Origin of the sequence: Aeromonas sp. R7-5 (genome assembly GCF_040908015.1) — a bacterium.
GTDB lineage: Bacteria > Pseudomonadota > Gammaproteobacteria > Enterobacterales > Aeromonadaceae > Aeromonas > Aeromonas caviae.
On record NZ_JBFOCZ010000015.1, the window covers coordinates 1 to 110,508 of the forward strand.

The 110,508-nt window shown below is 61.4% G+C and carries 121 protein-coding genes, 1 other RNA gene and 1 riboswitch (1 of these 123 only partly in view); of the genes, 39 read left to right on the forward strand and 83 right to left on the reverse strand.

What is annotated here, in order from left to right:
• A partial coding sequence (locus tag AB5Y53_RS05375) for a methyl-accepting chemotaxis protein (protein ID WP_368172504.1) occupies window positions 1–660 on the forward strand: 660 nt, incomplete at its 5' end.
• A gap of 143 nt (window positions 661–803) precedes the next feature.
• Window positions 804–986, forward strand: a complete 183-nt coding sequence (locus AB5Y53_RS05380; protein WP_017779057.1) for a hypothetical protein — start codon at window positions 804–806, stop codon at window positions 984–986.
• A 73-nt stretch (window positions 987–1,059) separates the two neighbouring features.
• On the opposite strand, the gene lpdA is transcribed toward AB5Y53_RS05380, so the two are convergent.
• The 5 genes from lpdA to ampD form a co-directional block, all read right to left on the reverse strand.
• Entirely contained in the window at window positions 1,060–2,487 is a 1,428-nt protein-coding gene (gene lpdA, locus AB5Y53_RS05385; RefSeq protein WP_368181295.1) for a dihydrolipoyl dehydrogenase, read from the reverse strand.
• Window positions 2,488–2,635: 148 nt separating this feature from the next.
• Window positions 2,636–4,531: a pyruvate dehydrogenase complex dihydrolipoyllysine-residue acetyltransferase gene (aceF, locus tag AB5Y53_RS05390; RefSeq protein WP_323919651.1), complete on the reverse strand. Its 1,896-nt coding sequence runs from the start codon at window positions 4,529–4,531 to the stop codon at window positions 2,636–2,638.
• A gap of 120 nt (window positions 4,532–4,651) precedes the next feature.
• Window positions 4,652–7,312, reverse strand: coding sequence for a pyruvate dehydrogenase (acetyl-transferring), homodimeric type (gene aceE, locus AB5Y53_RS05395; RefSeq protein WP_039040509.1), 2,661 nt, complete (start codon window positions 7,310–7,312; stop codon window positions 4,652–4,654).
• Window positions 7,313–7,395: 83 nt separating this feature from the next.
• Window positions 7,396–8,160, reverse strand: a complete 765-nt coding sequence (pdhR, locus tag AB5Y53_RS05400; RefSeq protein WP_010675815.1) for a pyruvate dehydrogenase complex transcriptional repressor PdhR — start codon at window positions 8,158–8,160, stop codon at window positions 7,396–7,398.
• A 276-nt stretch (window positions 8,161–8,436) separates the two neighbouring features.
• Complete coding sequence (ampD, locus tag AB5Y53_RS05405) at window positions 8,437–9,009, reverse strand: 1,6-anhydro-N-acetylmuramyl-L-alanine amidase AmpD (RefSeq protein WP_151027295.1); 573 nt, start codon at window positions 9,007–9,009, stop codon at window positions 8,437–8,439.
• A gap of 128 nt (window positions 9,010–9,137) precedes the next feature.
• Here ampD and AB5Y53_RS05410 point away from each other — a divergent pair, with 128 nt between their 5' ends.
• The 9 genes from AB5Y53_RS05410 (at window position 9,138) to yacG (ending at window position 16,850) form a co-directional block, all read left to right on the forward strand.
• Window positions 9,138–9,608 carry a retropepsin-like aspartic protease gene (locus AB5Y53_RS05410; protein WP_319862204.1) on the forward strand — a complete coding sequence of 157 codons (471 nt, stop codon included), beginning with the start codon at window positions 9,138–9,140 and terminating at the stop codon, window positions 9,606–9,608.
• Between the two features lie 3 nt (window positions 9,609–9,611).
• Window positions 9,612–10,475 (forward strand): carboxylating nicotinate-nucleotide diphosphorylase, encoded by an 864-nt coding sequence (gene nadC, locus AB5Y53_RS05415; protein WP_041213995.1) that lies wholly within the window; start codon window positions 9,612–9,614, stop codon window positions 10,473–10,475.
• A 310-nt stretch (window positions 10,476–10,785) separates the two neighbouring features.
• Window positions 10,786–11,220: a prepilin-type N-terminal cleavage/methylation domain-containing protein gene (locus AB5Y53_RS05420; protein WP_257707072.1), complete on the forward strand. Its 435-nt coding sequence runs from the start codon at window positions 10,786–10,788 to the stop codon at window positions 11,218–11,220.
• A 3-nt stretch (window positions 11,221–11,223) separates the two neighbouring features.
• On the forward strand, window positions 11,224–12,930 hold the full coding sequence (gene tapB / locus AB5Y53_RS05425; RefSeq protein ID WP_041213997.1) for a PilB family type IVa pilus assembly ATPase TapB: 1,707 nt from the start codon (window positions 11,224–11,226) through the stop codon (window positions 12,928–12,930).
• A gap of 127 nt (window positions 12,931–13,057) precedes the next feature.
• Window positions 13,058–14,299 (forward strand): type II secretion system F family protein, encoded by a 1,242-nt coding sequence (locus AB5Y53_RS05430; RefSeq protein ID WP_010675822.1) that lies wholly within the window; start codon window positions 13,058–13,060, stop codon window positions 14,297–14,299.
• 77 nt (window positions 14,300–14,376) lie between these two features.
• Window positions 14,377–15,252 (forward strand): A24 family peptidase, encoded by an 876-nt coding sequence (locus AB5Y53_RS05435; RefSeq protein ID WP_368181296.1) that lies wholly within the window; start codon window positions 14,377–14,379, stop codon window positions 15,250–15,252.
• 18 nt (window positions 15,253–15,270) lie between these two features.
• Window positions 15,271–15,885 (forward strand): dephospho-CoA kinase, encoded by a 615-nt coding sequence (gene coaE, locus AB5Y53_RS05440; RefSeq protein WP_368181297.1) that lies wholly within the window; start codon window positions 15,271–15,273, stop codon window positions 15,883–15,885.
• A 37-nt stretch (window positions 15,886–15,922) separates the two neighbouring features.
• Window positions 15,923–16,645, forward strand: coding sequence for a cell division protein ZapD (zapD, locus tag AB5Y53_RS05445; protein ID WP_010675825.1), 723 nt, complete (start codon window positions 15,923–15,925; stop codon window positions 16,643–16,645).
• Between the two features lie 10 nt (window positions 16,646–16,655).
• Window positions 16,656–16,850 (forward strand): DNA gyrase inhibitor YacG, encoded by a 195-nt coding sequence (yacG, locus tag AB5Y53_RS05450; protein ID WP_039040499.1) that lies wholly within the window; start codon window positions 16,656–16,658, stop codon window positions 16,848–16,850.
• 55 nt (window positions 16,851–16,905) lie between these two features.
• On the opposite strand, the gene mutT is transcribed toward yacG, so the two are convergent.
• The 20 genes from mutT to AB5Y53_RS05550 form a co-directional block, all read right to left on the reverse strand.
• Window positions 16,906–17,310, reverse strand: a complete 405-nt coding sequence (mutT, locus tag AB5Y53_RS05455; protein WP_368181299.1) for an 8-oxo-dGTP diphosphatase MutT — start codon at window positions 17,308–17,310, stop codon at window positions 16,906–16,908.
• A gap of 8 nt (window positions 17,311–17,318) precedes the next feature.
• Complete coding sequence (locus tag AB5Y53_RS05460) at window positions 17,319–18,503, reverse strand: tetratricopeptide repeat protein (RefSeq protein WP_368181300.1); 1,185 nt, start codon at window positions 18,501–18,503, stop codon at window positions 17,319–17,321.
• 65 nt (window positions 18,504–18,568) lie between these two features.
• Window positions 18,569–21,289 (reverse strand): preprotein translocase subunit SecA, encoded by a 2,721-nt coding sequence (secA, locus tag AB5Y53_RS05465; RefSeq protein WP_039040496.1) that lies wholly within the window; start codon window positions 21,287–21,289, stop codon window positions 18,569–18,571.
• A 57-nt stretch (window positions 21,290–21,346) separates the two neighbouring features.
• The gene (locus AB5Y53_RS05470) at window positions 21,347–22,252 is read right to left on the reverse strand and encodes a M23 family metallopeptidase (RefSeq protein ID WP_039040495.1); all 906 of its coding nucleotides are present in this window, start codon (window positions 22,250–22,252) and stop codon (window positions 21,347–21,349) included.
• A 140-nt stretch (window positions 22,253–22,392) separates the two neighbouring features.
• The gene (lpxC, locus tag AB5Y53_RS05475; protein WP_010675831.1) at window positions 22,393–23,316 is read right to left on the reverse strand and encodes a UDP-3-O-acyl-N-acetylglucosamine deacetylase; all 924 of its coding nucleotides are present in this window, start codon (window positions 23,314–23,316) and stop codon (window positions 22,393–22,395) included.
• A gap of 102 nt (window positions 23,317–23,418) precedes the next feature.
• A complete protein-coding gene (ftsZ, locus tag AB5Y53_RS05480; RefSeq protein ID WP_005305686.1) occupies window positions 23,419–24,570 on the reverse strand; it encodes a cell division protein FtsZ in 1,152 nt (383 codons plus the stop codon).
• Window positions 24,571–24,609: 39 nt separating this feature from the next.
• A complete protein-coding gene (ftsA, locus tag AB5Y53_RS05485; protein WP_010675832.1) occupies window positions 24,610–25,869 on the reverse strand; it encodes a cell division protein FtsA in 1,260 nt (419 codons plus the stop codon).
• Complete coding sequence (locus AB5Y53_RS05490) at window positions 25,850–26,602, reverse strand: cell division protein FtsQ/DivIB (protein ID WP_029314839.1); 753 nt, start codon at window positions 26,600–26,602, stop codon at window positions 25,850–25,852. The genes ftsA and AB5Y53_RS05490 overlap by 20 nt, the downstream gene beginning before the upstream one ends.
• A gap of 97 nt (window positions 26,603–26,699) precedes the next feature.
• A complete protein-coding gene (gene murC, locus AB5Y53_RS05495; protein ID WP_041211792.1) occupies window positions 26,700–28,154 on the reverse strand; it encodes a UDP-N-acetylmuramate--L-alanine ligase in 1,455 nt (484 codons plus the stop codon).
• Window positions 28,155–28,264: 110 nt separating this feature from the next.
• Window positions 28,265–29,332 (reverse strand): undecaprenyldiphospho-muramoylpentapeptide beta-N-acetylglucosaminyltransferase, encoded by a 1,068-nt coding sequence (gene murG, locus AB5Y53_RS05500; RefSeq protein ID WP_010675835.1) that lies wholly within the window; start codon window positions 29,330–29,332, stop codon window positions 28,265–28,267.
• The gene (gene ftsW, locus AB5Y53_RS05505) at window positions 29,329–30,513 is read right to left on the reverse strand and encodes a cell division protein FtsW (RefSeq protein ID WP_042015093.1); all 1,185 of its coding nucleotides are present in this window, start codon (window positions 30,511–30,513) and stop codon (window positions 29,329–29,331) included. Before ftsW ends, murG begins: the two co-directional genes overlap by 4 nt.
• Window positions 30,510–31,793: a UDP-N-acetylmuramoyl-L-alanine--D-glutamate ligase gene (gene murD / locus AB5Y53_RS05510; protein WP_368181301.1), complete on the reverse strand. Its 1,284-nt coding sequence runs from the start codon at window positions 31,791–31,793 to the stop codon at window positions 30,510–30,512. The genes ftsW and murD overlap by 4 nt, the downstream gene beginning before the upstream one ends.
• 3 nt (window positions 31,794–31,796) lie before the next feature.
• The gene (mraY, locus tag AB5Y53_RS05515) at window positions 31,797–32,879 is read right to left on the reverse strand and encodes a phospho-N-acetylmuramoyl-pentapeptide-transferase (RefSeq protein ID WP_010675838.1); all 1,083 of its coding nucleotides are present in this window, start codon (window positions 32,877–32,879) and stop codon (window positions 31,797–31,799) included.
• Window positions 32,873–34,228 carry a UDP-N-acetylmuramoyl-tripeptide--D-alanyl-D-alanine ligase gene (gene murF, locus AB5Y53_RS05520; RefSeq protein ID WP_368181302.1) on the reverse strand — a complete coding sequence of 452 codons (1,356 nt, stop codon included), beginning with the start codon at window positions 34,226–34,228 and terminating at the stop codon, window positions 32,873–32,875. Before murF ends, mraY begins: the two co-directional genes overlap by 7 nt.
• Window positions 34,225–35,709, reverse strand: coding sequence for a UDP-N-acetylmuramoyl-L-alanyl-D-glutamate--2,6-diaminopimelate ligase (gene murE / locus AB5Y53_RS05525; protein ID WP_368181303.1), 1,485 nt, complete (start codon window positions 35,707–35,709; stop codon window positions 34,225–34,227). Before murE ends, murF begins: the two co-directional genes overlap by 4 nt.
• A gap of 95 nt (window positions 35,710–35,804) precedes the next feature.
• The gene (locus tag AB5Y53_RS05530; protein WP_010675841.1) at window positions 35,805–37,571 is read right to left on the reverse strand and encodes a peptidoglycan glycosyltransferase FtsI; all 1,767 of its coding nucleotides are present in this window, start codon (window positions 37,569–37,571) and stop codon (window positions 35,805–35,807) included.
• On the reverse strand, window positions 37,568–37,882 hold the full coding sequence (gene ftsL / locus AB5Y53_RS05535; RefSeq protein ID WP_010675842.1) for a cell division protein FtsL: 315 nt from the start codon (window positions 37,880–37,882) through the stop codon (window positions 37,568–37,570). Before ftsL ends, AB5Y53_RS05530 begins: the two co-directional genes overlap by 4 nt.
• A 3-nt stretch (window positions 37,883–37,885) precedes the next feature.
• Window positions 37,886–38,824 (reverse strand): 16S rRNA (cytosine(1402)-N(4))-methyltransferase RsmH, encoded by a 939-nt coding sequence (gene rsmH / locus AB5Y53_RS05540; protein ID WP_042015088.1) that lies wholly within the window; start codon window positions 38,822–38,824, stop codon window positions 37,886–37,888.
• Window positions 38,825–39,283 carry a division/cell wall cluster transcriptional repressor MraZ gene (gene mraZ, locus AB5Y53_RS05545; protein WP_039040489.1) on the reverse strand — a complete coding sequence of 153 codons (459 nt, stop codon included), beginning with the start codon at window positions 39,281–39,283 and terminating at the stop codon, window positions 38,825–38,827. It abuts the gene before it with no gap.
• 238 nt (window positions 39,284–39,521) lie between these two features.
• A complete protein-coding gene (locus AB5Y53_RS05550; protein WP_041211797.1) occupies window positions 39,522–39,818 on the reverse strand; it encodes a hypothetical protein in 297 nt (98 codons plus the stop codon).
• A gap of 255 nt (window positions 39,819–40,073) precedes the next feature.
• On the opposite strand from AB5Y53_RS05550, the gene AB5Y53_RS05555 reads away from it, so the two are divergent.
• Window positions 40,074–40,931, forward strand: a complete 858-nt coding sequence (locus AB5Y53_RS05555) for a lytic transglycosylase domain-containing protein (RefSeq protein ID WP_213320157.1) — start codon at window positions 40,074–40,076, stop codon at window positions 40,929–40,931.
• Here the strand turns inward: AB5Y53_RS05555 and AB5Y53_RS05560 are convergent.
• From AB5Y53_RS05560 to lafA (AB5Y53_RS05610), 11 genes are all read right to left on the reverse strand, one after another.
• Window positions 40,867–41,325: a hypothetical protein gene (locus tag AB5Y53_RS05560; RefSeq protein ID WP_324041152.1), complete on the reverse strand. Its 459-nt coding sequence runs from the start codon at window positions 41,323–41,325 to the stop codon at window positions 40,867–40,869. The two genes, AB5Y53_RS05555 and AB5Y53_RS05560, sit on opposite strands and share 65 nt — an antisense overlap.
• A complete protein-coding gene (gene lafU / locus AB5Y53_RS05565; RefSeq protein WP_368181304.1) occupies window positions 41,312–42,259 on the reverse strand; it encodes a lateral flagellar motor protein LafU in 948 nt (315 codons plus the stop codon). The genes AB5Y53_RS05560 and lafU overlap by 14 nt, the downstream gene beginning before the upstream one ends.
• Window positions 42,259–43,116 (reverse strand): lateral flagellar motor stator protein LafT, encoded by an 858-nt coding sequence (lafT, locus tag AB5Y53_RS05570; RefSeq protein ID WP_041211799.1) that lies wholly within the window; start codon window positions 43,114–43,116, stop codon window positions 42,259–42,261. Before lafT ends, lafU begins: the two co-directional genes overlap by 1 nt.
• A gap of 50 nt (window positions 43,117–43,166) precedes the next feature.
• Window positions 43,167–43,877: a lateral flagellar system RNA polymerase sigma factor LafS gene (gene lafS / locus AB5Y53_RS05575; protein ID WP_045522170.1), complete on the reverse strand. Its 711-nt coding sequence runs from the start codon at window positions 43,875–43,877 to the stop codon at window positions 43,167–43,169.
• Between the two features lie 5 nt (window positions 43,878–43,882).
• A complete protein-coding gene (lafF, locus tag AB5Y53_RS05580; protein ID WP_041211801.1) occupies window positions 43,883–44,341 on the reverse strand; it encodes a lateral flagellar basal body-associated protein LafF in 459 nt (152 codons plus the stop codon).
• Between the two features lie 39 nt (window positions 44,342–44,380).
• Window positions 44,381–45,430 carry a flagellar hook-length control protein FliK gene (locus AB5Y53_RS05585; RefSeq protein WP_368181306.1) on the reverse strand — a complete coding sequence of 350 codons (1,050 nt, stop codon included), beginning with the start codon at window positions 45,428–45,430 and terminating at the stop codon, window positions 44,381–44,383.
• The gene (locus tag AB5Y53_RS05590; RefSeq protein ID WP_041214009.1) at window positions 45,421–45,759 is read right to left on the reverse strand and encodes a hypothetical protein; all 339 of its coding nucleotides are present in this window, start codon (window positions 45,757–45,759) and stop codon (window positions 45,421–45,423) included. The genes AB5Y53_RS05585 and AB5Y53_RS05590 overlap by 10 nt, the downstream gene beginning before the upstream one ends.
• A 120-nt stretch (window positions 45,760–45,879) precedes the next feature.
• Window positions 45,880–46,272 (reverse strand): lateral flagellar export chaperone LafC, encoded by a 393-nt coding sequence (lafC, locus tag AB5Y53_RS05595; protein ID WP_041211804.1) that lies wholly within the window; start codon window positions 46,270–46,272, stop codon window positions 45,880–45,882.
• A 39-nt stretch (window positions 46,273–46,311) separates the two neighbouring features.
• The gene (gene lafB / locus AB5Y53_RS05600) at window positions 46,312–47,595 is read right to left on the reverse strand and encodes a lateral flagellar capping protein LafB (RefSeq protein WP_201926345.1); all 1,284 of its coding nucleotides are present in this window, start codon (window positions 47,593–47,595) and stop codon (window positions 46,312–46,314) included.
• Window positions 47,596–47,708: 113 nt separating this feature from the next.
• Window positions 47,709–48,575, reverse strand: a complete 867-nt coding sequence (lafA, locus tag AB5Y53_RS05605; RefSeq protein ID WP_266139732.1) for a lateral flagellin LafA — start codon at window positions 48,573–48,575, stop codon at window positions 47,709–47,711.
• Between the two features lie 179 nt (window positions 48,576–48,754).
• Complete coding sequence (gene lafA, locus AB5Y53_RS05610; RefSeq protein ID WP_223924321.1) at window positions 48,755–49,615, reverse strand: lateral flagellin LafA; 861 nt, start codon at window positions 49,613–49,615, stop codon at window positions 48,755–48,757.
• Between the two features lie 210 nt (window positions 49,616–49,825).
• Here lafA (AB5Y53_RS05610) and fliB point away from each other — a divergent pair, with 210 nt between their 5' ends.
• Entirely contained in the window at window positions 49,826–50,989 is a 1,164-nt protein-coding gene (gene fliB / locus AB5Y53_RS05615) for a flagellin lysine-N-methylase (RefSeq protein ID WP_368181307.1), read from the forward strand.
• Between the two features lie 60 nt (window positions 50,990–51,049).
• On the opposite strand, the gene AB5Y53_RS05620 is transcribed toward fliB, so the two are convergent.
• The 12 genes from AB5Y53_RS05620 to lfgB all read right to left on the reverse strand — a co-directional run bounded on the left by AB5Y53_RS05620 (window position 51,050) and on the right by lfgB (window position 60,811).
• The gene (locus tag AB5Y53_RS05620) at window positions 51,050–52,051 is read right to left on the reverse strand and encodes a hypothetical protein (RefSeq protein ID WP_201969882.1); all 1,002 of its coding nucleotides are present in this window, start codon (window positions 52,049–52,051) and stop codon (window positions 51,050–51,052) included.
• 19 nt (window positions 52,052–52,070) lie between these two features.
• Window positions 52,071–52,970, reverse strand: a complete 900-nt coding sequence (lfgL, locus tag AB5Y53_RS05625) for a lateral flagellar hook-associated protein LfgL (RefSeq protein WP_368181308.1) — start codon at window positions 52,968–52,970, stop codon at window positions 52,071–52,073.
• Between the two features lie 10 nt (window positions 52,971–52,980).
• Window positions 52,981–54,300, reverse strand: a complete 1,320-nt coding sequence (gene lfgK / locus AB5Y53_RS05630; RefSeq protein WP_041211811.1) for a lateral flagellar hook-associated protein LfgK — start codon at window positions 54,298–54,300, stop codon at window positions 52,981–52,983.
• A complete protein-coding gene (locus AB5Y53_RS05635; protein ID WP_041211812.1) occupies window positions 54,300–54,698 on the reverse strand; it encodes a rod-binding protein in 399 nt (132 codons plus the stop codon). The genes lfgK and AB5Y53_RS05635 overlap by 1 nt, the downstream gene beginning before the upstream one ends.
• 8 nt (window positions 54,699–54,706) lie before the next feature.
• Window positions 54,707–55,813 (reverse strand): lateral flagellar basal body P-ring FlgIL, encoded by a 1,107-nt coding sequence (gene fgIL / locus AB5Y53_RS05640; protein ID WP_041214014.1) that lies wholly within the window; start codon window positions 55,811–55,813, stop codon window positions 54,707–54,709.
• Between the two features lie 8 nt (window positions 55,814–55,821).
• Complete coding sequence (gene flgH / locus AB5Y53_RS05645; RefSeq protein WP_368181310.1) at window positions 55,822–56,493, reverse strand: flagellar basal body L-ring protein FlgH; 672 nt, start codon at window positions 56,491–56,493, stop codon at window positions 55,822–55,824.
• Window positions 56,493–57,278 carry a lateral flagellar basal-body rod protein LfgG gene (gene lfgG, locus AB5Y53_RS05650; protein WP_041211815.1) on the reverse strand — a complete coding sequence of 262 codons (786 nt, stop codon included), beginning with the start codon at window positions 57,276–57,278 and terminating at the stop codon, window positions 56,493–56,495. Before lfgG ends, flgH begins: the two co-directional genes overlap by 1 nt.
• A gap of 75 nt (window positions 57,279–57,353) precedes the next feature.
• Window positions 57,354–58,088 (reverse strand): lateral flagellar basal-body rod protein LfgF, encoded by a 735-nt coding sequence (gene lfgF / locus AB5Y53_RS05655; RefSeq protein WP_041214015.1) that lies wholly within the window; start codon window positions 58,086–58,088, stop codon window positions 57,354–57,356.
• A 10-nt stretch (window positions 58,089–58,098) separates the two neighbouring features.
• Window positions 58,099–59,292, reverse strand: coding sequence for a lateral flagellar hook protein FlgEL (gene flgEL, locus AB5Y53_RS05660; RefSeq protein WP_041211817.1), 1,194 nt, complete (start codon window positions 59,290–59,292; stop codon window positions 58,099–58,101).
• A gap of 17 nt (window positions 59,293–59,309) precedes the next feature.
• Window positions 59,310–59,993 (reverse strand): flagellar hook capping FlgD N-terminal domain-containing protein, encoded by a 684-nt coding sequence (locus AB5Y53_RS05665; protein ID WP_319894525.1) that lies wholly within the window; start codon window positions 59,991–59,993, stop codon window positions 59,310–59,312.
• Window positions 59,994–60,419, reverse strand: a complete 426-nt coding sequence (flgCL, locus tag AB5Y53_RS05670) for a lateral flagellar basal body rod protein FlgCL (protein WP_041211819.1) — start codon at window positions 60,417–60,419, stop codon at window positions 59,994–59,996. It abuts the gene before it with no gap.
• Window positions 60,420–60,421: 2 nt separating this feature from the next.
• On the reverse strand, window positions 60,422–60,811 hold the full coding sequence (gene lfgB, locus AB5Y53_RS05675) for a lateral flagellar basal body rod protein LfgB (RefSeq protein WP_041211820.1): 390 nt from the start codon (window positions 60,809–60,811) through the stop codon (window positions 60,422–60,424).
• Between the two features lie 61 nt (window positions 60,812–60,872).
• Here lfgB and lfgA point away from each other — a divergent pair, with 61 nt between their 5' ends.
• From lfgA to flgN, 3 genes are all read left to right on the forward strand, one after another.
• Complete coding sequence (gene lfgA / locus AB5Y53_RS05680) at window positions 60,873–61,664, forward strand: lateral flagellar basal body P-ring formation protein LfgA (protein ID WP_368181311.1); 792 nt, start codon at window positions 60,873–60,875, stop codon at window positions 61,662–61,664.
• A 79-nt stretch (window positions 61,665–61,743) separates the two neighbouring features.
• Window positions 61,744–62,016 carry a flagellar biosynthesis anti-sigma factor FlgM gene (gene flgM / locus AB5Y53_RS05685; protein ID WP_041211822.1) on the forward strand — a complete coding sequence of 91 codons (273 nt, stop codon included), beginning with the start codon at window positions 61,744–61,746 and terminating at the stop codon, window positions 62,014–62,016.
• Window positions 62,013–62,456 (forward strand): flagellar protein FlgN, encoded by a 444-nt coding sequence (gene flgN, locus AB5Y53_RS05690; protein WP_042015073.1) that lies wholly within the window; start codon window positions 62,013–62,015, stop codon window positions 62,454–62,456. The genes flgM and flgN overlap by 4 nt, the downstream gene beginning before the upstream one ends.
• Window positions 62,457–62,460: 4 nt before the next feature.
• Here flgN and lfiJ read toward each other — a convergent pair whose 3' ends face one another.
• The 16 genes from lfiJ to rsmI all read right to left on the reverse strand — a co-directional run bounded on the left by lfiJ (window position 62,461) and on the right by rsmI (window position 77,585).
• Window positions 62,461–62,877 carry a lateral flagellar protein LfiJ gene (gene lfiJ / locus AB5Y53_RS05695; RefSeq protein ID WP_041211824.1) on the reverse strand — a complete coding sequence of 139 codons (417 nt, stop codon included), beginning with the start codon at window positions 62,875–62,877 and terminating at the stop codon, window positions 62,461–62,463.
• Between the two features lie 9 nt (window positions 62,878–62,886).
• Complete coding sequence (lfiI, locus tag AB5Y53_RS05700; protein ID WP_323881933.1) at window positions 62,887–64,218, reverse strand: lateral flagellar FliI-like assembly ATPase LfiI; 1,332 nt, start codon at window positions 64,216–64,218, stop codon at window positions 62,887–62,889.
• On the reverse strand, window positions 64,211–64,903 hold the full coding sequence (lfiH, locus tag AB5Y53_RS05705; RefSeq protein WP_041211826.1) for a lateral flagellar assembly protein FliH: 693 nt from the start codon (window positions 64,901–64,903) through the stop codon (window positions 64,211–64,213). Before lfiH ends, lfiI begins: the two co-directional genes overlap by 8 nt.
• 12 nt (window positions 64,904–64,915) lie before the next feature.
• Entirely contained in the window at window positions 64,916–65,944 is a 1,029-nt protein-coding gene (gene fliGL, locus AB5Y53_RS05710) for a lateral flagellar motor switch protein FliGL (RefSeq protein WP_041211827.1), read from the reverse strand.
• Window positions 65,931–67,685, reverse strand: coding sequence for a lateral flagellar M-ring protein FliFL (gene fliFL / locus AB5Y53_RS05715; RefSeq protein WP_368181312.1), 1,755 nt, complete (start codon window positions 67,683–67,685; stop codon window positions 65,931–65,933). The genes fliGL and fliFL overlap by 14 nt, the downstream gene beginning before the upstream one ends.
• 8 nt (window positions 67,686–67,693) lie before the next feature.
• A complete protein-coding gene (gene lfiE, locus AB5Y53_RS05720; protein WP_080767903.1) occupies window positions 67,694–68,020 on the reverse strand; it encodes a lateral flagellar hook-basal body complex protein LfiE in 327 nt (108 codons plus the stop codon).
• Between the two features lie 11 nt (window positions 68,021–68,031).
• Window positions 68,032–69,294, reverse strand: a complete 1,263-nt coding sequence (gene lafK / locus AB5Y53_RS05725) for a lateral flagellar response regulator transcription factor LafK (protein ID WP_269475233.1) — start codon at window positions 69,292–69,294, stop codon at window positions 68,032–68,034.
• A 251-nt stretch (window positions 69,295–69,545) separates the two neighbouring features.
• A riboswitch (cyclic di-GMP riboswitch) is annotated at window positions 69,546–69,633 on the reverse strand.
• 193 nt (window positions 69,634–69,826) lie between these two features.
• Complete coding sequence (gene lfhA, locus AB5Y53_RS05730) at window positions 69,827–71,902, reverse strand: lateral flagellar biosynthesis protein LfhA (RefSeq protein ID WP_041214021.1); 2,076 nt, start codon at window positions 71,900–71,902, stop codon at window positions 69,827–69,829.
• 3 nt (window positions 71,903–71,905) lie between these two features.
• Window positions 71,906–73,042: a flagellar biosynthesis protein FlhB gene (gene flhB, locus AB5Y53_RS05735; protein ID WP_041214022.1), complete on the reverse strand. Its 1,137-nt coding sequence runs from the start codon at window positions 73,040–73,042 to the stop codon at window positions 71,906–71,908.
• The gene (lfiR, locus tag AB5Y53_RS05740) at window positions 73,039–73,821 is read right to left on the reverse strand and encodes a lateral flagellar biosynthetic protein LfiR (RefSeq protein ID WP_104452187.1); all 783 of its coding nucleotides are present in this window, start codon (window positions 73,819–73,821) and stop codon (window positions 73,039–73,041) included. The genes flhB and lfiR overlap by 4 nt, the downstream gene beginning before the upstream one ends.
• Window positions 73,818–74,087, reverse strand: coding sequence for a flagellar biosynthesis protein FliQ (fliQ, locus tag AB5Y53_RS05745; RefSeq protein ID WP_041211832.1), 270 nt, complete (start codon window positions 74,085–74,087; stop codon window positions 73,818–73,820). Before fliQ ends, lfiR begins: the two co-directional genes overlap by 4 nt.
• Window position 74,088: 1 nt before the next feature.
• Window positions 74,089–74,823 (reverse strand): flagellar type III secretion system pore protein FliP, encoded by a 735-nt coding sequence (fliP, locus tag AB5Y53_RS05750; RefSeq protein ID WP_041211833.1) that lies wholly within the window; start codon window positions 74,821–74,823, stop codon window positions 74,089–74,091.
• Window positions 74,823–75,200: a lateral flagellar motor switch protein LfiN gene (gene lfiN / locus AB5Y53_RS05755; protein ID WP_041211834.1), complete on the reverse strand. Its 378-nt coding sequence runs from the start codon at window positions 75,198–75,200 to the stop codon at window positions 74,823–74,825. Before lfiN ends, fliP begins: the two co-directional genes overlap by 1 nt.
• 7 nt (window positions 75,201–75,207) lie before the next feature.
• The gene (gene lfiM / locus AB5Y53_RS05760) at window positions 75,208–76,083 is read right to left on the reverse strand and encodes a lateral flagellar motor switch protein LfiM (RefSeq protein WP_183148999.1); all 876 of its coding nucleotides are present in this window, start codon (window positions 76,081–76,083) and stop codon (window positions 75,208–75,210) included.
• A 219-nt stretch (window positions 76,084–76,302) separates the two neighbouring features.
• Window positions 76,303–76,689: RNase P RNA component class A (gene rnpB, locus AB5Y53_RS05765), an RNA gene on the reverse strand.
• A gap of 62 nt (window positions 76,690–76,751) precedes the next feature.
• On the reverse strand, window positions 76,752–77,585 hold the full coding sequence (rsmI, locus tag AB5Y53_RS05770) for a 16S rRNA (cytidine(1402)-2'-O)-methyltransferase (protein WP_052814457.1): 834 nt from the start codon (window positions 77,583–77,585) through the stop codon (window positions 76,752–76,754).
• Between the two features lie 199 nt (window positions 77,586–77,784).
• On the opposite strand from rsmI, the gene AB5Y53_RS05775 reads away from it, so the two are divergent.
• Genes AB5Y53_RS05775 through dolP form a run of 4 tightly spaced genes read left to right on the forward strand, consistent with a single transcriptional unit; the run spans window position 77,785 to window position 81,071 of the window.
• Complete coding sequence (locus tag AB5Y53_RS05775; RefSeq protein WP_368181313.1) at window positions 77,785–79,575, forward strand: penicillin-binding protein activator; 1,791 nt, start codon at window positions 77,785–77,787, stop codon at window positions 79,573–79,575.
• Window positions 79,493–79,888: a YraN family protein gene (locus AB5Y53_RS05780; RefSeq protein WP_080770042.1), complete on the forward strand. Its 396-nt coding sequence runs from the start codon at window positions 79,493–79,495 to the stop codon at window positions 79,886–79,888. The genes AB5Y53_RS05775 and AB5Y53_RS05780 overlap by 83 nt, the downstream gene beginning before the upstream one ends.
• A gap of 9 nt (window positions 79,889–79,897) precedes the next feature.
• Window positions 79,898–80,488, forward strand: coding sequence for an SIS domain-containing protein (locus tag AB5Y53_RS05785; protein ID WP_010675848.1), 591 nt, complete (start codon window positions 79,898–79,900; stop codon window positions 80,486–80,488).
• Window positions 80,489–80,492: 4 nt separating this feature from the next.
• Window positions 80,493–81,071, forward strand: a complete 579-nt coding sequence (gene dolP, locus AB5Y53_RS05790) for a division/outer membrane stress-associated lipid-binding lipoprotein (RefSeq protein WP_010675849.1) — start codon at window positions 80,493–80,495, stop codon at window positions 81,069–81,071.
• A gap of 43 nt (window positions 81,072–81,114) precedes the next feature.
• Here dolP and AB5Y53_RS05795 read toward each other — a convergent pair whose 3' ends face one another.
• The 8 genes from AB5Y53_RS05795 to zapE form a co-directional block, all read right to left on the reverse strand.
• Entirely contained in the window at window positions 81,115–81,546 is a 432-nt protein-coding gene (locus tag AB5Y53_RS05795; protein WP_029314842.1) for a ClpXP protease specificity-enhancing factor, read from the reverse strand.
• The gene (sspA, locus tag AB5Y53_RS05800) at window positions 81,543–82,172 is read right to left on the reverse strand and encodes a stringent starvation protein SspA (protein ID WP_039040485.1); all 630 of its coding nucleotides are present in this window, start codon (window positions 82,170–82,172) and stop codon (window positions 81,543–81,545) included. Before sspA ends, AB5Y53_RS05795 begins: the two co-directional genes overlap by 4 nt.
• Before the next feature lie 87 nt (window positions 82,173–82,259).
• Entirely contained in the window at window positions 82,260–82,994 is a 735-nt protein-coding gene (locus AB5Y53_RS05805; RefSeq protein WP_368181314.1) for a cytochrome c1, read from the reverse strand.
• Complete coding sequence (locus AB5Y53_RS05810) at window positions 82,991–84,208, reverse strand: cytochrome bc complex cytochrome b subunit (RefSeq protein ID WP_368181315.1); 1,218 nt, start codon at window positions 84,206–84,208, stop codon at window positions 82,991–82,993. Before AB5Y53_RS05810 ends, AB5Y53_RS05805 begins: the two co-directional genes overlap by 4 nt.
• A gap of 2 nt (window positions 84,209–84,210) precedes the next feature.
• Entirely contained in the window at window positions 84,211–84,801 is a 591-nt protein-coding gene (petA, locus tag AB5Y53_RS05815) for a ubiquinol-cytochrome c reductase iron-sulfur subunit (RefSeq protein WP_010675854.1), read from the reverse strand.
• A 299-nt stretch (window positions 84,802–85,100) separates the two neighbouring features.
• The gene (gene rpsI, locus AB5Y53_RS05820; RefSeq protein WP_005336286.1) at window positions 85,101–85,493 is read right to left on the reverse strand and encodes a 30S ribosomal protein S9; all 393 of its coding nucleotides are present in this window, start codon (window positions 85,491–85,493) and stop codon (window positions 85,101–85,103) included.
• A gap of 14 nt (window positions 85,494–85,507) precedes the next feature.
• On the reverse strand, window positions 85,508–85,936 hold the full coding sequence (rplM, locus tag AB5Y53_RS05825) for a 50S ribosomal protein L13 (RefSeq protein ID WP_005336289.1): 429 nt from the start codon (window positions 85,934–85,936) through the stop codon (window positions 85,508–85,510).
• Window positions 85,937–86,202: 266 nt separating this feature from the next.
• Window positions 86,203–87,297 (reverse strand): cell division protein ZapE, encoded by a 1,095-nt coding sequence (gene zapE, locus AB5Y53_RS05830; protein ID WP_368181316.1) that lies wholly within the window; start codon window positions 87,295–87,297, stop codon window positions 86,203–86,205.
• 139 nt (window positions 87,298–87,436) lie between these two features.
• Here zapE and AB5Y53_RS05835 point away from each other — a divergent pair, with 139 nt between their 5' ends.
• From AB5Y53_RS05835 to AB5Y53_RS05890, 12 genes are all read left to right on the forward strand, one after another.
• Complete coding sequence (locus AB5Y53_RS05835; RefSeq protein WP_010675856.1) at window positions 87,437–87,817, forward strand: YhcB family protein; 381 nt, start codon at window positions 87,437–87,439, stop codon at window positions 87,815–87,817.
• Between the two features lie 81 nt (window positions 87,818–87,898).
• On the forward strand, window positions 87,899–89,257 hold the full coding sequence (locus tag AB5Y53_RS05840) for a Do family serine endopeptidase (RefSeq protein WP_042015057.1): 1,359 nt from the start codon (window positions 87,899–87,901) through the stop codon (window positions 89,255–89,257).
• 89 nt (window positions 89,258–89,346) lie between these two features.
• The gene (gene degS / locus AB5Y53_RS05845) at window positions 89,347–90,474 is read left to right on the forward strand and encodes an outer membrane-stress sensor serine endopeptidase DegS (RefSeq protein WP_010675858.1); all 1,128 of its coding nucleotides are present in this window, start codon (window positions 89,347–89,349) and stop codon (window positions 90,472–90,474) included.
• A 306-nt stretch (window positions 90,475–90,780) separates the two neighbouring features.
• Window positions 90,781–91,143 carry a transcriptional regulator gene (locus tag AB5Y53_RS05850; protein ID WP_010675859.1) on the forward strand — a complete coding sequence of 121 codons (363 nt, stop codon included), beginning with the start codon at window positions 90,781–90,783 and terminating at the stop codon, window positions 91,141–91,143.
• Entirely contained in the window at window positions 91,144–91,509 is a 366-nt protein-coding gene (locus tag AB5Y53_RS05855; RefSeq protein ID WP_010675860.1) for an SFCGS family glycine-rich protein, read from the forward strand. It begins immediately after the preceding gene.
• Entirely contained in the window at window positions 91,509–91,805 is a 297-nt protein-coding gene (locus tag AB5Y53_RS05860; RefSeq protein WP_041211841.1) for a DUF4312 family protein, read from the forward strand. The genes AB5Y53_RS05855 and AB5Y53_RS05860 overlap by 1 nt, the downstream gene beginning before the upstream one ends.
• Window positions 91,806–91,830: 25 nt before the next feature.
• Window positions 91,831–92,607 carry a DUF4311 domain-containing protein gene (locus AB5Y53_RS05865; protein ID WP_010675862.1) on the forward strand — a complete coding sequence of 259 codons (777 nt, stop codon included), beginning with the start codon at window positions 91,831–91,833 and terminating at the stop codon, window positions 92,605–92,607.
• Between the two features lie 11 nt (window positions 92,608–92,618).
• Window positions 92,619–93,269 carry a DUF4310 family protein gene (locus AB5Y53_RS05870; protein ID WP_041211843.1) on the forward strand — a complete coding sequence of 217 codons (651 nt, stop codon included), beginning with the start codon at window positions 92,619–92,621 and terminating at the stop codon, window positions 93,267–93,269.
• A gap of 142 nt (window positions 93,270–93,411) precedes the next feature.
• Window positions 93,412–94,551 (forward strand): amidohydrolase/deacetylase family metallohydrolase, encoded by a 1,140-nt coding sequence (locus AB5Y53_RS05875; RefSeq protein ID WP_368181317.1) that lies wholly within the window; start codon window positions 93,412–93,414, stop codon window positions 94,549–94,551.
• Window positions 94,535–95,650: a DgaE family pyridoxal phosphate-dependent ammonia lyase gene (locus AB5Y53_RS05880; protein ID WP_368181318.1), complete on the forward strand. Its 1,116-nt coding sequence runs from the start codon at window positions 94,535–94,537 to the stop codon at window positions 95,648–95,650. The genes AB5Y53_RS05875 and AB5Y53_RS05880 overlap by 17 nt, the downstream gene beginning before the upstream one ends.
• On the forward strand, window positions 95,650–96,390 hold the full coding sequence (locus tag AB5Y53_RS05885) for a KDGP aldolase family protein (RefSeq protein WP_368181320.1): 741 nt from the start codon (window positions 95,650–95,652) through the stop codon (window positions 96,388–96,390). Before AB5Y53_RS05880 ends, AB5Y53_RS05885 begins: the two co-directional genes overlap by 1 nt.
• A gap of 103 nt (window positions 96,391–96,493) precedes the next feature.
• Complete coding sequence (locus AB5Y53_RS05890) at window positions 96,494–98,398, forward strand: transcription antiterminator (RefSeq protein WP_368181322.1); 1,905 nt, start codon at window positions 96,494–96,496, stop codon at window positions 98,396–98,398.
• Between the two features lie 15 nt (window positions 98,399–98,413).
• Here AB5Y53_RS05890 and npr read toward each other — a convergent pair whose 3' ends face one another.
• From npr to AB5Y53_RS05940, 10 genes are all read right to left on the reverse strand, one after another.
• Window positions 98,414–98,686: a PTS phosphocarrier protein NPr gene (npr, locus tag AB5Y53_RS05895; protein ID WP_010675868.1), complete on the reverse strand. Its 273-nt coding sequence runs from the start codon at window positions 98,684–98,686 to the stop codon at window positions 98,414–98,416.
• A gap of 20 nt (window positions 98,687–98,706) precedes the next feature.
• Window positions 98,707–99,573 (reverse strand): RNase adapter RapZ, encoded by an 867-nt coding sequence (gene rapZ, locus AB5Y53_RS05900; RefSeq protein ID WP_010675869.1) that lies wholly within the window; start codon window positions 99,571–99,573, stop codon window positions 98,707–98,709.
• A gap of 40 nt (window positions 99,574–99,613) precedes the next feature.
• Window positions 99,614–100,060: a PTS IIA-like nitrogen regulatory protein PtsN gene (gene ptsN, locus AB5Y53_RS05905; protein ID WP_010675870.1), complete on the reverse strand. Its 447-nt coding sequence runs from the start codon at window positions 100,058–100,060 to the stop codon at window positions 99,614–99,616.
• A 2-nt stretch (window positions 100,061–100,062) separates the two neighbouring features.
• The gene (gene hpf, locus AB5Y53_RS05910) at window positions 100,063–100,350 is read right to left on the reverse strand and encodes a ribosome hibernation promoting factor (RefSeq protein ID WP_005305957.1); all 288 of its coding nucleotides are present in this window, start codon (window positions 100,348–100,350) and stop codon (window positions 100,063–100,065) included.
• Window positions 100,351–100,370: 20 nt separating this feature from the next.
• Window positions 100,371–101,810: an RNA polymerase factor sigma-54 gene (locus tag AB5Y53_RS05915; protein ID WP_039040474.1), complete on the reverse strand. Its 1,440-nt coding sequence runs from the start codon at window positions 101,808–101,810 to the stop codon at window positions 100,371–100,373.
• Between the two features lie 66 nt (window positions 101,811–101,876).
• Complete coding sequence (gene lptB, locus AB5Y53_RS05920; RefSeq protein ID WP_368181324.1) at window positions 101,877–102,602, reverse strand: LPS export ABC transporter ATP-binding protein; 726 nt, start codon at window positions 102,600–102,602, stop codon at window positions 101,877–101,879.
• 12 nt (window positions 102,603–102,614) lie between these two features.
• A complete protein-coding gene (gene lptA / locus AB5Y53_RS05925) occupies window positions 102,615–103,133 on the reverse strand; it encodes a lipopolysaccharide transport periplasmic protein LptA (protein ID WP_010675873.1) in 519 nt (172 codons plus the stop codon).
• A complete protein-coding gene (gene lptC, locus AB5Y53_RS05930; RefSeq protein ID WP_039040473.1) occupies window positions 103,120–103,680 on the reverse strand; it encodes an LPS export ABC transporter periplasmic protein LptC in 561 nt (186 codons plus the stop codon). Before lptC ends, lptA begins: the two co-directional genes overlap by 14 nt.
• Window positions 103,677–104,231, reverse strand: a complete 555-nt coding sequence (kdsC, locus tag AB5Y53_RS05935) for a 3-deoxy-manno-octulosonate-8-phosphatase KdsC (RefSeq protein ID WP_368181325.1) — start codon at window positions 104,229–104,231, stop codon at window positions 103,677–103,679. The genes lptC and kdsC overlap by 4 nt, the downstream gene beginning before the upstream one ends.
• A complete protein-coding gene (locus AB5Y53_RS05940; RefSeq protein ID WP_029314845.1) occupies window positions 104,231–105,226 on the reverse strand; it encodes a KpsF/GutQ family sugar-phosphate isomerase in 996 nt (331 codons plus the stop codon). The genes kdsC and AB5Y53_RS05940 overlap by 1 nt, the downstream gene beginning before the upstream one ends.
• A 206-nt stretch (window positions 105,227–105,432) precedes the next feature.
• Between AB5Y53_RS05940 and mlaF the strand changes: the two genes are divergently transcribed.
• Genes mlaF through murA form a run of 7 tightly spaced genes read left to right on the forward strand, consistent with a single transcriptional unit; the run spans window position 105,433 to window position 109,954 of the window.
• Window positions 105,433–106,233, forward strand: coding sequence for a phospholipid ABC transporter ATP-binding protein MlaF (gene mlaF / locus AB5Y53_RS05945; protein WP_029314846.1), 801 nt, complete (start codon window positions 105,433–105,435; stop codon window positions 106,231–106,233).
• Entirely contained in the window at window positions 106,233–107,012 is a 780-nt protein-coding gene (gene mlaE / locus AB5Y53_RS05950) for a lipid asymmetry maintenance ABC transporter permease subunit MlaE (protein WP_010675878.1), read from the forward strand. Before mlaF ends, mlaE begins: the two co-directional genes overlap by 1 nt.
• Window positions 107,013–107,019: 7 nt before the next feature.
• On the forward strand, window positions 107,020–107,517 hold the full coding sequence (mlaD, locus tag AB5Y53_RS05955) for an outer membrane lipid asymmetry maintenance protein MlaD (protein ID WP_368181326.1): 498 nt from the start codon (window positions 107,020–107,022) through the stop codon (window positions 107,515–107,517).
• A gap of 2 nt (window positions 107,518–107,519) precedes the next feature.
• Complete coding sequence (mlaC, locus tag AB5Y53_RS05960; protein WP_039040470.1) at window positions 107,520–108,152, forward strand: phospholipid-binding protein MlaC; 633 nt, start codon at window positions 107,520–107,522, stop codon at window positions 108,150–108,152.
• On the forward strand, window positions 108,149–108,421 hold the full coding sequence (locus tag AB5Y53_RS05965) for a lipid asymmetry maintenance protein MlaB (RefSeq protein WP_010675881.1): 273 nt from the start codon (window positions 108,149–108,151) through the stop codon (window positions 108,419–108,421). Before mlaC ends, AB5Y53_RS05965 begins: the two co-directional genes overlap by 4 nt.
• Window positions 108,421–108,678 carry a BolA family iron metabolism protein IbaG gene (ibaG, locus tag AB5Y53_RS05970; RefSeq protein WP_010675882.1) on the forward strand — a complete coding sequence of 86 codons (258 nt, stop codon included), beginning with the start codon at window positions 108,421–108,423 and terminating at the stop codon, window positions 108,676–108,678. Before AB5Y53_RS05965 ends, ibaG begins: the two co-directional genes overlap by 1 nt.
• Before the next feature lie 19 nt (window positions 108,679–108,697).
• The gene (gene murA / locus AB5Y53_RS05975) at window positions 108,698–109,954 is read left to right on the forward strand and encodes a UDP-N-acetylglucosamine 1-carboxyvinyltransferase (protein WP_103259442.1); all 1,257 of its coding nucleotides are present in this window, start codon (window positions 108,698–108,700) and stop codon (window positions 109,952–109,954) included.
• 92 nt (window positions 109,955–110,046) lie between these two features.
• Here murA and pmbA read toward each other — a convergent pair whose 3' ends face one another.
• Window positions 110,047–110,508, reverse strand: partial view of a metalloprotease PmbA gene (pmbA, locus tag AB5Y53_RS05980; RefSeq protein WP_039039813.1) — the 3' end only. It continues 882 nt past the right edge of the window; only the last 462 of its 1,344 coding nucleotides appear in the window; its start codon lies off the right edge, out of view; it ends in the stop codon at window positions 110,047–110,049.

Genomic DNA, 110,508 nt, shown 5'->3' on the forward strand with positions numbered 1-110,508 from the left:
GCCGACGTCGCCAAGCAGGCCAACGAGCAGGCCGATGCGGGGGCCCAGGTCGTCGCCCAGGCCCGTCACGGCATCGTCGGCCTCTCCGGTGAAATCGAACAGGTCGCCGGGGTCATCGAGTCCCTGGCGAGCCAGACCGACTCCATCGGCAGCATCCTCGACACCATCCGCAGCATTTCGGAGCAGACCAACCTGCTGGCCCTCAACGCCGCCATCGAGGCCGCCCGCGCCGGCGAGCAGGGCCGTGGCTTCGCCGTGGTGGCCGACGAGGTGCGCAACCTCGCCAGCCGCTCCGCCGCCTCCACCGCCGAGATCCAGGGCATGATCAACAGCCTCCAGGAGCAGAGCGCCCGCGCCGTCAGCGCCATGGCCCAGGGCCGCAACCAGAGCCTGCGGGTGGTGACCCAGGCCGACGAGGCCAACGGCGCCCTCGACCAGATCACCGGGCACATCACCCAGATCAGCGACATGAACATTCAGGTCGCCACCGCCACCGAAGAGCAGTCGAGCGTGGTGGGCGAACTCAACCGCAACGTGGAGGACATCAACCAGCTCACCATGGAGACCGCCGATATCGCCCATCACCTGACCGAGTCGAGCCGCAACCTGCAGCACCTCTCCGGCGAGCTCGACAAGCTGGTCGGCAACTTCCGCCTCTGAGCGTCCGGCACCTCTTCCTGACCCGCAACAGGGCGCTTCGGCGCCCTTCTTCATGACCACGGCAAGCCGTGACGCACGGGGGATACACCGTCTCCCACCGCCCTGACACATGCCTCATAATCGGGAAAACGCGAGGAGGTATGATGGGCAAGCTGGTCGTGATGATAGTGCTGGGAGGGCTGCTCAGTGCCTGCAGCAGCGGGCCCGTGCGGGTGCACGGGGCCGATGTGAGCGTGGACGATACCCGGATCCGGGTCAGTGACGGGGATCGCGGAGGCTACGGTACCTTCTGCCCACCGGGACAGGCCAAGAAGGGGCGCTGCTGACCGCAGGGTGCCGAAAGACAGACAACAAAAAGCCGCTCCATGGAGCGGCTTTTCTTATGAAACGGGCAGAAGATTATTTTTTCTTCTTGGCCTTGGCGTTCGGCAGGTCGGTGATGGAGCCTTCGAACACTTCGGCAGCCAGACCCACGGACTCGTGCAGAGTCGGGTGAGCATGGATGGTCAGCGCGATGTCTTCGGCGTCGGCACCCATCTCGATGGCCAGACCGATTTCACCCAGCAGTTCACCGCCGTTGGTACCCACGATGGCACCACCGATGACGCGGCCGCTCTCCTTGTCGAAGATCAGCTTGGTCATGCCGTCGGAGCAGTCGGACGCGATGGCGCGACCGGAAGCAGCCCACGGGAAGGTGGCGACTTCGAAGTTCAGACCCTGTTGCTTGGCTTCCTTCTCGGTCAGACCCACCCAGGCCATCTCCGGCTCGGTATAGGCGATGGACGGAATCACTTTCGGGTCGAAGTAGTGCTTCTTGCCGGCGATGACTTCGGCCGCCACGTGGCCTTCGTGTACACCCTTGTGGGCCAGCATGGGCTGACCGACGATGTCGCCGATGGCGTGGATGTGGGCGACGTTGGTACGCAGTTGCTTGTCCACTTCGATGAAACCGCGCTCGTTGACGGCAACACCGGCCTTATCGGCATCCAGCATCTTGCCGTTCGGCACACGGCCTACGGCAACCAGCACGTTGTCGTAGCGAACCGGCTCTGCCGGGGCGTGCTTGCCTTCGTAGGAGACGTACAGACCGTCTTCACGGGCTTCAACGGCGGTGACCTTGGTCTCCAGCATGATGTTGAATTTCTTGGCCACGCGCTTGGTGTAGATCTTGACGATGTCTTTGTCGGCAGCCGGTACCAGCTGGTCGGCAAATTCCACCACGTCGATCTCGGAACCCAGGGAGGAGTACACGGTACCCATCTCCAGGCCGATGATGCCGCCACCGATGACCAGCAGCTTGCCAGGAACGGTCGTCAGTTCCAGCGCATCGGTAGAGTCCCATACACGGGGGTCGTCATGGGGGATGAACGGCAGCTTCACCGGACGGGAACCGGCAGCGATGATGGCGTTGTCGAAGGTGACGGTGGTCTTGCCGTCGGCACCTTCCACTTCCAGGGTGTTCGGGCCGGTGAACTTGCCGAAGCCGTTCACGACCTGGACTTTACGCATCTTGGCCATGCCAGCCAGACCGCCGGTCAGCTGGTTGATGACCTTCTCTTTCCACAGACGCACCTTGTCGATGTCGGTCTGCGGGGCACCGAAGACGATGCCGTGCTCGGCCAGCGCCTTGGCTTCTTCAATGACTTTGGCGACGTGCAGCAGTGCCTTGGACGGGATGCAACCCACGTTCAGGCAGACGCCACCCAGGGTGGAGTAACGCTCGACGATAATGGTATCCAGACCCAAGTCAGCCGCACGGAAGGCAGCGGAATAACCGGCAGGGCCAGCACCCAGTACTACGACCTGGGTTTTGATTTCTTTACTCATCATGACCTCTTTGTCGTTCTTATATCCCCGGACAGCACAGTCTTATGCCAAACAAGGCCGCTGCAGCCGTGAAAAAAACGGGGCAAGTTTACAATCCTGTTAACGAAATGAGAAGCAAAAAGGGCGGGCTCTGGGCCCGCCCTCTCACTTACAGGACCAGTCGACGAATGTCGGACAACACACCACTCAGGGTGGTGATGAAGCGGGCACCGTCGGCGCCATCGATGACGCGGTGGTCGTAGCTCAGAGCCAGCGGCAGCATCAGGCGCGGCACGAACTCTTTACCGTTCCACTTCGGCTTCATCTCGGACTTGGAGACGCCCAGGATGGCCACTTCCGGCGCGTTGACGATCGGGGTAAAGCTGGTACCGCCGATGCCACCCAGGCTGGAGATGGTGAAGCAACCGCCCTGCATGTCGGCAGCGGTCAGCTTACCGGCACGGGCCTTCTTGGAGATCTCGGCCAGATCGCGGGACAGCTCGTGGATGCCCTTCTTGTTGACGTCGCGAACCACCGGAACCACCAGACCGTTGGGGGTATCCACCGCCACACCGATGTGGATGTACTTCTTCATGATCAGCTTGCTGCCGTCTTCGGACAGGGCGCTGCAGAAGCGCGGATGGGCTTCCAGGGCCTTGGCGGCCGCCTTCAGGATGAACACCAGCGGGGTGATCTTCACGTCCAGCTTCTGCTTCTCGGCCAGGATGTTCTGCTCTTTGCGGAACGCTTCCAGATCCGTGGTATCGGCTTCGTCGAACTGGGTGACGTGGGGGATCATGGCCCAGTTGCGGTGCAGGGCAGGACCGGAGATCTTCTGGATACGGGTCAGTTCCAGCTCTTCGACAGGGCCGAACTTGCTGAAATCAACCTTCGGCCAGGCCACGACGCTCATGCCGTTGCCAGTGCCGGTGCCGGCAGCCGGAGCGGACTCGGCGCGCTTGACCGCATCCTTCACGTAAGCCTGCACGTCTTCTTTGACGATGCGACCCTTGCGACCGGAGGCTTTCACCTTGGCCAGGTTGACACCGAACTCGCGCGCCAGACGGCGTACAGCCGGGGAGGCGTGGACATAGGCGTCGTTGGCGACGAAATCGGAGGCGGCAGCAGCCTGGGCAACCGGAGCAGGAGCGGCGGCAGCCGGTGCGGCAGCAACGGGCGCTGCGGCAGGAGCCGGAGCAGCCACGGCAGCCGGAGCGGCACCCGCCACTTCGAATACCATGATCAGGGAACCGGTGGAGACCTTGTCACCCGCCTTCACCTTGATCTCCTTGACCACGCCGGCGAACGGCGCAGGCACTTCCATGGAGGCCTTGTCGCCTTCCACGGTGATCAGGGACTGGTCGGCTTCAACCTTGTCACCTACGGCGACCATGATTTCGGTCACTTCCACTTCGTCACCGCCGATGTCCGGCACGTTGACGTCTTTGGCACCGGCGGCAACCGGAGCAGCGGCAGCCACGGGGGCAGCAGCAGGAGCCGGCGCGGCAACAGCTGCCGGGGCAGCGCCCGCCACTTCGAAGACCATCACCAGGGAGCCGGTGGAAACCTTGGCGCCGGCGGCGACCTTGATCTCGACCACGCGGCCGGCGAACGGTGCCGGTACTTCCATGGAGGCCTTGTCACCTTCCACGGCGATGATGGACTGGTCGGCTTCAACCATGTCGCCCACGGCAACCATGATGTCAGTCACTTCGACTTCGTCACCACCGATGTCCGGCACGTGCACGTCTTTGCGAGCGGCAGCGGCAGGAGCGGCGGCCGGCGCGGCAGCAACCGGGGCAGCAGCCTGGGCCGGAGCCGGTGCGGCAGCGCCCTCGGCTTCGAAGACCATGATCTGGGAACCGGTGGCAACCTTGTCGCCCACCTTGATCAGGATCTCTTTGACGATACCGGCGGCGGGGGCCGGGACTTCCATGGAGGCCTTGTCACCTTCCACGGCGATCAGGGACTGGTCCAGCTCGACCTTGTCACCCACGGCCACCATGATCTCGGTGACTTCAACTTCATCGGCACCGATATCCGGCACCATAATCTGTTTGGACATTGCGCTTTATCCTCTTGCGTGCATTCGCGTGGTTGCATGAGCATCACCACGCGCATCCCGCGTTATCCGTTTAAACCCAGGCAAGGTCGCGCCGGATACCCGGCGCGACACTCAATCCTCTTACGCGTACAGCGGGTTGACCTTGTCGGCATCGATGCCGTACTTGGCGATGGCTTCGGCCACAACCTGCTTGTCTACCTCGCCGCGCTTGGCCAGTTCGGTCAGGGCAGCAACCACTACGTAGAACTCGTTCACTTCGAAGTGACGACGCAGGTTGGCACGGCTGTCGGAGCGGCCGTAACCGTCGGTACCCAGTACACGGTAGTTCTCGGTCGGAACGAAGGCACGCACCTGATCGGCGAAGGACTTCATGTAGTCGGTCGCGGCGATGGTGGCTTCGGAACCCAGCACCTGAGCGATGTAGGGCACACGCGCTTCGGCGGTCGGGTGCAGCATATTCCAGCGATCCGCGTCCTGACCGTCACGAGCCAGTTCGTTGAAGGAGGTGACGCTGAACACATCGGAACCCACGCCGTACTCGCTGGCCAGGATCTGGGCGGCAGTGCGCACGTGACCCAGGATGGAACCACAACCCAGCAGCTGTACCTTGGCCTTGGTGCCGGCCACGGTTTCCAGCTTGTAGATACCCTTGCGGATGCCTTCCTCGGCACCTTCCGGCATGGCCGGCATGGCATAGTTCTCGTTCAGGGTAGTGATGTAGTAGAACACGTTCTCCGGGTTCTCACCGTACATGCGGCGCAGGCCGTCCTGTACGATCACCGCCACTTCATAGGCGTAGGACGGGTCGTAGGAGATGCAGTTCGGGATGGTGTTGGCCAGGATGTGGCTGTGACCATCTTCGTGCTGCAAGCCCTCTCCGTTAAGAGTGGTACGACCGGAGGTCGCGCCCAGCAGGAAGCCACGGGCTTGCTGGTCACCGGCTGCCCACGCCATGTCGCCGATCCGCTGGAAGCCGAACATGGAGTAGTAGATGTAGAACGGGATCATCGGGCAGTCGTTGGTGCTGTAAGAGGTGGCAGCAGCCAGCCAGGAGGACATGGCGCCCAGCTCGTTGATACCGTCTTGCAGAACCTGACCCTGCTTGTCTTCCTTGTAGTAGGAGACGATGTCGCGGTCTTGCGGGGTGTACTGCTGACCGTGCGGGCTGTAGATACCGATCTGGCGGAACAGGCCTTCCATACCAAAGGTACGGGCTTCGTCAGCCAGGATCGGGACGATGCGCTTGCCGATGGACTTGTCTTTCAGCATCACGTTCAGGGAACGCACGAACGCCATGGTGGTGGAGATTTCGCGCGCCTGTTCACCCAGCAGCGGACCGAAGGCATCCAGCGCCGGGATTTCCAGCTTGGTGGTGCTCTCGCGCAGACGGGTCGGTACATAGCCCTTCAGTGCGGCACGGCGGGCGTGCAGGTACTTGTGCTCTTCGGTACCCTCTTCGATCTTCAGGTACGGCAAGTTTTCCAGCTGCTCGTCGGTGACCGGCAGGTTGAAACGATCGCGCAGGTGACGCACGGAGCCCAGATCCATCTTCTTGACCTGGTGAGCAATGTTCTTGCCTTCGGCCGCTTCGCCCATGCCATAGCCCTTGATGGTCTTGGCCAGGATCACGGTCGGCTTGCCCTTGGTCTGTGCAGCCTTGGAGAAGGCGGCGAACAGTTTGCGGGGGTCGTGACCACCGCGGTTCAGGGCGAAGATCTCCTCGTCGGTCATGTCTTTGACCAGCGCGGCGGTTTCCGGGTAACGGTTGAAGAAGTGCTCGCGCACGTAGGCACCGTCGCGGGACTTCATGGTCTGGTAGTCACCATCCACGGTCTCGTTCATCAGCTGGATCAGCTTGCCGGAAGTGTCTTTCTTCAGCAGCTCATCCCACTTGCGACCCCAGATGACCTTGGTCACGTCCCAGCCAGCGCCGGCGAACAGACCTTCCAGCTCGTTGATGACCTTGCCGTTGCCGACAACCGGACCATCCAGACGCTGCAGGTTGCAGTTGACCACGAACACCAGGTTGTCGAGCTTTTCACGCACGGCAACGGTCAGGGCACCCTTGGCTTCCGGCTCGTCCATCTCGCCGTCACCCAGGAAGGCGTAAACGGTCTGCTCGGAGCAATCCTTGATGCCACGGTCGGTCAGGTACTTCAGGAAACGCGCCTGATAGATGGCGGCGATGGGGCCCAGACCCATGGAAACGGTCGGGAACTGCCAGAATTCCGGCATCAGTTTCGGGTGCGGGTAGGAAGGGATACCCTTTCCATCCACTTCCTGACGGAAGTTGTCCAGCTGCTCTTCGGTCAGACGACCTTCGGCGAATGCACGGGCGTAGATGCCCGGGGAGATGTGACCCTGGAAGTAGACCAGATCGCCACCGTCCTTCTCGTTGCGGGCACGGAAGAAGTGGTTGTAGCAGACTTCGTAGATGGTCGCGGAAGAAGCGAAGGAAGACATGTGGCCACCCAGGTCCAAGTCTTTCTTGGAGGCGCGCAGCACGATCATCATGGCGTTCCAGCGGATGATGGCGCGAATGCGGCGTTCCATTTCCAGGTCGCCCGGGTAAGCCGGCTCGTCGCTGGACGGGATGGTGTTGATGTAGTCGCGGTTTGCCTTGGCAGCCACGTCCACACCGCTTGCGCGGGCTTTCTCGGCCAACTGTTCAAGGATGAACTGAGCGCGTTGCGGACCCTCTTCACGCAGCAGGGATTCCAGAGAGGCAAGCCACTCCAGCGTTTCTATCGGGTCCACATCGTTCTTCAGGATATCAGACATGGCTGGTTCCTATGTTGTTGTGATTGCACGGCATTGCACGGCGAAGGGCGCAAGCATTCGACAATTAAGAAAGCCTTGTGGGATTAGTTTTCCTGCTGACGGATCCGACGCATGGATCGCTGGATCCGGCTGTCTTCCCTCTGCATATCCAACAAGGTGTCCTCGATAAAGGCCAGGTGCTCATGACAAGCAGCCCTGGCCCGCTCCGGAGCCCCCGACAGGATAGCCTCGATCAGGCTCGCACGATGGCGACGGATCTTGGCGACCACTCCCGGACGGCGATTCAAAATTTCGTTATTGCGTAAAATGTTCTGCTCGAGCATGGGGCCCATGGCCCGCAACAGATGCAGCAGCACCACGTTGTGGGAGGCCTCGGCCACGGCCAGATAGAACTGGGTCACGGCGGCCGATTCGACCACCAGCGACCCTTGCTGACCGGCTTCTTCGATGGCGGCTTGCGCCAGGCGAATCCGTTCGAAATCAGCCTCGGTGCCCCGCAGCGCCGCATAGTAGGCACAGATGCCTTCCAGCGCGTGACGAAACTCCAGCAGGTCGTACTGGGCTTCCGGGTGAGTGCTGAGCAGTTCGAACAGGGGGTCGGCGATCCCCTTGCTCAGGGCATTTTGTACGTAAGTGCCACCGCCCTGACGACGATACAAGAGTCCTCTCGCTTCCAGGCGCTGGATGGCTTCGCGCAAGGAAGGGCGCGACACCTGAAACTGGATGGCGAGTTCCCGCTCGGGCGGCAACTTCTGGCCCGGCTGCAGGCTGCCTTCCAGAATCATGCTTTCCAGCTCGGCGACAATGGCGTCGGCCAGCTTGGGCTGAGTTATCTTGATATAGGGCATGAGGCTACTTTGTTAAATTGGTATTACCAATTTTATGGTTGGGGCGAAAATTAGCAGAGGGCTTGAAAAAAGTCCACCCAAAAGATGATCTGAATCAAGAAGCTCGGTTGCCACTTTGGGGGTAAAAACGCGGAATCATGATGTAGCTCATAGAAAATGGTCTGACCAATATTTGTGAGCTTGCTCACCGATAACATTTATTCAACAGCATGAAAAATGGCTTGCCAGACAAGGCAAGCCATTGATTCTAAAAACACAAAATAATTTTTAGATTTTTCACTCAAAGTGAAGATTTTCCCGATAGCGAGGCCATTCGAAACTGTCACCCGGATCCGTCTTGCGGCCCGGCGCGATGTCGCAGTGGCCGACAATACGGTCCGCCGTGATGGCGGGATAACGGTGAACAATCGCCCGGCTGAGGTCCGACAGCACCTCGTATTGCTTGTCGCTGTAGGGAAGCTCGTCGGTCCCTTCCAGTTCGATCCCGATGGAAAAATCGTTGCATGCCTCCCTCCCCTCCCAGATCGAGACTCCCGCATGCCATGCCCTAGCGCCAAAAGGCACGTACTGAACCAGTTCCCCATCGCGGCGGATCAGGCAGTGGGCCGAGACCCTCAGTTGATGAATACCGGCGAAATAGGGGTGAGCACCGGGATCGAGGCGCCCCAGAAACAGATCGTCGATAAAGGGGCCACCAAACTGCCCGGGGGGCAGGCTGATGCCGTGTATCACCAGCAAGGAGACATCCTCCGGGCTGAGCCTCTCATTGTGATGGGGGGAAGGCACCTTGCGGGCCTGCTCGCACCATCCTTCTCGATCGATGGAAAACAGGGTTGTGGGTTGTGTCATCGTCTGCTCGACTCACAAATGGAAGCGATGTGCCTCTGGCGGGATGGGAAAACTGGGAACAAGTCTCTGAATTCATGGATAACGCTATGTTAGGCTGAGCCATTCACTCGCGCGATATGGGACACACTATGCACCCGATGGCACGCCATCTCTGGCTGCTCGCCTGGCTCTCGCTGCTGGGTCTGCTGACCCTCTACTTTCATGGCCGTGAACAACCGTCGGTGACCGCCAGCGGCGATCTGCTGCTCAGGGCCGATGCCAGCGGCCATTATCGTCTGGAGGGTGCCATCAACGACCAGCCGGTGCAACTGCTGCTGGACACAGGAGCAACCCGGGTGACCATACCGAGCCAGGTGGCCGCCCGGCTCGGCCTCGTCGCCACGGGCCGCAGCCGTGTCAACACGGCAGCCGGAGAGATCCAGGTCGAAACCGGCCGGATCGAAAGTCTGGCGATGGGTCCGCTGACCCTGTACGATTTGTCCGTCTTTATCAATCCGGCTGCCGACGGGGAGGAGATCCTGGTGGGCATGAATGCCCTGGGCAGGCTGGAATTGCGCCAGAAAGACAGGCAATTGCTTCTCAGACCCTTGCAGGAATAAGGCATGTTACAACAGGACATCCGCCGCGCCGTGCGCGCCGCACTTCTCGAAGACTTGGGCGATGCCCTCACCGCGCTGGATCAACCGGATGCCAGCGCCGACATCACGGCCCAGCTGATCCCGGCCGATCGCATCTCGACCGCGCGAGTCATCACCCGCGAGGCGGGCGTCTTCTGCGGCCAGCCCTGGGTCGACGAGGTGTTTGCCCAGCTCGGTGGCGAAGTGAAGGTCGAGTGGAAAGTGCAAGATGGTGAACGCCTTGCCCCCAATCAGGAGCTGTTCCGCCTCCATGGCCCCGCCCGCGTGCTGCTGACCGGCGAGCGCAATGCGCTGAACTTCGTGCAGACCCTTTCCGGGGTCGCCACCCTGACCGCCCGTTATGTAGCCGAGCTGGAAGGCACTGACTGCCGCCTGCTCGATACCCGCAAGACCCTGCCCGGCCTGCGCAGCGCCCAGAAGTATGCGGTCACCTGCGGCGGCGGCAAAAACCACCGCATCGGTCTGTTTGATGCCTACCTCATCAAGGAGAACCACATTCTCGCCTGCGGCGGCATCGCTGAAGCAATCAGCGAAGCGCGCCGTCTCAATCCGGACAAACCGGTGGAAGTCGAGGTCGAATCCCTGGCCGAGCTGGAGCAGGCCCTGGCCGCACGGGCCGACATCGTGATGCTGGACAACTTCGACATCCCCATGATGCAGGAAGCCGTTCGCCTCAATCAGGGCAGAGCCAAGCTGGAAGTCTCCGGCAACGTCACCCTCGATACCCTTGCCGGATACGCCGCGACCGGGATCGACTTCATCTCGGTGGGAGCGCTGACCAAGCATGTGCGGGCACTGGATCTCTCCATGCGCTTTGTCGCGGCTTGAGCAAACCCCATCCGTTGCTCGTGCCCAAAAATATTACAGGGCTCGAAACTTGCAAAAGGCGCCATCGGCGCCTTTTCTTTATGCAGGATCCCACGACATAAGGAGTGTGAAGATGGGCCCTCCCGCCTCATGACAAGTGCCAATAGAAGCCATTTAATCTTTGATTTTTCTACACATTTCACTAAATGACATAAAAGCGGCGAACAAGGTCCCCGCCTCTGTTGCCAACCCGAAGCGCTCGGATAAGATACCAGCGTGGATAGCATTCCACCGGTGCTTATCAGGAAACATGGAAAAAAGGATATTTCACATGAAAAGACAGTCAGGGTTTACGCTAATCGAATTGATGATAGTCGTTGCGATCGTCGCCATTCTGGCCGCCATCGCACTGCCGGCGTATCAGAGCTATACCAAACGCGCCAAATTCTCCGAGGTGATTGCCGCTGTAGGTCCGGCCAAAACCGCCGTAGAAGTCTGCGTTCAAGGGTGGGCTGGTGCTTCTGCAGCGATTGGTGATAGTTGTGCAACAGCAGGTAGAAATGCAGTGTCTGGGGCCAGTGCACAAACCGATAATTTTGATAACGTCGCTGTTTCCAATGCTGGTGGCACCATTACCATTACCGGCACAGCAGCCGCAGCTCTGGATAATTCCACTTATCAACTGGTAACTTCCGGTGCAGTTACGCCTAATGGACAAGTGCTCTGGAATATTTCAGGGTCTTGTAAAACAGATGGTAAATGCTAACGCATGACCTCTAGCCTCAATAGCGGCCTGGCCACCAGCCTGGCCGCTTCTTCCCTCCTCAGTGAGCCGGACTCACAGCGCTATCTGAGCCAGGCCAAGGCGCAGCGCAAGCCCTTTGTCACCTTCCTGATTGAAAACGACATCCTCGACAGCAAAGCCCTCGCCGATTTCTGCGAGCTGGAATATGGGGTACCTCTGCTGGATCTGGCGGCCTTCGATCTCGCCGAGATCCCGCAGAAATACCTCAATCAAAAGCTGATTGAAAAGCACCATGTCCTGCCCATCTACACCCAGGGGCATACCCTCTATATCGCCATGTCCGATCCGACCAATGTGTCGGCTCTGGAGGATTTTGGCTTCAGTTTTGGCCTGCACACGGAAGCCCTGCTGGTCGAAGAGAGCAAGCTGACCGCCGCCATCGGCAAGCTGATGGAGAGCGAGCAGGATACCCTGGGCATGGATCATATCGACGAGGCCGAGATCTCCGAACTCGAGGTCTCCGACGAGAGTTCCCGCCTCGACGAGAGCGTCAACACCGCGGACGATGACGCCCCCATCGTCAAATACATCCACAAGATCATGATGGATGCCATCAAGCGCGGGGCCTCCGACCTGCATTTCGAACCCTACGAGACCAAGTACCGGATCCGCTTTCGGGTAGACGGCATACTGCACGAAGTCGCCACGCCGCCGGTCAACCTGGCCAACCGCTTCGCGGCTCGTCTCAAAGTGATGGCGCGGCTCGATATTGCCGAACGGCGCCTGCCCCAGGATGGCCGGATCAAACTCAAGATCTCACGCAACAGATCCATGGACATGCGGGTCAACACCCTGCCCACCATGTGGGGCGAAAAGATCGTGATCCGGTTGCTGGACTCCTCGGCCGCCCGACTCAATATCGATCAGCTCGGCTTTGACGACCGGCAGAAGACGCAATACCTGCACGCCCTCTCCAAACCTCAGGGCATGATCCTGGTGACCGGCCCTACGGGGTCAGGCAAGACGGTCTCACTCTATACCGGCCTCAACATCCTGAACACCAGCGAGGTCAATATCTCCACCGCCGAAGATCCGGTCGAGATAAACCTGCCCGGCGTCAACCAGGTGCAGATCAATCCCAAGGCGGGGCTCACCTTCGCCAGCGCCCTGCGCTCCTTCCTGCGCCAGGATCCCGACATCGTCATGGTGGGGGAGATACGGGATCTGGAAACCGCCGAGATCGCCATCAAGGCAGCCCAGACCGGTCACCTGGTGCTCTCCACCCTGCACACCAACTCGGCGGCAGAAACGCTCACCCGGATGATGAACATGGGGGTGCCGGCCTTCAACATCGCCTCTTCGGTCACCCTCATCATGGCCCAGCGCCTTGCCCGCAAACTCTGCGATCACTGCAAGGCGCCGGAAGTGGTGCCGGAAGCCGAGTTGCTGGAGCTGGGCTTCACCCAGCAGCAACTGGCCGCCGGTTTGCGGCTGTTCAAGCCCGTGGGATGCAAGGAGTGCTCGGGAGGCTACAGAGGCCGGGTCGGCATCTATGAGATCATGCTGATGTCCGACAACATCGCCAAACTCATCATGCAGGGAGCCAACTCGCTGCAGATTGCCGCGATAGCCCAGAAGGAAGGGATGCGCACCCTGCGTACATCCGGCCTCGAGAAAGCGCGTCTTGGCGTCACCAGCCTGGCCGAAATCAACAGGATCACCACCAACTGAGTTCGCAGTGCCCGAGTCATCTCGCCGGGTGAAGCCGCTGCCATCACCCCGATGACCTTCTTCAAGCCAAGATGAGCCGGACAGGCAGCAGCATCCGGCCACCGTCGCCCAATTGCAGGATGCAGTGATGGCCACATTAGCTCAAAAACGCAACGCACCGAAAAAAGTCTTCTCCTACCGCTGGCACGGCGTCAACCGCAAGGGGCAGAAGGTCTCCGGCGAGCTGCAAGCCGACAGCATCACCACCGTCAAGGCCGAGCTGCGCAAGCAGGGCGTCAACGTCACCAGGGTCAGCAAGCAGAGCCAGGGGCTCTTCTCCAAGGGCGGCGCCAAGATCAAGCCGATGGACATCGCCGTCATCTCCCGCCAGATCACCACCATGCTCTCCGCCGGCGTGCCTCTGGTGCAGAGTCTTCAGATCATTGCTCGCGGCCACGAGAAAGCGGCGGTGCGCGAGCTCATCGGCCAGATCGCCGCCGATGTGGAAACGGGCACCCCGCTCTCGGAGGCGTTGCGCCGCCATCCCCGCCACTTCGACGACCTCTATTGCGACCTGGTCGAGGCCGGGGAGCAATCCGGTGCCCTGGAGACCATCTACGACCGTATCGCCATCTACCGCGAGAAGAACGAAGCCCTCAAATCCAAGATCAAGAAGGCCATGTTCTATCCGTCCATGGTCATTCTGGTAGCCATCGTCGTCACCTCCATCCTGCTGCTCTTCGTCATTCCCCAGTTCGAGGATATCTTCAAGAGCTTCGGTGCCGAGCTGCCTGCCTTCACCCGGTTCGTCATCGCCATCTCCCGCTTCATGCAGGAGTGGTGGTACGCCATCTTTGGCGGCGCTGCTCTCGCCGTCTTCCTCTATGTGCGGGCCTGGCGAAAATCCCAGAAGGTCAGGGACAACACGGACAAGTTCATCCTCACCATTCCCGTGGTGGGCAACATACTGCACAAGGCGGCCATGGCCCGTTTTGCCCGCACCCTCTCCACCACCTTCTCCGCCGGTATCCCGCTGGTGGATGCCCTGGTCTCGGCGGCCGGCGCATCCGGCAACTACGTTTATCGCACTGCGACCATGGCCATTCGCAACGAGGTGGTGGCCGGCATGCAGATCAACGTCGCCATGCGCACCGTGGATCTTTTCCCCGACATGGTGACCCAGATGGTGATGATCGGTGAGGAATCCGGCGCCATTGACGACATGCTCTCCAAGGTCGCCGCCATTTTCGAACAGGAGGTGGACGACATGGTCGACGGCCTCACCAGCCTGCTCGAACCCATCATCATGGTGGTGCTCGGGGTGCTGGTCGGCGGCATGGTCGTGGCCATGTACCTCCCCATCTTCAAGCTGGGCTCTGTGATACACTGACCCCCTCGACGGAGGGCCGGGCGGTGCATTTCCCCCGGCCATCTGTCATCCCCGTTCTCGACACAAGCGATTGATCTATGGTGCCTTTGATCGAACTGGCCCAGGGCTTGCCCTGGCTCTATCTCTCCTTGATTTTCCTTTTCTCCCTGATGGTGGGCAGCTTCCTGAACGTGGTGATCCATCGCCTGCCCATCATGATGGAGCGGGCCTGGCATGCCGAATACAGCGACTATTTCGGTGACGGTGAAGAGACTCCTCCTGCAACCGGACGATACAACCTCATGGTACCTCGCTCCCGCTGCCCCCACTGCGACCACCCCATAGGGGCGCTGGAGAACATTCCCCTGCTGAGCTGGCTATGGCTCAGGGGGCGCTGCCGCAACTGCCACGCCCCCATTTCGGCTCGCTATCCCCTGGTCGAGCTGCTCACCGCCCTGCTGTCGGTCTCGGTAGCAGCCGCGCTTGCCCCCGGTTGGGGCACCCTTGCCGCTCTGCTGCTCACCTGGACATTGGTCGCACTGACCTTCATCGACCTAGACAAGATGCTCTTGCCGGATCAGCTCACCCTGCCCCTGCTCTGGGGTGGCCTGCTGTTCAATCTGGCGGGCGGTTTCGTGCCCCTGGCCGATGGGGTGGTCGGCGCCATGGCGGGTTATCTGGTGCTCTGGAGCCTCTACTGGGCCTTCAAGCTGCTAACCGGCAAGGAAGGGATGGGCTATGGCGACTTCAAACTGCTGGCGGCACTGGGCGCCTGGCTCGGCTGGCAAGCCTTGCCCATCGTGCTGCTGCTCTCTTCGCTGGCGGGCGCCATCATCGGCATCGCTCTCATCCTGCTGCGCAACCACCACCAGGGCAAACCCATTCCCTTTGGCCCCTATCTCGCCATCGCGGGCTGGATAACGCTGCTGTGGGGCGATAGCATCACCCGCTGGTATCTTGATGTCGTCCTCTAGCAAAAGGATCTCTGACCCATGTATGTAGTCGCAGTCACAGGGGGAATCGGCAGCGGCAAGACCACGGTTGCCAACCGCTTTGCCGAGCTGGGCATCGAGGTGGTGGATGCGGACATCATCGCCCGTGAGGTGGTGGAGCCCGGCACCCCTGCTCTGGCTGCCATCGCAGTCCATTTTGGCCCGGATGTCGTGACCCCCGATGGCCAGCTCGATCGCCGCCGGCTGCGAGAGCGGATCTTCACCGACTCGCAGGCCAAGGAGTGGCTCAACGCCCTGCTCCATCCCCTCATCCGCAGCGAGATGCTGCGCCAGTGTGCGGCAACCCGCTCCCCCTACTGCCTGCTTGTCGTCCCCTTGCTGGTGGAAAACAGGCTCACTTCCCTCGCCGATCGGGTACTGGTGATCGATGTGGACGAAGCGACGCAAATCGAGCGTACCTGCCGCCGCGATGGCGTCACTCGGGAACAGGCCCAGGCGATACTGGCGTCCCAGGCGAGCCGCAGCGAACGCCTGGCGATGGCCGACGACGTCCTGGACAACCAGAGTGGTACGAGTGAGACCATCGGGCAGCGAATTTTCGCCCTGCACCAGACATATCTGGCATTTGCCTCTCAACAAGCCCACCAACTGTGAGTACACTAGGCCGGTTTATGGCTGGCCAGGATTAGGCATGATTTACGATTTTCCCCTCAATGAAAAAAGCCGGACCTATCTTCGTCTGGAGTCCCTGTTTTCCCAGATCCGCGACAATCTGGAGAGTGACCAGTCCTGGGCACATATCGCCTTCTTCAAGGGGTTGTTCGATTTGCAGGAGTTGCTGGAGCGTGGTGACCTGCGTGCCGATCTCATCAAGGATCTGGAGCGCCTCGGCCAACGCCTGAGCCACTGGGCCAGTCTGCCTGACGTCGATCTCGAGCAGATCCAGCGGATGCAGCAAGAGAGTACCCAGCTCTCCCGCAACCTGCTGAACTCCCCGCGCCCCGGCGCCCGTCTGAAAGAGGATCGCCTGCTCGGCTCCATTCGTCAGCGCTTCTCCATTCCGGGTGGTCTGTGCGCCTTCGATGTGCCGCAACTGCACCACTGGCTGGCGACCCCGGCCGTCACCCGCCACCAGCAGATGCAGCAATGGCTGAGTGACATCACCCTGCTGATGAACGCCATCTCCCTGTTGCTGCGCCTGTGGCGCGAGTCGGGCAACTTCAGCGACCAGGTGGCCACCAACGGCTTCTTCCAGGATACCGCCGAAGGGGCTGAACTGATCCGCATCCGTCTGGCGGGCACCCAGCCCTGCTATCCGACCCTGAGCGGCCACAAGAACCGCTTCGCCCTGCGCTTCCTGCCGACGACGGAACAGCAGATAGGCGACGTTTCCTTCCAGCTCGCCTGTTGTTGAGGAGCGCCCCATGGTGACCAAGGTAAAGTGCCCGACCTGTCAGAGCGAGATCGAATGGGGCCCGCAGAGCCCGTTTCGCCCCTTCTGCAGCAAGCGCTGCCAGCTGATCGACCTCGGCGAGTGGGCGGATGAACAGAAGCGCATCCCGGGCGAGATCAACCCGGATCTGCTGCCCGATCCGGAACAGGGCGATCCCTGGCAATAAACACTTCACGATCAAAAAAGGGCCCTCAGGCCCTTTTTCGTTGGTATCGATCCTTTCAGGCAAGCAAGGCCTGCAACCGCGCGACGATGGGGCCGTTGGCATCCGGGAAGCGGTATTCGTGCAGCGAGGCCAGTGGCACCCAGCGGCACTCCTGCCCCTCCTTGCCAAAGGGCTCGCCGTGGAAGCGGGTCACCTTCCAGATATCCAGCAAGACCTGCTTGTCGGGGTAGTCGTGGTGCAGCTCCATGAAGGGGGCACAATCCTGCACCCGGATCCCGATCTCTTCCCATAATTCCCTGTCCAGCGCGGTGAGCAGATCCTCCCCCGACTCCACCTTGCCACCGGGAAACTCCCAGCGATCCCCCTGATGGCGATCGGCTGAGCGTTTGGCGATGAAGATATCGCCCCGTTCGTTCTCGATGACGCCCACCGCCACCCAGATCCGTTTCTTCTGTTCCATCATTGTCCTCAGCGTAAACACGGCAAACGGGCGATCCAGGGGGCAAGCCGAATGGCCTGCTGATCCCCCCGGGCCCTGAAGAGATCCTGCCCGACATGCTCATTGCCCGGCGGCGCAACCTGCGGCCAAGGCACCGCACCGGGCGGAGTGAAACAACGATCGTGTACCCGCGCGCTCTGGCGCAGATAGCGCCATAAACAGTCTCGCAAGAACCACTGGTCGATGTTCGGTGTTTCCATGGTACTGGGCTGATAGCTCGCCATCAGCGGCGCAAGGGGAGGCAGCACACCGGCCACACCGCCCCACATGCCGGCCAGCACCAGATCGGTGTGGCTCCACCAGTCACGCATGATATGGAACCAGCGCCCCGATGCAAGCCAGTCATCGACCGCCAGCCGCTCCCGCAGATTCAGCACGGAGTCCGCATCGCGCACAAGAAAGCGCCCCACTCCGGGATCATTGGCGACCTGGAAGCGCCAGCAGAGGCGCTGACGCTGGGATTGGCCATCGGGTTGCACCTTTATCTCGGCGCCATGTTCCTGCAGGCAGGCCAGAAGCCCCTGAGGGACACTGCCATCCACATAGAAGCGCACCCGCCAGCCAGGATAGAGGTAGGCTGCGGCCAGCACATTGTCGAGCGCTCCCCGCAAATAGCGGGGCTGTACTCCCCACAAGGAGAAGGCGATGACTGCCTGCTTCTCCCCCTGCTCCGCGAGCCAGTCATCCGGCCCCTCTGCCGGCAGCACCCACCCCGCGACGGGCTGCGAGACGGCCTCATCCTTGAGAGTCAGGGCACGGGTTCCCGCTTTCGCCGCTTCTTCATGGCGTCCTAGCTTGGCAAGGGAAGTGCAAAGCCCGTCATGGACCAGATAATCATCCGGCTCGCACCGCACCAGTTCGGCCAGGTGCGTCACGGCCCGCTCATGCTGATCGGAGCGCGAGAGGCAGACACAGAGATTGCGCAGCACCTCAGTGTTATCGGGCGCAGACCGGTACGCCAGCGTCAGCACCTGTGCCGCCGAGGCGGGATCGCCGGACAAAAAGAGGTAATAGGCAAACTGCAGTTGCAGGGGAACGGATTTGTTCGTCTCTGCGTTCAGCCTGTTCAGCACACGACGGATCGCCTCCTGGCGCTTCTCCTGCAGCCAGTGCCCATGTGCCTCCCCATCCCATCCCGCCGGCAATCTGCTCATCGTCCCCTCCTTGGTCCGAAAATGAATACACCGCCCGGAGGCGGTGTATTCATCATGGCAGGGTGTCAGGTCAGCTGACCGTGACAGTGCTTGTATTTTTTACCCGAACCACAGGGGCAGGGATCGTTGCGCCCGATCTTCTGCTCGTCGCGCACGAAGGTGGTATGGCCCTCGGCCCCACCCGTTTCCTCGTCGGCCAGCTGGTTTTCGGCCGTGGCATGGGTGTAGGTACGGGGAGCGGCTTCGGCCTGTTGGCGCTGCTGCTCTTCCATCGCCTCCACATCCCGCTCCTGCACTTGTACCCGGCTCAGGATGCTGACCACGTCGCGCTTGAGGGTCTCCAGCATCTGGGTGAACAGATCGAAGGATTCGCGCTTGTACTCCTGCTTGGGGTTCTTCTGGGCGTAACCGCGCAGATGGATGCCCTGGCGCAGGTGATCCATGGCCGCCAGGTGCTCCTTCCACAGACCATCAAGCGTTTGCAGCATCACCGCCTTCTCGAAGTTGCGCAGCACCTCCTTGCCGACCAGCTCTTCCTTGTGGGCATAGAGCTTGGTGGCTTCATCCAGGATGCGTTCGCGCAGCTTCTCTTCATACAGCTTGTCGTCTTCCGCCAGCCACTGCTGCAGCGGCAGATCCAGGGCGAAATCGGACTTCAGACGCGCTTCCAGACCAGGCACGTCCCACATCTCTTCCAAGGACTGGGGCGGGATGTACTCATCGATGATGGCGCCGTAGACGTCGTCACGGATGACGTGAATGGTCTCGGAGATGTCGTTGGTGTCCAGCAGTTCGTTGCGCTGCTCGTAGACCACCTTGCGCTGATCGTTGGCCACGTCGTCGAACTCGAGCAGGTTTTTACGGATGTCGAAGTTGCGACCTTCCACCTTGCGCTGGGCATTCTCGATGGCCTTGGTCACCCAGGGATGCTCGATGGCTTCGCCCTCTTCCATGCCCAGCTTCTTCATCATGCCGGTCACGCGATCGGAGGCGAAGATCCGCATCAGGGTATCTTCCATGGAGAGGTAGAAGCGGGAGGAACCCGGATCACCCTGACGACCGGAACGGCCGCGCAGCTGGTTGTCGATACGGCGGGATTCGTGACGCTCGGTACCGATGATGTGCAGGCCACCGGCCGCCAGTACTTCGTCATGACGCACCTGCCAGGCCGCTTTCAGCTCGGCAATCTGCTCGCTTGACGGGTTTTCCAGCTGGGCGATCTCCGCCTGCCAGTTGCCGCCCAGCACGATGTCGGTACCACGACCGGCCATGTTGGTGGCGATGGTGACGGCGCCGGTCTGGCCGGCCTGGGCGACGATCTCCGCTTCCATGGCATGGAACTTGGCGTTCAGTACCTTGTGCGGGATATTTTCCTTGGTCAGGATGCCGGAGAGCAGCTCGGAGTTCTCGATGGAGACGGTACCGACCAGCACGGGCTGGCCGCGCTTCACGCACTCGCGAATGTCCTGCACAATGGCCGCGTATTTCTCCTGGGCGGTCAGGTAGACGAGATCGCCCATGTCCTTGCGCACCATCGGCTTGTTGGTCGGGATGACCACGGTATCCAGGCCATAGATCTGCTGGAATTCAAAGGCTTCGGTATCCGCAGTACCGGTCATGCCCGCCAGCTTGTCGTACAGACGGAAGTAGTTCTGGAAGGTGATGGAGGCCAGGGTCTGGTTCTCGTTCTGGATCTTGACCCCTTCCTTCGCCTCGACCGCCTGGTGCAGACCGTCTGACCAGCGACGACCCGGCATGGTGCGGCCGGTGTGCTCGTCGACGATGACGATCTCGTCCTTCTGGACGATGTAGTCGACGTTGCGCTCGAACAGGGTGTGCGCGCGCAGGCCGGCATTGACGTGATGCAGCAGGCTGATGTTGGTGGCGGAGAACAGGGAGTCATCCTCGGCCAGCAGTCCCTCTTTCTTGAGCAGCTCTTCCACGAAGATCTGGCCGTTTTCGGTCAGCAGCGCCTGGCGGTTCTTCTCGTCCACCGTGTAGTGGCCGTCGCCGGTGTACTCCTCGGAGTCTTCCTTGTCCTGCTTGACCAGCAGCGGGATCAACTTGTTGATCTGGGTGTACATGGCGGAGCTGTCTTCCGCCGGACCGGAGATGATGAGCGGGGTGCGGGCTTCATCGATGAGCACCGAGTCCACCTCATCCACCAGCGCGTAGTTGAGCGGACGCTGTACGCGCTGCTCCGGCGAGAATGCCATGTTGTCGCGCAGGTAGTCGAAACCGAATTCGTTGTTGGTACCGTAGGTAATGTCGGCAGCGTAGGCATCGCGCTTCTGGGACGCATCCATACCGGGCACGTTGCAGTCCACCGTCATGCCGAGGAAGGCGAACAGCGGGCGGTTGGCTTCCGCATCACGCTTGGCCAGATAGTCGTTCACCGTCACGACGTGCACACCGCGGCCGGTCAGGGCGTTCAGGTAGGCCGGCAGGGTGGCCGTCAGGGTTTTACCTTCACCTGTCTTCATTTCTGCGATGCGGTTGGAGTTCAGCACCATGCCGCCGATCAGCTGGACGTCGAAGTGACGCATGCCGAACACACGGCGGGAGGCTTCACGGACGGTGGCGAACGCTTCCGGCAGCAACTGCTCCAGTGTTTCGCCCTGCTCCAGACGTTGACGGTACTCGGCGGTCTTCGCCTGCAGTTCCTGATCGGACAGTGCCTCGAACTGAGGCTCCATCGCATTGATTTGTTTTACAATTTTGCGCAAAGCCTTGAGCGTTCTGTCGTTCCGGCTGCCGATAATCTTGGTGAGCAGTGTGCTAATCATGGGTACCAACTGTTTTGGTTATATAAGCGTTCCGTCACTGGAACCTGAAGAAAAAACCTAACCCCGTCTGGCATTCAGAAAGCGCGCGGGGTTGACCTGACGACCATCTTTCAACACTTCGTAATGCAAATGAACTCCGGTTGCACGACCGGTTCGCCCCATCAGGGCAATCTTCTGGCCCTCATCGACCAGGGTGCCCACATCCACCAGCAACTTGGAATTGTGGGCATAGCGGGTGACCAGACCATTGCCATGGTCAATCTCCACCATGTTGCCAAACTCCGGATGGCGCCCCGCCCAGCTGACAATCCCCTTGCCTGTCGCCAGGATGGGGGTGCCGGGCCTGCCGCGGAAATCCACCCCTTTGTGCATCTTGGCGCGACCGTTGAACGGATCGACCCGCCCACCGAAACCGGAGGAGATCCAGACACGCTCCTGCTTGACCGGTGAGCCGGGGATGAAACCCGCATCGGTGATATGGTGGTTCATGATGAAGGATTCAAGTACCGACAGCTGTTCTTCGCGGCTGCTGAGCTGACGGCTGAGGTGTTCCATGGAATCTTGCAGTTCACCCAGGCTGACTTCCAGGTCTGCATCGTAGGAAGGGCCGCCCATGGGGGGCAGCTCCTTGAAGTTGAACTCCTCGGGATCGAGGTCCGCCTTCTCGGTCAGGCGCTCGCCGAGGGCGTTGAGGCGACCCAGTTGTCCCTGCATGGTGCCCACCTGGGCGGCCAGCATGGCAAGCTGTTCGCGGGCTTCATCGGCCCCTTGCGTGGATTTTTGCTGCTGCGCCAGGGTCAGCGCCACTTCCAGCGCCTCCATTTTCTGCTGCCAGCTCTGCCAGAGCCAGCCGCCCCCCAAGGCCAATACAGTGAAGAGAATACCGCCGACCCAGGCCAGACGTTGTTTGGGTAAGTGCAACCTGCGGCGCTGCTTACCGTGGAGGATCAGGGTAATGCTCATAGAAATCTGTCTTCTCGGTCAGGTGAGGCCAAGGGCCTGCACGGGCAATAAAACCGGGAGATAATCGGTATTAAAGGATGGAATAAACAAATGACAGGACGTCGGTGCGGAGAGAGGACCGACGTCCTGTTGCACAGCTATCAGGCCAGAACCAGACCGTTGTCGTAGTAAGCGATAGGCGCTTTGTCGCCCTCACCCTCGAAGGTCACCAGTTCCCAGGCCTCCTGCTGGGCCAACAGGGCACGCAGCAGCTTGTTGTTCAGGGCATGGCCCGTCTTGTAGGCACGGAATTCACCGATGATACTGCGATTGCACATGTACAGATCGCCGATGGCATCCAGCATCTTGTGCTTCACGAACTCGTCTTCGTAGCGCAGACCATCTTCGTTCAGCACCCGGTAGTCATCCAGCACCACGGCGTTTTCCAGGCTGCCGCCCAGTGCCAGGTTCTGGGAACGCAGGTACTCGATGTCACGCATGAAGCCGAAGGTACGGGCACGGCTGATCTCTTTCACGAAGGAGCTGCCGGAGAAGTCCAGCACGCAACGCTGGTTGCGGCCTTCAAACACCGGATGCTGGAAATCGATCTCGAGATCCATCTTGAAGCCGTTGCGATAGGGGTGGAATTCCGCCCACTTGTCGCCGTCTTCAACCCGGATGCTCTGCTTGATCCGCACGAACTGCTTGGGCGCGTTCTGTTCACGAATACCCACTTCCTGCAGCAGATAGATGAACGGATGCGCACTGCCGTCCATTACCGGGATCTCGGGGGCATCAACCTCGACATAGAGGTTGTCGATCCCCATCCCGGCCAGAGCGGCAGACAGATGTTCGATGGTCGACACGCGAACACCGGCTTCGTTCACCAGAGCGGTACAAAGCACGGTATCACGCACCTGATCGGCGTTGGCTGGCAGCGCGACCACAGGATTCAGATCGGTACGCAAGTAAACGATCCCTGTGTTAACAGGCGCCGGACGGAACGTCATAGTGACTTTCCGGCCCGAATGCAGGCCCACACCGGTGGCCTGGACACTCGTTTTCAAGGTTCTTTGTCTAATCATGGGCGTATCCGCTTTAACAGCTCAAATTCCTGACCAGATGGTCGTTGCCGGGCCATCTTAGCACAATCCTTAAGCAACAAACAAACCAGAGCCATCAGAGGCTTAGTCTGCCTGCTTGCGCAGGAACGCAGGAATATCGAGATAATCAGGTTCGCGACGAGCTTGCGGCTCGGCGTTCACCACCTTGGCCGGGGCCTCTTCCATCACGCGAGACTGCAGGGCTTCGCTGATCAGGGGCTGACGGGCCGGACGCTCTTGAACCATGTTGTTCTTGACCAGGGTGATGTCGGGCTTGCGCTCGGCACCGATACCGGTCGCCACTACGGTAACGCGCAGTTCGTCGTGCATTTCCGGGTCGATTACGGTACCCACCACCACGGTGGCGTTCTCGGACGCGAAGGCCTTGACCGCGTTACCCACGGTCTCGAACTCTTCGATGGTCATGTCCATGCCGGCAGTGATGTTGACCAGGATGCCGCGGGCACCGGCCAGATCCACGTCTTCCAGCAACGGGCTGGAGATGGCCTTCTCGGCCGCTTCTTCGGCACGGTCGTCACCGGAGGCGGAGCCGGTACCCATCATGGCGGTACCCATCTCGCGCATCACGGTACGCACGTCCGCGAAGTCGACGTTGATGAGGCCCGGGCGGGTGATCAGCTCGGCGATGCCCTGTACTGCACCCAGCAGCACGTCGTTGGCCGCCTTGAAGGCGTCCAGCAGGGAGATGCCGCGACCCAGCACCTTCAGCAACTTGTCGTTGGGGATGGTGATCAGGGAGTCGACGTTCTTGGAGAGCTCTTCGATGCCGTGAGCGGCGAAGCCCATCCGCTTCTTCCCTTCGAAGGAGAACGGTTTGGTCACGACGGCAACGGTCAGGATACCCATCTCGCGGGCAACTTCGGCCACGATCGGTGCAGCACCGGTACCGGTACCACCACCCATGCCGGCAGCGATGAACACCATGTCGGAACCGGTCAGCAGCTCGCGCAGCGCTTCCCTGTCTTCCATGGCGGCGTCACGACCCACTTCCGGGTTGGCCCCGGCACCCAGACCCTTGGTGATGCCACCGCCGATCTGCAAGGTGGTATTGGCACTGGAGTTGCGCAGTGCCTGGGCGTCGGTGTTCACGGTGATGAACTCGACACCCTCGATGTTTTGACGAACCATGTGCTCGACTGCGTTGCCGCCGCCGCCACCCACACCTATCACCTTGATGACGGCTTCGTCAGTGTGGCTATCCATAAATTCAAACATGTTGTCTCTCCGCTTTATTTGCCTGACTCAGCAAAATCTTTAGAACTCGCCACGCAACCAGTTGCTGACCCGTTTGACCAGCCCACCTACGCTTGCCTTGGCGGCATATTCCTTGTTACTGCCGGTGGATTGGTTGGTGCGGCCGTACTGCAACAACCCGACCGCAGTCGAGTACACCGGTGCCTGTACGTAGTCACTCAATCCCCGGATATTCATGGGCTCGCCCACCCGGACCTGGCTCTGGAAGATCTGCTCTGCGCACTCCACAATGCCTTCGATCTGGGCCGCGCCACCGGTCAAGACCACACCGGCGGCCAGCTGATGCTTGACCCCCTGTGCCTTCAATTCGCTCTGCACCCGCACCAGCTCGTCATTCACCATGGAGAGCAACTCGGTGTAACGGGGTTCAATCACTTCCGCCAGTGTCTGCCGTTGCAGGCTGCGCGCCGGGCGACCGCCGACACTGGGCACTTCGATATTGTCTTCCTTGCTGACCAGGCGGCCGAGGGCGCAGCCGTAGCGCACCTTGATCGCCTCCGCATCCAGCGGCGGCGTGCCGAAGGCATAGGCGATGTCGCTGGTCACCGTGCTGCCGGCATAGGGAATCACCTTGGTGTGACGCAGGGCGCCGCCGGTAAAGAGCGACATGTCCATGGTGCCGCCACCGATGTCCACCACGCAGACACCCAGCTCCTTCTCGTCTTCGGTCAACACGGCGTAGCTGGAGGCCAGGGCGGAGAAGATCAACTGATCCACCCGCAGACCCACCTTCTCCACACACTTCTCGATGTTGCGCGCCATGTCGTTGTGGCAGGTGATGAGATGCACCTTGGCTGCCATCCGCACGCCGGAGAGGCCGACCGGGTTCTTGATCCCTTCCTGATAGTCGATGGCGAACTCCTGGGGCAGCACGTGCAGCACCCGCAGCTCGTCAGACAACCGCACCGACTTGGCGGTGTGGATGACGTTGTCCACATCCTCCTGGGTCACCTCTTCGTCGGAGATGGGCACCATGCCGGTCTCGTTGCGGCAATCGATGTGCTTGCCGGACAGCCCCAGATAGACGGAACTGATCTGGCAGTCTGCCATCATCTCGGCCTCTTCCACCGCGCGGCGCAGGGACTTGACCACGGAGTCGAGGTCATTGACCCCGCCCTTCTCCATCCCGCGAGAAGCGTGGCTGCCCATGCCGATGACATTGAGTTCGCCATCAGGCAATACTTCGCCAACCAGTACCGCCACCTTGGTCGTGCCGATATCCAGTCCGACAATCAAATTTCTATCTGCGGTGTTGGTCATTCACTTTCTCTTCGCTTTTCTTCCAGCCAACTGCCATCCCGGTGTCGTATCGAAGATCCACGTAAGCAACCCGCTCACGGGGCTCGATGACCGGAAAGGCATCGATAAACCGCTGCAGACGAAGCGCGATATCCGAGCGCCCCACAAACAGCTGAATGTTGCCATCCAGGGTCAGTTCCCAGGCATGGCGGGGGGTCAGATTCACCCCCAGCAACTTGTATCCCTTGGCCGCCAGCAGCGTTTCGTACTGATGGCTGGCTTCCAGCACCTTGGCGGCCTGATCATCGGGCCCGGACAACTGCATCAGGGGCTTCTTCACCCTGTCCGGGGCACTGAACACCTCACCCTTGGTGTTGACGAAGCGGTTGCCGTTCCAGCGAGCCGCCACATCCTGTTCCGTGAGATAGACCTTGATCTTGTTCGGCCACTTCTTTCGTACCGAGACCTGGGCCACCCAGGGCAGAGCGTTCAGACGCGCCTGCAATTCGTTCACATCCAGCTCGAAGAAGTTGCGAAGTTCGGCACCATCCAGCACGGCAGCACGCAACTCATCGGCCTTCAAATATTCGTGTTGCCCCTGCAGCAACAGCTCGCTCATGGGCAACCGACTGGCATCCGTCAGCCAGTCTTTAACATCCAGCGCAGTCTGGTAGAGCCCCCACATGACCAGGATGAAAAATGCCACCCCGGCGATGAAGCCCCCCTTGGTGCGCCCTTGTGCCCTTGCCTCCACCCGATCGATCCCCGTAAAACGCGCCATGCCGGCCACTTGCAGACCGGTTCGCCATTATATAGGCCTCGGCTTGGCGGTCAAAATACTCATTGGGCCCTCAGGCACCGGATTTCATGCTATCCACGCTCAATTTCATCTCGCCGAGACGACGGGCCAGCGCACCGACGTTACCCGCCCCCTGGGTCAATACCAGATCCCCCTCACCAATCAGGTCGGCCAGCACCGCGGGCACATCGTCCGGCGTTGCGACAAAGATGGGCTCCAGGGTGCCGCGGGAGCGGATGGAACGGCACAAGGCACGGCCATCGGCACCGGGAATGGGCTCCTCACCGGCGGCATAGACCTCCAGCATCACCAGCACGTCCACCTTGGAAAGCACATCCGCGAAATCTTCGTAGAGATCCCTGGTCCGGCTGTAGCGGTGCGGCTGGAACACCATCACCAGCCGCTTCTCGGGCCAGCCGGCGCGAGCGGCGTTGATGGTCACCTTCACTTCACTCGGGTGATGACCGTAATCGTCCACCAGCATGGCCTTGCCACGGCCGGTTTCAAACTCGCCATATTGCTGGAAGCGGCGCCCCACCCCTTCAAACTTGGAAAGTGCCTGGATGATGGCCTCGTCGCCGATGCCGTCTTCGGTTGCCACCGCGATGGCGGCGGCGGCGTTGAGGGCGTTGTGGATGCCCGGCAGATTCAGGGTCACCTCCAGCTCACCCGCCCCTGCACGGCGCACCCGGAAGCGGCTGCGATTGCTGGTCTGCACGAAGTCCAGCACCTGCACATCGGCATCATCGCTCAGACCGTAGGTGAGGGTAGGACGGGCGATCTCCGGCAGCATGCCGCGGATCACGGGGTCATCCACGCACACCACGGCCAGGCCGTAGAACGGCAGGTTGTGCAGGAAATCGATGAAGGTGGCCTTCAACCTGGAGAAATCGCCACCATAGGTGTCCATGTGATCCGCTTCGATATTGGTCACGATGGAGACCATGGGTTGCAGATGCAGGAAGGAGGCGTCGCTCTCGTCCGCCTCGGCAATCAGATAACGGCTGCTGCCCAGGCGGGCATTGGTGCCGGCGCTGTTGAGCAGACCGCCGATGACGAAGGTGGGGTCGCGATCCGCCTCGGCATAGATGCTCGCCACCAGACTGGTGGTGGTGGTCTTGCCGTGGGTCCCGGCGATGGCGATGCCGTGACGGAAGCGCATCAGCTCAGCCAGCATTTCGGCGCGGCGCACCACGGGAATACGCAGCTCGCGGGCAGCCAGCAGCTCGGGGTTGTCCTGCTTGATGGCGGTGGAAACCACCACCACGCTGGCACCGTCCACATGCTCGGCACTGTGACCGACAAAGATGTGTGCGCCCAAAGAGGCCAGGCGTTCGGTCACCCCGTTGCGGGCCAGATCCGAGCCGGTCACCTGATACCCTTCATTGGCAAGCACTTCCGCAATACCGCCCATACCGGCGCCACCGATGCCGATGAAGTGGATGCGACGCACGCGGCGCATTTCGGGGATAACGGTACGCAGTTTTGCCAGTTCAACCTTGGTCATAGTTCTTTCTCAATTCGCGGCCACAGGCCATTTTCATTCGGCGACATTCATCAGTTCGAAGACAGAAGCGGGGCCTTGGCGGCACATCTTGGCCTTCCATCTCGTTTGGCTCAGCCGGTGGCGAGCCGTTTGCACTCATCGGCAACCCGTTCGGCAGCATCGATGATGGCGACCCGGCGCGCGGCCTGGGCCATGTTCAACAGAGTTTCCCTGCGCCCGGCGAGCCAGGATAGGCGCGACGCCAGCGCCGCCGGCGTCAGCTCGGACTGGGGCAGGAACTCGGCCGCACCGCCGTCGACCAGGGTCAGGGCGTTGCGGGTCTGGTGATCGTCCACCGCATGGGGCAGGGGCACGAAGATGGCGGCCACACCGGCGGCGGCCACTTCGGAGACGGTCAATGCGCCGGCGCGGCACACTACCAGGTCCGCCCAGGCATAGGCATCCGCCATGTCCTTGATAAATTCACTCACCTCGGCCTCGACCCCCAGCCCGGCATAGGAAGCAGCCACGGCCTCCCCGTTACCCTTGCCGCATTGGTGACGCACCTCGATGGGCACACCGGCAGCTGCAACCGCAGGAGGCACCTGCTCGTTGAGGACCCGGGCCCCCAGGCTGCCACCAACCACAAGCAGGCGCAGAGGATCGCTGCTGCTACGCAGTTGGGGATCCGGCAGCGCCACCACCTCGGGGCGCACCGGGTTGCCCACCACGGCGGTGCGGGCATTGGGGGCGAAGGCACCGGGGAAGGCCATCAGTACCCGCCTGGCAATACGGGCCAGCAGCTTGTTGGTCAGGCCAGCGGCGGCATTCTGCTCGTGAAGCAGTAGCGGAATGCCGGACAGCCAGGCGGCCACGCCACCCGGGCCGGAGGCAAAGCCCCCCATGCCCAGCACCACATCGGGCTGGATGGTCTTGAGCACCTGGCGGGCCTGAAGCACGGATTTGATGACACGGTAGGGCGCCGCGAGCAGACGCTTGATGCCGTTGCCACGCACCCCCTGGATGTCGATGAAGGAGATGGGATAACCATGGGCAGGCACCAGCTCCGCCTCCATCCGGTCGGCAGTGCCGAGCCAGTGGATGGTCCAGCCCTGGGCCTTGAGGCGATCGGCGACGGCCAGGCCGGGGAACACATGGCCCCCGGTACCACCCGCCATCACCAGTAACGTCTTGCTCACACAACCTCCCGCACGCGCGCCTGGGCACTCGCCTGGCGTAACTCGAAATCGATACGAATCAACATGCTCACCGCCACCATCATGATGATGAGACTGGAGCCGCCATAACTGACCAGCGGCAGGGTCAGCCCCTTGGTAGGCATCATGCCGCTGGCGGCACCGACGTTGACGAAAGTCTGGAAGCTGAACCAGATGCCGATGCCGATGGCCAGATAACCTTCATAGAGCCGCTCGGCCACCAGCGCCTGGTGACCCAGCTTGAGCGCCTTCACCGCCAGCGCAAAAATCAGGAAGAGTGCGCCAAGCACCCCCACGTAGCCCAGCTCTTCGCCCAGAATGGCGAACACGAAGTCGGTGTGGGCCTCCGGCAGGTACTCCATCTTCTGGATGGAGTTGCCGAGCCCCTCGCCAAACCAGCTCCCCCGACCAAAGGCCATCAGGGACTGGGTCAGCTGATAGCCGCTGCCAAAGGGATCGGCCCAGGGGTCGAGGAAGGAGGTCACCCGCCGCATCCGGTAGGGCTCCGCGATGATCAGGGTCACCACTGCGCTCACCCCCACCAGGATGAGACCGATGAACTGCACCAGCCGGGCACCGGCCAGGAACAGCATCCCGAGGGAGGTGACGAACATCACCACCACTGACCCGAGATCCGGCTGGGCCAGCAGCAGGATGGCCACCACGAACAGCACCGCCATGGGTTTCATGAAGCCGATGAAGCGTTCGCGCACCTCGCTCTGGCGGCGCACCAGATAGCCCGCCAGATAGACGAACAGCGCCAGCTTGCCGAACTCAGCCGGCTGCAAGTTGAAGGGGCCAAGCGGCAGCCAGCGTACCGAACCGTTGACGCTGCGGCCCACCAGCAACACCATCACCAGCAGCACGATGGCCAGCAACAACATGGGGCCGTTGTAGTGCTGCCAGCGTGCCATGGGTACCTGCAACACGAACCAGGAGATACCCAGCGCCATCACCAGGAACATGCCGTGGCGCTTCACGAACATGAAGGGATCGTTGTTGATGGCGATCCCCTCAGGAATGGAAGCTGACGCCACTATCACCAGCCCGACGCCCATCAGGGCGAGAGCCAGTACCACCAGCTGCCGATCGTAGAGACCGGCGGGGCGCGCCGGTAGCAACCAGCGCTGCAAGAATCCCGCAACCACGCGCAGGGCGTTCATAAGCCCATCACCAGTTCGGTGAAGCGATCGCCGCGCGCTTCAAAGGATTTGAACTGATCCAGGCTCGCACAGGCCGGCGCCAGCAGCACCCAGTCACCGGGCCTGGCATCGACCGCCGCCTTGGCGACAGCAGCGTCAAGATCGGCAACCCGCTCGGTCTGTTCGCCCAGGGCCAGCAGCACCTCGGCATCCTGACCAAAGCAGTACATGTGATCGATCTGGCTGCCGAGCAGCGCCTGCACCGGGCCGAAGTCCTGCCCCTTGCCCTGGCCACCGGCCAGCAGCAGCAGGCGGCCCTTGACCGCTTCACGCACCCCGGCCACGGCGGCCAGGGTCGCCCCCACGTTAGTGGCCTTGGAGTCGTTGATCCAGCGCACCCCATTTACCTCCCGCACGAAGCGGGCACGGTGAGGCAGGCCTTCAAAGCGGCGCAGCGCGGCAAGTTGTGCCTCGCGGGGAATGCCCACCGCATCGCACAGGGCCATGGCCGCCAGGGCATTGGCCTGGTTGTGGGCACCCACTATCTTCATCTCGTCCACCGCAAGGAGCGGCTCGCCGTGCAAAGTCAGCCAGTGACGGCCCTCCAGCTCGCAGCGACCGTAGCCGTTGCAGTCGAGGCCGAAACTCTGCCACACCTGACCCACATCGGGCAGGGTCTGGGGATCGTCGCGATTGATCAGGATGTGCTGGGAGTGCTGATGGATCTCCATCTTGGCGGCGCGGTAATCCGCCATGCCGGCATAGCGATCCATATGATCTTCACTGAGGTTCAGGACCACGGAGGCTGCGGCCCGCAGGCTGTAGGTGGTCTCGAGCTGGAAGCTGGAGAGTTCCAGCACGCAGAGATCCATGGGCTGCTTGAGGAGCGACAGCGCCGGGGTGCCGATATTGCCCCCCACACCGACCTTGAGTCCCGCCTCGGCGATCATCTCACCCACCAGGGTGGTGACCGTGCTCTTGCCGTTGGAGCCGGTGATGGCGATGACGGGCGTCTGGGTTTCACGCACGAACAGTTCGATGTCACCGACGATGCGCACCCCGAACTCGGCGGCGGCCTTCAACTCCGGAGTCGCCAGGGCGATGCCCGGGCTCGCCACTATCATGTGCGCCTGCTTGAGCCGCTCCGCGTCCAGCCCGTGGATGAGCTCCACCTCGGGGGGAAGCTCGTCCTTGCCCGGCGGATTGGCACGGGTGTCCATCACCAGCGGCGTGACGCCGCGGTCGAGGAAGTAATCGACGCAGGAGAGTCCGGTTTTGCCGAGTCCGATGATGATGACCATTGCTTACCTCACCTTCAGGGTGGCGAGGCCAAGCAGCACCAGCATGAGGGTGATGATCCAGAAGCGCACGATGACGCGCGGCTCCGGCCAGCCCTTCTTCTCATAGTGGTGATGGATGGGGGCCATGCGGAAGATCCGCACGCCGCGCAGTTTGTAGGATCCGACCTGCAGGATCACCGAGACGGTCTCCATCACGAAGACGCCCCCCATGATCACCAGCAGGAACTCCTGGCGCACCAGCACGGCTATGGTACCGAGCGCGCCGCCCAGGGCCAGGGAACCCACGTCCCCCATGAAGACCTGGGCCGGGTAGGTGTTGAACCAGAGGAAGCCCAGGCCCGCGCCCACGATGGCGGTACAGACGATCACCAGTTCGGAGGTGTAGGGCACGTAGGGAATGTGCAGGTAGTTCGCGAAGTTGACGTTGCCGGTCGCCCAGGCGATCAGGGCGAAGCCTCCCGCCACCATCACGGTGGGCATGATGGCGAGGCCATCCAGGCCATCGGTCAGGTTGACCGCGTTGGAGGTACCGACGATGACGAAGTAGGTCAGCAGGATGAACATCAGGCCGAGCTGGGGCATCACATCCTTGAGGAAGGGGACCACCAGCTGGGTCTGGCCATCGTGGGTGGCCGTGGCGTAGAGGAAGACCGCCACACCCAGCGCGACCGCGGACTGCCAGAAGTACTTCCAGCGGGCGATGAGGCCGTCGGTGTTCTTGCGCACCACCTTGAGATAGTCATCGGCAAAACCGATGGCGCCATAGGCCCCCAGCACGAACAGCACCAGCCAGACATAGGGGTTGTCGAGGCGGCACCAGAGCAGCACAGAAGTGAAGATGGCGGCAATGATCATCAGGCCGCCCATGGTCGGGGTGCCCTTCTTGCTGAGGTGGGATTCGGGACCGTCGTTGCGGATCACCTGGCCGAACTTCATGATCTGCAGGCGACGGATGAGGCGCGGCCCCATCCAGAGCGCCACCACCAGACCGGTGATGATCGACAGGATGGCGCGAAACGTCAGGTAGGAGAAGACGTTGAAGAAGGTGAAGTGCGGGGTGAGCAGTTCCGCCAGCCAGACTAGCATGTGGCTGACTCCTGATGGCCCTTGACCATCTCGACGATATCTTCCATGCGGGAGCCACGGGCGCCCTTGACCAGAATCGAAATTTCCTGATGTGTCTTTATCATTTGCGCAAGCACTTCAAACAACGACGCCTTGTTATCGAAATGTCGGCCAGCCGCGGCATCTGCGGTGTGGCGACTCTGTTCCCCTACGGTCAGCACGGCATCGAGGCCCTGCTCACGGGCGTGGTGTCCGACCCGGGCATGCTGCGCGGCGGACTCCTCACCCAACTCCTTCATGTCACCGAATACCAGCACCTTGTAACCGTTCATGGCGGTCAGGGCATCGATACCCGCCAGCACGGACTCCACGCTGGCGTTGTAGGTGTCATCCACCAGGGTGAGGCCACCCCAGCGTTGCACGCAGAAACGGCCCTTGACCGGCGCCATCTGCTCCAGCCCCGCCTTGACGGACGCAAGCGATGCGCCCAGGGCCAGGGTCCCGGCGGCAGCAGCCAGGGCGTTGGCCACGTTGTGGCGACCCGGAATGGCCAGGGTCAGGTTCACCTCTCCCTGGGGCGTCACCATCACGAACCCGGCACAACCCTGCTCGTTGAGCACGATGTCGCGGGCGTGGAACGGCTGACGCCGATCCTCGAGGGAGAAGGCGCAGTGGATGCCCTTTTCACGCCACTTCGGCCAGAACTCGTTGTCGGCATTGACGATGGCGGTGCCGCCCTCGCCTAGCCCTTCGAAGATTTCGCTCTTGGCATGGAATACCCCTTCCAGCGAGCCGAAACCCTCCAGGTGGGCGGCCGCCACGTTGTTGATGATGGCGGCATCGGGTTTGGCCAGCGAGGTGGTCCAGGCGATCTCGCCCGGGTGGTTGGCTCCCAGCTCCATCACCGCGAACTGGTGTTGCGGCTCGAGGCGCAGCAGGGTCAGCGGCACCCCCACCTCGTTGTTGAAGTTGCCGGCGGTGGCCAGCACCTCCCCTTCACAACGCAGGATGGCCGTCGCCATCTCCTTCACCGTGGTCTTGCCGCAGCTGCCGGTGATGGCGAGCACTTTCGGATTGATGCGCTCGCGCACCAGCCTGCCCAGACGCCCAAGCCCCTTGAGGGTGTCGCCCACCACCAGTTGTGGAATGGCCAGCGGCAATTCGCGCTCCACCAGCAGGGCACTGGCGCCGGCGGCAACCGCCTGGTCGCAGAAATCGTGTGCGTCGAAACGCTCGCCGCGCAGGGCCACGAACAGCGCCCCCGCGCCCAGGGTCCGGGTGTCGGTGCTGACCGCCGTGATCTCATGGTCGCCCCCGATCAGACGGGCATCGAGCACCTGCGCCAGGTCGGCAAGCCTGAGGGTCATCATTTGAATGACTCCATTAATGTGTGCAAGGCGGCTGCGACGGTTTCCCGATCGCTGTAGTGCCGCTTGTCGGTTCCAATGATCTGATAATCCTCGTGGCCTTTGCCGGCCACCAGGATGATGTCCTCTTTGCTCGCTTGGCTCAGTGCCAGCTGGATTGCCTTGGTCCTGTCGTGCTCGATCTGCACGGCGCCGGGATCGCGAAGACCCGCCACCATGTCGGCCATGATCCGGGCCGGCTCCTCGGTACGGGGATTGTCGTCGGTCAGGATCACGCAGTCAGCATGCTGCTCCGCCATGGCAGCCATCATGGGACGCTTGCCGCGATCCCTGTCGCCACCACAACCCACCAGGCACCAGAGCCGCCCTTCACAGTGCACCCGCAGGGCCTGCAAGGCCTTCTCCAGCGCATCCGGGGTGTGGGCGTAATCGACCACGGCGAGCGGCGCATTGCCACCGCCGAAGCACTCCATGCGACCGGTCACCGGTTGCAGTCTGGGGGCCGTCGCCAGCAGGTCATCGAAGTCGTAGCCGAGCACCAGCATGGCACCCATGGCGCCCAGCACGTTGCTGACGTTGAAGCGGCCGAGCAAGGGGGCGGATAATACACCATTCCCCCAGCTGGAGTTAATGCGCGTATCAAAACCTTGTTGGTGGAAATGGGGATCCTGCGCCGTCAGTTGTCGTCCGGCATGGTTTTCAATCGGACCATGAACCCCGACGGCCACTGCACCGGGATAGGTCGCCAGCCATTGCCGTCCCAGATGGTCATCGGCGTTGATGACGGCGCAAGGCTCATCCACCAGCTTCAGCAGCTCCTCCTTGGCGGCGGCATAGGCCTCCATGGTGCCGTGATAGTCCAGATGATCCCGGCTCAGGTTGGTGAAGACTGCCGCGGCAAACGGCAGGGCCGCCACGCGATGCTGCACCAGACCGTGGCTGGAGACCTCCATCGCCACCAGATCGGCCCCCTGCTGCTGCAAGGCGGCCAGATTGGCCTGCACCTGGACCGCGCTGCCCGTAGTGTTCTCTGCTTCGATGAGCTCGCCAAACAGACCGTTGCCTATGGTGCCCATGACCCCGGCCTTGCCCCCCAGCAGGGTGCGCCAGTTGGCCACCAGCAGGGCCGTGGTGCTCTTGCCGTTGGTGCCCGTGATGCCCACCAGTTGCAGCTTTTGCGCAGGGTGACCGTAGAAATGACCGGCCAGCTCGGAGAGACGAGCGGGAAGATCCCTCATGCCGATGCAGGGGATCTGGGTCGCCGGAGGGACGAATTCTCCGTCCTCCTCAAACAGCACGGCGGTCGCTCCCTGAGCCACCGCCTGTTCGATGAAGCGCCTGCCATCCACCTGATGGCCACGAATCGCCACGAAGAGCGAGCCGGGACCGACCCGCCGGCTGTCGAGCTGGAGATCGGTGAGGGAAAGCGCAGGGGCATCGATGCCGAAGCGGCTCATCAGTTGATCAAGTGTGCGGGGCGGCATGGGAAGCCTCCGAAAATGCGGGAATGCGGGCGCTCGTACACGCCATGGAAAACGCCCCGACAGCAGCGGGGTCGATGGAAAAAGCCGTATGCCCGTCAAGTACGCGGTGCGCCATTGTTGGCCTCCGTGCGGGCAAGCTTGGCGGGTACCTCGGGCGGGATCGCATCGGGACGGATGTTGAAGAGCTGCAACACGCCTCCCATGGCCTCCGCAAAGGGCGGGGTCGCCACGGCACCGCCGTAGTAGGCATCCCCCTTGGGTTCGTTGATCACCACCACCATGACGAAACGGGGATTGCTGGCAGGCGCGAAACCGGCAAACCAGGCCATGTAGTCCTTGCCATAGCCCCCAGCCACGGCCACCTTGGCGGTACCACTCTTGCCACCGACCCGATAACCGGGGATCTGGGCCTTGGGAATGGCATTGCTGACCACGTACTCCAGCGCCTGCAACATGGCAGCGGCGTTGTTGTGATCGATGACCTGCTCACCCTTGGGCGGCTTGGTCACCTTGATGATGGAGAGCGGAACCCGCTTGCCCTTGTTGGCCAGGGTGGCGTAGGCGGAGGCCAGCTGCAGCGGGGTCACTCGCAGACCATAACCGAACGACAGGGTGGCTCGCTCGATGTCGGACCAGCGGCGACGCTGGGGCAGCATGCCGCTGCTCTCCCCCATCAGGCCGCTGCCGGTGTCCATGCCGAAGCCCACCATGCTCAGGGTGTTGATCATCTCCTGGGCCGGCATCCGCAGCGCGATGCGCGACATGCCGATGTTGGAGGAGTAGCGCAGGATGTCGTAAAGGTTGGTCGCCTTGTGGATACTCACGTCACGGATCTGCTTGGCCCCGATGAAGAGGGGGCCGCCCGGGATGAAGTCCTTCCAGCTGGTGACACCGGCTTGCAAGGCACTAAGCAAAATCAATGGCTTGACCGTGGAGCCCGGCTCATAGGTATCGGTCACCACCCGGTTTCGCACCCGGAAACTCTGGTATTGGCCACGGTTGTTCGGATTGTAGGAAGGGGTGTTGACCATGGCGAGCACCTCGCCGGTCTTCACATCCAGCATCACCATGGAGCCGGAGGTGGCCTTGTTCTCGTCGGTAGCCCGTTTGAGGGCGCGATAGGCCAGCGCCTGCACCCGCTGATCGATGCTCAGTTGCAGATCGTTGGCGTGCTTGCCCTCTTTCACCAGGCCCAGGCGCTCGATGACGCGGCCCTGCCTGTCCTTGCGCACCCGCATCTCGCCAGGGGTTGCGGTCAGCCACTCGTTGTAGCTGCGCTCAATCCCCTCGATGCCGCTGCCATCGATGTTGGTCACCCCCACCAGGTGGGAGCTTATCTCGCCGGTCGGGTAGAAACGGCGCGCCTCGGGGCGCAGATAGATGCCCCCCAGCTTCAACCCCTTGATGTACTCGGCCACCGCAGGCGTCACCTGCCGCTGCAGATAGACGAAGCGCTTGCTCGGGTTGGCGATGCGATGCTTGAGGGTGTTGATGTCGAGCTTGAGCACGGCGGAGAGTGCCAGCCAGGCACGCTCGTTGTGGATGGCACCGGACTCGTGCACCGTCTTGGGATCGGCCCAGACCGCTTCGACCGGCACGGATACCGCCAACTGTTCGCCATTGCGGTCCGTGATCATGCCGCGCACCGCCTGGGTGGAGGTGGTGCGCAGGGAGCGCATGTCCCCCTCCTGGCGCAGTCTGTCCGGATCGATCACCTGGATCCAGGCCAGCCGCAGGATCAGCCCCGCAAACGCGATGCCGATGAAGAAAACCAGGGTACGAAAGCGCCACGGGTAGAGTGAGGGTGCTTTCGCCTTGGCTTTGTCCTTTGCCGGAGCCTTGGTGGCGGCCTTGCGTGTCATGGTTGTGTAATTACCTTTTCAGTGGTCACCAGGGGACGAGCCATCTGCAACTTGTCCATGGCCAGACTCGCCACCCGGGAATGCTCAGCCAGTGTGCCCTGTTCCAGCAAGAGGTGGCGCCACTCGATGTTGAGCCTGTCCTCCTCCGCCATCAGATCGTTCTGCTTGGCCGTCAGACCCCGGGTCATGTTGGTCACCAGGATCACCGCAAAGGCGGTGACCAGCACGGCGACGGTCAACAGGACCTGCAACTTGTGGCGCCAGAGATCCGCAACGATCTCCCTGGCGAGGTGAACGCGCACATCGCTCATCGTTTACTCCGCAAGACGCTCTGCGACCCGCAGCACCGAGCTGCGGGACCGGGTGTTTTCATTGACCTCGTGGTCGGAAGGCTTGAGCGCCTTGCCGATCGACTTCAGCTTGCGACCACCGGCCAGCTGGGCTTCGGTCAGAGGGATCCCGTGGGGTACTTCCGGACCTTTCTCATGCTTTCGAATGAAATGCTTCACCAGCCGATCTTCCAGAGAGTGGAAGCTGATGACGGAGAGACGACCGTGAGGAGCCAACACGTCCAGCGCGCCGTTGAGGGCGGTTTCAATTTCGTCCAGCTCGCTGTTGATGTAGATGCGGATGGCCTGGAAGCTGCGGGTCGCCGCGTGCTTGCCCTTCTCCTTGCTCGGGTTGACCCGGGCAATCATCTCCGCCAGCTGGCGGGTGCGCACATAGGGCTCGGTCACCCGATCGTGCACGATGGCGCGAGCAATCTTCTTGGCGAAGCGCTCCTCACCGAAGGTTTTCAGCACCCAGGCGATGTCATCCACATCGGCACGGGCCAGCCACTCGGCGGCACTCTGACCAGAGGTGGGATCCATTCTCATGTCGAGCGGGCCGTCCTTCATGAAGCTGAAGCCACGCTCGGCATCGTCAAGCTGGGGGGAGGAGACACCGAGATCCAGCAGGAAGCCATCGACCTTGCCCAGCAGGCCGCGCTCGGTCAGATAGCGGGTGATGCCGGAGAAGGGACCGTGCACGATCTCGAAACGGGGATCCTGGATCTTGGCCGCCTCGGCAATGGCCTGGGGATCCCGGTCGATGGCGATCAGACGGCCATTGGGGCCCAGATGCTGGAGAATGAGACGAGAGTGACCCCCCCGGCCAAAGGTACCGTCGACGTAGATACCGTCCGGCTTGATGGCCAGCCCTTCGACGGCTTCGTGCAACAGCACTGTGATGTGTTCAGCGGCTTGGGTCATTTATAAAGAAAAATCCTGTAGTCGTGGTGAACTTGCCCAGTCGTCCTCGGGCAGGCCCAGGATGTCGTCGTTGATCTGTTGTTGCCAGCGGGCTTCATCCCACAGCTCGAATTTGTTGAGCTGGCCCACCAGCATGACTTTCTTGTCCAGCCCGGCATGGCTGCGCAGCGGCTGGCTGAGCAGCAGACGGCCATTGCCATCCAGTTCGCATTCGGCCGCGTGGCCGAGCAGCAGACGTTGCAGGCGGCGCTCCGCCGGGTTGGTGCTGGAAAGTGTCTTCAGCTTGCGCTCCACCTCTTCCCATTCATTCAGGGGATAAAGCAGCAGACAGGGATGGGCGATGTCGATGGTGCAGACCAGCTGGCCGTCGCACTCGTCGCGCAGCCAATCACGAAATTTGGTCGGAATCGCCAACCGCCCCTTGCTGTCCAGGCTGATGGCGTGAGCGCCACGCAACAAATTGCAGTCCCCGAAGGTGAGTTATGGGGGCTAGATGCCCAATAAAACCACTTTGATCCACTTTTCTCCACCATGAAGTTTAAGGACGAGCAGGGGGCTTTTCAAGCAAGGATCTCGGGCATGGGGAACATATTGACGCAGCGTGATGGGACTACCGATTAAATGAATTGATTTTCCACAAGTTATTCATGGGGGAATTAAATCATCCCGGCGAAGTGCGCCTCGTAATTAATCGATTTCACGGGGAAATGATGAAACGGAACAGCACGACGGCGCACAGGATAATGCTGACGCCCACCACGGGATAGATGATATAGCCATCCCCTACCCGACGGGCTCGCAGCACCACCAGCTGGCAGAGCAGCAGGTTATAGACGATGAGAAGAAAAGTCAGCAGTAGATTGGCGCCCAATGTCAGCTCGTCGGCATACATGATATAGAGCCACATCAAACCAAAATTAACGAGGATCAGATAAAGCAGAAATTTCTGAATCGCCCTGCCCGCCTTTGGGGTCTTTTTTACTCGTGTTATCATGCTTATCACGTCCTGGATACCACATGAACAGTCGACAGATATTGTCAAAAACTGTTGAGATACATCGTGTTTTTATCATTTTCCCGCCAGGCTCTGTCCGCTGTTGCCAAAATATCCCTGCGCCTTCTCCCCGGGCTCTCGCTACTGAGCAGTGCCGTTTGTTACTCCTATGATCATTATCACTGGCAGGCGGGTTTTCCTACCCCCGTTGTCGGCCCGGGTGCCGAACTGGTCAACGAGCAGACCCGCTTTCTGCTGCGCCAGCGCAGCCACCTGCAAACGAGGCTCGCCGAGTCCCAGCCCATGATCCGCTGGGTCACGGAGCAGGTTCAGACGCGAAAACTCCCACCCATGCTGGCACTGCTGCCCCTGATCGAGAGCAGCTACCGGCTTGACGTGATCTCCTCGGCGGGCGCCGCCGGGCCCTGGCAGTTGATGCCGGATACCGCAGCCCGCTTCTCCGTCCCCATGACGAACGGCTTCGATGGCCGCTATTCCCTGCCATTGGCGACGGAGGCGGCGCTCTCCTACCTCGGGTGGCTGCATCAATTCTTCGGGCAGGACTGGTTGCTGGCACTGGCGGCCTACAACGCGGGAGAGGGAAGAGTACTGAAGGCGGTGCTCAACGGCGGGACACGCAATGTGTGGGAGTTGCAGTTGCCTACCGAAACGCGCCTCTATGTGGCGCGCTTCCTCGCGCTCTCCCAATTGCTGGACAGAGCGGCGCAGCACGGGTTTGTCCTGCCGCCCTGGCAGGCGGGAGAAAATATCCGGGTATGGCGGCAGCCGGGGGGCTGCTCATTGCTGGAGTGGGCCATGGAACGGGGGGTTGCCATGAACGAGGCAAGCCGGTGGAATCCCGCCTGGCGATTGCCCGATCCCCGGGAGGTGAGTGACTGCCCCATCATTTATGGCGGGGGCAAGGCCCCTCCTGCCCCGCGTCATCAAGAGACACGCCCGCAGCTGGTGCGGGCCGTGTCCCTGGAAAGCCTGCACGATCCCCTGCTGTTACTGCCTGCACGGGGACTGGACATGGGGCGGGGAGGCCTCACTCTTGAGCGGTTGCCGGATCCACTGGGATTGGAACAGGCTCGCCCTCTGCTGGCGCCATGAAACAGTGGCGCCAGTGGCTCAGAACAGGCGCGAGATCCACCGAGTCAGGATCGATCCATCGCGCGCCGTAGAAGCTGAGGTACTGGCCTATGGCCCTGCGATGGGTGATATGACACGCCAGCACGATCCGCGGTGACAACGACAGGCTGACGTTATCGGGCAAGGTAAAACGGGCGGGGGCGAGGAAACCGACCCCACCCGGTCCGATATCCTTGATGACCGCCCGTCCGATGCGCTTGTCGAACAGCAGGCCGGACACCATGAGCCGGGCCGCGATGCCGCAACTCTGGGATTCCAGGGGCGTGGTCCCGTCATGGAGATACCAGCGCGGCAGCTTGCGCCTGGGATCCTTGAACGGTGTCACGGGGGGGAGATCGGCGTCAGGGGTTTCCATGGGCAACGGCGTCCTTGGCTGTCCGGGTGGCGGCTTGGGTTTGGGCACTGAACAGCTGCTCCAGGCTCTTTTCCGCCTGGGTCGTCATCACCAGCAGCTCGATGCGGCGGTTCTCGCTGCCTTTGGGATCGGCGGTGTTGTCCAGCATGGTATCCGACATGGCGACCACCTGACCCACCCGCTCGGGGGGCATGCCACCGGCAAGCAGGACACGCCTCGCCATCATGGCGCGATCGGAGGAGAGCTCCCAGTTGCTGTAGTTGTCACCGGCAAAGGGGGTGCTGTCGGTGTGACCCGAGATCATGACCCGGTTCTCCACTCGCTGGAAAACAGGGGCCAGAGCCATCAGCAGGTGACGGAAATAGGGGCTGATGCGGGCGCTGCCACGGCTGTACATCTCGCGCTCGTCATCGTCGCGGATCAGGATCCGCAGACCCTGGGGCACCAGTTGCAGCTCCAGGTTGTTTCTGGCCTGCATCTGATCCGCCATGGATCCGATGAAACCGGCCAACTGCGCCATCTGCTTCTCTCCCTCAATCTTGCCCACCAGCAGGCTCTCATAGCCTCCCTTGGCGTCATCGGTAAAGATGCTGCGATCCCGCTCCATGTGTCTGGGCATACGCTGCCCCTCCTCCACGAACTGGGGACTCAACTCCTCCAGTACCGAGGGGTTGCCGCCAAGATCCACCGGATAGGGGCTGTTGCTGATGTCGAACGGGTTTGCCTCGCTGTCCATGATGCTGTAGTCGCGCAGACGGCTTGCCACCACATCACGCTCCTCCTGGCTGGAGACGGCCAGGATCCAGAGCACCATGAAGAAGGCCATCATGGCCAGGGTGAAGTCGGCGAAGGCCACCTTCCATGCACCGCCCCCCTTGGGAGCGCTGCTGCGCCGCTGCTGGCGCTTGATGACGATCTGCTCGTGGTTGCGCATCACATGGCCCTGTTGGTCACCCAGTCTTCCAGTTCGAGGAAGCTGGGTTTCACGTCAGGTTCCAGCATCTTGCGGCCGGAATCGACGGAGAGCAGCGGCGTCTTGCCCCGCAGCTGAGCGATCAAAATCGACTTGATGCACATCAGCATGCCGATACGACGCTTGACCATCTCTTCCATGGCATTGCTGATGGGCTCCAGCAGGCAATAACAGAGGAAGATGCCGATGAAGGTGCCCACCAGGGCGGCCGCCACGTGCACGCCTATGTTGCTGAGGGGGCCGTCGAGCTGCTGCATGGTGATGATGATCCCCATCACCGCCGCCAGGATCCCGAAGCCGGGGCAGGCCTCCCCTGTCTTGTGCAGCGCATGGGCGGGCTTGAGCATGTCCTCCTCGATGGCCATGATCTCCTGCTCCAGTATGGTGTCGAGCTCATGGGGCGTGATCTTGCCCATACCCAGCAGACGCAGGTTGTCGATGATGAAGCCCAGCAGTTGCGGATCTTCCGATACCTGGGGATACATGAGGAAGACGGAGCTCTGCTGCGGATTCTCCACGTGCTCGTCCAACGCCTTCATCCCCTTGTTGCGGGTCTCTTCCAGCAGTTGGTGCATCAGGGTCAGCAGTTCGCGATAGATCTCCTTCTCGTCCTTGTTGGACTTGAAGCAAAGCTTCATCTGGCGCCACATTTCATGCATCACCTCCTTGGAATTGCCAAGGAACATGGAGCCGACCGCCGCCCCTATGATGATGATGAGTTCGGCAGGCTGCCACAGGGCGATGGGGCGCCCCCCGGCCATCATGAAGCCGCCGATCACACATACGAAAATGACACCAAGACCAATCTGTTTTTGCATGGATGCTCCCGCAGAAATCAACAAGACTCCCCCCGCGGGGAGAGGCATAACTATATGGAGTCGACCAATCGCTGCTTGAGCTGAAGGACGCACTGCTTGTGGAGCTGACACACCCGCGACTCGGTCAGCCCGAGCACCAGTGCAATCTCCTTCATGTTCAATTCCTGCTGGTAATAGAGGGAAAGCAGCAGCTGTTCACGCTTGTCCAGGGTACCGAGCACCTTGCCCAGGGTCATGGCCAGATCCTGATCGTCAGACTCGGATGCGGGCGCCCTGCCCCCGTTCTCCAGCCACTCCTCCAGACTCTGCAACGCCTCGGCCTGGCTCGCATAGGCGAGCTGGCGCACCTCCTCGACGGTGCAGGAAAGCGCCTGTGCCAGCTCCTGCTCGGTCGGGTTGCGCCCCAGACGGTTGAACAGCTCCCGCTGTACCTGGTTGTGACCGTGGACCTGCTGGCGCAGCTGACGGGGTCGCCAGTCGAGGCGCCGCAGCTCGTCCAGCATGGCTCCCCGCACCCGCTTGAAGGCATAGCTCTCGAACTGGGCATCCGGTTCACCCCCATAGCGACGCCAGGCTTCCAGCAGCCCCATCATGCCGACCTGCTCCATGTCCTCCTGATCGAAGCTGGCGCTCACCTGACTGCGCAGGTGAGTGGCTGCCCGCTTCACCAGAGGCAGATAACGGCTCAGGATCACCTGCTCACCGGTACGGGGAGCGGAGGCGGTCAGTTCGCAGGGAGTATCCCAACCAGCGTCCATCATGTTCGCTACTGCACCAGGACCTTGGTGACCAGCACTTCATCCAGATAGGGCTTGTAGCCATACCCCTCCAGGGTTCCCACCAGTTTGCCGAGCAGAGAGGTCTGAAGGGCCGAGATGTTCTGCAGCTCCTGCTTCACCGCTTCATGGGAGCGATGGCTGAAATATTGCACCATGGCATTGCGGATCAGGGGGGTCAGCTCGTTGAGCGTCTCCAGTTGCTGGGGATTGTGGGTGACCAGCGCCAGCTCCAGCACCAGATAGTGGGGCTCCCTGTCCCCCTCCAGGCTGATGACGAAACGCTCCATCGGTTTGAACAGCGGCGTCTTGCTCAGCTCGGGCTTGGCCTCTGCCAGGCCCAGCCAGACGGCAACCGTATCCCGCTTGAGATAAGCGCCATAGGCCAGCGCCGCCAGCAGGCACAGCGCCATCATTATCACCATCAACCACTTCATGACACGCCGCATAATTTGAAATCACTCTCGCTATTGCCAGATCTTGAAATGTCACACCAGGGTGTTGAGCCAATCCTGGCCAGCACTGCCCGATGCGTCCTGTTCTTCCTGCCACTGTCGTCGACCTGCCAGGATCTTCTCCTGCTGCCAGCGATCCCCCCGCTCCTGCTCTCCCCCCTGGCCCACGTTCACTTCGACACCACCGGCATGGTGGGGAGCCAAACTCATGCGAAGCCGCTCCATCGACTGGATCAGGGCTTCACGCACCGCCGGGTTGGTCACGTTGAGCTGCACGTTGAGCCGATCCCCTTCCATCCTCACGGTCAGTTCGAGGCGACCCAGCTCGGGGGGATCGAGGCGGATATGGGCCTGCTTGATGCTATGGTTCACCTGCAGCTCGACCCTGTCTTTGAGCACATCGACCAGTTGCTGGCCCCACTGGGCCTCGCTTGCGGCAAGACGCGCCGGCGCCCACTGGTATTCCGCAGGCCTGGCAGCAGAGAGCGTGGGCGACAACCCCGCCATTGCCTTGAATTCGGTGACGCTGGCCTCCCGCTCCGGGGCGGGCTCCCCGGGAAGAGGCACCACCACTGCCGCACTCCGGGTCGCAGGCAGCTCGCCCTGGGTGGTCGGCTGGAGCATTCGCATGGCCAGCTCTCCGGCGGGTTGAGGGAGGCTCTCTTTGCCAACGGAAACCGGCGGCACCGGCATCCGCTCCCCTTCCATTCGCTCGAACCCGCTGAGGGCGCGCAGCACAGGCGAGGAGGCGGGTTGCACCTCCCCGACGGGGGCAAGGCCGCAATTCGATGACAAACGGGCAGGAGGAAGGCGTCCCTCCTCCTGTCGGACAAAAGGTGGTGGCATCTGGTTAAAGGCGGCGAGTTGCTCGGCGACATCCGCAGCCACTTCGACGCTCTCCGCCTGCTCCGTCTCGTCGACGGGGGCGGAAGGGGCGGTGGACGGAGGAAGCATCGCCTCCTGCGGAAGATCCAGAGGCTGGTACTCTTCCCCCTGACCGTCAGGCTGGCGGGAGAGGCGGGTAAAACCACCGGATGGGGAAGCGGGCAGTGTCTCTGCCACGGGGAGAGGGATCATGCCCATGTCTGCGCCTCGTCGTAGGCCTGCAATCCTTCCCGTTTGCGGGAGAGGCTGTCCCACTCCTGCTTGCGCAGCGCCGTTTCCTGCTCACAGAGCGCGAAGGCTTCCCGATGCCAGTGGCGCACCTGATCCCGGGCCGGCATCAGGGATTGCCACAATGCAGGCTGGCTGTTCAGATGCGCCACCAGCTGGGCCAGACGCTGGTCCGCCAGCCGCACCGCATCCCACTGTCCGGCGCGGGCCTGCTGCAAGATAAGACGCCCGAGCCCCAGGAGCTGGCGCTGACGGGTCTCGCGTTCCGCACCGGGGGGCACGGCTCCTGTCATGGACATGATGATGGCCTCAAAATAGGACGACCTTGCGGGCAAGCAAGGAGCAGGCCAAATATATATACATCATATTTCAATACGTTAGCTCCAACCTTTGCCCCATGAGGAAGGTGGATTTCCGCATCAACGGGGATGGCGGGCCATCGCTTCCCAACCCTCTTTCAGCTCCAGCAGGATGCGACGCACCTCTGCAAAGCCCGCGACATCGTTGGCCACACTGATCTCGAACAGCCGCTGGCCGCAGTAGTCGTAGAGACGGTGCAGGTTGCTGGCCAGCTCCCCGCCCTTGTCCATATCGAGGGCACTGTCGAGCCCTCCCAGGATCTGCAGACACTTGTTGATGGACTGCCCCTTGCGCTCGTACTGCCTGGCCAGAATGTGGCCCTCGGCCCTGGCTATTTCGTCGAGCAGGCCATCCATCAACATCAGCACCAGCTGGTGCGGATCGGCGCTCGCTGCCTTGGCCTGGGTGGCGGCGAACTGGTAGGCGTCATAGCCTTCTTGGGGTTCAAACATGAAAAACTCGCTTATTCAAAGTGTTACGGGCTAGCCGTCTCACAAGCCGCCCATGGTCTGCAACATCTGGTTCATGGTGGTGAACTGATTGAGGTAGCGCTTATACGCGGAATCCATGCGCCGATCCAGCGCCTCCATCCGCTCGTTCACCCGTTTCTCGTTCGCTTCAAGACCTGTCTTGCGCCCCTTGAGTGCACCGTCCCGCTTGGTATAGGGATCCAGGGCATTACCCATCCGCTTGAGCAGACCGTCGTCGCCCATGAGTGCCTTGCCGAGCAGCTCGGGATCCTTCTCCAGCGCCTTGTTGAAGTCGGTCTCGTTGAAGGAGAGCTTGCCCGCCTTGTCGGTCTTGATCCCCAGGCTCCCCAGGGTCAGATCATCGGGCAGCTCCCGCACGCTGCGGGCAATCACGCTCTTGAGGCTGCGAACCCCGCTGTCGGAGGAGAGGGCTCCCGGTGCCTTGGGATCGCTGGAGGTCATCTTGGCCAGCTCGTCCACCAGCTCGTTGTAACTGTCGACAAACTTCTTGAGGGAGCCGGTAACCGCCTCCTTGTCCTGATCCACCGTGACCAGCAGCGGAGCGTCATCCGCCTTTTGCGCCTTGGTCAGCTGGAACGTCAGGCCATCCACCACGTTCTCTATCTTGTTGCTGGCAGAGGTGATGGTGAGAGGGTTGTCCCCCCCCATGCGCAGCTTGGCGTCCTGCGCCTGGGTGATGTCCGTCTTGCCGGCCATCGCCACCCCGATGGCATTGGCGCCATCCCCGCTGTACCCCAGGGTGATGGCGTTCTCCACGCCGCTCTCCTTGCTGGTCAGTACCATGCTGACCTTGCCGTCGGTGCGTACCAGGGTCGCCTTCACCCCCGGGTTGTCCTTGGCATTGTTGATCTGGGAGACCAGATCCTTGACGGTGGCGCCAGCCGGGAGGGAGGCCAGGTCGATGTCCAGGGTCTTGCCCTTGACCGTCAGGGAGAAGACGCCGTCTGCTGGCAGCGGTGCCGTGTCACTGTCAAGCTGCAAGCCGACCTGATGGGACTGGGCAAGCTGCTCCACGAAGAAGCTGTACTGACCCGAGCTGGCCTTGCCATTGCTCGTCACCGTCATGAGCCCTTCCTGGGACAGGGTGGCCTTCTGAGCCTGCAGGCTGCTCGCCTTGTTCAGATCCTTGAGCAGGGTCTGGAAACTCGACAGCTTGGTGGTGAGGCTGCTGATGGCGCTCTGCTGCGCCTTGACGCTGTCCAGTTGCTTCTTCAGCAGCTTGTCCATGTTCTGGCGCTCGACGGCAACCAGTTGCATCGCCGTGCTGGCCGGATCTATTTGCATCTTTATCCCCTTATTCGGTGGCATGCCCGTTGGAAAAGACCGGCTCGGCCCTTTCCAACCGGCAAGCGGTTGTCAAACAAGAGCCGCCCCTCTCGGGGCGGCCCGACAAACCATCAACGCAGCAGGGAAGTCACCATGCCGGTCATCTGGTTGGAGTTGGACAGCACGGACATGCCAGCCTGCATCAGCATCTGGTTCTTGGTCATGTTGGTGCTCTCCTGGGCGAAGTCGGCATCCATGATGCGGCCGTTCGCCATGTCGGTGTTCTCTTTCATGTTGGAGAGGTTGTTGACGGTGTGCTCCAGACGGTTGATGTTGGCACCGAACTGGGAACGGGCGGTACCGATGGCATCCAGGGCGTCTTCCATCTTGGTGATCTGCGCATTGAAGGCAGTGGAGGCCAGGGCAGTGGCCGCCACATCGGCGGTGGCAAAATCGGTTTGCGCGGTATCAATGGCTGCGTTGACGGCCTGAACATTGGTGCTGGCATCCACATCCAGCTTCTCGGCGGCGGAACCACCGATCTGGAAGGTCACGGCCGCGGCACCGAACTTGCCCGCATCGCTGATCAGAGCCTGACCACCAAACTTGGTGTTGTCGCTGATGTTCTTCAGCTCGGCAGACAGCTCTTTCATTTCGGTGCCCATGGCCAGACGGTCTTCCGCGCTCGCGGTGCCGTTGGCGCCCTGGGTGGCCAGGTCTTTCATGCGCTGAACGATGTTGGTCATCTCGTCCATGGCACCTTCGGCGGTCTGCATCATGGAGACGGCGTCCTGGGCGTTGCGCATGCCGACCTTCTGGCCGTTGGACTGGGCTTGCAGGCGGGTAGCCATCTGCAGACCGGCGGCATCATCGGCGGCGGAGTTGATGCGCAGACCGGTACCCAGGCGCTGCATGGCGGTGCCCAGCATCTTGTTGGTGTTGTTCAGCTGGTTCTGAGTGGTCAGAGAAGCGAAATTGGTATGAATGGACAAACCCATGATCTATTCCTCGAAGAAGGCTGCTACCGCAGCGGATAACCGTACGAAGGAGAGAAGCGACAGGTGCGAGGCAAGACTTGAGCTGCGGGTGAAAAATATGATGAAAAAAGAGGGCGCAGGAGGAGCTGGGAGGGGAAACGGGAAAAAGGCACCCACCAAGGGGATGGGTGCCGCCAGCATCAACGCAGCAGGGAAGTCACCATGCCGGTCATCTGGTTGGAATTGGACAGCACGGACATGCCAGCCTGCATCAGCATCTGGTTCTTGGTCATGTTGGTGCTCTCCTGGGCGAAGTCGGCATCCATGATGCGACCGTTCGCCATGTCGGTGTTCTCTTTCATGTTGGAGAGGTTGTTGACGGTGTGCTCCAGACGGTTGATGTTGGCACCGAAGGAAGAACGGACAGCACCAATTTGATCAAGCAGGTCACTTGTGGCGGTAATCGCGTCACTGGCTTTGGTTTGATCACCAATACCCGCGACAATCTCTGCGCCTGCAATACCACTAGTTGCTGTAGTGCCAGTAAGGTCCTTCATCGCGGTAGCTACATCAACCTTCAATGTTTCAGTGCTAGAGCCACCAATCTGGAAAGTCACACCAGTGGCGACCTCAAACGACCCGCCTTTCAACAGCTTCTGGCCACCAAAGCTGGTGTTATTAACAATATTACCCAACTCCTTGGTCAGTTCGCCGAACTCGGCGTTCAGGGCGGTATAGTCATCGGCGCTGGTAGTGCCGTTCGCACCCTGGGTGGCCAGGTCCTTCATGCGCTGCACGATGTTGGTCATCTCATCCATGGCGCCTTCGGCGGTCTGCATCATGGAGATGGCATCCTGGGCGTTGCGCATACCGACCTTCTGGCCGTTGGACTGGGCTTGCAGGCGGGTAGCCATCTGCAGACCGGCCGCGTCGTCGGCGGCGGAGTTGATGCGAAGACCGGTACCCAGGCGCTGCATGGCGGTGCCCAGCATCTTGTTGGTGTTGTTCAGCTGGTTCTGGGTGGTCAGGGAGGCGAAGTTGGTATGGATGGACAAGCCCATGATGTATTCCTCGAGTTAAACGCTGCACAGCAGCCCGTTAGGTTGACATCAGATAGAGGCGACCCCTTTCGTGCAGAAATGTAATCTTCCCTCCGCATATTTTTCTTCTGGCCCCCTCCCGGGCATTCCGGTATCCCGGGTGCTCGCCGCCTCCCCCATCCGGCATGCTTATTGCTTTTAAAACGTCCTCTCTCACTACCGGATGGCGACATGGCTGCTTCGCTCTACACACCGCATTTCGTTCAACATTTCCAGTGCATCGGCGATCGCTGCGAGGACAACTGCTGCCACAGCTGGACCATCAGCATCGACAAGCAGACCTTCCGCAGCTATGAACGCCACCCCGACCCCACGGTCAAATCCCTGAGCAAGCTGCACATCATCAAGGTGAAGCAGAGCAACGAGCGCTGGGGGGAGATAAAGCTCGACGAACAGGGCGCCTGCCCCTTCCTCGATGAAAACCGCCTGTGCCAGATCCACAGCAAGGCGGGTCCGGATGCCCTGAGTCACACCTGCAAGACCTACCCCAGAGCCCAGACCCGCATCGGCAACCAGCTCAAGAGGTCCCTGATGCTCTCCTGCCCCCAGGTGTGCCGCCAGTTGTTGCTTGACCCCCTGGCGATGCAGACCGAGGTCACCGAGCTCACCCAGCCCCTGCCCTTCGCTCCGCCCCCCTCCAACGCCATGGCGACGTTGCACAGCCTGAGCATTCACGTGCTGGCCGCCACGGATATCCCCGTGGCGATTCGGCTATGGCTGGTCGGCATGCTGATCCACCGGGATCCTGCGCAACTCTCCCACGAGGCCTTCCTCGATCAGGTGGCGGTACTGGCCGAACGAGGGGAGCTCAACACCATGTTCGAGCAGTTGCCCGCCCTGCCCAGACTGCAGTGGTGGGGCCTCAGAACCATGACCCACCAGTTGCTGGCCTATTCCCAGGGGAGACGGGGGCGGCAGACCATGCAGGTCTGCCTCGACAAGATCAACGAGGTACTGGAGGGAACCTACGACGAGGACAAGCTTGCACACCTGCAGCAAGTCTGGCACGACAGGGTCGCCCCCTTCCTGGCCAGCCATCCCCAGATCCTGGACAACTACCTGCTCTACTACGTCTATCACCACAACTTCCCGTTGCAGCAGGGCGACAAGTGCCAGGCCTATCAACTGCTGGTGGTCGACTACTTCCTGCTGCGCAACTACCTCTGCCTGCTGGCCATGGACAAGGAGCTGGACGAGAAGGACGTGGTCAACCTCTTCTACAGCTACCACACTATACGCCAGCACAATGCGAGTTTTATCAAGACCATAGAACAGGGGCTCAACGACTCAGGCTTCGCGTCGGACATCTCCCTGTACGCCCTGCTCAAGCCCTGAAAACAGAAAACCGCCAGCGAGCTGCATGGCGGTTTTCAGTCGTGAACGGGACCTGGCACCCTAGGTGAGCAGCGCCACCACGTTCTGGCGCGAGACGTTGGCCTGGGCAAGCAGACCGGACATGGTCCCCATGAAGCCCCCTTCCTTGAGCTGGAGGCTGAGCTTGCCCTGCAACTGGACCAGCTCCTCCTGCTGCAGGTTCTGGCTGCGTGACTTCACCCGATCGAGCTGCTTCACCATCCGCTGGCGAAACTGCTTGAGCTCGCGCACCGACTGCTCTATCTCCCCGAGCAGTCGCTTCAGCCGTTGCTGTTCCTGTTTGATCTCCCCTTTGTCGAGCCCCTCGCCGAGCTGGGTCAACTGCCCCGCCTTTGGCTTGAACTGCACGGGTACCGGGTTCCCGGCGGGAATGCGGATGCCCTCACCGCTCAGCAGCACGGGTTCATCCAGCTTGCGCCTGTGCTGATCCGGCACGCTCAGCTCCAGCTTGCCCAGCTCGTTCAGGCGCGCCTGGATATGCTCCTTGCGCAGTGCGCGATCCAGGCGTGAGGCAGCTTCCGATTCACTGGCATCGGCGGGCAGCAGCACCTCGACGGCGCTGCTGGTCTGAGGGAAGGAGAAGACGAGACGCTCGGCACTCGCCCTTGGGCTCAACAGATCGAGCCGCTCCGCGCTGTAGTGCACCCTGCTGTCCGTGGCCGAGGCCAGCAGACGTGGCCTGAGCTCGCTCGTCAGTGGCGCCTGCGGCTGGGTCAGCTTCTCTTCCAGCACCTTGAGACGGGAGACCAGATCCCCGCTCGCCGCCTTCTGCTGGCCGAGCTGCTGCTCCAGGCGCTTCAGCTCGCCCCATACCTGGCTCAGGGCCTGCTCGCCCCCCTGGGCATGGGCGATGCGCTGCTGCGCCGTGCCGATCAGGGCCCAGCGATCGAGCCGGATGACATTGGGCTGGCGTTCATTGCGAGGAGTCTGGGGAGAAGTAGCCTGGGCAGTCGAACGACCTTGCAACCTGGGTTGGGCCGGCGTTTCGACCACGCTCCCCGGACGGGTTTGTTGAATCTGCATCCTGGCTCCTTAGACAGATTTAGGGCATGTAGTTGAACAGGCTCAGGCCATTCACCTTGGCGAAGGCCTGCTGTTGCACCTGCAGAGCCATCAGCACATGCGCCTGCTGGGTCACGGCCCCCGCATAGTCGAGGGACTCTATCTGATTGCTCACTTCCTTGCTATAGGTGCTCTTCTCGGCATGACCCTCGTCCACCTGATCCAGCAGATTGATGCGTGCCCCTATGGTGCTCACCATCTGGCTGATGTCATCCTGCAGGGTCTTGCTGCGATCCAGCATGGCTCTGGCCTGATCCGCCGCATCCGGTGCGCCGGAATCGAAGGCCGCCACCATGTCGTCCAGCTGCTTGAAGAAATCCCCGTTCTGGATGAACAGGCTGTCTGCGGTCTGGTTGAGGGACACCGTCACCCCCCGGGCAATCTCCACCTCCCGCACCAGGGCATCCCCCTGATAGAGATAGCCGCCACCCGGCCCCTGGACGATGGGGGTCTTGTCCACCTGGCTGCCGCTGAACAGGCTTGAACCGTTCTCGTTGCGGGCATTGGCGAGATCCAGCAGTCCCTCCTTGATGATGGCCGCCTCGCTGGACACCGCCCGGCGATCGTCCTCGGAGAGGGAACCGTTGGCCGCCGTCTGGGTCAGCTCCCGCAACCGGCTCAGCATGTTGGTCATGGTCTCGAACTGCAGCTCCCCCTGGGATAGCTGGCTCTTGGCATTGGCGATGTTCTTCTGGTACTGGGCCATAGCCACCTGCTCTTTCTTCAGACCGAGCAGTTGCACGCTGCCCACGGGATCGTCCGAAGGCTGCAGGATCCGCTTGTTGGAGGAGATCTGGCGATCCAGCCGGGCGTAGTCGCCAAAGCCCCGCTGCAGGTTGTCGAGCATGCTGAGCTGGATCTGGTTGGTGCTGATGCGCATGCGGACTCCGTCAGAACATGTTGAGAATGGAATTGAAGAGTTGATCCGAGGTGCTGATCACCTTGGCATTGGCCTGATACGCCTTGGTGTAGGCCATCACCTTGACCCCTTCCTCATCGAGGTTGACGCCGCTCACGCTGCTGAGCTTGGTGGCGAGCTGTTTCTCCATGTTGGCATCGGCCTCCATGGTCGCCTTGGCCTGACCGCTCTGCACCGCCATCTTGCCAAGCAGGGCGCTGTAGGCATCGTACTGATCATCCTTGATGGTCAGCAGCTCCTGCAGGTTGCGGTTGTCGCCGTTGCCGCCCCCCGCCTTGGCGAAGGCGAGGTGATCCCCGGTAAAGCCGTCGGCCACCTTGAGGGTGCCGGAGGGATTGAGGGGGTCGTAGCTGAACAGGGGTTTGCCGGGATCGCCGTTCAGATCGACGCCACCCGCCTGCTTGGCGTTGAAGTCATCCGCCAGCTTCTTCGCGATCTGGTTCAGCTCGTCGCGCAGGGGGCGCAGCACTGTGGTGCGATACTCCAGCACGCCCGCCAGGGTGCCGCCCTGAAGCCTGGGGACCTCAAAGGATTGCGGCCCGAAGCTCAGGCTCAGGGTGTCACCGGCCAGAGAGAGGGTGCTGCTGCTGCCGGCCAGCACCAGGGGCTGGCCCTGGGGCAGGCTCAGGGAGAAGGAGCCGTCGCTCTGACGGTTGACCCGCACCTCCATGAAGGTCGACAGCTCGCGCACTATCTGCTCGCGGCTGTCTTCCAGCGCCGAGGTGTTGACCCCCTTGGAAGCCTGCTCGCCGATCTGGGTGTTGAGCTCCGCCACCTGCTTGAGATAGCTGTTCACCTGGGTAATGGTGCTGCCCAGCTGATCGTCGATCTGCTTCTCCTGGGTCAGCAGGCTCTCGTTCAACTGGCCGAAGCGGTTGGCCAGGGCACCGGCCGAGCTGACGATCTGGCTGCGCTGCGCCGGTGTTTCCGGGCTGTCGAGAGCGGCGCTCAGGGACGCAAAGAAACTGTCCAGCCCCTTGGTGATGTTCATCGACTCGCTGCCGAGCAACTGCTCTGTCGTATTGATGTACTGGTGAAAAGCATAGGAGGAGCCGGTCGCAGAGCGGCTGCGCCAGTGCTGTGAGACCAGATAGTCATCGGTGATCCTGCGAACCCCGGTCACCTCGACCCCCATGCCGTTGTCCATCCGGCCAAAGCCCGACAGGCTGCCCATCATGGCCTCCTGGCGGCTGTACCCGATGGTATTGACGTTGGCGATATTCTGGGCAGAGATGTTCAATGCGATCTGCGATGCATTGAGTCCGCTAAAACCGATACTGAGCAGCGACATCAGTCAACTTTCCTCATTTTTGCCGAATTCAGAGGCTGACTGAAGGCAGCCAGGGTCTGGGAGTCTGAAGCGACCACCGGCTCGGCATTCTTTAATGTGGGGGCCAGTTGATTGACCATCTGCTCCTTGAGCCCCATGCCGCCGCGCTTGACCAGGCTCATCGCGAGCTGGCTGTCGTACATGTCGCGGTAGAGGGACTCCCCCTTGATAAGCCTGTCCTCTTCATCCTGCATGGCGTCGGACGCCGAACGCATGTGCTTGAGCACCGTCTGCAGGAAGCTCACCTCGAACTGGCCGGCCGCCGCCTCCAGGGCCGCGCGCTGATCCGGGTTGCTCTTTATCTGCTGCAGTTCATTGAGATCCTGATAGAAACCAGGCTCCGAGGTAATTCTGGTCATAGAGATCCTTAGATGACCACCAGCTCGCCTTCGAGGGCTCCCGCCTCGTCGAGGGCTTGCAGGATGGCCATGACATCATCCGGGGTCGCCCCCAGGGAATTCACCGCCTTGACGATCACCTCCAGGGAGGTGCCATCCGGCCAGACAAACATGTTGTTGCGCTCCCGGTCAACCTGGATCTGGGAGTTGGGCGTCGTGGTGGTCCGCCCGTTGGAGAAGGCGTTGGGCTGGCTCACCGTCTGGCTCTCACCTATGGTCACCGTCAGGCTGCCATGGCTGACCGCCGCCTTGTGCACCTTGACCCCCTGCCCCATGACCACGGTGCCGGTACGGCTGTTGAAAACGACTCGCGGCCGCTCCTTGCCCATGTCCACCTGGATGTCCTGCAACAGGGCCATGAAGGAGATGCGCTGGCTCTCATCGCGGGGGGCCGCAATCTGGATGCGACCGGCGCTGACCGCCTTGGCCACGGGGCCGAGCTGGCGGTTGATCTCCCGCTCCACGTTGCGGGCCGTCTTGAAGTTGGGCTGGTGCAGGTTGAGCGTCACTTCCGGCTTGTCCGAGAAGTTGCTGGCCACCTCCCGCTCGATGATGGCACCGTTCGGGATGATGCCGGCCGTCGGCACGTTGATGGTCACGGAGGAGCCGGATTGCCCCTCCGCCTTGACCCCTGCCACCACCAGGTTGCCCTGGGCGACCGCATAGACTTCACCGTCGATGCCGCGCAGGGGAGTGAGCAGCAGCGAGCCGCCTCTCAGGCTCTTGGCATCGCCGATGGAGGTCACGGTCACGTCCATCTGCTGACCCTTGCCGGCGAGGGCGGGCAGCGTCGCCTGCACGGAGACGGCTGCCACGTTCTTGAGCTTGGGATCGATGTCATCAGGCAGTTGTACCCCGAACTGCTTGAGCATGTTGGTCATGGACTGGCCGGTGAATTTGACCTGGCTGCGATCCCCGGTGCCGGAGAGGCCGACCACCAGGCCATAGCCCACCAGCTGGTTGGCTCTCATCCCCTGCACGTCGGCAATGTCCAGCAGGGCCCGTTTGGCGGGGGCAGCGGCGCCGGCCACGCCCGACAGCGCCAGGCAGAGCAGGGCGATATACCATCTGTTCATCGAAATCCTCACAAGGGGGAGAAGGCGGAACTGAAGAAGCGCGACAGCCAGCCCATCTGGTTGCTGTCGGCCAGGGCGCCACGACCGGCATAGGTGATGCGGGCATCGGCGATGCGCTGGGACGAGATGCGATTGCTCTGGTCGATGTCCTCGACCCTCACCATGCCTCCCAGACGGATGTACTCATCCCCCTGATTGAGGCGGATCCACTTCTCCCCCCGGATCCCCAGCACCCCGTTGGGCATCACTTCGGCCACGGTGACCGTGATGGCCCCCGCCAGGGTATTCTGCTGGCTGGAGGTCGCCCCGCCGTCGAAGTCGCGATCCGCCTTGATAGAGGCGCTCCAGTCCGGTCGGGAAACACCACCGATGGAAGGCACAGGCACGCTCAGATTGCTGTTCTTGTTCATGCTGGTGTTGGCCTTCTTGCTGGACTGGGTGCGCTCCTCCAGCATGACGGTCAGGATGTCGCCGACCCGGTAGGCACGGCGATCCTGGAATAGGGTCATCATGTAGTCGTTACGGTAGAGGCTGCCATCCTCCCCCACCCCGGCTTTCGTCAACTCGGAGCGGGAAGGGGCCCACTTCTCGTCACCGGGCTCGGGGGCCTGCAACTCATAGGTGGAGCAGCCCCCCAGCAGCAGGACGAGCACGACGCAATACCACACCGGCTTCATCATCACAGCGCCTGGGTCACGAACTTGAGCATCTGATCGGCGGAGGAGACCACCTTGGCATTCATCTCGTAGGCGCGCTGGGTGGTGATCATGTCCACCATCTCTTCCACCACGTTCACGTTGGAACTCTCCAGGGTGAACTGCTTGATGGCCCCCATGGCCTCTTCACCCGGGACCCCTTCGATGGCTTCACCGGAGGCACCGGTCGCCCGGTAGAGGTTGCCCCCCAGGGCTTCCAGACCGGCCGGGTTGGAGAAGTTGGTCAGGGTGATGCGCCCCAGCTCCACGTTCTCCTGCTGTCCCGGCAGGGTGGCGCTCACGGTGCCGTCGGTGCCGATGGCGATCTTGGTGGCGTTGTCCGGGATCTGGATCTGCGGCAGCATGGGCAGGCCGTCGGCATTGACCAACAGCCCTTCCGCATTGCGGTGCCATTGACCGTTGCGGGTATAGGCCGTCTCGCCATCCGGGCGCTCGACGCTGAAGAAGCCGGCCCCCACCACCGCCATGTCCAGCTCCTGGTTGGTGTTCTGGAACTGCCCTGGCGTGAATACCTTCTGGGTGCCGACCACCCGCACACCGTTACCCATCTGGATGCCGATGGGAGACAGGTTCTGCTGATCCTGCTGGGCACCGGGCTGGCGCTGAACCTGATAGAACAGATCCTCGAACGCCACCCGATCACGCTTGAAACCGACCGTGTTGACGTTGGCCAGGTTGTTGGAAATGCTGGCCATCTTGGCATCCTGTGCCGACAGACCCGTCTTGCTCACCCACAGCGCTGCATGCATCTTCGTTTCTCCACCTGATTCGTTCGAACGGGGTGCATCCCGTCAGTATTCATTCCCGGCCGCCATGGCCGACCGTCAGCCCTGGCCAGAGATCAGCCTGGCACCCTGCCTAGCCTGCTCGTCCGCCGTCTTCATCAACTTGACCTGCAACTCGAAATTGCGGGTCAGGGACATGCTGCCGATCAGCTCGTCCACCGCGTTCACGTTGGCCCCCTCGAGGAAACCGGACGCCAGCACCACCTGCTCGCTGATCTCCGCATCCCCGCCCTGGCGCTGGCGAAACAGGCCGTCAGCCCCCTTGACCAGCTCGGCCGGATCCGGGTTCACCAGCTTGAGCCGGCCCACGTCCAGACGGGCACCGCCCCCCGGCGGGGTGATGCTGAGGGAGCCATCCTTGCCAAAGCTCAGATCCCGATAGGCGGGCAGCACCATCTCGCCGCCATCCCCGAGCACGGGACGGCCGTTGAGGGTCAGCAACCCCTCCCCGTCCACCTCCAGGTTGCCGGCACGGGTGTAGGCCTCCTTGCCGTCTGCTGTCTGCACGGTGAGAAAACCGTCGCCGCGGATCGCCACGTCCAGCTTGCGGCCGGTCTGCATCAGGGCACCCGCCCGAAAGTCGGTTCCCGCCTGCTCTTCCCTGGCCATGACCCGGCTCTGGTAGCCATCGCCGGTCAGGGCATAGGCGGACGCCCGCTCGAAGTCGGCACGAAAACCGGCGGTATTCACGTTGGCCAGGTTGTTGGCCCGGATCTGCTGGGCCATGAGGGTGTGTTGCGCCCCCGACATGGCGGTATAGATAAGCTTTTCCACGGATCACGCCTTAGAAGGAGTTGAACAGGACCTGGGTCATCTTGTCCGCCGAGCTGATGGTCTTGGCGTTGGCCTGGTAGTTGCGCTGGGAGGTCATCAGGCTGACCAGTTCCCCGGTCAAGTCGACGTTGGATGCCTCGTAGGCTCCCGCCGTCAGGCCGCCCAGGGTCCCGCTGCCCGGTGCCCCCAGCACGGGCTGGCCCGAGCTGAACGACTGCTGCCAGGTGGTGTTGTTGGCTTGCAGCAGGCCCTGGGGATTGGCGAAGTTCGCCATCACCACCTGACCCTGGAGCAGGCTCTGGCCGTTGGTGAAGGTGGCGTAGACGCCACCGTCCGCATCCACCCTGACCCCGGTCAGATCCCCGGCGGTATAGCCGTTGGACTGGTTGCGCGTGGCGTTGAAATCGGAGGCGTACTGGCTGACCCGGGCCAGATCGGCGGTGAGGGTGATGGGCTCGGCACCGGCGGGGGCCAGGTTCAGCACGGGGGCCGTGGTCGGCGACTTCAGGGTGCCGTTGGTGTTGAACTCCATGGTCACCGGCGCACCTGTCTGGGTCCCGTTGAAGGCATAGTTGACCTGCCAGGTGTTCTCGCCGGTCTTTACGAAATACTGGGTGACGGTGTGCTCGACCCCGAGAGAGTCATACACCTTGCTGGACTGGGAGTAGCTGAAGCTGTCCGCCTTGGCGGGATCGAAGGGGTGCAGCCCCTGATCGATGACACTGGCGTCCGCCTTGAGGTTCGCCACGAACTCCAGGGTGTCGGACGGCTTGGCCGCCAGGCTGCCCGCCTTGACCTGAATGTCACCCACCACGCCGGATTGCAGCTCACCCGCATCATTGGTCACATAACCCTGCAGACGGTTGCCGCTGGCGGTGATCAGGTAGTTGCTGGCATCACGCTGGAACAGGCCGGCTCGGGTATAGGAGGTCTGACCGTTGTCATCCTTGAGCACGAAGAAGCCATTGCCGGAGATGGCCAGATCCAGGCCCCGCCCGGTACGGGTCACATCCCCGTTGCGATCGAAGTTCTGGGAGACGTTGCTCATCTCCACGCCGCCGGCCTGGCCGCCACCGTAGATGGCGGCAAACTCGGCACGGCTGGACTTGAAACCGGCGGTGCTGGCGTTGGCCACGTTGTTGCTGATGACGCTCAATTCCTGGTTGACGGCGCGCAGGCCACTCAGTCCGATATTAAAAGACATGTTTCGCTCCTATCTGGTTACGCCGACTTGCCAAACTGGACGGCGCTGAACAGGGGAACCTCCCCCACGCCTGCCACTTGCAGCATGATCTCGCCCGTGCCCGGCAAGCTGACGCGCTCCACCTGGCTGGCTACATAATTGCGGGTGGTGGTGGCGACTCCCCCCAGGGAAGCCTTCACCTCGAAGCTGTATTCGCCAACGGGCAGTACCGGCAATTCGTAATCCAGCGCCCCCGCCTTGCTCTCGCCCCAGTTCTTGGTGGCGACCAGGGTGCCGTGCTTGTCATAGACCTTGAGCTCGACCGTGTCGGCCGCGCCGCCCAGCTCCACCTGACCGCGGATCGCCTTCTCCTGCTCCTGGCCAAGGGTCTGGCTCGGCACCATCACTTCCTTGTCGATGAGATCCGTGCTCTGGAGCACCTGCTGGGTGTCCATCATGTTGATGGACTTCTGCTGCAGCACTTTCAGGCTCTCGACCCCTTCCACCATGCTGAACTGGGCCAGCTGGGTAACGTACTGGGCACCATCCAGGGGGTTGGTGGGATCCTGGTTCTGGATCTGGGCCACCATCATCTGGAGAAATTCGTTGCGAAGCTGGACCCCCTGCCCCTCGGAAGTGCCGTTGGCGGCGATCTCAGGGGTGGCGGCGCGCTGGCTGGCGCTGCGGGCGGTATCCAGGCTGCTGACTTGAGGCAGGCTCATTTACACCCCCTGACCAAGACGCAGCAGCCCTTGCTGCATGCTGTTGATGCGGTTGATCACCTCGACCGAGGTCTCGAATCCCCGGGAGGCGCTCATCATGTCCGCCATCTCTTCCACCGCATTGACGTTGGAGTAATAAACGAAGCCATCCCCGTCGGCCAGGGGATTGGTCGGCTCCAGACGTTTCTCCACCTGGCGGTCAGACTGGACGATACCGGCGATCTGCACCTGGGCGGCCCCCAGCCCCTCGGCCTCCTGCACCCGCTGATAGAGGGTGGAGAAGACGGGCTTGATGGCGCGGAAGGCGGCCTCTTCGCTGCCGGCGGCGCTGTCGACGTTGGCGAGGTTGGAAGCCACGGTGTCAAGGCGGACGGTCTGCGCCCGCATGGCGCTGCCGGCGATGTCATAGATGCGATTGAACGACATGATTAACGGCCCTCGATCGCCTTGGCGATCCCGGTGATTTTCATATTCAGGAAGGTGAGACTGGTCTGGAAGTCGGTGGCATTGCTGGCAAACTTGCTCTGCTCCACGCTGAGCTCGGCGGTGTTGCCATCCATGGAGACCTGATAGGGTATGCGGTAGAGGGGATGTTGCATGTCATTGCCCATGGTGCCCTCACTGATGGTGCTGCCCGGCTCTCCTGCCTCCACCTGCCGGGCGACCCGGCCGAGGATGGCCTTGTAATCCACATCCCGTGCCAGATAGCCCGGGGTATCCACATTGGCCAAGTTCCCTGCCAGAATACGAGCCCTGTCTGCCCGCACATCGAGGGCATAGGGGTGTACGCCAAGCGCACTGTCAAATGAGATACTCATGCTTCATCCTTCTTGTGAACCAGTCAGACCGGTGCATCCTTTATCAAGACTCATGCCAATCATGAAAAACCGTTGTTTCCGCTGGTCAGGCCATCACCCCTGGCTGACAAGAGTGACAAAAGGGGAAGCATTGTTTCCCATAGGGAAGCGAGCAGGTCTCCTTGCCCTGCTGCTCCTGGCACTCCCCTCGTGGGCGGCCACTTCGTCGCTGTCGCAGCAGTTGACCGACGGTCTGAGGGCGGATGCCGAAACGGCCCTGGGGGAGTATCAGCGCCAGCAAGGCTGGCCAGAGACCCGGGCCGACTATCAGGTCTGGCTCTCCCCCGCCGTGGCCCACCTGCCGGCATGTCGTCAGGCGGTTCGCTTCCTGGCTGGCGGGCAGTATCGCCAGCCCTGGGGGCGGCGCCCCTATCTGGTGGAATGTACCGAGCCCGCCTGGCAGTTGCGGGCCCGGGTGGAGGTCACCCTGATGTTGCCGGTCTGGGTGGCGGCACGGGACATCCCCAAGGGACATGTCATCGCCCCGGAGGATCTGCTGGAGAAATCCCTCGATGCCAGCCGGTTGCAGCGGGGCTTCACCCACAGCTCGCAGCCCCTGGCAGGCAGCAAGAGCCTTCGCCATCTGAGGATGGGGCAACTGGTCGGTGAACTCGATCTGCAACAGGCCTGGGCCGTCCGGGCAGGGGAAGGGGTGCTGATCCGGGCCGGGCAACCGGGCTTTTCCGCCACGACCCGTGGAACGGCCTTGTCAAACGGCGCCATCGGTGAAGGGGTGAGGGTCAGGAATCTCGGCTCCGGCAAAGAGATCCAGGCCTGGGTGGTTGACAAGGGGGAAGTCGAAACCCGCTTTTAGCGCAGAAATGGCGAGTTTGATTCAAGTTCGGCCACCTCAGGGTCGCCTGTCACAAGAGAGACCACCAGGAATTCACGTTATGAAAATCACACGCACCGACCCTGTCTACGTTCAACCCCAGTCTCAGCGCAAGGCGGGAGCCACACCGGCACCCCAGCCCCAGGCCAGCCAGGGGGAAGCCAGGATCAGCGCCACCGCCCAGACCATCAATCAGGCGAGGGTCGAGCTGGCCTCCACCTCTGATGTGGACATGGAGAAGGTCAACCAGATCCGCCAGGCCATCAGCGAGGGTCGGCTCGAACTGGACATGGATGCCCTGAGCCAGGCCATTCTGGACATGCATCGCCGATGAGTCTGCCTCCCAAACAACGGATCCAGCAGTTGATCATCGGCATCCGGCAGGATTGTGGCCGCTACGCCGACCTGCTGCAGTTGCTGCTCAATCAGTACCGTCTGCTGGCAAGCCACGACGTGGCAGGGCTCACGGAACACAACCGGCAACAGACCCGGCTCATGGGCGAGATCCAGCACCAGGTCAGGCTGCGCTGCGAACATCTCCAGGCACTGGGGCTCAAGCCTGACGAACGGGGCATGGCCATCCTCATCGGCAAGCTCCCCTCCCCGCTGCGCCAGCAAGTGGACGAGCAGTGGCAGCGGCTGGAGCAGTTGCTGCTGCAGTGCCGTCGCCAGAACGAGCAGAACGGCCGCCTGCTGGCAGGCCAGATAGAGACCATCCACACCCTGCTGGGCCAGGAGTCATCCTATGGCAGGCAGGAGCACTTCCCCGACTGACCCTTTACGTTCCCTGCCGGGCACGATGGCCCAGTGCGGCGAGTTCGTCGAGCTGCCGCTGCTCACCTGACTCCTGACGCTGGCGGGCCGCCAGGGCCCGCTTGTCCAGCAACAGCTCCAGCCCCTTGACCCGACCGAACTGCCTGACGAGCTGCCCCTCGTGATGAGCCAGATCCTGGCTGGCGAGCGCACACTGCTGCAACTGGTGGGTCAGCAGGTGGCGAAGCTGCCCCTGCATCTGCTGCTTGTTCTGCCACAGCAGGGGATGAAAGCTCGACGAGCCCGGATGCATCGTCTCGATGACCTCCTGCAGCCTGAGGGCTCGGTGCTCCTCCTTCATCGCCACCTCGCGCAGACGCTGCCGCTCCTTGCCCATGGCCTCCAGGGCATCCTGCTGCAGACCGAGATAGGATTTCAGCATGCCGCCTCCTTACGCCCTGCCGAGCACATGCTTGAGACCGCCCAGCACCTGGGTGATGGGCGTCTCTTCCTGAATGCCCTGCTGCAGGAAGCTGGCGATGGCAGGATAGCGCTGGACCGCCTCGTCCATCTGGGGATCCGCCCCGGGCTGATAACCCCCCAGGGGCAGCAGCTCACGCACCTGCTGGTAACGGCCCCAGAGCTGGCGCAGATTCACCGCCAGCCCCTGCCATTCGGGAGAGACCACCTGAGGCATCACCCGGCTCACCGAGGCACCGATGTCGATGGCGGGATAGTGCCCCTCCTCCGCCAGACGGCGGGTCAGCACGATGTGACCATCGAGAATGGCCCTGGCGGAATCCACCACGGGATCCTGCTGGTCATCCCCTTCCGCCAGCACGGTATAGAAGGCGCTCAGGCTGCCCTCGGGGTGCGTGCCGTTGCCCGCCCGCTCCACCAGCTGGGTGAGCAGGCTGAACACCGAGGGCGGATAGCCGCGGGTCGCAGGAGGTTCGCCGATGGCCAGCGCGATTTCCCGCTGGGCCTGGGCGTAGCGGGTCAGAGAATCCATCAGCAGCAACACATCCTGACCCTGATCGCGGAAATATTCGGCGATGCGGTGGCATAGCTGGGCGGCGCGCAGCCGCATCAGGGGGGATTGATCCGCCGGTGCCGCGATCACCACGGCGCGGGCAAGCCCCTCGCTGCCCAGGCTGTGTTCGATGAACTCCCTCACCTCCCGGCCACGCTCGCCGATGAGCCCCACCACCACGATGCGGGCGCTGGTATTGCGGGTCATCATGCCGAGCAGCATGCTCTTGCCCACACCGGAACCGGCAAACAGTCCCAGACGCTGGCCCTTGCCCACCGTCAGCAGGCCATTGATGGCCCGGATGCCCACGTCGAGCGGCTCGCGCACCGGGGTGCGCAACAGGGGATTGGGAGGGGAGGAAAACAGGGGAACCCGTTCCCCTTCCTCTTTCAGGGGACGGCCGTCCAGCGGTTGCAGCAGGCCATCCACGACCCTGCCAAGCAGATGCTCGCCGACCCGGATGGTCTCCTCTCCGTCGACGGGCAGCACCCGGGCGCCGGCATAGAGACCGCTCATGGGCTGGAGCGGCATCAGGTAGGAAATGTCCCGGTTGAAGCCGACCACTTCCGCCAGCAGGGCGGCGCCGGTGGCGGTCTCCACCTCGCAGCGCTGCCCCATGATGAGCTGGCACCCCACGACTTCCAGAGTCAGGCCGGTCACGCGCACCAACCTGCCATAACGACGATAGCCGGGCACCTCCTCCAGGCTATCGAGGGCACAGGTCAGCGCCTGTTGCAGCGCATCATGCATCCGAAGAGAGTTCCAGGGTCTGGTTGAGTTGTTCTATGCAGCGGCCGAGGCGCTCCCCCGTGTTGATCTCGACCACCGCGGCCCGTGTCTCGATGCGGGCGTCCCCCACGGCCAGTGCCGGGTCCACCTGCAACGGCCACTTCTCGCAGCGGGTCACCCCCTGCTCGGCCAGGCGCTGCCGGTCTCCTTCGTTGAGGTAGATCACCAGCTCTTCCGACTCGCTCGGCAGGCTGGCCATGGCCTGCTCCACCTGCTGGAGCACCTGCTGGGGATTGAGGGTGAACTCGGCCTGGATCACGCGCTTGGCCACCTGGGCCACCAGCTGGGCGACCAGGGCCTTCTGTTCCAGCATCCGGGCCCGGGTCAGGGATTCCCACTGCTGCTGCAGCGTTGCAAAGGGCACCATGGCCTCATCGAAGGCGGCACGTCCCTCGGCCAGCCCCTGGGCCAGACCACGCACCTGTCCCTGTTGCAGCCCCTTGGCTTCCCCCTCGAACAGGCCACTGGCCAGCCCCTGCTGGTAGCCGGCCTGATACCCTTCTGCCTGCCCCTGCTCCAGCCCCTGCTGGTAGCCGTATTCGAACTCTTCCTGCTGGCTTCTGGCCTCTTCCCCGCTCTGGCCCAGCGCCGGGAAGCGGTAGAGACGGGTGGCACCTGCCGCCAGTTTGCGCACATGCTGACTCATGCCTGTCTCCTGTTAACTGACGGTGGGCTCTTCGAACAGCTGGAACTCGATCTCGCCCTGCTCCACCAGCTCGCGCACCAGCTTCATGGCCTCTTCCCGGGCCTGCTCCACCTTGCGCAGGGAGACGCTGCCCTGATCCTGGATCTGGGCCTCCAGTGCCTGTGCCATCCGTTTGGGCATGGCGCCAAGCACCACCTTGCGGAAACCGGCATCGGTGTTCTTCAGGGCCAGGGCCAGCAGATCCGCCGGCAGCTCCTGCACCAGACGTTGCAGGGTATCGTCGCTCTGGCGACGCAGGGCCATGAAGTCGAACATGTTCTTCTCGATTTCGAGGGCCAGCTCACCATCGTGCTCCCGCAGCAGAGTGAGCATCTGCTCCTTGTTTCCCTGATAGCGATTGAGGATATCGGCCACCTGGCGCACCCCGTTGACCTTGGCGCCGGACTGATCGGCCACATAGGCGAGGCAGCGATCCAGGGTGAGCCGCAGCTCCCCCAGCACGTGTTCGCTGACCGAGCTGAGGCTCGCAACCCGCACCAGTAGATCGTCGTGCACCGACCCCGGCAGGGCATCGAGCACGGCAGAGGCGGTCTGGGGGGGCAGGAAGGCGAGCAAGACAGCCTGCATCTGGGGATGCTCATTGCGGAAGAAGCGGGCCAGCACATCCGCCGGCACCCATTGCAGGCGCTGGATGTCCTGGCTCATCGCATCGCCATAGAGGCTGTCGAGCAGGCTGCGGGAAAGCCGCTGGCCCAGCGCCAGATCCAAGGTCTGTTCCAGATATTCCCGGGAGGCGCTGCCGATGCCGCTCTGCTCGCGATACTGGTTGAAGAACTGCTGCAGCGTCCACTTGGCTTCTATCGAACTCACGCCGGAGAGGCTGGCCATCTTGGAGATGAGGCGCTGCACTTCGTCGCGGGACAACTTCTGCATCACCTTGGCCGCCGCCTCGGTGCCCATGCTCAGCAGCAGGATCGCGGCTTTTTCCAGATTGTCGATGTCGATGTCGACCGCGTTCTGATTCAGATTAACGTTGCTCATTGCCACTCACCCATTGTCTGACCACTTCCGCCACACGGGCCGTGTCCTTGTCTACCAGCAGTTGCAGGTGTTTGAGCTGGACTTCCAGCTCGGAACCCGGTTCGGGCAGCGCCTCCAGATCCAGGGAGGAGAACTGGGGCTCGAGCCGGAACTCGGACTGAGACTGGGACAGGCTCTTGCCCGTCGCAGACTCTTCCAGTTCCCCATCCCCTTCCCGGCGCATGGAGAGGCCCATGGTCGGCTCATGCTCCTCGTTCGGCTCCTGTGCGGCATCAGTGTCGGGATATTGCTGGGTACGCACCAGGTGCTTCACCAGAGGACGGATGCCGAAGAACACCAGGGTCAGCCCCAGCAAACCACCCACCAGGTAACGCAGGGAGTCTTGCCAGTAAGGGGTTTCCAGCCAACTCGACGCTGGCGGCTCCACCGGCACCGCACCGGTGAAATCGAAGACCTGCAGGCTGATCTGGTCGCCACGGGAGCCGTCAAAGCCCACCGAACGCTCCACCATCTGGCGGATCTGCTCGAGCTGTTCCGGGCTCCACCCCTCCTTGGGGGCGCTCTGCTGATTGAGCAGGATGGAGACGTTCATTTTCTCCAGTCGTCCCTGCTGATATCGGGTATGCACTATGGTGCGGCTGCTTTCATACTGCCTGCTGACTTCCTGCCGCTCGGTGCGGGTATCGTTCTTGGCAGGCTCCTGGGCAGCATTCCCCTCGGTGGCGGCCTGATCGGTCTTGGGAGCGGTTTCGGGCGGTCGATTGGAGAGCGCACCGGGGATACCGAGGGCCAGGGCATCGATGGTCTTGTCCGATTTGTTGGACTCCCTGGTCACCACGGCATTGGGATCGAGCTGTTGCTGGGTCTCTTCCACCGCATTGAAATTGACGTCCGCGGCGATCTGCACCCGGTAGTTGCCCGTGCCCAGCATGGGGGAAAGCATGTCGCTGGCACGCTGGCGAATGTACTGCTCCAGCTTGCGCACATATTCCATCTGCTGGACGCTCTGCTTGCCGAAACCGGCCTTGTCGCCGAGCTCGGCACTCAGCAGCTGGCCGCTTTGATCCACCACGGTGACGGCCCCGGGCTTCATGCCGGAGATACTGCCCGCCACCAGGTTGGCAATCGCCTCGACCTGGCCCGGCTCCATGGTCTGGCCCGGTTGCAGATCCAGCATCACGGACGCGCTGGGTTTCTCCTCGTCGCGCCCCACGAACAGGGTCCGCTTCGGAATGGCCAGATGCACCCGGGCACTGCGCACCGCATCCAGGGAGATGATGGTTCTGGCCAGCTCCCCTTCCAGGGCATGGCGGTAGCGCGCCCCTTCCATGAATTCGCTGGTGCCAAGGCCGGTGACGTTGTCGAGCCCCTCCAGGCCGGACGGCATGGCCGCCCTCACGCCCCGCGCGGCCAGCGCCATGCGGATGTGGGCCAACTGGCTTTCAGGCACCAGGATCTGGCCGGAACTTTTCTCCAGCCGGAAGGGTACCTGCTCCTTCTCCAGCATCTCCATGATGTTGGCGGTGTCGTAAAGCTCCTGCTTGCCGTAGAGGGGCACGTAATTCTTGCTGGAGGTCCAGAGGATGACCACTATGGTGGCGGCAACCACGGCGGCCAGCAGCGCGATGGTCAGAATGGATTTGTTGTCGCGAGACAGGGTACGCCAGTTGCGCACCCCGTCCTGCACCCGGGCCAGCAGGGAGCCCGACGCCCCCGGTGCGGAGGATACCAGTTCAGTCATGATCAACCTCAGAGCGGCATGCGCATGATGTCATCAAAACCCGTCATCAGTTTGTTGCGCACCTGCATCAGGGCGGAAAAACTGAGACCGGCCTTCTGGCTGGCCACCATGGCCCCCACCAGATCGTCGCTCTGACCCGCATCGACGGCGGTCATCAATCGGGAGGCGATGTTCTGCTGCTCGTTGACGCGGCCGACGACGTCGCGCATGGCGTCGCTGAACGAGACGCCTGACGCCTCGTTCGGTTCGATGGAAGGGGGTTGACTGGCGACTCGCTGCATTTCCTGCATCTGCTGCAGGAGCGTCACCTGTGATGACATGATCTCAATCTTCACTCGGTTATCCCTTAGTTTTGTATCTGCTGCTCGACATCGATGCCCTGCTCGCGCATGGCAGCCAGCTTGTATCTAAGTGCCCGGGTCGTCATTCCGAGGGCTTCGGCCGTGCGTGTCCGGTGACCACGGAAACGGCGCAACGTCTCAAGGACGAATTGAAATTCAGCATGCCGCTTGGTCTCGCTGAGCCCCTCGGGGGCCGCAAGCGCCTGCGGTTGCGGGGTGTCGGCTTCGGCGGCGTAATGGGGCAACATCAGATCGACGGCCTGAATATGCAAGCCGCGAGCCATAATTAGCGCTCGCTGAATCACGTTGTCCAACTCACGCACATTGCCAGGCCAGTCATAGGAGAGCAGTTGCTGACGGGCACTCTCGCCGAGGCGATACCCCTGCTGTGCGGCGTAGCGTTCGATGAAGTATTCCGCCAGAGGCAGGATGTCATCCCGCCTCTCTCGCAATGCCGGCCAGCTCATGGGAAGCACGTCGAGCCGGTAGAAAAGGTCCTCGCGAAACGCGCCCTGCAGCACCAGCTCCCTCAGGTCCCGGTTGCTGGCGGCGATGATCCGCACATCCAGCGCGATCACCTGATGACTGCCGAGGCGTTCCACCTCTTTCTCCTGCAACACCCGCAGCAACTTGGCCTGCAGCGCCAGCGGCAGTTCGGAGATCTCGTCGAGCAGCAGAGTACCGCCCTGGGCCAGCTCGAATTTTCCCTGCTGGTTGGCGGTTGCCCCGGTGAAGGCCCCCTTGCTGTGTCCGAACAGGATGGATTCGAGCATGGCTTCCGGGATGGCCGCACAGTTGATGGCCACGAAAGGCTTGCCGGCCCGGCTGGACATCTCGTGGATGTAGCGAGCCAGTCGCTCCTTGCCTGTCCCGGATTCGCCACCGATGAGGATGGTGGCCGATGTCTTGGCTGCCCGCCGGGCAAGCTGCAACACCTGCAGGCTCTGGGGAGACGTGGCGATCAGATTGGGAATGGCCTGGCGCAGGCGCAGGGCCCCTCTCACCACATCGAGGATCTGGCGCTGGCTGAAGGGCTTGATGATGTAGTCGATGGCGCCGGCCCGCATGGCTTCCGCCGCCAGGTAGGCCTGATGCTCGTTGACCAGAATGACGCAGTCGGTCCCTGCCAGCGTCTGCACCATGGCGGGCCCGGCCTCGGTCATGACCGCCATGTCGAGCAAAATGAGATCGACCGCATGGTTCGAGAGAAATTGCTTGGCCAGCGACACGGAATCGACACAGGAAACACGATAACCGGCACTGAGCAATATACGATCAACATCGTTTCCATTTGATAACGAAGCGGAAACTAATAATAAATGAGCATGCGTTTCAATACCGGTCGGTATTGAATTTTCCTTGCTAGATAAATCAGAAAACATATATCCCGAACCTGTGATTGCACATGAATCAATCAACAGAACTGATGCGTGAAAAATAAAGACACACAAATAGAGACTGCACCCGTTATTGAGCGAATGGTCTATATCGGTATAAAAACAAGGCGGGAAATCATGGCCTTGGTAACCCCGCTATCATTAGCATCAATGCTGTTAGACCGGAGGCTTTGCGTCCTGACTTTTCAGTTCAGTTTGCCTTTATCATGCGACGACCCGTATTTGGATGGCATGGCTACATTGTCCCTGAAGCCATGTGATACATCCGACTATTTCTATTTTTTCTTTGCTGTCAGTATGTATCGCGTCAAAAGTCGTCACATGATAGCGGCTTTATATGACAATTCAAGCAGATATGCGGAATAGGCGCTTCCTGTCCCTGTGACGCCAAGGCAATTCCACTTCAGCCCAGAGTCCCGATGACTTCGACTCGCAAATCTTCCGGTATCTCGTTATAGGAGAGCACCTTGAGGCCTTTCGAGAAGGAACGGGCATAACGGGCTATCAGCGGTCTGAGCTGGGGCATCACCACCAGCACGGGCGCATATCCCTGTTGCTGCAGTTGCTCCTTCACCAGCGGCATGTTCTGCTGCAACTGCGCCAGCAACTGGGGATCCACCGGGAAGCTGTCCAGCTGGATTTTGCCCTGCTGCTGTGACTGGCTCATGGCCGTCAGCAGGGTCTGCTCCAGCCGGTCATCCAGGGTGAAGGCCGCCAGCACGTCGCGGGACCCTATCGCCTGTCTGACGATCTGGCGCTTCAGTGCGCAGCGCACATCGGACGCCAGCAGGACGGGATCTTTGGTCAGCTCGCTCGCATCCAGCAAGGTGGTGGCGATGGTGCGGATGTCGGTGAGGCTGATCTGCTCCTTGAGCAACTGGCGGAAGACCCGCAGCTGCTGCATCTGGGTCAGGGCCAGATTGAGCTCTTCCGCAAGACGGGGGGACTGGGCCGCCAGATGCTGACCCAGCTTGCCCACCTCGTCATGACCAAACAGGCCGTCGAGCTGCTCCCTGAGCAGCTTGCTGGCGTGAGTCGCGATGACGGTGGCGGAATCCACCACCGAGTAGCCCAGATTGAGGGCCTTGGCCTTGTTGTCCGGCGAAATCCAGACCGCACTCATGCCATAGGCAGGATCCTGTGTCAGCTCGCCATCCAGGGCGCCATAGGTCTCACCGCTGCTGATGGCCATCAACCGCTGGCAATCCACATTGCCCGAGGCCAAAGGGATGCCGGAGAGCTTGATGCGGTACTGATCCGGCTGCAATTGCAGGTTGTCCCTCACCCGGATCTCGGGCAGCAGGAAGCCGTACTGCTCGGAGAGTGTCTTGCGAATACCGCGCACCCGGGCCAGCAGCTCGGCCCCCTTGTCCGCCTCCGCCAGCGGTACCAGTCTATAACCCAGTTCGATGGCGACCGCATCCACCGGGGGCAGGTCCTGCCACTCCAGTCCCTGAGGCTCCGGCTGCACCATCTGGCGCGTCAGCGCCTCGGCCGCATCCAGCGCGGGATCCTGCACCCGGCGCTTGCTGACGCTCCAGCCGGTCCAGGCCAGCACGGCCGCAAAGCTGAGGAAGGCCAGCATGGGCATGCCGGGAACCAGCCCCAGGATCAGCATGACGGTCGCCGCCGTGTAGATCACCCGAGGAGAGGCCAGGATCTGCTGGCCAACCTGATCCGACATCTCCCCTTCGTCACTCACGCGGGTGACGATGATGGCTGCCGCCGTGGACATCAGCAGGGAGGGGATCTGGGCGACCAGACCGTCACCTATGGTGAGCAGGGCATAGATGCGGAAGGCATCGGAAACCGGCAGCGAGTGCTGGAAGATGCCGATGGCCAGGCCCCCTACCAGGTTGATGATGAGCACCAGCAGACCGGCGATGGCGTCACCACGCACGAACTTGGAGGCCCCGTCCATAGCCCCGTAGAAGTCCGCTTCCCTGGCGATCTCCTCCCGCCTTGCCCGTGCCTGGTGCTGATCCAGGGTCCCTGCATTGAGGTCGGCGTCGATGGCCATCTGCTTGCCCGGCATGGCGTCCAGGGTGAAGCGGGCGGACACTTCCGAGATCCGCTCGCCCCCCTTGGTGATCACCACGAAGTTGATGATCATCAGAATGACGAAGACCACCAGACCCACCACGTAGTTGCCACCGATGACCACTTCGCCGAAGGCCTGGATCACCTTGCCGGCCGCTTCGTTGCCTTCATGGCCGTGCAGCAGCACCACCCGGGTGGAGGCGACGTTGAGGGAGAGCCGCATCAGGGTGGCCACCAGCAGCACGGTCGGGAAGACGGAGAAGTCGAGGGGCCGGCGGGCCGAGACGGAGACCAGCAGCACCAGCACCGCCAGCACGATGTTGAAGGTGAACAGGGCATCCAGCAGCCAGCCTGGCAGAGGCAGTATCATCATCGCCAGGATGGCCAGCAGCATCATGGGGATGGCTGTATAGGATTGGGTAAAGACACGCCAGTTCACAACTTACCTCTCAGGTTGACGTAATTCGGGCGGTACGTGCAGGGGGGCAAGGGGATTCGGTTTCCTGCCCTTGCCAGCCTCATAGGCCCGTAGCTGCAATACATGGTTCAATACATAGGCGACCGCGGTGTACAGACCCGCCGGCACTTCCTGATCCACCCGGGTGGAGTAGTAGATGGCCCGGGTCAGCTCGGGCAGGCTCATCACCCGCTTGTCATGGGCTTTGGCCACCTCGCGGATCCGCTCCGCCATGCCGTCCACCCCTTTGGCAATCACATAGGGGGCGTTGGCCCGCTCGGGATCGTACTTGATGGCCACCGCATAATGGGTCGGGTTCACTATGATGACATCGGCCTGGGGCACCCGCTGTTCGATACGGGCCCTGGCCAGCATCCCCTGCACCTGGCGGATCCTCGCCTTGATCTCCGGACGTCCCTCGCTGTTCTTGTGCTCGTCCTTGACCTCCTGCTTGGTCATCTTCAACTGCTTGTTCAAGGACCAGCGCTGGTAGGGCACATCCAGCACCGCGATGAGCATCTGCACACTGCCTAGCAAGATGAATGCCTGGGAGAGGATCCGCAGCGCCTGTTCCATGGCTGCCTGGGGTGGCATACGGTTCATCATCATCAGGGTGGGCCACTGGTGCTGGAGCATCATGGCCAGGGTGCCGCCGATCAGCAGCACCTTGAGCAGGGATTTCAGGAGTTCCATCAGACTGTGAGTGGAGAACATCCGCTTGAGCCCCTTGAGCGGGTTGAGCTTCTCCCCGCTTGGCATCAGCTTCTTCCAGACCAGCACCATGCCGCCAGGCACGCTACTGAGCAGCACCAGCAGCAGGGCCAGCACGCCGAACAGAGGCAGCAGCACCCACAGCATCCCGATCAGGGCGTCCGCGGTCCACTGGATCATCATCTGGGGATCCCGTGCCCCCTGCCAGTTGAAACGCTGGGGCTGCTTCATCAGCTCGGCAAAGAAGAGCCCGAAACTCGGCACCATCCACTGCATGACCAGACCGCCGACGAGCAGCAGGCCGGCCGAGCTCAACTCCCTGGAACGTGCAATCTGGCCCTCTTCCCGCGCCTTGCGCCGTTTCTGGGAAGAGGCCTCTTCGGTTTTGTCCTGGGCGCTGTGCTGGCTCATGTCGGCGTCAATGCCCTGAGCTGGGTCAGCACGTAACCGACCAGATCCAGATAGCGGGCCGGGACGCCGCTGATGGAGATGGCCATGGTGAGCAGCCCCAGCAGCAACGTCATGGGGAAGCCCAGAGAGAAGATGTTCAGGGAAGGGGCCGTACGATTGAGCACCCCAAAGGTGAGGTTCACCATCAGCATGGCCACCACGGCAGGCAGGGTCAGGATGAGGGCAGCTCCGATGCTCCAGCCAAACAGGCCGATGACCCCCTTCAGATCGAGGACGTAGAGCGAGGTTCCCGGCGGCCAGGTGCGCAGGCTCTGCACCAGGACGTCCAAAGTCACCAGATGGCCGTTCAGACCGAGGAACAACAGGGAGCAGAAGACCAGCATGATCTGGCTGACGATGGGCGCCGTGTCTCCGTTGGAAGGATCGTTCATCACCGCCATCCCCAACCCCATCTGCATGGAGAGGATCTGCCCCGCCATGGTCATCACCATGAACAGCATCTGTATGCAGAGCCCGAACAGCAGACCGAACAGCAACTGCTCCAGGGTCAGCACCATCATGCCGGCACTGAGGGGATCCAGCGCCGGCATGCCTTTCATCATGGGGGCGATCAGCAGACTGATGACGAAGGCCAGCAGGATGCGAACCTGTGCAGGCACCCGGCCGTCGCCGAATACCGGCATCACCCAGAAGGCGGCCGCAATGCGAATGAAGGGCCACCACCACTGTCCCAGCCAGGCGGTCAGCTCGGCCGCACTGAACGACAGCAGGGAGTTCATCCGATAAGCCCGGGGATCTTCTGGAACAGGTCGGCGAACAGGGTGGTGATCTGCGACAGCAGCCAGTTTCCCGTGAAGATGAGGGTCAGCAGGGTCACGATGAAACGGGGCAGGAAGCTCAGTGTCTGTTCCTGGATCTGGGTCGCCGCCTGGAAGATGCTGACCACCAGCCCGACGATGAGACCGGGCACGATCAGCACCGAGACCATGATGACCACCAGGTTCACGGCCCCGCCCACCAGGGCCACACTCTGCTCGGGGGTCACGTCAGCCTCCCCCGCCGAAACTGGCCGCCAGGGTACCGACCGTCATGGACCAGCCATCCACCAGCACGAAGACCATCAACTTGAATGGCAGCGAGATGATGAGAGGGGAGAGCATCATCATCCCCATGGCCATCAACACGCTGGCGACCACCAGATCGATGACCAGAAAGGGGATGAACAGCATGAAACCTATCTGGAAGGCGGTGTTCAGCTCGCTCAGCACGAAGGCCGGCAACAGCACGCCGAACGGCACCTCGCTCTTGGCGAGGGTGGTCGGCTCTCCGGAGATGCGCAGCATCTGCTCGAGATCCGGCTCCCGGGTCTGGGCCAGCATGAATTGGCGCAGCGGTTTTTCGGCGCGGGCCAGCCCCTCCGTCAACGTGATTTCGTTCTGGTCGTATGGCACGAAGGCGTTCTGGTACATCTCGGTCCAGACCGGCCTCATTATCACCAGGGTCAGGATCAGGCTGATGCCGATCAGCACCCGGTTGGGTGGGCTCTGCTGCAATCCCAGGGCCTGACGCAGGATGGCCAGCACTATGATGATCCGGGTAAAACTGGTCATCATCAGCAGTAGGGTCGGCAGCAGACCCAGCAGGGTCATGAAGAAGAGGATCTGCAGCTTGACACTGTAGTCCTCTCCCCCTGCTTCGCTCGGCGATACCGAGAACAGCGTCATGTCCGCGCCCCAGCTCGGCAACGCCAGCAGGAGCAGGGCAACCAGCAGATAACGCATCAGTCGTTCATGCCGCCCAGCAATTTGGTGTCCACGACGTCCACCAGCCGCAGCCCGTATTTGCCGTTGACCACCACCACCTCGCCCCTGGCCAGCAGGCGCCCGTTGACGCGGACATCCAGCGGCTCGCCCGCCAGCTTGTCCAGCTCGATGACGGCCCCCTCTTCCACCTTCATCAGCTCGCCCAGCGCCACCTCGGTGCTGGCCACTTCCAGCGTCACCTTGACCGGAATGTGGTGAAAGAAGGAGAGATCCCGCTGCTTGGTACTGCTGGTCGGCGCCATGTAGTCGGCCGCACTCGGCATGCTGATGTCGTCCCCAAACAGCTGATCCAGGCCATCCAGATCCAGCGGGTCATTCATGTTGTGCTCGTTCACGATTCGACTACTCCTCTACCACTGTTGCGACCTGGTACACCAGGCTGCCTTTATGTTCGGCAATGCGTCCATTGAAACAGGGGCGCTGGCCGATCAGGGCCGGCACCACCTCGGGTAAATCCAGCGAGAGCACATCTCCCACCTTGAGGCATTCGAGATCCGCCAGCGTCATGGACATCTGCCCCATGACTACCCGCAGCCGCACCGGCACCTGGATCAGCGCCTCTTCCAGTTGCGCCACCTGCACACGCTGACCTTCAGCGATACCGGGCGCCTCTTCGGGGGGCGCCAGCCAGAACTGCCAATCGTGCTGGCTGCCACCGGCCAGCATACTGGCCTGCGCCTTCCAGAGTGGGCCTGCGGGCAGGGCCTCCCGGGAGATCAGATTCAACTGCCAGGAGAGGTCTCCCTGACCTTGACAGGTCGACCAGATTTCCACCTGGTACTGGCACAGCCGCAACAGCAGTCGCTGTTCGGTGTCGGTCAACCCCCTGCCATGGGGTGCCGTGGCCCCCTTGTGTTGCAGAGTGCCGCCGAAAAACAGCACGGCAAGCCGATAGATGACCGCAGGAGAGATGGAGAAAAAGGCGACACGCTGGGCATCCAGAGGAGTACGGGCTTCGACCCAGACCTGATGATCATCCTCCTCTTGCGGCAACGCAGAAGAAAAGTCCTGGTAACCCAGATCGCAATCCGCCGCATTGAACAACTGGGCCATGCAGCCCGACGCCTGCTGGGAAAAGACGCTCAGTTGGGTGTTGAGTTGCCTGAGACGGGCCTGATTGGCCCTCTCGACCCCCAGCAAGTCATATTGAGGCAGGGCTCTGCCCCGCTCGGCACAGATCAACCGGGAAGGGGTGTGCATTACGCCGCTTGATGACATTACAAATCCACCTTTGCCATTTTCATCTCGTCCTGCTGCATGGAGACATGCCGGCTCCATGATCGATACCGATAGCCCAGACGACACAGAGCGACCGAAAGGGGCGAGAACTTTATTACAAAACCCCAAAAGGCGCCACGCGACCGCGTGACCAGCCGAAAATAAAAATCCCGGCACCAAAAGGTGCCGGGATTTCGAGGTAATCACTTACCAGAAAGAGGTCGGAGTCGGCCTGTAAGCCGGGTTCTGTACCGGGTTGCCCCGGGTAGCAATCATTCCTCTAGGCCAGCAATCGCTCGCTGGCTCAAGCAACCTACCCGCCCCCAACGCGGGCCGCGCCAATAGGGGCCTATTTGGTCTTGCTTCGGGTGGAGTTTACCGTGCCACGAACTGTTGCCAGTCGCGCGGTGCGCTCTTACCGCACCCTTTCACCCTTACCTGATCCCTTGCGGGCCATCGGCGGTCTGCTCTCTGTTGCACTGGTCGTAGGCTCGCGCCCCCCAGGCGTTACCTGGCACCCTGCCCTGTGAAGCCCGGACTTTCCTCCCCTCCGCCCGTCTGTCCCGAGGGACACAACGACGAAGCAGCGATTGCCCAGCCAACTCCGAGGCGCGGATTATAGCCTCGCGAGACGGACGGGGTAAACCGTCAATTCCGGTTTACGGCAATTAATAGTGCTCAAGACCGTATTTGTAGAGGGCGTTCTTCTTCACCCCGTGGATCTCGGCGGTGAGGGCTGCAGCCTTCTTGAGGGGCAGCTCGCTGACCAGCAGGCCCAGGGTGCGGATCGCCTCCGCAGGCAACTCGTCATCCACCTTGCTGGCACCGGCGACCACCAGCACGATCTCCCCGCGGCAACGATTATCGTCCTCTCCGAGCCAGGCCAGCATCTCGGAGGCGGGCAGACCGTGGATGGACTCGAAGGTCTTGGTCAGCTCGCGGCACACCACCACCTGGCGCTCGCCAAGGATGCGAGCAATCGCTTCCACGGTATCCTGCACCCGGCGCGGCGATTCGTAGAACACCAGAGAGCGGGTGTCTTCGATGACGGCTTGCAGGCGATCATCCCGCCCCTTGGCCTTGGCCGGCAGGAAACCCTCGAAGGCGAAGCGGTCGGTGGGCAGCCCGGCGGCGGACAGCGCCGTGATGGCAGCGCAGGGACCGGGCAGCGGCACCACCTTGACCCCGGCTTCGCGACAACGGGTGACCAGGTGATAACCGGGGTCGCTGATGAGCGGCGTCCCCGCATCGGAGACCAGGGCCACGCTCTTGCCCTCCTTGATGCGGGCGATCAGCACATCCGCCTTTTGCTGCTCGTTGTGATCGTGCAGGGCAAAGGTCGGTACCGAGATCTGGTAGTGGCTGAGCAGGATCCCGGTATGCCGGGTATCCTCGGCGGCCACCAGATCGACGCTGCGCAGCACGTCCAGTGCTCGCTGGGTGATGTCGGCCAGATTGCCGATCGGAGTGGGGACTATATACAGGGTTGGGATGTCACTCATGGGAGCTCCGAGTGTCCCGACAATTGTGTCGCCATATTGGCCCGTTTACACTATGGAGAATTTCAACACTGGTCGGGGAATGAACTTGAACCGGGTTATAAAGCAGCTAAGTGTATCACGACTCTTCGGCATCCTACTCGCGGCAGTCCTGCTCGCCGCCTGTGCGTCGGAGCCCAATCAATCTTCCGGACAACCCGGCATGCCGTCAGCCTTCTCGGATCTGACCAAGAATGCCCAGTGGTATCTGGAGCAGGTGGATCCCGCCAAACCGGCAGAGGCCTTCGTGTGGCAGATGATGGCGGCGCGCAGCTATCTGGCGCTCGGCCAGGCCAAACCGGCTGCCGCCCTGTATCAGCAGTTGCAGAAGCAGGCGAAGAGCCCGGAGCAGCAGGCGCAGTTGCAACTGCTGCAGGCACACCTGCTGCTCGCCCAGGGCAACGCCAACCAGGCGCTGATCCTGCTGGAAGGCAAGCCGGATGTGGTGCTGGATGCCGATACCCAGAAGGACTGGTACCGCCAGCGTGTGGTGCTGCAGCTCGACATCAACAACAAGTTTGGTGCGGCCAAGTCGCTGATCCTGCTGGAACCTTATCTGGCCAACAATGAGCTGGCCACCAATCACCAGCAGATCTGGTCACTGCTGAAAAGCATGACCCCCTCCACCCTGCAAGCGCTCGAAGAGGAGCCAGCTCCCGATGTGACCACCGGCTGGCTGCGTCTTGCTGCGCTGGTGAACGAATTCGGGGCACAGCCGAGCCAGCTGGCCCGCCAGCTTGCCGGCTGGAAGCAGAGCTTCCCTAACCACCCGGCCCAGAGCGACATGCCGGCCGGCCTTGGGGATCTCGCTATCACGGACAACGGTTCGCTGCAGCAGATCGCCGTCTTCCTGCCGCTCTCCGGCAACCTGGAAGCCCAGGGCGCCGCCATCCGCAACGGCATGCTGATGTCCTACAAGGAAAATCAGAGCCAGTTCACCCTGAACTTCTACGATACCCAGGGCAAGGCGATGGGGGATCTCTACAAGCAGGCGATTCAGGAAGGGGCCAACATGATCATCGGCCCCCTGCTCAAGGATCAGGTGGAGGAGCTGCTCAAGTCGAATCCGACCGTGCCGGTGCTGGCGCTCAACGAGCTGGACAAGCCGATCGTCAACGACAACACCTTCTATTTCTCGCTCTCCGCCGCTGCCGATGCGAGCCAGGCGGCCCAGTACCTCTATGGTCAGGGCTATCGCAAGCCGCTGCTGATCGCGGCACAAGGCCGGATTGGCTACAGCAGTATCAAGGCGTTTGAGCAGGCCTGGGCCGGCGTCAGCCAGGAGAAACCCGTGGTTGCCACCTTCGGGGCGCGCAACGAAGTGCAGGGCATGGTCAAGAACGCTCTGAGCGGCCGTTCCACGGCACGAGCCGGGGAGATTGTCCAGCTGTCCGATGCCGCGCCGCGCAGCATCGACGCCGTCTATGTGGTGGCCAACAGCCTGGAGACCCGGATGATCAAGCCCTATGTGGACATCTCGGTCAACCCCATGGGCAGCCTGCCCATCTACAGCAGCTCTCGGGGATACGACGGCGGGACGACCGAGGTAGCCTCCGAGCTCAACGGCATGCATATCTCCGACATGCCACTGCTGCTGGGTGGCTTCGAGACGCAGCGTGAACAGATTGCCCTGCTCTGGCCCCAGACCAAGGGCGACCTGCTGCGCCTGTTCGCCCTCGGTTACGATGCCGTCAGCCTGGCAGGCAACCTGCCGCAAATGCGCAAGGTCAATGCCATGCAGCAACCCGGCATGAGTGGCCAGCTGAGCGTGGATCCCCAGGGCAACATAGTGCGCATGCTGGACTGGGCCACCTACCAGAATGGCAAGCTGGTCAGCGACAGCGCCGCCCCCCAGCTGGAGGATGCGACTCATGAAGAGGCTACTGACACAACTTCACCAGCAGTGGTTGAACCTGTTGCCGTCGGCAGCGACGAGCAAGGGACAACACTTTGAGCAAATAGCGGAACGCTGGTTGCAGGCCCGCGGCCTGCAACCCGTGACCCGCAACTACCGCTGCCGTGGCGGCGAGATCGATCTCATCATGCGCCAGGGAGAGACCCTGGTGTTCGTTGAAGTGAGATATCGCGCCAACGCCACCCATGGCGGTGCAGCCAGCTCGGTCACCCGGCGCAAACAGCACAAGATCGTGCTGGCCGCGCGCCACTATTTCAAGCAACATGCCATCAATGAGGCCAACCAGGCCTGTCGATTCGATGTGATCGCGTTCGAGGGCGACCAGCCGGACTGGATCCAGAACGCGTTTTAAGAGGACCCCATGACTGATCCCATCAAAGAGAATTACACCGAAAGCATCCAGACCAAGATAGCTGCCGCCGAAGCTCTGCCGGATGCCATCCATACGGCAGCCCAGATGCTGACCATCTGCCTGCTCAATGGCCACAAGGTGATGGCATGTGGCAATGGTCCTTCCTCGGCATTGGCACAGCTGTTCATTTCCGAACTGGTGAACTGCTATGAAACGCCTCGCCCCTCCCTGCCCGGTCTCGCCCTGACGCCCGACATGGCGACCATCAGCGCCATCGCCACGGATCACGGTTTCGAAGAGGTCTATGCCAAACAGATACGTGCTCTGGGACAACCAGGCGACATCCTGGTGGTCATCACCACGACAGGCAACAGCCGCAGCCTCATCAAGGCTGCGGAGGCCGCCCTCTCCCGCGACATGACCATCATTGTTCTCGGTGGCGGAGACGGGGGAGAGATCGCCGGTCTGCTGGGCCCCAATGACGTGGAGATCCGCGTTCCTTCCGCTCGCCGTCCTCGTATTCTGGAAGTGAACCTGTTGACCCTGCACTGTCTCTGTGATCTCATCGACCAGACACTTTTCCCGCAACAGGAAGACTGAAACCATGAAGAAGCCTATTCTCGCTCTTGCCCTGCTGACCGGCGTCCTGCTGCTGCAAGGCTGTGCTGCCGTGGTGGTCGGTGGCGCGGCTGGCACCGCCAAGGCGAGCGGCGATCGCCGCACCCTGGGTGCCCAGTGGGACGATCAGACCATAGAGCTGAAAGCCGCCAACCTGTTGGCCGACAACAAGCCCCTGAGCGCCGCCAGCAAGATCAGTGTCTACAGCAACAACGGCCGTGTGCTGCTGGTGGGTCAGACACCCTCTGACGCTTATAAACAGGAAGCGGGTAGAATCGTGAGCCGGATTGAAGGGGTTCGCCATGTCTACAACGAGCTGCGCCTTGGCAAACCAGTCAGTATCGGCGTGCGCAGCAATGACACCTGGATCACCTCCAAGGTGCGGGCCGACATGCTGGGCACCAAGAACTTCGATAGCGCCAAGGTGAAGGTTGTCACCGAGAATGGCGAGGTGTTCCTCATTGGGTTGGTCACCCGCCAGGAAGGGGATCAGGCCGTGGAAATCGCCCGCCACGTCAGCGGCGTTAAGCAGGTGATCAAAGCCTTCGAGTTTGCCCAGAATTGACCATCTGGCAGGATGAAAAAACGCAGCCTTCAGGCTGCGTTTTTTATTTGATGACTTTCAGGGTCGGGCGACCGCTCGGGCGCGGTGGTTCCGGCTCGGGGTCAACCGACGTGGGTGTCTGTGCCTGTTCCAGCCAGAGGTCATACCCGGGCTCAGGCGGGAACAGGGTCCCCACTCCGTTCTCCCTGGCATGGATGGCCAGTACGGCCGCCATGGGGATATAGACCTGCTGCGATACGCCACCGAAACGGGCGCTGAAGCTGACAGCGTCATTGTCCATGTGGAACTGGCCCACGGCCCGGGGGGCGATGTTCAGAACAATCTGGCCATCCTGCACGAACTGCATCGGTACCATCACATGGGGAATGTTGGCATTGACCACAAGATGGGGAGTCAGATCGTTATCCAGCAACCAGTCAAAAAACGCCCGCAGCAGATACGGGCGACTGGGTGTCATTGTCGGTTCCATGCTCATACGCCGGCACGGATCTCGCGCTCGGCCTCGGTCAGGGAAGCCTGGAAGGATTCACGCTCGAACAGGCGAACCATGTAAGCCTTCAGCTCTTTGGCGCCACGGCCGGTGAAATCGATGCCCAGGCTCGGCAGACGCCACAGCAACGGCGCCATGTAGCAGTCGACCAGCCCAAACTCTTCGCTCATGAAATAGGGCATCTCGCCGAAGATGGGGGCGATGGCCAGCAGGTTGTCACGCAGCTCGGCACGGGCGGCTTCGGTATCGGTGCCCGCCATGATCTTGTCGGCCAGAGAGTACCAGTCCAGCTCGATGCGGTGCATCATCAAACGGCTGTTGCCGCGCGCGACTGGATAAACCGGCATCAGGGGCGGATGCGGGAAACGCTCGTCCAGATACTCCATGATGATGCGCGAGGTGTACAACGCCAGCTCGCGATCCACCAGAGTCGGTACAGTGTTGTACGGGTTCAGCTCGGCCAGCTCATCCGGCAGGTTGGCAGGATCAACCTGGCAGATATCCACGCTAACACCCTTCTCCGCCAGGACAATACGCACCTGATGGCTGAACATATCGTTGGCACCGGAAAACAGCGTCATTACCGAACGCTTATTGGCAGCTACAGCCATTGAACCCTCCCGTCATTAAAAAGCAGAAACGGCAATGAAGCATGTCTGTCTTCATTGCCGTGCGTCATATTACTCCGATCTGGTCGCTTAGTGAACGTCGCGCCAGAATTCCTTCTTCAACAGCACAGTTAAGATGAAGAAGATAGCGATGAATCCGAGTACCCAGAAGCCCATGCGTTCGCGCTCCTGCTGCACCGGCTCAGCTGAGTAGACCAAGAAGTTTACCAGATCCAGTACCGTCTGATCATATTCTTCGTTGTTCATTTCACCGTTGCCGTCAGATTTGATGCTGACGACTTGCTGCATCTCCACGCCATCCAGGGTGTGCGTCTCGAACTCGGCGCGGGGCGTCCCCTGCAACGGCTCCAGCACATGGGGCATACCCACGGACGGGAAGACGGCGTTGTTCACCCCGAATGGACGGGTTTCGTCCACGTAGAAGGAACGCAGATAGGTGTAGATCCAGTCTGCACCACGCACCCGGGCAACCAGGGTCAGGTCGGGGGGCGGCGCGCCGAACCAGCGCGCAGCATCCTTCTCGGACATGGCGCTCTTCATCAGATCGCCGATCTTGGCGCCGGTGAAGACCAGGTTCTCCTTCATCAGATCGTCCGGAATGCCGATGTCGGCCGCCACCCGGTTATAACGTTGGTACTGGGTGGAGTGACAGCCGGCACAGTAGTTCATGAAGGTGGTGGCCCCCCGTTGCAGGGATACCTTGTCACTCAGATCGTACTCCGCCTTGTCGAGGGGGAAGCCACCGCCAGAGGCCAACACCAGACCAGGCAGCAGGGCCAGCACTGCAAAAATTATTCTTTTCATTTGAATGTCACCCTCTCCGGCAGCGGCTTGGTGTTTTCATTCTTGCTGTAGAAGAACAACAGGACGAAGAACCCGAAATAACCCAGAGTACAGAGCTGTGCAATCAGCGTCAGGGTCGGGGTTGATGGCAGCACGCCCAGCACCCCCAGAATAATGAAGCAGACCACGAACTGGGCGATGTTCAGCTTGTGCAGGGTGCTGCGGTAACGCACCGAGCGCACCTTGCAACGATCCAGCCAGGGCAACAGGAACAGCACCACGATGGAGAGGCCCATCATGATGACCCCCAGCAGCTTGTCCGGCACCGCACGCAGGATGGCGTAGAAGGGTGTGAAGTACCAGACCGGAGCGATATGCGCCGGTGTCTTCAGGCCATTGGCCACCTCAAAGTTCGGTTTCTCGAGGAAATAGCCCCACATATCCGGCTTGAAGAAGATGATGGCACAGAAGAAGAACAGGAAACCGGCTACCCCGATCATGTCCTTCACGGTGAAATAGGGGTGGAACGCGACCGCATCCAGTGGCCAGCCGTTCTCGTCCTTGTGCTTCTTGATGTCGATACCATCGGGGTTGTTGGAGCCCACCTCGTGCAGCGCCAGGATATGCATGGCCACCAGCATCACCAGCACCAGCGGCAGAGCGATGACGTGCAGGGCAAAGAAGCGGTTCAGGGTTGCACCCGAGATGACATAGTCCCCCCGGATCCACAGGGTCAGATCGTCACCGATAACGGGGATGGCACCGAACAGCGAGATGATGACTTGGGCCCCCCAGAACGACATCTGCCCCCAGGGCAGCAGGTAACCCATGAAGGCCTCGGCCATCAGTACCAGGAAGATCAGCATGCCGAAGATCCACAGCAGTTCCCTTGGCTTCTGGTAAGAGCCGTAGATCATGCCGCGGAACATGTGCAGGTAGACCACGATGAAGAAGGCGGATGCCCCGGTTGAGTGCATGTAACGCAGCAGCCAGCCGTAATTCACATCCCGCATGATGTATTCCACGGAAGCGAAGGCACCTTCCGCCGAGGGGTTGTAGTTCATGGTCAGCCAGATGCCGGTGATGATCTGGTTGACCAGCACCAACATGGCAAGCGAGCCGAAGAAGTACCAGAAGTTCAGGTTCTTGGGCGCCGGATACTTGGCCATATGGTCGTTGTACATGGCCGTGAGCGGGAAACGATCATCGATCCAGCCCATGAGTTTGGCAAACATGGTCAGGCCTCCTTGCCATCGGCACCGACCAGAATGGTGGTGTCGCTAAGAAATTGATATGGCGGAATGACCAGGTTCAGCGGTGCGGGGACGCCCTGGAACACTCGACCAGCCATGTCGAATTTGGAGCCATGGCAGGGGCAGAAGAAGCCGGAAGTTACCCCTTGAACCTGCTCGCCGAAGCTGTCGGGCAGATAGGAAGGGGAGCATCCCAGATGAGTGCAGATGCCAACGGCCACGAAGATTTCCGGTTTGATGGATCTGTAGCCATTGTGGGCATAGTCCGGTTGCTGTGGCTCGTCTGACGCAGGATCCCGCAGCTTGTCATCGTGTGCAGCCAGAGCATCCAGCGTCTGCTTGGTACGCTTCACCACCCAGACCGGTTTACCACGCCACTCGACGCGGATTAGCTGACCCGGCTCCAGCTTGCTGATATCCACTTCAACCGGGGCGCCTGCCGCCTTGGCTTTGGCACTCGGATTCCATGACTTAATAAACGGCACTGCGGTAAAAGCAGCTCCTACACCGCCAACGGCAACCGTTGACCAGGTAAGAAATCTGCGGCGACCGGTATCAACTGGCGCATTGCTCATCCAAAAACTCTCCCATGTGGACTCCGCTCATTCTTATAGTGTCCCTGTTTACTTCTCCTCTCCCTCTGACAACTGCAATGGAAGCGGAGTGGCAATTGACACAGAAAGACCATGGAAATTTTAAAGAAAAGATAACAATTTGACAAGAAAGGGAGTCGATGGGCAAAAACAATAAATACACAATTTTTTGTCTTTTGTGACGTATGCTTAGCATTGTCACATGTAACATTACCAATAAAAAAAGCCTGGCAAATTGCCAGGCTTTTTTGACACTCCTGAGAGTGCGTACCAAAAGCGAATTAACGCTTGGAGTACTGCGGACGCTTACGCGCTTTGTGCAGACCGACTTTCTTACGCTCAACCTTGCGGGCATCACGAGTAACAAAGCCAGCTTTACGCAGTTCGGAACGCAGGGTCTCGTCGTACTGCATCAGAGCACGAGTGATACCGTGGCGGATCGCACCAGCTTGACCGGAGATGCCACCACCGTTAACGGTGATGTACAGATCCAGTTTCTCGGTCATCTCGACCAGTTCCAGCGGCTGACGAACTACCATGCGGGCAGTCGGACGGCCGAAGTATTGCTCCAGGGAGCGCTGGTTGATTACGATTTTACCGCTACCCGCTTTGATGAATACGCGAGCAGTGGAGCTTTTGCGACGGCCGGTACCGTAGTATTGATTTTCTGCCATGTTGCCAGTTCCCGTTAGATATCCAGTACTTGAGGTTGCTGAGCAGCATGAGCGTGCTCTGCGCCTGCGTAAACTTTCAGCTTACGGAACATGGCACGGCCCAGCGGACCCTTCGGCAGCATGCCCTTGACGGCAGCTTCGATTACCATTTCCGGCTTACGCTGAATCAGCTTGTCGAAGCTGATGGACTTGATACCACCCGGGAAACCGGAGTGAGCGTGGTACATTTTGTCGGTAAATTTCTTACCGGTTACGTGTACCTTCTCAGCGTTTACAACGATGATGTAGTCACCGGTGTCAACGTGCGGAGTGTACTCGGCTTTGTGCTTACCACGCAGACGAGCAGCGATCTCGGTTGCGATACGACCCAGAGTTTTACCTTCTGCGTCCACAATGTACCAGTCACGTTTTACGGTTTCTGGCTTGGCAACGAAAGTTTTCATTAAGTTAAACCCAATTACCTGTTACAGACCCAATTGCTTATGGGGGCTCTCCCACAAACAACAAACGATGGCCTACCTGTACCCCTTCGAATACAAGTAAAGCTTAAAGTGTTGCTGTCTTATCGACAGCTGTAACGTGGGCCGGGCGATTATAAGTGAAGTTGCCTTAAATATCACCTGCTAATTTCACTGCCATGAAGCTAGCAAATGTCGCCCGGCCCTACCTGCCGCAGATGCCCATCCGACTGGCAGGCGCGGTATTGTGACTAAGGAAGGTGCACTCTGGCAAGGTATTCGTGCGATTGCATCTCCTGAAGCCGTGAAAGGCAACGCTTGAATTCGAAATTCAGCAAGCCTTCGCCATAGAGCCCGGTCATGGGGACCGCCGCCGATATGATGAGCTTTACATGCCGCTCATAAAACTCATCCACCATGGCGATGAAGCGGCGGGCCGCGTCATCCGTGCCGCTGCCCATGGGTTGCACATTGGCCAGCAGGACAGTGTGGAACTCACGGGCCAGTTCGATGTAGTCGCCCTGGGAGCGTGGAGTACAGCACAGCTGTTCAAACTCCATATAAAGCACCCCTTCCCCCACGCCCAGTGCACTCAGTTGGCGATGGTTGACTTCCAGTGCGGCGGCAGTCACCTGCCCAATCCCGGTCAACTGGCTGAAATAACGATCCAGGTTGCTCCTGGCCTGATCATCCAGCGGGAAGTGATAGATCTCTGCCTGTTCCAGGGTTCGCAGCCGGTAATCGACACCGCCATCGACATTGATCACCTCGCAGTGGCGCTCGATAAGCGCGATGGCAGGCAGGAAGCGAGCACGCTGCAACCCGTTGCGGTAGAGATCCTGAGGGGGAATGTTGGATGTGGCCACCAGCACCACGCCATGGCCAAAGAGTTCCTGGAACAGAGTGCCGAGCAGCATGGCATCCGTGATATCCGAGACGAAAAACTCGTCGAAACAGATGACGTCGGTCTCGTCGGTCAGCTTGCGGGCGATCAGCTTGAGCGGATCGGACTGACCGGTCAGCCCTCTGAGCTCGCCGTGCACACGGTGCATGAAACGGTGGAAGTGGATGCGCAGTTTGCGCTCCCCCGGCAGGCTCTCAAAAAAAGTATCCATCAGCCAGGTCTTGCCTCTGCCCACACCGCCCCACATATATAACCCCTGGACGGGGTCACGGGTTTTCGGCTTTTGCAGCCAACCCAGCAGGCCACGGGATCTGGTCGGAGTCGGGCTTGCGCACAGATCCTGATAGAGTCGCTCCAGGCGGGCGACTGCCATGGCCTGGGCCGGATCGGCCACAAAACCGGGGCGCTGCAAATCCTGCTGATATTTTTGCTGCGGGGTCATCCTGTAAACCGCCTCCAAGTCCCTGAATGAGGGACAAAATGGTATCACGCTCTCGGGGGGCACGGTATAGTGCCAACGAGGCGTTGCGGTCCATCCGACCGCTTCAAATTCATCGTGTTAGCTGTAACAAGGAGCTTCTATGACTCTGTTTAACGGGATCCTGCTGGCGATCGCCGCCCTGATCATCGGCGTGCTGATCGGCCGCTTCTCTGTCCGTAGCCGGGATGCCGGACGCCTGGAACAGGAGCTGAAAAAAGCCCACAAGGAGCTGGAAAGCTACCAGGGGCAGATCACCACCCACTTCGCCGACAGCGCCGCCCTGATGGAGCAACTGGCCGAACAGTACCAGACCCTTTATCGCCACATGGCGGAACAGAGCAAGTTCCTGGCCAAGGTACAGGAACCACTGTTCCGCGAACCCGAAGTGGAAGAAACAGGCGATGCCGCCAACAGCGAGGAGCCGGGCCTTCCTCCCCGCGATTACGCCGGTGCGTCCGGCCTGCTCAAGCAGCCGGGCTGATTGTCGGTTGAACTAATTACGCTTTATCGTGGTCAGACCTTGACGATTGCACTGCAACTTTTTCTGGGAGCTGTTTCTCATATGCGTAAATCTCTTTCTGTATTCAGTGTCTTAGCCCTCAGTGTCGGTATCGCCATGTCCTCAGCACCGGCGCAGGCCGCACTGCCCCTGATGGCGAACAACCAGGAGATGCCGAGCCTGGCCCCCGTCCTCGAGCAGGTGACCCCTGCCGTGGTCAACATCTCCGTCTCTGGCAAGAAGATCACCCGCCAGCGCCTGCCGGAACAATTCCGCTTCTTCTTCGGCCCCAACATGCCTGACGAGCAGGTGAGCGAGCAGCCCTTCCAGGCGCTTGGTTCCGGCGTCATCATCGATGCCAAGAAAGGCTACGTGATCACCAACGCCCACGTGGTCCACGAGGCGGACGAAATCAAGGTCAACCTGAAGGATGGCCGTGAGTATGCAGCCAAGAAAATAGGGGAAGACAAACAGTCGGATATCGCCCTGCTGCAAATCAAGGCCGAGGATCTGGTGCAGATCAAGTTCGCCGACTCCGACGAGCTGAGAGTCGGTGACTACGCGCTGGCCATCGGCAACCCGTTCGGCCTGGGCCAGACCGTCACCTCCGGCATTGTCAGCGCCCTGGGTCGCAGCGGCCTCAACATCGAAAATCTGGAGAACTTCATCCAGACCGATGCGGCCATCAACTCCGGCAACTCGGGCGGCGCCCTGCTCAACCTGCGCGGGGAGCTGATCGGCATCAACACCGCCATCCTGGGCCCCAACGGCGGCAACATCGGCATCGGCTTTGCCATCCCGTCCAACATGGTGCGCGATCTCTCCGAGCAGATCGTGAAATACGGCGAAGTGCGCCGTGGCCAGCTGGGGATTACCGGCACCGAGCTCACCAGCGAAATCGCCAAGACCTTCGGCTACAACAAGAAGGACGGTGCCTTCGTCAACCAGGTCATGCCTGACTCCGCTGCCGCCAAGGCAGGCATCAAGGCAGGCGACATCATCATCAGCATCGATGGCAAGCCCATCCGCTCCTTCGGCGAGCTGCGTGCCAAAATCGCCACCATGGGGGCCGACAAGCAGGTCTCGCTCGGCCTCATCCGTGACGGCAAGGAGCAGACCGTCAAGGTCACCCTGAAGAAAGCGGATGACAGCGAGATCCTGGCCAGCGCCCTGCATCCGGCACTGGAAGGGGCCAAGCTGAGCACCACCACGGACCCCGTGACCGGCGTGGCCGTCTCCGACATCGATCCCCGCTCACCGGCAGCCGCCTCCGGCCTGCAAAAGGGCGACATCATCATCGGGGTCAACCGCCAGCGCATCAACTCCATGGGTGAACTGACCAAGGTGTTGAAAAACAAGCCGGAAGTCCTGGCGCTGAACATCCAGCGCGGTGACTCCTCGCTCTATTTGGTGATCCGTTAAGCCCCTCACACCCGCGGCAACCGCCGCGGGTGATTTTTATCCATCGATAATGTTATTCTCTGCCCGCAGCCTGTACGGACGAGAAAGACATGAAAATCCCACCTCTGATCAGCTACTTGGGCAAGTCCGTCGGCTTTGGCCTCGCCATGGCTGCGCTTTTGTTGCTGGTGTTTCCCAATTTTCGCGGCGGCGCCCCCCTGCCGGGCCTCATCACCAATGCCCGCGAGCTGAGCTTCTCCTACGCGGCCCATCGTGCCGGCCCTGCCGTCGTCAACATCTACACCCGCAGCTTCGCCGGCAATCGCGGTGAAAAAGCCGAACTCAGACCCCAGGGGCTGGGGTCCGGCGTCATCATGAACCAGCGCGGTCACGTGCTCACCAACTATCACGTCATCGCCGATGCGGACCAGATCATCGTCGCCCTGCAAGATGGCCGGGTATTCAGTGCAGAGCTGGTCGGCACCGACAAACTGACCGATCTGGCGGTGCTCTACATCGAATCGGACAACCTGCCGGTGATCCCTCAGGACCCGGATCGTCTGCCGGACGTGGGAGACGTGGTGCTCGCCATCGGCAACCCCTACAACGTCGGCCAGACCATCACCCAGGGCATCATCAGCGCCACCGGGCGTATCGGCCTCTCCAGCATGGGGCCGGACAGCAATGGCAGACAGGATCTGCTGCAAACCGATGCCGCCATCAACGAGGGCAACTCCGGAGGCGCCCTGGTCAATGGCCGTGGCGATCTGGTGGGTATCAATACCGCCGCCTACCACCTCAACGGCAATCAGGAGAGCTATGGCATCAGTTTTGCCATCCCCTACAAGCTGGCCAAGCGCATCATGGACGAGCTGATCGCCAACGGTCGGGTCATCCGCGGCTACCTCGGCATCTCCAGCGTCGAGATCAATCCCATCGTCGCGCGCATGCTGAACCTGGGGGACTTGCAGGGGTTGGTGGTGGAGAGCCTGGATCCCAATGGCCCAGCCACCAAGGCCGGTCTCAAACGTGGGGATGTGCTGCTCAAGATCAACGGAGAGGCCATCACCGGCGTGCGTCCCGTCATGGACAAGATCGTCGAGAGCCGCCCCGGCACCAAGCTCACCATCTCGGTGATCCGCAACGGCAAGCCGCTGGACGTCGATGTCATCATCGAAGAGGACCTGCGCTACCAGAATCAGACCCTGCCGACCAGCAGTGCGGCACCCGCCACCTGAGAGGCGGATCCTCGCAGGGCCCGACAGGGCCCTTTTTCGTGCCCGCTTTCCTCCGGCCCGCTTGTGCGTGAGACAGCTCACACATTGCGCCAATAAACGATCGGGCGAAGGTGCCGTCAAAACCCGCCACCGATCACACTCCCTTGCCGCCAGTCCGCTCCTTTCCTCTTCTTGATCGCCAAAAGGGCTTCTTTTGATGCCTTTCCCTCCGGATTTCCACTTCGAATCGGAAAAAACCTGCCTCCTCCCGCACTCTCCTCCGCTTTATGGTGATCCCATCCTTTCTGCCAGCCTGGAGAGCAGACCTTGAACACCGACACCCATGACGCCCCCCTGACCCCGGACAGCCCGGCACTGCTGCGCAAGACCGACCTGACCCTGGCCCGCATTCATAACCTGCTGGCGGATCAGGGCATACGCCCCAACGACGTGCAGCAACAGATGCTGGCCTCCCACGTCAAGGCCATGGTGTGGCGCTCCTACAGCGGGGAATCCCTGCCGGAGGTCGACCTCAGCCTGTTCGAGGAGATCTCCCCCCTCTCCCTGCGCCTGGCAGAGCAGGTCGTCGCCTGGCTCGACCGCCTCGCCTACGAGGAGGCGCACCTCTTGTCCGTCCATTTTGAAGTGGCCAAAGAAAACGAACTCAGCTCAGTAAAAGGAGAAAGCTAAATGACTGCCATCAAACTCGTGATTGGAGATCGTCTCGGCAAGGGTCAGAAAGTGGGAGCAGGCGCAGAAGCCGCCGGCGCCACCGTGACCGTCATCCCCGGCATGGCCGCCGACATGAAACTCGGTGATGTGATGAACAAGGAGCAGGCCGACCTTGGCATCTCCTTCTGCGGCAGCGGTGGCGCGGGCGCAATCACGGCCCAGACCAAGTACGGCTACAAGTGCCGCTACGGCATGCGATCCATCGAAGAGGGTGTCACCGCCATCAACGAGGGGTGCGTGGTACTGGGCTTCGGCTTCATGGACAAGGAAGAGCTGGGCCAGAAGCTGATCGAAGCCTTCGCCAAGAAACACGGACGCGCCTGATGAAAGAGCACTTCACCACCCGGATCACGGTCAACGGCAAGGGGGCGACTCGCCAGCAGGCGTTCGCCGCCGCCCTCAGCCAGGTGCAACCCAGCCTGCTCAAGGAGAGCCCCAAGGTGATGCTGCGCATCGAACCCCTCGAGGTCGAGGTGCTCGAGGCCGAGGAGTCGGTACGGGTGGAGAAGTTCCTGTTCTTCTTCCTGCCACGCCAGCGCCACGAGTTCCGGGTCCGGCTGGCGATCACCGTCAAGGTCACCAGCCTGGATGTCGACAAGGTGGATTTCACCCGGGCCTGACCCCACAACCAAAAGGACAAGTTGGATGTTTCTAATCATTTTGATGAAGTCACTCATCATCGGCGGCCTGGTAGGCGTCGGGGTGGGTGCTGGCGCGGCGCGGATGTTCCACGCCCCGACCGTGCAGGGGATGGGCGCGTTCCGTACCCTGGGCGAGCTCAACTCCTGCGAAGGGGACCCCGCCTCCCACTTCTCGTTCGGTCTGGGCTTCTTCTTCAACGCCTGGGCCTCCACGGTCGCGGCCGGCGCCTTCACTCAGGACGTGGATCACCGCATCCTGCCGAACTGGGGTGCAGCGGCCCTGATGATCAAGAACCGGGATCTCGCCACCACCCTCCATGATCCCAAAAAGATGGCCATCGCCTGCGGCATCATTGGTGCCATCGTAGTCGCCTTCCTCAACAGCACGGCCGCCGCCGTACCTGCCGCCCTGCAGGTGACCGCGGTCAAGGTGCTGGTGCCCGCCGCCAACCTGCTGGTCAACACCGTCATGCCGGTGATCTTCTGGCTGGCCGCCATCGAGGCAGGCAAGAAGTCCGGCTTCTGGGCCACCATCTTCGGCGGTCTGGCCCAGCTCATCATGGGCAACGCGGTACCAGGCCTGGTGCTTGGCATCCTGATCGGCAAGGGGGTGGAAGAGAGCGGCTGGAACCACGTCACCAAGGTGATGATGAGTGCCATCGTCCTGCTGTTCGTGCTGAGCGGCTTCTTCCGCGGCTTTGACATGAAACTCATTGAATCCTTCCACCTGGGCGTTCCCTTGTGGCTGGAAAACGTCCACAACCTCATGAGCGGAAAATAAGGAAGCACACCATGGATGAGAAACTGAGAAACAACTTCTGGTATGCCGACTGGTCCTTCCCCATCTTTGTCGGCCTGCTCTCTTCCGGCGTCTTCGCCGGTACCCACATGTTCTACCTCTACGGGGTCGGCGCTTTCAACGAGGTGGCCTTCGTTGCCATGCTCAAGGCCGGCATGGACACGGGGGCCTATGGTGCAGTCGCCGCCTTCGGTGCCAGCTTCCTGTTCGCCCGCATCATCGAGGGCTCCCTGGTGGGGATCCTCGACATCGGCGGCGCCATCCAGACCGGAGTCGGCCTCGGAGTGCCCGCCCTGCTGCTGGGGGCCGGCATCGTCTATCCGGTGGAAAATTTCACCGCTTCCCTGATCACCGGCATGGGGATTGGGATGGCCATCGGCTACGTGATCATCCTGGCGCGCAAGTTCACCATCAACCAGAGCAACTCCACCTACGGCGCAGACGTCATGATGGGGGCTGGCAACAGCTCGGGCCGCTTCCTCGGTCCCCTCATCATCCTCTCCGCCATGGGCGCCTCCATTCCCATCGGGATAGGCTCCCTGCTGGGTGCCCTGCTGTTTTACATCTGGGAGAAGCCCATCACGGGTGGCGCCATTCTGGGGGCCATGCTGTTCGGGACCTTCTTCCCCATCGCCCTGGCTTAATCCAAGGCCGTCTCTTGGGCGGCATTCAAGAACCCGTTTGCGCTCTGTCGCGAGAGGTCGTCAGCAAGGTGAAGAGCAACACATGAGCCTTGGAAGCGGCCTCGCAGTAAGAGCGCAAGCAGGTTCCAAGAGGGATATCAGCATGTACGACATGATCATCAGGGCGGGACGCCTGGGAAACGGGCAGCTCGTCGACGTCGCCATCAAGCATGGCAAGATAGCGGCGCTGGGTTCGCTGCCAGAAAGCTTGGAGGCGAAGCAAACCCTCACTCTGGGCGGGCAGGTCCATGTGAGCGCCGGCTGGATTGACGGCCACACCCACTGCTACCCCGCCTCCCCCCTCTATCACGATGAGCCGGACAAGGTGGGGGTGGCGTCCGGTGTCACCACCGTCATCGACGCCGGCAGTACCGGGGCCGACGACGTGGACGACTTCCAGCGTCTCGCCGCCACCTGCAAGACCCGGGTGCACGCCCTGCTCAACATCTCCCGCATCGGCCTGCTGCGCCAGAACGAGCTGGCGGATCCGGCAGACATAGATCCCGCCCTCGCCCAGGCGGCCATCCGGCGCCATCCCGACTTCATCGTCGGCATCAAGGCGCGCATGAGCGGCAGCGTGGTGGGTGAAAGCGGTCTGCAACCCCTGCGCATGGCCAAGCAGATCCAGCAGGCCAATGGCAACCTGCCACTGATGGTGCACGTGGGCAACACGCCGCCGGATCTGGACGAGATCGTCGCCCTGCTGGGGGAGGGCGATCTGCTGACCCACTGCTTCAACGGCAAGCCCAACCGCATCCTGACCCCGGCGGGTGAACTGCGCCAGGCGGTGCGCGAGGCGATGCGGCGGGGACTCTTGCTCGACATCGGCCATGGCGGTGCCAGCTTCAGCTTCGAGGTGGCAGAGCTGGCCATTGCCCAGGGGATCCTGCCCCACACCATCAGTTCAGACATCTACTGCAAGAACCGCATCAAGGGGCCCGTCTACAGCCTTGCCCACGTGATGTCGAAGTTCTTCGCCATCGGCATGACCCTGGAGCAGGTGCTCGCCTGCGTCACTCACCAGGCCGCCGATGCCCTGCGCCTGCCTGGCAAGGGGCGACTCGAGATGGGCGCCGATGCAGACATCACCCTGTTCGAGGTGAGCTGCGGCCCCACTCTCTTTACCGATACCGAGGCCGGCGCCCGCAGCGGTGACCGGCAACTGCTCCCTCTCGCCGCCTTGGTAGGCGGCGAACTGGTTCTGACTCACTACGGGAAATCACACCATGTCTTCTGTGTATGAGAAATACCGGCTCAAACCGGTGATCAACGCCTCCGGGCGCATGACCATCCTCGGCGTATCCACTCCCGAGCAGGAGGTGGTCGACGCGGTCAACTTCGGCCTCGGCCACTACTTCGAGGTGAAGGATCTGGTCAACAAGACCGGTGCCTACCTGGCCGAACTGCTGGGCGTTGAAGATGCGGTTGTGGTCTCCTGCGCCAGCGCCGGCATCGCCCAGTCGGTGGCCGCCGTGATCGTGCGCGGCGACCCCTATCGCCTCGAGCAGTTGCATGCTCATGCCCACGACGTGCCGAGCGACATCGTGCTGCCCAAGGGCCACAACGTGAACTTTGGTGCCCCCGTCGGCACCATGGTCAACCTGGGGGGCGGCAGGGTGGTGGAGGCAGGCTACGCCAACGAGTGCTCACCCGCCCAACTGGCCGCCGCCATCCATGCCAATACCGCCGCCATCCTCTACATCAAGTCCCACCACTGCGTACAGAAGAGCATTCTGTCGGTGACCGAGGCGGCCGAGGTGGCCAAGGCCCACGGGATCCCGCTCATCGTCGATGCAGCGGCCGAAGAGGATCTGCGTCTCTACTACAACCAGGGTGCGGATCTGGTCATCTACAGCGGCGCCAAGGCCATCGAAGGGCCCACCAGCGGCCTGGTACTCGGCAGACGTCAGTATGTGGAGTGGGTCAAGCAGCAGGCTGGCGGCATCGGCCGTGCCATGAAGGTGGGCAAGGAGGGGATCCTCGGCCTGACCCACGCCATCGAGCGCTACCTGGCCAAAGAGAAGGAGAGCGGCGCCGCCATGGTTGCCAAGATGACCCCCTTCATCGAGCACCTCAACCAGCTGCCCGGCGTCACCGCCAAGGTGGTGTGGGACAGCGCGGGGCGCGACATCGCCCGTACCGACATCGCCTTCGACCACCAGCAGATCGGCATGACCACGGTGGAAGTGGTCTCCCGTCTGCAACAGGGTACCCCCGCCATCTACTGCCGCGGCTACAAGGCCAACGAGGGGCACATCGAGATAGACGTGCGCAGCGTCACCCTGCCCCAGCTCGACCAGATCCACTCCGCCATTGCCCACCTCGTTCAGGAGAACAACTGATGTCTCTTACCCCCAATTACTACCGCGATCGGGTCTGCCTCAACGTGCTGGCAGGTTCCAAAGAGAATGCCGTCGACATTTATGAGGCAGCCGAGGGTCATGTGCTGGTCGGCGTGCTCTCCAAGAACTACCCGGACATTCCCTCTGCCGTCGCCGACATGCAGGCCTACGCCAAGCTTATCGACAACGCCCTCTCCATAGGGCTGGGAGCAGGTGATCCGCGCCAGTCCGCCATGGTGGCCGAGCTGGCCCGCCAGTTGCAGCCTCAGCATGTCAATCAGGTGTTCACCGGGGTCGGGGCCAGCCGGACGCAGCTCGGTCAAGCTGACACCCTCGTCAATGGCCTTGTCTCCCCCACCGGCACCCCCGGCATGGTGAAGATCTCCACCGGCCCCCTCAGTAGTCAGCAGCCCGATGGCATAGTACCCATCGATACCGCCATTGCCCTGCTCAAGGACATGGGGGGCAGCTCGGTCAAATTCTTCCCCATGGGGGGACTCGCCTGCCGCGCCGAGTATCAGGCAGTGGCCGAGGCCTGTGCCCGCCACGGCTTCTGGCTGGAGCCCACCGGCGGCATCGATCTTGAGAACTTCGAGGAGATAGTGCGGATCGCGCTGGAGGCAGGAGTCGAGAAGGTGATCCCCCATGTCTACAGCTCCATCATCGACAGCGAGAGCGGCCAGACCCGGCCGGAGGATGTGCGTACCCTCCTCGCCATGGTGAAGGCACTGCTGGCATAGCAACCCCACAGGCACCGGTCCGATCACTGGGCGGTGCCTGGCTTGTTAATGACCCCCTTGTTAACATCGACCTACCATCCGCGACAGGAGTCCTCACCCCCTCATGACCAAGCTGCCCCACCCCAGACTCCAGCAACTGCTCGCCCTGCTTCACGCCGAGCCTCTGCCACAGGAGGAGCTGGCCCGCCGTCTCAATGTTTCCACCCGCACGGTGCGTACCGACGTGGCGACCCTGAACGAGCTCATTGCCACCCGGGGCGCCCACCTGATCCATCAGCGGGGCAGCGGCTACCAGCTCAAGATCTACAATCAGGGACTGTTCGATGCGCTGCTGGCCGCCCAAGGGCAGGAGAGCCCCCTGCCTCGCACCAGCCGCGAGCGGGTGCTGCACCTCCAGGTCTTGCTGCTGACGGCGGAACAGGGGATCAAGCTCGACGAGCTGGCGGACACCTGGTATCTCAGCCGGGCGGCTTTGCAAGGGGACATGACGGAGGTGCGGGAGCGGCTCGCCCACTTCGGGCTCACCATCGACAGCAAACCCAGAGTGGGGATGCGCATTGCGGGAAGCGAGATGGCGATCCGCGCCTGCCTCACCCAACTGCTCTGCCAGGAGCTGCTGCACCAGCATCCGCTCCAGAGCCTGTTGCCCACCCTCTGCCCCAGCAAGACGCTGGAGGTAGTGGGCAACCACATTCACGAGCAACTCGGTCGCCATCAGCTGCGCCTGGCCGACGAGAGCCTGCAGCAAGTCACCGTCTACTGTGCCGTCGCCCTGCTTCGCCAGGCGTCTGGCCACGAGTTGCGCCAGTTTGCCAGCGACGACATCACCCCGCCCCTGGCAGTGGTGGCCCGCGACATCTATGCCGAGCTGCCGACCCTGACTTCACCGGGGCAGGAAGAGATCGCCTGTCTCGCCATCCAGATCCAGGCTCGCCTCACTGCAGAGACGCCCCTGCTCAGCCCGGCCATGGCGGCCGAGAGCGAGCAGCTGACTGCGCACCTGCTGGGTTACATCCACCAGCACTACCCCTATGACCTGCGCGGCGACCCGCAATTGCGAGCCGACCTGCAGACCCACATCGGCGCCATGCTGCTGCGGGTCAAATACCAGATTGGCAGCCACAATCCCCTGGCGGACCACATCAAGCAGTATTACCCCCTAGCCTACGACATCACCCTGGCGGCCATCTCTGAGTGGATCAGGCAGACCCCCTACCGGTTGACCCACCACGAGATCGGCTACCTGGTGATCCACATCGGGGTCGGCCTGGAGCGCCACTACGACATCGGTTACACCCGGCGCCCCCAGGCGCTGCTGCTGTGCGATGCGGGCAACGCCACCTTCCGGGTACTGGAAGCACGCATCCGGCGGGAATACCCCCAACTGCAGCTGACCACGCTGGAGTCGGTACGGGATTACGAAGGGCTTGCGCGGATCGAGCAGGATTTCGTCATCAGCACCCTCAAGGTGAGCGAGAAGAATGCTCCCGTGGTACAGGTCTCCCCCTTCCCGACCCAATACCAGCTGGAGCAGCTCGGCAAGCTGGTGCTCGTCGATCGCACCCGTCCCTATCTGCTCGACAAGTATTTCGATGCCGACCACTTCATGATGCTTGATGAACCCATCAGCCAGGGGGCGCTGTTTGATCGCATCTGCAGCCAGCTTGAGGCGGAGGATCTGGTGGAGAGCGGATTCCGGGGATCCTTGCAGGAGCGGGAGCGAATCGTCTCAACCATGCTGGGGGACGGCATCGCTCTGCCCCACTCCCTCGGCCTGCTGGCGCGCCGCACCCTGGTCTATACCGTGCAGGCCCCCCAGGGGATCGACTGGGGCAACGGCGAGAGCGCTACCCTCATCTTCGTGCTGGCCATCGCCAAGGCGGATTATGAGGAAGCCATGGGACTTTATGATCTGTTTCTGGCACTGATGAACGAAAAAGCCAGCAGAAGTCTGCTGGCTTGTCGGGATTTTGCCGCTTTCAAGGCGCTGGCTCGCAGCGCACCTTGAGCACGCCGAGGCGTATTACTCCTCATTGAAGCCCGAGGTGAACAGCGCCACCACGGCGGCCAGGGCCTCCACCTCTTCGGGGCCCTCCACCTGCACCTCCACCTGTTTGCCCTGGGCGGAGTCCAGCATCAGCAGGCCGATCACGCTGTCGGCGTCGGCCTCGACCCCCTCTTCGTTGCGCAGCAACACGTGGGCATCGAACCCCTGCACCAGCTCGAACAGCATCATGGCCGGTCGCGCGTGAATGCCTAACTTGTTTTTGACTTCTACCGAGGCGGAAACGGTCATCTGAGCATCCTGTGGATCTGTCAGGCGGGGTTTGAACGCTTGTCCAACGTGCGATGGCGGATCTGCACGTTCTTGCCAAGCAACCGGAATGCGCTGGCCAGCCGCTCGGCGATGAACACCGAGCGGTGTTGTCCGCCGGTACAGCCGATCCCGACGGTCACATAGCTGCGATTGTTGCGCTCCAGGTGGGGTAACCAGGTCCCCAGCATATTCTCGATCTGCTGGATGAACAGCATGACATCCGGCTGGCTGGAGAGGTAGTTGGCCACGGGCTCATCCTTGCCGGTGAAGGGCTTGAGCTCCGGGATCCAGTGCGGGTTGGGCAGGAAACGGGCGTCGAACACGAAGTCCGCATCCTTGGGAATGCCGTACTTGAAACCGAATGACTCGAACACCAGCACCAGCTCGTTCTCTTTCTTGCCAAGCACCCGGGTTTTGATGAGCTCGCTGAGATCGTGAATGCTGAGGTTGGTGGTGTCGATGCGCAGGTCGGCGGTCGAGGAGAGCGGTGCCAGCAGGTGGGTCTCTTCCCGGATCGCCTCGTCCAGCGAAAGCTTGTTGCGGGACAGAGGGTGCAGACGGCGGCTCTCACCGTAGCGTTTGAGCAGGGTCGCGTTGTCCGCATCGAAGAAGAAGCTCGAAAACTTGACTCGCCCCTCGTTGCGCACCTGGCTCAGCAGGTTCTCCAGCCTGTCTGCCTGGGCAGGCAGGTTGCGCACGTCGATGCTGACAGCCAGCTTGTCATACTGGCTCTCCACCGACACGATCAACTGGGGCAGCAGGTTGACCGGCAGGTTGTCCACGCAGTAGTACCCGAGATCCTCGAGCACCCTCAAGGCCACCGTCTTGCCGGAGCCCGAACGACCGCTTACTACTATTAACTGCATCTTGTCCCCTCACGCCAACGTGGCTGTGTCAGACCCGGCCTCAGGCCGACGTCATGATCTGATAGAGTTCTTCGTCGCTGGTCGCCTGGCGCAACTGGCGGCAGACGGCCTTGTCACCCAGTTTGGATGCCATCAGGGAAAGAGTCTTGAGGTGCTGCTTGCACTCGCTTTCCGGCACCAGCAATGCAAAGAGCAGGTCAACCGGTTGATTGTCGATAGAATCGAAAGGGATGGGCTCGGAGAAGGTCATCAACACGGCGGTCGGCGCGAAGGCGTCGTCAATCCGGCCGTGGGGGATGGCGATACCGGCTCCGATCCCGGTACTGCCCATCTTTTCTCGCGCCAGCAGGCTTTCAAACAGGACCTGGCGGGAAGCGCCGAGGCGCTCTGCGGCCAGTTCACTGATGATCTCGAGCGCGCGTTTCTTGCTGGTACAAGGGACCGCACTCTTGGTGCAGTCCCGACTCAGTATGTGTTCAAGTTGCATAGTTATTTTTGATTTAACTTATCTTTGTGCTTGATGATCTGCCGATCCAGTTTATCCAGCAGGGTATCAATCGCCGCATACATGTCGGCATGCTGCGAATTGGCGAACACCTCTCCCCCGCTGACATGCAGCTTGGCTTCGGCGATCTGGTTCAGTTTTTCGACGCTCAACACCACGTGTACGTTGTTGATATGGTCAAAGTGACGCTCGAGTTTGGCAAATTTGTTGTTCACATAATCACGCAGAGCTTCGGTAATCTCGACATGGTGTCCGGTCAGGTTAATTTGCATAACGTCTTCCTTTTGTTTGCCTAAACCAGGCGTTTGCGCTGATTGGATGGCGGGATCAACAAGGATTCACGGTACTTTGCGATCGTGCGTCTCGCCACCATAATACCCTGTTCGGCCAGCAAATCCGCGATCTTGCTATCACTAAGCGGCTTGGCGGGGTTTTCCGCCGTCACCAGCTTCTTGATCAGGGCGCGAATAGCGGTCGATGAGCACTCTCCTCCTCCCTCCGTATTGACGTGACTGGAGAAAAAAAACTTCAGTTCAAAAATGCCGCGGGGCGTATGCATGTACTTCTGGGTCGTGACCCGTGAAATGGTCGACTCATGCATCTCCACCGCTTCCGCGATGTCGTTGAGTACCATGGGTTTCATGGCCTCTTCGCCGTACTCGAAAAAGCCCTGCTGCTGCTCGACGATGCAGCTGGCCACCTTGAGCAGGGTGTCGTTACGACTCTCCAGGCTCTTGATGAACCACTTGGCCTCCTGCAAATGGGAACGGATGAACTGGGTATCCGTGCTGCTGCGGGCATTGCGCGCCATGGCCGCATAGGCCTCGTTGACACGGATGCGCGGAGCAGAATCCGGATTGAGTTCAACCACCCACTTGCTGCCCTTCTTGACCACGGACACATCCGGGATCACGTACTGGGATTCACTCTGGATGATGCCGTTGCCGGGTCTGGGCTCCAGTTGCTGGATGAGATCCAGCACCTCCTTGAGATCGCTCTCCTTGAGGCGGGTCTTGCGAGCCAGGGTGCGGTAGTCGCGATTGCCGAGCAGGTCCATGTGTTCGCGGATCACCTCTCTGGCTTCGTCGAGCCAGGGCAGGTCCGGCGAATACTGGCCGAGCTGGATCAGCAGACACTCTTGCACCGAACGGGCGGCGATGCCGACCGGATCGAAATGCTGCACCCGCTTGAGCACGGCTTCGATCTCATCCAGTTCGACTTCTACCTCCTCGCTGCTGACTGCAGCCTGAATATCCTCGAGGGTGGCAGTCAGATACCCGGATTCGTCGATGGCATCGATGATGGCAAGCGCGATGGCAGCATCCACATCACTGAACGGGGTGAGCCGCATCTGCCACAGCAGGTAGTCCTGCAGGTTCTCGGTGGTCTCCCCCTGATAGACGCTGTCTTCCCCGTCATGGATGGGGCCTGCACTCTGAGCTGTACCGGCCGAGTAGACCTCGTCCCAGGTGGTGTCCACCGGCAGTTCATCCGGCATGCTCTCCTGGGCCATGGCATCGCTGGAGTCGAGTTGACTGGCGTCCTGTGTCTCTGTCTGACTGGTTTCCTGCGCCTCGTTCTCCTCTTGCTCCAGCAAGGGGTTGTTGTCGAGCGCTTGCTGAATTTCCTGCTGGAGTTCCAGGGTGGAGAGCTGGAGCAGACGAATCGCTTGTTGTAATTGTGGCGTCATGGTCAGGGACTGACCGAGACGCAACTGTAATGTCGGCTTCATCTACGTCGGGATATCCTTATGTTCAGCGAGGCAGTCACCTAACAAAAAATGAGGGGTGCCCCCTTACTATAGACTGAATTGATCGCCCAAATAGACGCGCTTGACCTGCTCATCGGCGAGGATATCGGCCGGCGCGCCCTCGGCAATCATCTTGCCGTGGCTGACGATGTAGGCCTTCTCGCACACATCCAGCGTCTCTCTGACGTTGTGGTCCGTTATCAGCACACCCAACCCGCGTTCTTTCAGATGCTGGATGATCTTTTTGATATCGATGACTGAAATAGGATCAACACCTGCGAAGGGCTCATCGAGCAGAATGAATCTCGGCTCTGCCGCCAGCGCCCGGGCGATTTCCACCCGGCGCCGCTCCCCACCCGAGAGGCTCTGGCCCAGGCTGTCACGGATATGGGTGATATTGAACTCTTCCAGCAACTGTTCGACCTTATCCTCCCGCTCTTCGCGGCTCAACCCCTTGCGGGTCTGCATGACCCCCATCAAGTTGTCGAACACCGACAGGCGCCGGAAGATGGAGGCCTCCTGGGGCAGATAGCCGATGCCATTGCGGGCACGGATATGCATGGGCTGCAGGCTGATGTCCTGCTCGTCGATGGTGATGAGGCCGGCATCCCGCAGCACCAGGCCCACGATCATGTAGAAGGAGGTCGTCTTGCCCGCGCCGTTCGGACCCAGCAGACCCACGATCTGGCCCGTTCCCACCTCGAGGCTCACATCGCTGACCACCATGCGGCGCTTGTAGCTCTTTTGCAGACCCGTTGCTTTTAACACTGCCATGGCTGTTGTTTCCTACTTCTTCTGATCGGCGGGTTTGTCGAAGTTCTCCACCTGATCCGGCAGGAACACCGTCTTGACGCGCTGGGTGGGCCCCTTGCTCTCGGCAATCATCTTCTGCTTGACGATGTCGTAGCGAATGAGATCGCCGGTCACCTGGCTGTCTTCCTGCTTGAGCTGGCCATTGCCGGTGATGGTCACCAGCCGGTTCTTAAGCTCGTAGCGGATGCTGTTGCCATGGGCATTGACCGGTTTGCCGTTGTCCAGCACCTGGAAGAAAGTGGCTGGGTTGCCATACGCGGTCATGACCTCGGCGCCCTTGTCGCCGGAGCGGATCACCACCACCTTGTCGGCCTTAATCTTGATGGTGCCCTGGGTGATGATGACATCCTCGCTGAAGGTGATGCGGTTGTCCTGCATCTCGGCCACCTGCTTGACAGCATCCACATAGACCTTCTCGGCAAAGTCGGACTCTTTGGCATTCAGAGAACCGCACAGCAACAGGGCCGTGAGGGCCAGATTAACGTTTTTCATTGAAATAAGTGGCATGGCCTTTATCCAGTAACTCGAAATATTTACGTTCCAGGTGACCCTTGAGGCCAACGCCCTCGGTCTGGAACTCCTGGCCCACGATGCTGATGTGCTGGTTGCTTCTCATCCCCTGCGTCACCAGATCCAGCTCCAGATAGGAGGTATCCAGCGTGGAGATGAAGGAAGCGGGCAGCAGACCGTCCAGATGCACCTTGTCACGGAGGATCACATTGTCATCGGTGTTGAGCACCCCGGTTTCGGCCGTCAGCTTCCATTCGGCCGCGCCCTTGTCATCGAACATGTAGACCACCGGCTTGGTGAAAGTGGCCTGCTCGAGCACCTGGTAGTACTCCGCATATTCGGATTCCAGCCGCTCGGTGCGCTTGCCCTGCTCGTTGAAGCGGGTCGTCACCAACTCTCTGGCGGTGAAGTCCGGTTGAAAATTTTCCGTCTTGGTGGTCGGCTCGGGGACCAGCTCGATCTCCCCCAGCTGCCAGGCCGCCAGCGCAGCCAGAAACAGCAGGCCGAACAGCACAGTCTGTTTGTTCATCGCGACGCCTCGGGTTGATAGTCAGCCAATCCCTGGGCCTGCAAGATCAGGTCGCACACCTCGCGCACGGCCCCGACGCCACCGCCAAGCCGCGTCACCAGATCCGCCTTCGCCAGCACAAGCGGATGGGCATCGGCAACGGCGATACCCAGGCCGCAAGCCTGCATCACCGGCAGATCGATGGTGTCATCTCCCATATAGGCGGCTTGCGATGCATCCAGCCCGAGCTTGGTCAGCAAGGCCTCGAAGTGGGGCAGCTTTTTGTCTGCCCCCTGCACCAGGTGCTGGACTCCCAGACTCTTCATGCGATCGCTGACGATGCGGGAGTTTCGCCCCGTGATGATGGCAATCTCGATGCCCGCATTGAGCAGGGCACGCATGCCGGCACCGTCACGGGTGCAGAAAGTCTTCAGCTCTTCGCCGTTATTGCCCATATAGATGAGGCCGTTGGAGAGCACCCCATCCACATCGCACACCAGCAGGCGGATCTGCGCCGCCTTCTCGTACTGGCTGCGCGTCACCGGACCATAGAGGGTCGGTACGTCTTGCATCAAATTACTCCGGCTTTCAGCAGGTCATGCATGTTGAAGGCACCCAGCGGGTGTCTCTCCCCATCCACGACCAACAACCCGTTGATTTTCCTGGTTTCCATCAGCTTGACGGCCTCGGCCGCCATCATCTCAGGCCCTACGGTAACACAGTTCACCGTCATGACGCGGCTGATGGGGGTGTGATGGATGTCCACCTGCAGGTCCAGAATGCGGCGCAGGTCACCATCGGTGAACAGACCGGCAAGCAGCCCTTGATCGTCCACCACCGCCGTCATGCCGAGCCCCTTGCGGCTCACTTCCAGCAGCGCCTGGCTGATGGTGGCATCTATCCCCACCTTGGGCAACAGCTCGCCGCTGTGCATCAGATCGCCCACTCGCAGCAGCAACCGCTTGCCGAGGGACCCGCCCGGGTGCGACAGCGCAAAGTCATCGGCGGTGAAGCCACGGGCCTCCAGCAGGGCCACGGCCAGCGCGTCCCCCATCACCAGGGTGGCGGTAGTGCTGGATGTCGGGGCCAGACCGAGGGGGCAGGCCTCTTTCTCCACCTTGATGCACAGGTGCACGTTGGCCTCTTTCGCCATGGTGGAAGCAGGATTGCCTGTCATGCAGATGAGTGGAATACCGCGGCGCTTGAGCACCGGCAGCAGGGCCAGGATCTCGTCGCTCTCGCCGGAGTTGGAAATGGCGATGATGAGATCCCCGGCTGAGATCATGCCGAGATCCCCGTGGCTGGCCTCGCCCGGGTGCAGGAAGAAGGCGGGCGTTCCCGTGCTGGCCAGGGTCGCGGCAATCTTGTTGCCGATATGACCCGACTTGCCCATGCCGGTCACCACTATCTTGCCGCCACAGCGCAGCACCATCTCGCAGGCGCGCTCGAACGCCTCGTCAAGGTACTGGTAGAGTCCATCAATGGCTTGTTTTTCTATGTCCAGCACCGCTCGGGCGCTGCGACGGAAATCGAACAATTCAGACACTTTTTCAGGCTTTACAGACATAAAGGCACAGCTCCGGGCCGAAATTTGCTGCGGGATTATAAAAAAGTCTGCCGAGATAAGCGAATCGGATGCGGAATGGGCGGTCATTGACGCAGGTTGTTACATAAAACTGTCGCGTACTTGGGGGGGAAACCCGCTCAATAGTTGTTCCTCGCTGTTGCTTAGACCTAGACTAGCCCATAAAATTCGCTCTTCATTTATACCGGATGGACAATTGTTTGAACGATGACCTGATCACCATCTCCGACCTGACCTTCAGTCACGGGGATCGGCTGCTGTACGACAGGATCAACCTGACCATTCCCCGTGGCAAGGTCACCGCCGTCATGGGTCCGAGCGGGATCGGCAAGACCACCTTGCTGCGCCTGATCGGGGGCCAGCTCAAGCCTGAGTCCGGTCACATCCTGTTTGACGGGGAAGACGTTCCCACGCTCTCCCGTTCGCGCCTGTATGAAGTGCGGAAACGGATGAGCATGCTGTTCCAGAGTGGCGCATTGTTCACCGGCATGACCGTCTTCGACAACGTGGCCTTCCCGCTGCGGGAGCACTCCGGCCTGCCGGAAGAGCTGATCCGCACCATCGTCATGATGAAACTGCAGGCTGTCGGTCTGCGCGGGGCGGCCAAGCTGATGCCGTCCGAGCTCTCCGGTGGCATGGCGCGTCGCGCGGCCCTGGCGAGATCCATCGCGCTGGATCCGGATCTCATCATGTATGACGAGCCCTTCGTGGGGCAGGACCCCATCACCATGGCGGTGCTGGTGAAGCTCATCAAGGAGCTCAACGATGCCCTCGGCATCACCTCCGTCATCGTCACCCACGACGTGAAGGAGGTGCTGAGCATCGCCGACTACGCCTACATCATCGCCAACCGCAAGGTAGTGGCACACGGCACACCGGAGCAGCTGCGCGAGGAGCACAATCCCGAAGTCGAGCAGTTCCTCAAGGGATTGCCCGACGGTCCTGTTCCGTTTCATTTTCCGGCAGGCGACCTGCTACAGGATCTGTGATGTTGACAAGTCAGATAAGCAAGCTGGGCCGCAGCGGTGTGCGTTTCATCAACGCCGTCGGCCGGGCAACCATCATGCTGTTTCATGCACTGGCAGGACGACCCCAGCCACGCAAGCACTTCCCGCTACTGGTGCAGCAACTGTATGTGGTGGGAGTGCAATCCGTCGCCATCATACTGGTGTCCGGCCTCTTCATCGGCATGGTGCTCTCCCTGCAGGGTTACAACGTATTGAAGGATTTCGGCGCAGAGCAGAGCCTGGGGCCTCTGGTTTCCCTCTCCCTGCTCCGTGAGCTGGGCCCTGTGGTCACAGCCCTGTTGTTCGCCGGTCGTGCAGGCTCCGCCCTCACCGCCGAGATCGGCCTGATGAAGGCCACCGAGCAGCTCTCCAGCCTGGAGATGATGGCGGTCGATCCGCTGCGTCGGGTCGTGGCGCCCCGCTTCTGGGCCGGGGTCATCAGCATGCCGCTGCTGGCCTTCATGTTCAGCCTGATCGGCATCTTTGGCGGCAAGCTGGTTGGTGTCGACTGGCTGGGGGTGGACGAAGGCAGTTTCTGGTCCGCCATGCAGGCCTCCGTCGACTGGCAGGACGACATCATGCAGGGCGCCATCAAGAGCCTGATCTTCGCCCTGGTGGTGACCTGGATAGCGCTCTTCAACGGCTATGATGCCAAACCGACCTCGGCCGGGATCAGTCAGGCGACGACCCGTACCGTGGTTCACTCATCCCTGGCCGTGCTCGGTCTGGATTTTATACTCACCGCAGTCATGTTTGGATAAGGGAAAGATGAAGTTCAGCAAAGTAGAATTTCTGGTTGGCGCCTTCATGCTGGCTGGCATCGCGGCCATTCTGGCATTGGCACTGCAAGTGGCGGGATTGAGTTTCAAACCGGAAGGAGAAACCTATACCCTGCGCGCCCATTTCGATAATATCGGCGGCCTGAAAGTACGCTCGCCGGTCAAGGTCGGCGGCGTCGTCGTCGGTCGTGTCAGCGACATCACCCTGGATCCCAAGAGCCAGGTCCCCATTGTTTCCCTGCAGATGCAGAAGAGTGCCGGCGAGTTCTCCGAGACCAGCACCCTCTCCATCCTGACTTCTGGCCTGCTCGGTGAGCAGTACATCGGTCTGGCACCGGGGTTCAGCGATGAGGAGATGGGCACCAACATGCTCAAGGATGGCGACATGATCGAAGACACCAAGTCCGCCATCGTGCTGGAAGACCTGATTGGCAAGTTCCTCTACAGCCAGTCCTCCCCGGCCAACACACCCGCAACCAAGGAGTAACCATGTTCAAGAAGATCGCCCTGATGCTGGGTCTTATGACCAGCATGCTGTTCTCCCTCGTCGCCCGTGCGGATGTCAATACTTCGGACCCCTATGCCCTCGTGGATCAGGCCGCTCAGCAGACCTTTGCCCGCCTGAAAGCCGATCAGGCCCAGGTGAAGAGCAACCCCGATCACCTGCGCGTCATCATCCGCGAGGAGCTGCTGCCCTACGTGGACAACCGCTTCGCCGCCTACAAGGTGCTCGGCAACCAGATCAAACAGACGACCCCTGCCCAGCGTGACGCCTTTGTCGACGTCTTCACCGAGTACATGGTGAGCTCCTACGCCGACGCCTTGGCACACTTTGACAAGCAGACCGTCAAGGTCCAGCCCGGTAAAGCCGCCGAGAGCAACATCACCGCCGTCAACGTCAGCGTGAAAGAGGCCGGCAAGCCGGACATCTTCCTCGAGTTCAAGCTGCGCAAGAACAACAAGACCGGCGAGTGGAAAGCCTTCGACATGGTTGCCGAAGGGATCAGCCTGCTCTCTGCCAAGCAGAACGAGCTGGGCGGCCTCATTCGCCAGAACGGCATCGATGCGGTGATAGCCCAACTGCGTGAACACAACGCCAAGCCGCTGGTGATCAAGTCATGATCCTGAGCGGTGACTTGCAGGCCCCGCAGGTCAACGATCTGTGGCAACGCCGCGCCGACTGGTGGCAGGACGACCGGCTCGAACTCGGTGCAGTCACTACCCTGGATTCCGCCGGCCTTGCCCTGCTGGTCAAGTGGGCCAAGGCGGCACTGGCACGGGGTGCCACTCCGACACTGGTGGGTGCCTCCAACGATTTCCATACGCTGGCCAACCTCTACGGGGTGGCCAGCCTCTTTCATTCAACCCCGCTCACAACTGAGGACTCATAATGCAAGTCTCTGAAATTGAAGCGATACTCCTCGAGGCTTTGCCATTGTCCGAAGTCCATGTCAAAGGGGACGGCAGTCACTACCAGGTGATCGCCGTCGGCGACATGTTTGACGGCATGAGCCGGGTCAAGAAACAACAGGCCATCTATGCCCCGCTGATGGACAAGATCGCCACCAACGAGATCCACGCTCTCTCCATCAAGGCCTATACCGACGCCGAGTGGAAACGCGAGCGTAAATTCCAGCTGCCCTCCTGATTTGGTAAAGAAGTAAACCATGGACAAATTCAAGATCACCGGCCCCTGCACCCTCTCCGGTGAAGTGACCATCTCCGGCGCCAAGAATGCCGCCCTGCCCATCCTGTTTGCCACCCTGCTGTGTGACGAAGAGGTTCAACTCTCCAACGTACCGCGCCTGAAAGACGTGGGTACCACCCTCAAGCTGCTGGAGATGCTGGGCGCCACCACCAAGGTCAACGGCAACGTGACCGTGCTGACCGGCGCGGTAAACAATCATGTCGCCCCCTACGAGCTGGTGAAGACCATGCGAGCCTCCATCCTGGCCCTGGGCCCGCTGGCAGCCCGCTTCGGTGCAGCAGACGTCTCCCTGCCCGGCGGCTGTGCCATCGGTGCCCGCCCGGTCAACCTGCATGTCCACGGCCTGGAGCTGATGGGCGCGAAGATCGTCATCGAAGAGGGTTACATCAAAGCCCGCGTCGACGGCCGCCTGAAAGGTGCCCACATCCTGATGGACATGGTTTCCGTGACCGGTACCGAGAACCTGATGATGGCCGCCACCCTGGCTGACGGTCGCACCGTGATCGAAAACGCCGCCCGTGAGCCGGAGGTGGTCGATCTGGCCAACTTCCTCAACGCGCTCGGAGCTAACATTCAGGGCGCCGGCACCGATACCCTGACCATCGACGGCGTAGAACGTCTGCACGGTGGCAGCTACAGCGTGCAGCCCGATCGCATCGAGACCGGCACCTTCCTGGTAGGCGCCGCCGTGACCGGTGGCAAGATCACCTGCCGCAACACCGACCCCAGCCTGCTGGAAGCCGTACTGGTCAAACTGGAAGAGGCTGGCGCCCTGATTGAAAAGGGTAACGACTGGATCACCCTCGACATGACAGGTCGCACCCTGAAACCTGTCACCATCAAGACCGCCCCCTACCCGGCGTTCCCGACCGACATGCAGGCACAGTTCACCGTGCTGAACGCGGTCGCCCAGGGCACCGGCATGGTCACCGAGACCATCTTCGAGAACCGCTTCATGCACGTGCCCGAGCTGGTACGGATGGGTGCCGACATCGAACTGCAGGGCAATGTGGCCATCTGCCGCGACACCCAGCAGCTCAAGGGTGCCCAGGTGATGGCGACCGATCTGCGCGCCTCCGCCAGCCTGGTGCTGGCCGGCTTCGTGGCCGAAGGGGCCACCATCGTCGATCGCATCTATCACATCGACCGTGGCTACGAAGACATCGAGCACAAGCTGCAAGGCCTGGGTGGTCGCATCGAGCGCATCAAGGAATAAGCTGGCTTCACCATGAGCCGACGATAAAAAGGCCCCCTCGCCAGGCGAGGGGGCCTTTTTCATGGCCGTGTACCAGATCGGACGGAGGGGGATCAGTGCCCCGCCAGTTTCATCTGCTCGACCAGTACGGAGCCGGTCTTGAGACTGGAACGCTCATCCTCATCACTGCCCACCGCCACGATATGGCTGAACATGTCGGCCAGATTGCCTGCAATGGTGATCTCCTCCACCGGATAGAGGATCTCGCCATTTTCAACCCAGAAACCGGCTGCGCCGCGGGAGTAATCACCATTGACGATGTTGACCCCCTGCCCCATCAGCTCGGTCACCAGCAGCCCGGTGCCCATCTCTTTGAGCATGCCCTGGAAGTCCTGGCCGGTATTGGAGACCTGCCAGTTATGGATGCCCCCGGCGTGGCCCGTGGTGGTCAGGCCCAGTTTGCGGGCGGAGTAGGAGGTGAGCAGCCAGCTCATCAGCTCGCCGCTGCGGACGATGTCCATGTCGCGGGTGCGAACCCCTTCCCCGTCGAACGGGGTGCTGGCAAGTCCTCCCGG

Excerpts from the sequence above, each read along its gene's own strand:
- AB5Y53_RS05380 (WP_017779057.1), top strand. The coding sequence starts at position 804 with ATGGGCAAGCTGGTCGTGATGATAGTGCTGGGAGGGCTGCTCAGTGCC.
- lpdA (WP_368181295.1), bottom strand. The coding sequence starts at position 2,487 with ATGAGTAAAGAAATCAAAACCCAGGTCGTAGTACTGGGTGCTGGCCCT.
- aceF (WP_323919651.1), bottom strand. The coding sequence starts at position 4,531 with ATGTCCAAACAGATTATGGTGCCGGATATCGGTGCCGATGAAGTTGAA.
- aceE (WP_039040509.1), bottom strand. The coding sequence starts at position 7,312 with ATGTCTGATATCCTGAAGAACGATGTGGACCCGATAGAAACGCTGGAG.
- pdhR (WP_010675815.1), bottom strand. The coding sequence starts at position 8,160 with ATGCCCTATATCAAGATAACTCAGCCCAAGCTGGCCGACGCCATTGTC.
- ampD (WP_151027295.1), bottom strand. The coding sequence starts at position 9,009 with ATGACACAACCCACAACCCTGTTTTCCATCGATCGAGAAGGATGGTGC.
- AB5Y53_RS05410 (WP_319862204.1), top strand. The coding sequence starts at position 9,138 with ATGCACCCGATGGCACGCCATCTCTGGCTGCTCGCCTGGCTCTCGCTG.
- nadC (WP_041213995.1), top strand. The coding sequence starts at position 9,612 with ATGTTACAACAGGACATCCGCCGCGCCGTGCGCGCCGCACTTCTCGAA.
- AB5Y53_RS05420 (WP_257707072.1), top strand. The coding sequence starts at position 10,786 with ATGAAAAGACAGTCAGGGTTTACGCTAATCGAATTGATGATAGTCGTT.
- tapB (WP_041213997.1), top strand. The coding sequence starts at position 11,224 with ATGACCTCTAGCCTCAATAGCGGCCTGGCCACCAGCCTGGCCGCTTCT.
- AB5Y53_RS05430 (WP_010675822.1), top strand. The coding sequence starts at position 13,058 with ATGGCCACATTAGCTCAAAAACGCAACGCACCGAAAAAAGTCTTCTCC.
- AB5Y53_RS05435 (WP_368181296.1), top strand. The coding sequence starts at position 14,377 with ATGGTGCCTTTGATCGAACTGGCCCAGGGCTTGCCCTGGCTCTATCTC.
- coaE (WP_368181297.1), top strand. The coding sequence starts at position 15,271 with ATGTATGTAGTCGCAGTCACAGGGGGAATCGGCAGCGGCAAGACCACG.
- zapD (WP_010675825.1), top strand. The coding sequence starts at position 15,923 with ATGATTTACGATTTTCCCCTCAATGAAAAAAGCCGGACCTATCTTCGT.
- yacG (WP_039040499.1), top strand. The coding sequence starts at position 16,656 with ATGGTGACCAAGGTAAAGTGCCCGACCTGTCAGAGCGAGATCGAATGG.
- mutT (WP_368181299.1), bottom strand. The coding sequence starts at position 17,310 with ATGGAACAGAAGAAACGGATCTGGGTGGCGGTGGGCGTCATCGAGAAC.
- AB5Y53_RS05460 (WP_368181300.1), bottom strand. The coding sequence starts at position 18,503 with ATGAGCAGATTGCCGGCGGGATGGGATGGGGAGGCACATGGGCACTGG.
- secA (WP_039040496.1), bottom strand. The coding sequence starts at position 21,289 with ATGATTAGCACACTGCTCACCAAGATTATCGGCAGCCGGAACGACAGA.
- AB5Y53_RS05470 (WP_039040495.1), bottom strand. The coding sequence starts at position 22,252 with ATGAGCATTACCCTGATCCTCCACGGTAAGCAGCGCCGCAGGTTGCAC.
- lpxC (WP_010675831.1), bottom strand. The coding sequence starts at position 23,316 with ATGATTAGACAAAGAACCTTGAAAACGAGTGTCCAGGCCACCGGTGTG.
- ftsZ (WP_005305686.1), bottom strand. The coding sequence starts at position 24,570 with ATGTTTGAATTTATGGATAGCCACACTGACGAAGCCGTCATCAAGGTG.
- ftsA (WP_010675832.1), bottom strand. The coding sequence starts at position 25,869 with ATGACCAACACCGCAGATAGAAATTTGATTGTCGGACTGGATATCGGC.
- murC (WP_041211792.1), bottom strand. The coding sequence starts at position 28,154 with ATGACCAAGGTTGAACTGGCAAAACTGCGTACCGTTATCCCCGAAATG.
- ftsW (WP_042015093.1), bottom strand. The coding sequence starts at position 30,513 with ATGAACGCCCTGCGCGTGGTTGCGGGATTCTTGCAGCGCTGGTTGCTA.
- murD (WP_368181301.1), bottom strand. The coding sequence starts at position 31,793 with ATGGTCATCATCATCGGACTCGGCAAAACCGGACTCTCCTGCGTCGAT.
- mraY (WP_010675838.1), bottom strand. The coding sequence starts at position 32,879 with ATGCTAGTCTGGCTGGCGGAACTGCTCACCCCGCACTTCACCTTCTTC.
- murF (WP_368181302.1), bottom strand. The coding sequence starts at position 34,228 with ATGATGACCCTCAGGCTTGCCGACCTGGCGCAGGTGCTCGATGCCCGT.
- murE (WP_368181303.1), bottom strand. The coding sequence starts at position 35,709 with ATGCCGCCCCGCACACTTGATCAACTGATGAGCCGCTTCGGCATCGAT.
- AB5Y53_RS05530 (WP_010675841.1), bottom strand. The coding sequence starts at position 37,571 with ATGACACGCAAGGCCGCCACCAAGGCTCCGGCAAAGGACAAAGCCAAG.
- ftsL (WP_010675842.1), bottom strand. The coding sequence starts at position 37,882 with ATGAGCGATGTGCGCGTTCACCTCGCCAGGGAGATCGTTGCGGATCTC.
- rsmH (WP_042015088.1), bottom strand. The coding sequence starts at position 38,824 with ATGACCCAAGCCGCTGAACACATCACAGTGCTGTTGCACGAAGCCGTC.
- AB5Y53_RS05550 (WP_041211797.1), bottom strand. The coding sequence starts at position 39,818 with ATGATAACACGAGTAAAAAAGACCCCAAAGGCGGGCAGGGCGATTCAG.
- AB5Y53_RS05560 (WP_324041152.1), bottom strand. The coding sequence starts at position 41,325 with ATGGAAACCCCTGACGCCGATCTCCCCCCCGTGACACCGTTCAAGGAT.
- lafU (WP_368181304.1), bottom strand. The coding sequence starts at position 42,259 with ATGCGCAACCACGAGCAGATCGTCATCAAGCGCCAGCAGCGGCGCAGC.
- lafT (WP_041211799.1), bottom strand. The coding sequence starts at position 43,116 with ATGCAAAAACAGATTGGTCTTGGTGTCATTTTCGTATGTGTGATCGGC.
- lafS (WP_045522170.1), bottom strand. The coding sequence starts at position 43,877 with ATGATGGACGCTGGTTGGGATACTCCCTGCGAACTGACCGCCTCCGCT.
- lafF (WP_041211801.1), bottom strand. The coding sequence starts at position 44,341 with ATGCGGCGTGTCATGAAGTGGTTGATGGTGATAATGATGGCGCTGTGC.
- AB5Y53_RS05585 (WP_368181306.1), bottom strand. The coding sequence starts at position 45,430 with ATGGGCATGATCCCTCTCCCCGTGGCAGAGACACTGCCCGCTTCCCCA.
- AB5Y53_RS05590 (WP_041214009.1), bottom strand. The coding sequence starts at position 45,759 with ATGTCCATGACAGGAGCCGTGCCCCCCGGTGCGGAACGCGAGACCCGT.
- lafC (WP_041211804.1), bottom strand. The coding sequence starts at position 46,272 with ATGTTTGAACCCCAAGAAGGCTATGACGCCTACCAGTTCGCCGCCACC.
- lafB (WP_201926345.1), bottom strand. The coding sequence starts at position 47,595 with ATGCAAATAGATCCGGCCAGCACGGCGATGCAACTGGTTGCCGTCGAG.
- lafA (WP_266139732.1), bottom strand. The coding sequence starts at position 48,575 with ATGGGTTTGTCCATTCATACCAATTTCGCTTCTCTGACCACTCAGAAC.
- lafA (WP_223924321.1), bottom strand. The coding sequence starts at position 49,615 with ATGGGCTTGTCCATCCATACCAACTTCGCCTCCCTGACCACCCAGAAC.
- fliB (WP_368181307.1), top strand. The coding sequence starts at position 49,826 with ATGGCTGCTTCGCTCTACACACCGCATTTCGTTCAACATTTCCAGTGC.
- AB5Y53_RS05620 (WP_201969882.1), bottom strand. The coding sequence starts at position 52,051 with ATGCAGATTCAACAAACCCGTCCGGGGAGCGTGGTCGAAACGCCGGCC.
- lfgL (WP_368181308.1), bottom strand. The coding sequence starts at position 52,970 with ATGCGCATCAGCACCAACCAGATCCAGCTCAGCATGCTCGACAACCTG.
- lfgK (WP_041211811.1), bottom strand. The coding sequence starts at position 54,300 with ATGTCGCTGCTCAGTATCGGTTTTAGCGGACTCAATGCATCGCAGATC.
- AB5Y53_RS05635 (WP_041211812.1), bottom strand. The coding sequence starts at position 54,698 with ATGACCAGAATTACCTCGGAGCCTGGTTTCTATCAGGATCTCAATGAA.
- fgIL (WP_041214014.1), bottom strand. The coding sequence starts at position 55,813 with ATGAACAGATGGTATATCGCCCTGCTCTGCCTGGCGCTGTCGGGCGTG.
- flgH (WP_368181310.1), bottom strand. The coding sequence starts at position 56,493 with ATGATGAAGCCGGTGTGGTATTGCGTCGTGCTCGTCCTGCTGCTGGGG.
- lfgG (WP_041211815.1), bottom strand. The coding sequence starts at position 57,278 with ATGCATGCAGCGCTGTGGGTGAGCAAGACGGGTCTGTCGGCACAGGAT.
- flgEL (WP_041211817.1), bottom strand. The coding sequence starts at position 59,292 with ATGTCTTTTAATATCGGACTGAGTGGCCTGCGCGCCGTCAACCAGGAA.
- AB5Y53_RS05665 (WP_319894525.1), bottom strand. The coding sequence starts at position 59,993 with ATGAGCCTGCCTCAAGTCAGCAGCCTGGATACCGCCCGCAGCGCCAGC.
- flgCL (WP_041211819.1), bottom strand. The coding sequence starts at position 60,419 with ATGTCGTTCAATCGCATCTATGACATCGCCGGCAGCGCCATGCGGGCG.
- lfgB (WP_041211820.1), bottom strand. The coding sequence starts at position 60,811 with ATGAGTATCTCATTTGACAGTGCGCTTGGCGTACACCCCTATGCCCTC.
- lfgA (WP_368181311.1), top strand. The coding sequence starts at position 60,873 with ATGAAAAACCGTTGTTTCCGCTGGTCAGGCCATCACCCCTGGCTGACA.
- flgM (WP_041211822.1), top strand. The coding sequence starts at position 61,744 with ATGAAAATCACACGCACCGACCCTGTCTACGTTCAACCCCAGTCTCAG.
- flgN (WP_042015073.1), top strand. The coding sequence starts at position 62,013 with ATGAGTCTGCCTCCCAAACAACGGATCCAGCAGTTGATCATCGGCATC.
- lfiJ (WP_041211824.1), bottom strand. The coding sequence starts at position 62,877 with ATGCTGAAATCCTATCTCGGTCTGCAGCAGGATGCCCTGGAGGCCATG.
- lfiI (WP_323881933.1), bottom strand. The coding sequence starts at position 64,218 with ATGCATGATGCGCTGCAACAGGCGCTGACCTGTGCCCTCGATAGCCTG.
- lfiH (WP_041211826.1), bottom strand. The coding sequence starts at position 64,903 with ATGAGTCAGCATGTGCGCAAACTGGCGGCAGGTGCCACCCGTCTCTAC.
- fliGL (WP_041211827.1), bottom strand. The coding sequence starts at position 65,944 with ATGAGCAACGTTAATCTGAATCAGAACGCGGTCGACATCGACATCGAC.
- fliFL (WP_368181312.1), bottom strand. The coding sequence starts at position 67,685 with ATGACTGAACTGGTATCCTCCGCACCGGGGGCGTCGGGCTCCCTGCTG.
- flhB (WP_041214022.1), bottom strand. The coding sequence starts at position 73,042 with ATGAGCCAGCACAGCGCCCAGGACAAAACCGAAGAGGCCTCTTCCCAG.
- lfiR (WP_104452187.1), bottom strand. The coding sequence starts at position 73,821 with ATGAACTCCCTGCTGTCGTTCAGTGCGGCCGAGCTGACCGCCTGGCTG.
- fliP (WP_041211833.1), bottom strand. The coding sequence starts at position 74,823 with ATGCGTTATCTGCTGGTTGCCCTGCTCCTGCTGGCGTTGCCGAGCTGG.
- lfiM (WP_183148999.1), bottom strand. The coding sequence starts at position 76,083 with ATGTCATCAAGCGGCGTAATGCACACCCCTTCCCGGTTGATCTGTGCC.
- rsmI (WP_052814457.1), bottom strand. The coding sequence starts at position 77,585 with ATGAGTGACATCCCAACCCTGTATATAGTCCCCACTCCGATCGGCAAT.
- AB5Y53_RS05775 (WP_368181313.1), top strand. The coding sequence starts at position 77,785 with ATGCCGTCAGCCTTCTCGGATCTGACCAAGAATGCCCAGTGGTATCTG.
- AB5Y53_RS05780 (WP_080770042.1), top strand. The coding sequence starts at position 79,493 with ATGAAGAGGCTACTGACACAACTTCACCAGCAGTGGTTGAACCTGTTG.
- AB5Y53_RS05785 (WP_010675848.1), top strand. The coding sequence starts at position 79,898 with ATGACTGATCCCATCAAAGAGAATTACACCGAAAGCATCCAGACCAAG.
- dolP (WP_010675849.1), top strand. The coding sequence starts at position 80,493 with ATGAAGAAGCCTATTCTCGCTCTTGCCCTGCTGACCGGCGTCCTGCTG.
- AB5Y53_RS05795 (WP_029314842.1), bottom strand. The coding sequence starts at position 81,546 with ATGAGCATGGAACCGACAATGACACCCAGTCGCCCGTATCTGCTGCGG.
- sspA (WP_039040485.1), bottom strand. The coding sequence starts at position 82,172 with ATGGCTGTAGCTGCCAATAAGCGTTCGGTAATGACGCTGTTTTCCGGT.
- AB5Y53_RS05805 (WP_368181314.1), bottom strand. The coding sequence starts at position 82,994 with ATGAAAAGAATAATTTTTGCAGTGCTGGCCCTGCTGCCTGGTCTGGTG.
- AB5Y53_RS05810 (WP_368181315.1), bottom strand. The coding sequence starts at position 84,208 with ATGTTTGCCAAACTCATGGGCTGGATCGATGATCGTTTCCCGCTCACG.
- petA (WP_010675854.1), bottom strand. The coding sequence starts at position 84,801 with ATGAGCAATGCGCCAGTTGATACCGGTCGCCGCAGATTTCTTACCTGG.
- rpsI (WP_005336286.1), bottom strand. The coding sequence starts at position 85,493 with ATGGCAGAAAATCAATACTACGGTACCGGCCGTCGCAAAAGCTCCACT.
- rplM (WP_005336289.1), bottom strand. The coding sequence starts at position 85,936 with ATGAAAACTTTCGTTGCCAAGCCAGAAACCGTAAAACGTGACTGGTAC.
- zapE (WP_368181316.1), bottom strand. The coding sequence starts at position 87,297 with ATGACCCCGCAGCAAAAATATCAGCAGGATTTGCAGCGCCCCGGTTTT.
- AB5Y53_RS05835 (WP_010675856.1), top strand. The coding sequence starts at position 87,437 with ATGACTCTGTTTAACGGGATCCTGCTGGCGATCGCCGCCCTGATCATC.
- AB5Y53_RS05840 (WP_042015057.1), top strand. The coding sequence starts at position 87,899 with ATGCGTAAATCTCTTTCTGTATTCAGTGTCTTAGCCCTCAGTGTCGGT.
- degS (WP_010675858.1), top strand. The coding sequence starts at position 89,347 with ATGAAAATCCCACCTCTGATCAGCTACTTGGGCAAGTCCGTCGGCTTT.
- AB5Y53_RS05855 (WP_010675860.1), top strand. The coding sequence starts at position 91,144 with ATGACTGCCATCAAACTCGTGATTGGAGATCGTCTCGGCAAGGGTCAG.
- AB5Y53_RS05860 (WP_041211841.1), top strand. The coding sequence starts at position 91,509 with ATGAAAGAGCACTTCACCACCCGGATCACGGTCAACGGCAAGGGGGCG.
- AB5Y53_RS05865 (WP_010675862.1), top strand. The coding sequence starts at position 91,831 with ATGTTTCTAATCATTTTGATGAAGTCACTCATCATCGGCGGCCTGGTA.
- AB5Y53_RS05870 (WP_041211843.1), top strand. The coding sequence starts at position 92,619 with ATGGATGAGAAACTGAGAAACAACTTCTGGTATGCCGACTGGTCCTTC.
- AB5Y53_RS05875 (WP_368181317.1), top strand. The coding sequence starts at position 93,412 with ATGTACGACATGATCATCAGGGCGGGACGCCTGGGAAACGGGCAGCTC.
- AB5Y53_RS05880 (WP_368181318.1), top strand. The coding sequence starts at position 94,535 with ATGTCTTCTGTGTATGAGAAATACCGGCTCAAACCGGTGATCAACGCC.
- AB5Y53_RS05885 (WP_368181320.1), top strand. The coding sequence starts at position 95,650 with ATGTCTCTTACCCCCAATTACTACCGCGATCGGGTCTGCCTCAACGTG.
- AB5Y53_RS05890 (WP_368181322.1), top strand. The coding sequence starts at position 96,494 with ATGACCAAGCTGCCCCACCCCAGACTCCAGCAACTGCTCGCCCTGCTT.
- npr (WP_010675868.1), bottom strand. The coding sequence starts at position 98,686 with ATGACCGTTTCCGCCTCGGTAGAAGTCAAAAACAAGTTAGGCATTCAC.
- rapZ (WP_010675869.1), bottom strand. The coding sequence starts at position 99,573 with ATGCAGTTAATAGTAGTAAGCGGTCGTTCGGGCTCCGGCAAGACGGTG.
- ptsN (WP_010675870.1), bottom strand. The coding sequence starts at position 100,060 with ATGCAACTTGAACACATACTGAGTCGGGACTGCACCAAGAGTGCGGTC.
- hpf (WP_005305957.1), bottom strand. The coding sequence starts at position 100,350 with ATGCAAATTAACCTGACCGGACACCATGTCGAGATTACCGAAGCTCTG.
- AB5Y53_RS05915 (WP_039040474.1), bottom strand. The coding sequence starts at position 101,810 with ATGAAGCCGACATTACAGTTGCGTCTCGGTCAGTCCCTGACCATGACG.
- lptB (WP_368181324.1), bottom strand. The coding sequence starts at position 102,602 with ATGGCAGTGTTAAAAGCAACGGGTCTGCAAAAGAGCTACAAGCGCCGC.
- lptA (WP_010675873.1), bottom strand. The coding sequence starts at position 103,133 with ATGAAAAACGTTAATCTGGCCCTCACGGCCCTGTTGCTGTGCGGTTCT.
- lptC (WP_039040473.1), bottom strand. The coding sequence starts at position 103,680 with ATGAACAAACAGACTGTGCTGTTCGGCCTGCTGTTTCTGGCTGCGCTG.
- kdsC (WP_368181325.1), bottom strand. The coding sequence starts at position 104,231 with ATGCAAGACGTACCGACCCTCTATGGTCCGGTGACGCGCAGCCAGTAC.
- AB5Y53_RS05940 (WP_029314845.1), bottom strand. The coding sequence starts at position 105,226 with ATGTCTGTAAAGCCTGAAAAAGTGTCTGAATTGTTCGATTTCCGTCGC.
- mlaF (WP_029314846.1), top strand. The coding sequence starts at position 105,433 with ATGGACAATTGTTTGAACGATGACCTGATCACCATCTCCGACCTGACC.
- mlaE (WP_010675878.1), top strand. The coding sequence starts at position 106,233 with ATGTTGACAAGTCAGATAAGCAAGCTGGGCCGCAGCGGTGTGCGTTTC.
- mlaD (WP_368181326.1), top strand. The coding sequence starts at position 107,020 with ATGAAGTTCAGCAAAGTAGAATTTCTGGTTGGCGCCTTCATGCTGGCT.
- mlaC (WP_039040470.1), top strand. The coding sequence starts at position 107,520 with ATGTTCAAGAAGATCGCCCTGATGCTGGGTCTTATGACCAGCATGCTG.
- AB5Y53_RS05965 (WP_010675881.1), top strand. The coding sequence starts at position 108,149 with ATGATCCTGAGCGGTGACTTGCAGGCCCCGCAGGTCAACGATCTGTGG.
- ibaG (WP_010675882.1), top strand. The coding sequence starts at position 108,421 with ATGCAAGTCTCTGAAATTGAAGCGATACTCCTCGAGGCTTTGCCATTG.
- murA (WP_103259442.1), top strand. The coding sequence starts at position 108,698 with ATGGACAAATTCAAGATCACCGGCCCCTGCACCCTCTCCGGTGAAGTG.